At 64.5% G+C, this 115,343-nt stretch carries 98 protein-coding genes and 13 pseudogenes (2 of these 111 running past the window's edge); 64 read left to right on the top strand and 47 right to left on the bottom strand.

Annotated elements, in window-relative coordinates; translation table 11 throughout:
• The 4 genes and pseudogenes from LKE06_RS18500 to LKE06_RS18485 all read right to left on the bottom strand — a co-directional run.
• Positions 1–525, bottom strand: the beginning of a protein-coding gene (locus LKE06_RS18500) for an S-(hydroxymethyl)mycothiol dehydrogenase (RefSeq protein ID WP_228000490.1). The gene continues 561 nt to the left of window position 1, outside the view; 525 of the gene's 1,086 nt are visible here — the first part of the coding sequence; its start codon is at positions 523–525; its stop codon lies beyond the left edge, outside the window.
• 207 nt (positions 526–732) lie between these two features.
• Positions 733–1,629 carry an NADP(+)-dependent, decarboxylating phosphogluconate dehydrogenase gene (locus LKE06_RS18495; protein ID WP_228000670.1) on the bottom strand — a complete coding sequence of 299 codons (897 nt, stop codon included), beginning with the start codon at positions 1,627–1,629 and terminating at the stop codon, positions 733–735.
• A 189-nt stretch (positions 1,630–1,818) separates the two neighbouring features.
• Positions 1,819–2,088 (bottom strand): annotated as a pseudogene (locus LKE06_RS18490) (beta/alpha barrel domain-containing protein); the annotation flags it as partial.
• Positions 2,089–2,149: 61 nt separating this feature from the next.
• Positions 2,150–2,308 (bottom strand): phosphoheptose isomerase family protein, encoded by a 159-nt coding sequence (locus tag LKE06_RS18485; RefSeq protein ID WP_228000489.1) that lies wholly within the window; start codon positions 2,306–2,308, stop codon positions 2,150–2,152.
• 149 nt (positions 2,309–2,457) lie between these two features.
• Between LKE06_RS18485 and LKE06_RS18480 the strand changes: the two genes are divergently transcribed.
• Complete coding sequence (locus tag LKE06_RS18480) at positions 2,458–3,744, top strand: helix-turn-helix transcriptional regulator (protein ID WP_228000669.1); 1,287 nt, start codon at positions 2,458–2,460, stop codon at positions 3,742–3,744.
• A gap of 222 nt (positions 3,745–3,966) precedes the next feature.
• Here the strand turns inward: LKE06_RS18480 and LKE06_RS18470 are convergent.
• Positions 3,967–4,446, bottom strand: a pseudogene (locus LKE06_RS18470) (leucine zipper domain-containing protein); the annotation flags it as partial.
• Between the two features lie 159 nt (positions 4,447–4,605).
• Positions 4,606–4,812 (bottom strand): hypothetical protein, encoded by a 207-nt coding sequence (locus LKE06_RS18465; RefSeq protein WP_228000488.1) that lies wholly within the window; start codon positions 4,810–4,812, stop codon positions 4,606–4,608.
• A gap of 263 nt (positions 4,813–5,075) precedes the next feature.
• Here LKE06_RS18465 and LKE06_RS18460 point away from each other — a divergent pair.
• Positions 5,076–5,832, top strand: a pseudogene (locus tag LKE06_RS18460) (NAD(P)-binding domain-containing protein).
• Here LKE06_RS18460 and LKE06_RS18455 read toward each other — a convergent pair.
• On the bottom strand, positions 5,789–6,508 hold the full coding sequence (locus LKE06_RS18455; protein ID WP_228000487.1) for a GntR family transcriptional regulator: 720 nt from the start codon (positions 6,506–6,508) through the stop codon (positions 5,789–5,791). The pseudogene LKE06_RS18460 and the gene LKE06_RS18455 sit on opposite strands and share 44 nt — an antisense overlap.
• A gap of 126 nt (positions 6,509–6,634) precedes the next feature.
• Here LKE06_RS18455 and LKE06_RS18450 point away from each other — a divergent pair, with 126 nt between their 5' ends.
• From LKE06_RS18450 to LKE06_RS18380, 14 genes are all read left to right on the top strand, one after another.
• On the top strand, positions 6,635–7,498 hold the full coding sequence (locus LKE06_RS18450) for a fumarylacetoacetate hydrolase family protein (protein ID WP_228000486.1): 864 nt from the start codon (positions 6,635–6,637) through the stop codon (positions 7,496–7,498).
• Complete coding sequence (locus LKE06_RS18445; protein WP_228000485.1) at positions 7,495–8,418, top strand: VOC family protein; 924 nt, start codon at positions 7,495–7,497, stop codon at positions 8,416–8,418. The genes LKE06_RS18450 and LKE06_RS18445 overlap by 4 nt, the downstream gene beginning before the upstream one ends.
• 27 nt (positions 8,419–8,445) lie before the next feature.
• Positions 8,446–9,966, top strand: a complete 1,521-nt coding sequence (locus LKE06_RS18440) for a bifunctional 3-(3-hydroxy-phenyl)propionate/3-hydroxycinnamic acid hydroxylase (RefSeq protein WP_228000484.1) — start codon at positions 8,446–8,448, stop codon at positions 9,964–9,966.
• A complete protein-coding gene (locus LKE06_RS18435) occupies positions 9,963–10,793 on the top strand; it encodes an SMP-30/gluconolactonase/LRE family protein (RefSeq protein ID WP_228000483.1) in 831 nt (276 codons plus the stop codon). The genes LKE06_RS18440 and LKE06_RS18435 overlap by 4 nt, the downstream gene beginning before the upstream one ends.
• A complete protein-coding gene (locus tag LKE06_RS18430; protein ID WP_308188382.1) occupies positions 10,790–12,388 on the top strand; it encodes an AMP-binding protein in 1,599 nt (532 codons plus the stop codon). The genes LKE06_RS18435 and LKE06_RS18430 overlap by 4 nt, the downstream gene beginning before the upstream one ends.
• A 270-nt stretch (positions 12,389–12,658) precedes the next feature.
• On the top strand, positions 12,659–13,846 hold the full coding sequence (locus LKE06_RS18420; RefSeq protein WP_228000481.1) for a cytochrome P450: 1,188 nt from the start codon (positions 12,659–12,661) through the stop codon (positions 13,844–13,846).
• Positions 13,847–13,937: 91 nt separating this feature from the next.
• Positions 13,938–15,530: a phytoene desaturase family protein gene (locus tag LKE06_RS18415; protein ID WP_228000480.1), complete on the top strand. Its 1,593-nt coding sequence runs from the start codon at positions 13,938–13,940 to the stop codon at positions 15,528–15,530.
• Positions 15,527–16,300, top strand: coding sequence for an SDR family NAD(P)-dependent oxidoreductase (locus LKE06_RS18410; protein WP_228000479.1), 774 nt, complete (start codon positions 15,527–15,529; stop codon positions 16,298–16,300). Before LKE06_RS18415 ends, LKE06_RS18410 begins: the two co-directional genes overlap by 4 nt.
• A gap of 162 nt (positions 16,301–16,462) precedes the next feature.
• On the top strand, positions 16,463–16,654 hold the full coding sequence (locus tag LKE06_RS18405; RefSeq protein WP_228000478.1) for a ferredoxin: 192 nt from the start codon (positions 16,463–16,465) through the stop codon (positions 16,652–16,654).
• On the top strand, positions 16,651–17,850 hold the full coding sequence (locus tag LKE06_RS18400; protein ID WP_228000477.1) for an NAD(P)/FAD-dependent oxidoreductase: 1,200 nt from the start codon (positions 16,651–16,653) through the stop codon (positions 17,848–17,850). The genes LKE06_RS18405 and LKE06_RS18400 overlap by 4 nt, the downstream gene beginning before the upstream one ends.
• A 701-nt stretch (positions 17,851–18,551) precedes the next feature.
• A complete protein-coding gene (locus LKE06_RS18395; RefSeq protein ID WP_228000476.1) occupies positions 18,552–19,514 on the top strand; it encodes an MBL fold metallo-hydrolase in 963 nt (320 codons plus the stop codon).
• Positions 19,515–19,657: 143 nt separating this feature from the next.
• The gene (locus tag LKE06_RS18390; RefSeq protein WP_228000475.1) at positions 19,658–20,647 is read left to right on the top strand and encodes a zinc-dependent alcohol dehydrogenase; all 990 of its coding nucleotides are present in this window, start codon (positions 19,658–19,660) and stop codon (positions 20,645–20,647) included.
• A 663-nt stretch (positions 20,648–21,310) separates the two neighbouring features.
• Positions 21,311–22,468, top strand: a complete 1,158-nt coding sequence (locus LKE06_RS18385; protein ID WP_372477391.1) for a lipid-transfer protein — start codon at positions 21,311–21,313, stop codon at positions 22,466–22,468.
• A gap of 863 nt (positions 22,469–23,331) precedes the next feature.
• A complete protein-coding gene (locus LKE06_RS18380; RefSeq protein WP_228000473.1) occupies positions 23,332–23,583 on the top strand; it encodes a hypothetical protein in 252 nt (83 codons plus the stop codon).
• 435 nt (positions 23,584–24,018) lie between these two features.
• Here the strand turns inward: LKE06_RS18380 and istB are convergent, their stop codons facing one another.
• From istB to LKE06_RS18365, 3 genes and pseudogenes are all read right to left on the bottom strand, one after another.
• On the bottom strand, positions 24,019–24,849 hold the full coding sequence (gene istB, locus LKE06_RS18375; protein WP_228000666.1) for an IS21-like element helper ATPase IstB: 831 nt from the start codon (positions 24,847–24,849) through the stop codon (positions 24,019–24,021).
• A 30-nt stretch (positions 24,850–24,879) separates the two neighbouring features.
• Positions 24,880–26,529 (bottom strand): annotated as a pseudogene (gene istA, locus LKE06_RS18370) (IS21 family transposase).
• 302 nt (positions 26,530–26,831) lie between these two features.
• A complete protein-coding gene (locus LKE06_RS18365; RefSeq protein ID WP_228000472.1) occupies positions 26,832–26,984 on the bottom strand; it encodes a hypothetical protein in 153 nt (50 codons plus the stop codon).
• A 35-nt stretch (positions 26,985–27,019) separates the two neighbouring features.
• Between LKE06_RS18365 and LKE06_RS32825 the strand changes: the two are divergent.
• From LKE06_RS32825 to LKE06_RS18340, 5 genes and pseudogenes are all read left to right on the top strand, one after another.
• Positions 27,020–27,540 (top strand): annotated as a pseudogene (locus LKE06_RS32825) (AraC family transcriptional regulator); the annotation flags it as partial.
• Complete coding sequence (locus tag LKE06_RS18355) at positions 27,524–27,682, top strand: hypothetical protein (RefSeq protein WP_228000470.1); 159 nt, start codon at positions 27,524–27,526, stop codon at positions 27,680–27,682. The pseudogene LKE06_RS32825 and the gene LKE06_RS18355, both read left to right, overlap by 17 nt.
• Before the next feature lie 66 nt (positions 27,683–27,748).
• A complete protein-coding gene (locus LKE06_RS18350; RefSeq protein ID WP_228000469.1) occupies positions 27,749–28,066 on the top strand; it encodes a hypothetical protein in 318 nt (105 codons plus the stop codon).
• Positions 28,063–28,500, top strand: coding sequence for a hypothetical protein (locus LKE06_RS18345; protein ID WP_228000468.1), 438 nt, complete (start codon positions 28,063–28,065; stop codon positions 28,498–28,500). Before LKE06_RS18350 ends, LKE06_RS18345 begins: the two co-directional genes overlap by 4 nt.
• A gap of 178 nt (positions 28,501–28,678) precedes the next feature.
• A complete protein-coding gene (locus LKE06_RS18340) occupies positions 28,679–29,140 on the top strand; it encodes a DUF6010 family protein (protein ID WP_228000467.1) in 462 nt (153 codons plus the stop codon).
• 39 nt (positions 29,141–29,179) lie between these two features.
• On the opposite strand, the gene LKE06_RS18335 is transcribed toward LKE06_RS18340, so the two are convergent.
• The gene (locus LKE06_RS18335; protein ID WP_228000466.1) at positions 29,180–29,866 is read right to left on the bottom strand and encodes a TetR/AcrR family transcriptional regulator; all 687 of its coding nucleotides are present in this window, start codon (positions 29,864–29,866) and stop codon (positions 29,180–29,182) included.
• Positions 29,867–29,961: 95 nt separating this feature from the next.
• Here LKE06_RS18335 and LKE06_RS18330 point away from each other — a divergent pair, with 95 nt between their 5' ends.
• The 7 genes and pseudogenes from LKE06_RS18330 to LKE06_RS18300 form a co-directional block, all read left to right on the top strand.
• Positions 29,962–30,681: an SDR family NAD(P)-dependent oxidoreductase gene (locus tag LKE06_RS18330; RefSeq protein WP_228000465.1), complete on the top strand. Its 720-nt coding sequence runs from the start codon at positions 29,962–29,964 to the stop codon at positions 30,679–30,681.
• Positions 30,682–30,863: 182 nt separating this feature from the next.
• Positions 30,864–31,448 (top strand): GNAT family N-acetyltransferase, encoded by a 585-nt coding sequence (locus LKE06_RS18325; protein ID WP_228000464.1) that lies wholly within the window; start codon positions 30,864–30,866, stop codon positions 31,446–31,448.
• 240 nt (positions 31,449–31,688) lie between these two features.
• Positions 31,689–32,858: a cytochrome P450 gene (locus LKE06_RS18320; RefSeq protein WP_228000463.1), complete on the top strand. Its 1,170-nt coding sequence runs from the start codon at positions 31,689–31,691 to the stop codon at positions 32,856–32,858.
• Positions 32,859–33,028: 170 nt separating this feature from the next.
• Positions 33,029–33,187: a hypothetical protein gene (locus tag LKE06_RS18315; protein WP_228000462.1), complete on the top strand. Its 159-nt coding sequence runs from the start codon at positions 33,029–33,031 to the stop codon at positions 33,185–33,187.
• Positions 33,188–33,260: 73 nt separating this feature from the next.
• Positions 33,261–33,974, top strand: a complete 714-nt coding sequence (locus LKE06_RS18310) for a TetR/AcrR family transcriptional regulator (protein ID WP_228000461.1) — start codon at positions 33,261–33,263, stop codon at positions 33,972–33,974.
• Positions 33,971–34,861: an alpha/beta fold hydrolase gene (locus tag LKE06_RS18305; RefSeq protein WP_228000460.1), complete on the top strand. Its 891-nt coding sequence runs from the start codon at positions 33,971–33,973 to the stop codon at positions 34,859–34,861. The genes LKE06_RS18310 and LKE06_RS18305 overlap by 4 nt, the downstream gene beginning before the upstream one ends.
• A gap of 69 nt (positions 34,862–34,930) precedes the next feature.
• Positions 34,931–35,632 (top strand): annotated as a pseudogene (locus LKE06_RS18300) (helix-turn-helix domain-containing protein); the annotation flags it as partial.
• Between the two features lie 167 nt (positions 35,633–35,799).
• Here LKE06_RS18300 and LKE06_RS18295 read toward each other — a convergent pair.
• Positions 35,800–36,798, bottom strand: a complete 999-nt coding sequence (locus LKE06_RS18295; RefSeq protein ID WP_228000459.1) for an AraC-like ligand-binding domain-containing protein — start codon at positions 36,796–36,798, stop codon at positions 35,800–35,802.
• 183 nt (positions 36,799–36,981) lie between these two features.
• Between LKE06_RS18295 and LKE06_RS18290 the strand changes: the two genes are divergently transcribed.
• Both LKE06_RS18290 and LKE06_RS18285 read left to right on the top strand, forming a co-directional pair.
• Complete coding sequence (locus tag LKE06_RS18290; RefSeq protein ID WP_228000458.1) at positions 36,982–37,386, top strand: hypothetical protein; 405 nt, start codon at positions 36,982–36,984, stop codon at positions 37,384–37,386.
• A gap of 107 nt (positions 37,387–37,493) precedes the next feature.
• On the top strand, positions 37,494–37,664 hold the full coding sequence (locus tag LKE06_RS18285; protein ID WP_228000457.1) for a hypothetical protein: 171 nt from the start codon (positions 37,494–37,496) through the stop codon (positions 37,662–37,664).
• A gap of 21 nt (positions 37,665–37,685) precedes the next feature.
• Here the strand turns inward: LKE06_RS18285 and LKE06_RS18280 are convergent, their stop codons facing one another.
• The 9 genes from LKE06_RS18280 to LKE06_RS18240 all read right to left on the bottom strand — a co-directional run bounded on the left by LKE06_RS18280 (position 37,686) and on the right by LKE06_RS18240 (position 48,007).
• The gene (locus tag LKE06_RS18280) at positions 37,686–38,912 is read right to left on the bottom strand and encodes an IS110 family RNA-guided transposase (RefSeq protein WP_227999440.1); all 1,227 of its coding nucleotides are present in this window, start codon (positions 38,910–38,912) and stop codon (positions 37,686–37,688) included.
• 724 nt (positions 38,913–39,636) lie between these two features.
• Positions 39,637–41,715: an acetate--CoA ligase family protein gene (locus tag LKE06_RS18275; RefSeq protein ID WP_228000456.1), complete on the bottom strand. Its 2,079-nt coding sequence runs from the start codon at positions 41,713–41,715 to the stop codon at positions 39,637–39,639.
• A complete protein-coding gene (locus LKE06_RS18270) occupies positions 41,705–42,817 on the bottom strand; it encodes an acyl-CoA dehydrogenase family protein (RefSeq protein ID WP_228000455.1) in 1,113 nt (370 codons plus the stop codon). The genes LKE06_RS18275 and LKE06_RS18270 overlap by 11 nt, the downstream gene beginning before the upstream one ends.
• Positions 42,818–42,830: 13 nt before the next feature.
• Positions 42,831–43,316, bottom strand: a complete 486-nt coding sequence (locus LKE06_RS18265) for a MaoC/PaaZ C-terminal domain-containing protein (RefSeq protein WP_228000454.1) — start codon at positions 43,314–43,316, stop codon at positions 42,831–42,833.
• Positions 43,313–43,801, bottom strand: a complete 489-nt coding sequence (locus LKE06_RS18260; RefSeq protein WP_228000453.1) for an FAS1-like dehydratase domain-containing protein — start codon at positions 43,799–43,801, stop codon at positions 43,313–43,315. Before LKE06_RS18260 ends, LKE06_RS18265 begins: the two co-directional genes overlap by 4 nt.
• 5 nt (positions 43,802–43,806) lie before the next feature.
• Positions 43,807–44,952 carry a CaiB/BaiF CoA transferase family protein gene (locus LKE06_RS18255; protein ID WP_228000452.1) on the bottom strand — a complete coding sequence of 382 codons (1,146 nt, stop codon included), beginning with the start codon at positions 44,950–44,952 and terminating at the stop codon, positions 43,807–43,809.
• Positions 44,952–46,133, bottom strand: coding sequence for an acyl-CoA dehydrogenase family protein (locus tag LKE06_RS18250; RefSeq protein WP_228000451.1), 1,182 nt, complete (start codon positions 46,131–46,133; stop codon positions 44,952–44,954). The genes LKE06_RS18255 and LKE06_RS18250 overlap by 1 nt, the downstream gene beginning before the upstream one ends.
• A 12-nt stretch (positions 46,134–46,145) precedes the next feature.
• A complete protein-coding gene (locus LKE06_RS18245) occupies positions 46,146–46,760 on the bottom strand; it encodes a TetR/AcrR family transcriptional regulator (protein WP_228000450.1) in 615 nt (204 codons plus the stop codon).
• Positions 46,757–48,007 (bottom strand): MFS transporter, encoded by a 1,251-nt coding sequence (locus LKE06_RS18240; RefSeq protein ID WP_255649291.1) that lies wholly within the window; start codon positions 48,005–48,007, stop codon positions 46,757–46,759. Before LKE06_RS18240 ends, LKE06_RS18245 begins: the two co-directional genes overlap by 4 nt.
• 160 nt (positions 48,008–48,167) lie before the next feature.
• Here LKE06_RS18240 and LKE06_RS18235 point away from each other — a divergent pair, with 160 nt between their 5' ends.
• Positions 48,168–49,427: a CaiB/BaiF CoA transferase family protein gene (locus LKE06_RS18235; protein ID WP_228000448.1), complete on the top strand. Its 1,260-nt coding sequence runs from the start codon at positions 48,168–48,170 to the stop codon at positions 49,425–49,427.
• Positions 49,428–49,739: 312 nt separating this feature from the next.
• Entirely contained in the window at positions 49,740–50,351 is a 612-nt protein-coding gene (locus tag LKE06_RS18230; RefSeq protein ID WP_228000447.1) for a Uma2 family endonuclease, read from the top strand.
• 326 nt (positions 50,352–50,677) lie between these two features.
• Here the strand turns inward: LKE06_RS18230 and LKE06_RS18225 are convergent, their stop codons facing one another.
• Entirely contained in the window at positions 50,678–50,935 is a 258-nt protein-coding gene (locus tag LKE06_RS18225) for a hypothetical protein (RefSeq protein WP_228000446.1), read from the bottom strand.
• A 34-nt stretch (positions 50,936–50,969) separates the two neighbouring features.
• On the opposite strand from LKE06_RS18225, the gene LKE06_RS18220 reads away from it, so the two are divergent.
• The 3 genes and pseudogenes from LKE06_RS18220 to LKE06_RS33250 all read left to right on the top strand — a co-directional run bounded on the left by LKE06_RS18220 (position 50,970) and on the right by LKE06_RS33250 (position 54,186).
• Positions 50,970–51,116 (top strand): DUF488 family protein, encoded by a 147-nt coding sequence (locus tag LKE06_RS18220; protein WP_228000445.1) that lies wholly within the window; start codon positions 50,970–50,972, stop codon positions 51,114–51,116.
• A gap of 96 nt (positions 51,117–51,212) precedes the next feature.
• Positions 51,213–53,562 (top strand): annotated as a pseudogene (locus LKE06_RS18215) (aconitase family protein).
• A gap of 225 nt (positions 53,563–53,787) precedes the next feature.
• Positions 53,788–54,186, top strand: coding sequence for a lyase family protein (locus LKE06_RS33250; protein ID WP_372477380.1), 399 nt, complete (start codon positions 53,788–53,790; stop codon positions 54,184–54,186).
• Positions 54,187–54,393: 207 nt separating this feature from the next.
• On the opposite strand, the gene LKE06_RS18205 is transcribed toward LKE06_RS33250, so the two are convergent.
• From LKE06_RS18205 to LKE06_RS18165, 9 genes are all read right to left on the bottom strand, one after another.
• Positions 54,394–54,915, bottom strand: coding sequence for a hypothetical protein (locus LKE06_RS18205; protein ID WP_228000444.1), 522 nt, complete (start codon positions 54,913–54,915; stop codon positions 54,394–54,396).
• On the bottom strand, positions 54,912–55,187 hold the full coding sequence (locus LKE06_RS18200) for an Ada metal-binding domain-containing protein (protein WP_228000443.1): 276 nt from the start codon (positions 55,185–55,187) through the stop codon (positions 54,912–54,914). Before LKE06_RS18200 ends, LKE06_RS18205 begins: the two co-directional genes overlap by 4 nt.
• On the bottom strand, positions 55,177–55,914 hold the full coding sequence (locus LKE06_RS18195; protein WP_228000442.1) for a 2OG-Fe(II) oxygenase: 738 nt from the start codon (positions 55,912–55,914) through the stop codon (positions 55,177–55,179). The genes LKE06_RS18200 and LKE06_RS18195 overlap by 11 nt, the downstream gene beginning before the upstream one ends.
• Positions 55,911–56,519, bottom strand: coding sequence for a methylated-DNA--[protein]-cysteine S-methyltransferase (locus tag LKE06_RS18190; RefSeq protein WP_372477390.1), 609 nt, complete (start codon positions 56,517–56,519; stop codon positions 55,911–55,913). Before LKE06_RS18190 ends, LKE06_RS18195 begins: the two co-directional genes overlap by 4 nt.
• 5 nt (positions 56,520–56,524) lie before the next feature.
• Positions 56,525–57,016, bottom strand: coding sequence for an RNA polymerase sigma factor (locus LKE06_RS18185; protein WP_372477379.1), 492 nt, complete (start codon positions 57,014–57,016; stop codon positions 56,525–56,527).
• A 2-nt stretch (positions 57,017–57,018) separates the two neighbouring features.
• The gene (locus LKE06_RS18180; RefSeq protein WP_228000440.1) at positions 57,019–57,540 is read right to left on the bottom strand and encodes a methylated-DNA--[protein]-cysteine S-methyltransferase; all 522 of its coding nucleotides are present in this window, start codon (positions 57,538–57,540) and stop codon (positions 57,019–57,021) included.
• 305 nt (positions 57,541–57,845) lie between these two features.
• Positions 57,846–58,295, bottom strand: coding sequence for an ester cyclase (locus LKE06_RS18175; protein WP_228000439.1), 450 nt, complete (start codon positions 58,293–58,295; stop codon positions 57,846–57,848).
• A gap of 146 nt (positions 58,296–58,441) precedes the next feature.
• Positions 58,442–59,059 carry a DNA-3-methyladenine glycosylase I gene (locus tag LKE06_RS18170; protein ID WP_228000438.1) on the bottom strand — a complete coding sequence of 206 codons (618 nt, stop codon included), beginning with the start codon at positions 59,057–59,059 and terminating at the stop codon, positions 58,442–58,444.
• A gap of 4 nt (positions 59,060–59,063) precedes the next feature.
• The gene (locus LKE06_RS18165; protein ID WP_228000664.1) at positions 59,064–59,735 is read right to left on the bottom strand and encodes an alpha-ketoglutarate-dependent dioxygenase AlkB; all 672 of its coding nucleotides are present in this window, start codon (positions 59,733–59,735) and stop codon (positions 59,064–59,066) included.
• Between the two features lie 702 nt (positions 59,736–60,437).
• Between LKE06_RS18165 and LKE06_RS18160 the strand changes: the two genes are divergently transcribed.
• Positions 60,438–60,671: an MDR/zinc-dependent alcohol dehydrogenase-like family protein gene (locus LKE06_RS18160; protein WP_228000437.1), complete on the top strand. Its 234-nt coding sequence runs from the start codon at positions 60,438–60,440 to the stop codon at positions 60,669–60,671.
• Positions 60,672–60,787: 116 nt separating this feature from the next.
• On the opposite strand, the gene LKE06_RS18155 is transcribed toward LKE06_RS18160, so the two are convergent.
• Positions 60,788–61,267, bottom strand: a complete 480-nt coding sequence (locus LKE06_RS18155) for a hypothetical protein (RefSeq protein WP_228000436.1) — start codon at positions 61,265–61,267, stop codon at positions 60,788–60,790.
• Positions 61,268–61,437: 170 nt separating this feature from the next.
• Between LKE06_RS18155 and LKE06_RS32940 the strand changes: the two are divergent.
• From LKE06_RS32940 to LKE06_RS18135, 4 genes and pseudogenes are all read left to right on the top strand, one after another.
• A pseudogene (locus tag LKE06_RS32940) lies at positions 61,438–61,488 on the top strand (hypothetical protein); the annotation flags it as partial.
• Positions 61,489–61,534: 46 nt separating this feature from the next.
• The gene (locus LKE06_RS32935; RefSeq protein ID WP_228000691.1) at positions 61,535–61,774 is read left to right on the top strand and encodes a glutathione S-transferase family protein; all 240 of its coding nucleotides are present in this window, start codon (positions 61,535–61,537) and stop codon (positions 61,772–61,774) included.
• 86 nt (positions 61,775–61,860) lie between these two features.
• Positions 61,861–62,544 carry an ESX secretion-associated protein EspG gene (locus tag LKE06_RS18140; RefSeq protein WP_228000435.1) on the top strand — a complete coding sequence of 228 codons (684 nt, stop codon included), beginning with the start codon at positions 61,861–61,863 and terminating at the stop codon, positions 62,542–62,544.
• Between the two features lie 331 nt (positions 62,545–62,875).
• Positions 62,876–62,974, top strand: a complete 99-nt coding sequence (locus LKE06_RS18135; protein ID WP_372477378.1) for a transposase — start codon at positions 62,876–62,878, stop codon at positions 62,972–62,974.
• Between the two features lie 129 nt (positions 62,975–63,103).
• Here LKE06_RS18135 and LKE06_RS18130 read toward each other — a convergent pair whose 3' ends face one another.
• Positions 63,104–63,922: an alpha/beta fold hydrolase gene (locus tag LKE06_RS18130; RefSeq protein WP_228000434.1), complete on the bottom strand. Its 819-nt coding sequence runs from the start codon at positions 63,920–63,922 to the stop codon at positions 63,104–63,106.
• Between the two features lie 78 nt (positions 63,923–64,000).
• Here LKE06_RS18130 and LKE06_RS18125 point away from each other — a divergent pair, with 78 nt between their 5' ends.
• The gene (locus tag LKE06_RS18125; RefSeq protein WP_228000433.1) at positions 64,001–64,825 is read left to right on the top strand and encodes a helix-turn-helix domain-containing protein; all 825 of its coding nucleotides are present in this window, start codon (positions 64,001–64,003) and stop codon (positions 64,823–64,825) included.
• Between the two features lie 134 nt (positions 64,826–64,959).
• Here the strand turns inward: LKE06_RS18125 and LKE06_RS18120 are convergent, their stop codons facing one another.
• The 3 genes from LKE06_RS18120 to LKE06_RS18110 all read right to left on the bottom strand — a co-directional run bounded on the left by LKE06_RS18120 (position 64,960) and on the right by LKE06_RS18110 (position 67,372).
• Positions 64,960–65,163 (bottom strand): hypothetical protein, encoded by a 204-nt coding sequence (locus LKE06_RS18120; protein ID WP_228000432.1) that lies wholly within the window; start codon positions 65,161–65,163, stop codon positions 64,960–64,962.
• 439 nt (positions 65,164–65,602) lie between these two features.
• On the bottom strand, positions 65,603–66,340 hold the full coding sequence (locus LKE06_RS18115) for a nitroreductase (RefSeq protein WP_228000431.1): 738 nt from the start codon (positions 66,338–66,340) through the stop codon (positions 65,603–65,605).
• A 270-nt stretch (positions 66,341–66,610) separates the two neighbouring features.
• Entirely contained in the window at positions 66,611–67,372 is a 762-nt protein-coding gene (locus tag LKE06_RS18110) for an SDR family oxidoreductase (RefSeq protein ID WP_228000430.1), read from the bottom strand.
• A gap of 797 nt (positions 67,373–68,169) precedes the next feature.
• Here LKE06_RS18110 and LKE06_RS18105 point away from each other — a divergent pair.
• The 3 genes and pseudogenes from LKE06_RS18105 to LKE06_RS18095 all read left to right on the top strand — a co-directional run bounded on the left by LKE06_RS18105 (position 68,170) and on the right by LKE06_RS18095 (position 71,734).
• Positions 68,170–69,087: pseudogene (locus tag LKE06_RS18105) on the top strand (MBL fold metallo-hydrolase).
• Positions 69,088–69,283: 196 nt separating this feature from the next.
• Positions 69,284–69,687, top strand: a pseudogene (locus tag LKE06_RS18100) (cupin domain-containing protein).
• Between the two features lie 586 nt (positions 69,688–70,273).
• The gene (locus LKE06_RS18095) at positions 70,274–71,734 is read left to right on the top strand and encodes a class I adenylate-forming enzyme family protein (RefSeq protein WP_228000429.1); all 1,461 of its coding nucleotides are present in this window, start codon (positions 70,274–70,276) and stop codon (positions 71,732–71,734) included.
• On the opposite strand, the gene LKE06_RS18090 is transcribed toward LKE06_RS18095, so the two are convergent.
• Positions 71,731–71,985 carry an acyl carrier protein gene (locus tag LKE06_RS18090; protein WP_228000428.1) on the bottom strand — a complete coding sequence of 85 codons (255 nt, stop codon included), beginning with the start codon at positions 71,983–71,985 and terminating at the stop codon, positions 71,731–71,733. The two genes, LKE06_RS18095 and LKE06_RS18090, sit on opposite strands and share 4 nt — an antisense overlap.
• Positions 71,986–72,089: 104 nt before the next feature.
• Here LKE06_RS18090 and LKE06_RS18085 point away from each other — a divergent pair, with 104 nt between their 5' ends.
• The 3 genes from LKE06_RS18085 to LKE06_RS18075 all read left to right on the top strand — a co-directional run bounded on the left by LKE06_RS18085 (position 72,090) and on the right by LKE06_RS18075 (position 75,327).
• Positions 72,090–73,364: a phthiocerol/phthiodiolone dimycocerosyl transferase family protein gene (locus tag LKE06_RS18085; RefSeq protein WP_228000427.1), complete on the top strand. Its 1,275-nt coding sequence runs from the start codon at positions 72,090–72,092 to the stop codon at positions 73,362–73,364.
• A gap of 262 nt (positions 73,365–73,626) precedes the next feature.
• Entirely contained in the window at positions 73,627–73,968 is a 342-nt protein-coding gene (locus LKE06_RS18080; protein WP_228000426.1) for a hypothetical protein, read from the top strand.
• A gap of 105 nt (positions 73,969–74,073) precedes the next feature.
• Entirely contained in the window at positions 74,074–75,327 is a 1,254-nt protein-coding gene (locus tag LKE06_RS18075; RefSeq protein WP_228000425.1) for an FAD-dependent monooxygenase, read from the top strand.
• Positions 75,328–75,360: 33 nt separating this feature from the next.
• On the opposite strand, the gene LKE06_RS18070 is transcribed toward LKE06_RS18075, so the two are convergent.
• Positions 75,361–76,674: a cytochrome P450 gene (locus LKE06_RS18070; protein ID WP_228000424.1), complete on the bottom strand. Its 1,314-nt coding sequence runs from the start codon at positions 76,672–76,674 to the stop codon at positions 75,361–75,363.
• 38 nt (positions 76,675–76,712) lie between these two features.
• Between LKE06_RS18070 and LKE06_RS18065 the strand changes: the two genes are divergently transcribed.
• The gene (locus tag LKE06_RS18065) at positions 76,713–76,982 is read left to right on the top strand and encodes a hypothetical protein (protein WP_228000423.1); all 270 of its coding nucleotides are present in this window, start codon (positions 76,713–76,715) and stop codon (positions 76,980–76,982) included.
• A 9-nt stretch (positions 76,983–76,991) separates the two neighbouring features.
• Here the strand turns inward: LKE06_RS18065 and LKE06_RS18060 are convergent, their stop codons facing one another.
• A complete protein-coding gene (locus LKE06_RS18060) occupies positions 76,992–94,118 on the bottom strand; it encodes a non-ribosomal peptide synthetase (protein WP_228000422.1) in 17,127 nt (5,708 codons plus the stop codon).
• A 1,262-nt stretch (positions 94,119–95,380) separates the two neighbouring features.
• Between LKE06_RS18060 and LKE06_RS18055 the strand changes: the two genes are divergently transcribed.
• The 5 genes from LKE06_RS18055 (at position 95,381) to LKE06_RS18035 (ending at position 100,603) form a co-directional block, all read left to right on the top strand.
• Positions 95,381–96,334 (top strand): Rv1678 family membrane protein, encoded by a 954-nt coding sequence (locus LKE06_RS18055; protein ID WP_228000421.1) that lies wholly within the window; start codon positions 95,381–95,383, stop codon positions 96,332–96,334.
• A gap of 42 nt (positions 96,335–96,376) precedes the next feature.
• The gene (gene fadE16, locus LKE06_RS18050; RefSeq protein WP_228000420.1) at positions 96,377–97,513 is read left to right on the top strand and encodes an Rv1679 family acyl-CoA dehydrogenase; all 1,137 of its coding nucleotides are present in this window, start codon (positions 96,377–96,379) and stop codon (positions 97,511–97,513) included.
• 15 nt (positions 97,514–97,528) lie between these two features.
• On the top strand, positions 97,529–98,341 hold the full coding sequence (locus tag LKE06_RS18045; RefSeq protein ID WP_228000419.1) for an Rv1680 family SBP-like protein: 813 nt from the start codon (positions 97,529–97,531) through the stop codon (positions 98,339–98,341).
• Positions 98,335–99,333, top strand: a complete 999-nt coding sequence (locus LKE06_RS18040) for an Rv1681 family radical SAM protein (RefSeq protein ID WP_228000418.1) — start codon at positions 98,335–98,337, stop codon at positions 99,331–99,333. The genes LKE06_RS18045 and LKE06_RS18040 overlap by 7 nt, the downstream gene beginning before the upstream one ends.
• Before the next feature lie 208 nt (positions 99,334–99,541).
• The gene (locus tag LKE06_RS18035) at positions 99,542–100,603 is read left to right on the top strand and encodes an NAD-dependent epimerase/dehydratase family protein (RefSeq protein ID WP_228000417.1); all 1,062 of its coding nucleotides are present in this window, start codon (positions 99,542–99,544) and stop codon (positions 100,601–100,603) included.
• Between the two features lie 109 nt (positions 100,604–100,712).
• Here LKE06_RS18035 and LKE06_RS18030 read toward each other — a convergent pair.
• Positions 100,713–100,832 (bottom strand): annotated as a pseudogene (locus LKE06_RS18030) (DNA-binding response regulator); the annotation flags it as partial.
• A gap of 5 nt (positions 100,833–100,837) precedes the next feature.
• Positions 100,838–102,214 carry a hypothetical protein gene (locus tag LKE06_RS18025; protein ID WP_372477377.1) on the bottom strand — a complete coding sequence of 459 codons (1,377 nt, stop codon included), beginning with the start codon at positions 102,212–102,214 and terminating at the stop codon, positions 100,838–100,840.
• Between the two features lie 80 nt (positions 102,215–102,294).
• On the opposite strand from LKE06_RS18025, the gene LKE06_RS18020 reads away from it, so the two are divergent.
• Both LKE06_RS18020 and LKE06_RS18015 read left to right on the top strand, forming a co-directional pair.
• Positions 102,295–102,966: a glycosyltransferase family 2 protein gene (locus LKE06_RS18020; protein WP_228000415.1), complete on the top strand. Its 672-nt coding sequence runs from the start codon at positions 102,295–102,297 to the stop codon at positions 102,964–102,966.
• The gene (locus LKE06_RS18015; protein ID WP_228000414.1) at positions 102,963–103,652 is read left to right on the top strand and encodes a TIGR04282 family arsenosugar biosynthesis glycosyltransferase; all 690 of its coding nucleotides are present in this window, start codon (positions 102,963–102,965) and stop codon (positions 103,650–103,652) included. Before LKE06_RS18020 ends, LKE06_RS18015 begins: the two co-directional genes overlap by 4 nt.
• 345 nt (positions 103,653–103,997) lie before the next feature.
• Here the strand turns inward: LKE06_RS18015 and LKE06_RS18010 are convergent, their stop codons facing one another.
• Entirely contained in the window at positions 103,998–104,168 is a 171-nt protein-coding gene (locus tag LKE06_RS18010; protein ID WP_228000413.1) for a hypothetical protein, read from the bottom strand.
• On the bottom strand, positions 104,165–104,416 hold the full coding sequence (locus LKE06_RS18005; RefSeq protein ID WP_228000412.1) for a hypothetical protein: 252 nt from the start codon (positions 104,414–104,416) through the stop codon (positions 104,165–104,167). The genes LKE06_RS18010 and LKE06_RS18005 overlap by 4 nt, the downstream gene beginning before the upstream one ends.
• A gap of 279 nt (positions 104,417–104,695) precedes the next feature.
• On the opposite strand from LKE06_RS18005, the gene LKE06_RS18000 reads away from it, so the two are divergent.
• From LKE06_RS18000 to LKE06_RS17965, 9 genes and pseudogenes are all read left to right on the top strand, one after another.
• On the top strand, positions 104,696–105,928 hold the full coding sequence (locus LKE06_RS18000) for a helix-turn-helix domain-containing protein (RefSeq protein ID WP_228000411.1): 1,233 nt from the start codon (positions 104,696–104,698) through the stop codon (positions 105,926–105,928).
• Positions 105,929–105,998: 70 nt separating this feature from the next.
• Positions 105,999–106,550, top strand: coding sequence for a hypothetical protein (locus LKE06_RS33245; protein WP_372477376.1), 552 nt, complete (start codon positions 105,999–106,001; stop codon positions 106,548–106,550).
• A gap of 331 nt (positions 106,551–106,881) precedes the next feature.
• The gene (locus tag LKE06_RS17990; RefSeq protein ID WP_228000409.1) at positions 106,882–107,367 is read left to right on the top strand and encodes a DUF420 domain-containing protein; all 486 of its coding nucleotides are present in this window, start codon (positions 106,882–106,884) and stop codon (positions 107,365–107,367) included.
• A 243-nt stretch (positions 107,368–107,610) separates the two neighbouring features.
• Complete coding sequence (locus LKE06_RS17985) at positions 107,611–107,790, top strand: hypothetical protein (RefSeq protein WP_228000408.1); 180 nt, start codon at positions 107,611–107,613, stop codon at positions 107,788–107,790.
• Between the two features lie 311 nt (positions 107,791–108,101).
• Positions 108,102–108,587, top strand: a complete 486-nt coding sequence (locus tag LKE06_RS32930) for an FAD-dependent monooxygenase (protein ID WP_308188381.1) — start codon at positions 108,102–108,104, stop codon at positions 108,585–108,587.
• Positions 108,475–108,702, top strand: a pseudogene (locus LKE06_RS33240) (oxygenase); the annotation flags it as partial. The gene LKE06_RS32930 and the pseudogene LKE06_RS33240, both read left to right, overlap by 113 nt.
• A 31-nt stretch (positions 108,703–108,733) precedes the next feature.
• A complete protein-coding gene (locus LKE06_RS17975) occupies positions 108,734–108,955 on the top strand; it encodes a hypothetical protein (protein WP_228000407.1) in 222 nt (73 codons plus the stop codon).
• Between the two features lie 705 nt (positions 108,956–109,660).
• A complete protein-coding gene (gene ltrA, locus LKE06_RS17970; protein WP_228000406.1) occupies positions 109,661–111,598 on the top strand; it encodes a group II intron reverse transcriptase/maturase in 1,938 nt (645 codons plus the stop codon).
• A gap of 138 nt (positions 111,599–111,736) precedes the next feature.
• Positions 111,737–111,910, top strand: a pseudogene (locus tag LKE06_RS17965) (NAD(P)(+) transhydrogenase (Re/Si-specific) subunit beta); the annotation flags it as partial.
• A 140-nt stretch (positions 111,911–112,050) separates the two neighbouring features.
• On the opposite strand, the gene LKE06_RS17960 reads toward LKE06_RS17965, so the two are convergent.
• The 4 genes from LKE06_RS17960 to LKE06_RS17945 form a co-directional block, all read right to left on the bottom strand.
• Complete coding sequence (locus tag LKE06_RS17960; RefSeq protein WP_228000405.1) at positions 112,051–113,163, bottom strand: Ca2+-dependent phosphoinositide-specific phospholipase C; 1,113 nt, start codon at positions 113,161–113,163, stop codon at positions 112,051–112,053.
• Between the two features lie 359 nt (positions 113,164–113,522).
• Positions 113,523–113,789: a hypothetical protein gene (locus tag LKE06_RS17955; protein ID WP_228000404.1), complete on the bottom strand. Its 267-nt coding sequence runs from the start codon at positions 113,787–113,789 to the stop codon at positions 113,523–113,525.
• Between the two features lie 7 nt (positions 113,790–113,796).
• Positions 113,797–114,681 carry an SGNH/GDSL hydrolase family protein gene (locus LKE06_RS17950; protein ID WP_228000403.1) on the bottom strand — a complete coding sequence of 295 codons (885 nt, stop codon included), beginning with the start codon at positions 114,679–114,681 and terminating at the stop codon, positions 113,797–113,799.
• A gap of 169 nt (positions 114,682–114,850) precedes the next feature.
• Positions 114,851–115,343: the final stretch of a hypothetical protein gene (locus LKE06_RS17945; RefSeq protein WP_228000402.1), read on the bottom strand. 1,055 nt of this gene lie beyond the right edge of the window; only the last 493 of its 1,548 coding nucleotides appear in the window; its start codon lies beyond the right edge, outside the window — the gene reads right to left on this strand; its stop codon occupies positions 114,851–114,853.

Genomic DNA, 115,343 nt, shown 5'->3' with positions numbered 1-115,343 from the left:
ACCGGTGTTCACCGCGGCACCCAAGCCGGCCATGACGCCACATCCCAGCAGCCCGACCACTGCTGGATCCGAGGTGGGATCGACCTTCGTGCACTGCCCCGCGTGCACCAGTGTCTTCTCGGCGAATGCGCCGATGCCGAGAGCCGGAGTCAGTTCGGTGCCATCGAGCAGTGTCATCTTCTGCTCGGCGTTGAACGTACTGAAACAGTACTGCGGTCGCCCACGCCTACAGGCACGGCACTGCCCGCACACCGCGCGCCAGTTCAGGATGACGAAGTCACCGATCTCCAGCGAGTCGACGCCCTCGCCCACGGTTTCGACAATGCCGGCGGCTTCGTGACCCAGCAAAAACGGGAACTCGTCGTTGATGCCGCCCTCCCGATACGTCAGGTCGGTGTGGCAGACCCCGCATGCAGCCACCGCGACGACCACCTCCCCGGGACCGGGATCGGGGATCACTATCTCGGCGAGCTCCACAGGGGCGCCCTTCGAGCGGGCGATTACACCGCGTACGTGCTGTGGCATGTCGTTTCCGTTCCTTATCTCGATCTGGACATCATCCGTCTCCGGGCATGACTCCCAGAGACGGTAGATGCAACAGACCGCTGCGGTGACCTAGCCGAGAGACTGGAAAGACCCCCCGAAATACAGGTTGCCAGCCGGGGACCGATGGCCTGGAGGCCTGCTCACCTGCGTACTCTGGCTAGAGCGTCCGAGATCAGTTCGGCGTACTCATTGCGGTGTGGTCCCGTTCATTGCGGCCTTCTGAGCTGTGTGCCCGCCGAACTGGTTGCGTAGTGCCGCAACGGCTTTCATGGTGGGTGACGTGGTCTGGCGGGAGGCGAAGCGGGCGGCGGAGATGACGGGTGCGGGGACCGAGTGGGCGATCGCTTCTTCGACGGTCCACCGGCCCTCGCCGGAGTCTTCGGTATAGCCGGTGATGGCGGTGAGTCCGGGGTCGTCGGTGACGGCGTTGACGAGGAGGTTCAGCAGCCAGGAGCGCACCACGGTGCCGTTTGACCAGGCGCGTAGTACGGCGTTGACGTCGGTGATGGAGTCTTCGGCGGTGAGGAGTTCGTAGCCTTCGGCGTAGGCCTGCATCAGTCCGTATTCGATGCCGTTGTGCACCATTTTCGCGTAGTGGCCGGCGCCGGTGGGGCCAGCGTGCACGAAGCTGTCGCGGCGGTCCCTGTCGGGGCGCAGTGCGTCGAAGATTGGCATCAGGCGTGCGATATCGGCGTGGGCGCCGCCGGCCATGAGGGCGTAGCCCTCGTGGCGTCCCCAGATGCCGCCGGACACGCCGCAGTCGACGTATTTTATGCCTCGTTCGGCGAGGAAGTCCGCGTGGACGTGGTCGTCGGTGCAGCGTGAATTGCCGCCGTCGACGACGAGATCGCCCGGTTCGAGGATCTCGGCAAGACGGACGATGACCGAGTGGGTTGCCGCACTGGCAGGGACCATCACCCACACCGTCCTGGGGCCGGCCAACGATGCGACCAAGGCTTCGAGGCTGGGAACGTCGCTGGCGGCGGATTGCGGGTCGAATCCGATTGCTCTGTAGCCTTTTTCGCTGAGCCGGTCGCGCATGTTCAGGCCCATTCGGCCGAGACCGACGAATCCCGATCGCATGTGTTCACCGTTTCCTCGTATGCGAAATAGCGCCCTTTTGGACACGCGCACGCCAGTGAAAGCCCCGAGCTGGGTTGGTGCCGGGGGCTCACTGTGCACTGGGTCTCCGCTGTCGAGTGCGTTCCGCAGCGCTGCGGCTGCCGCGGCCGGGTCCTCGGCGCTGTAGATCGCGCCACCGGCGACCGTGACCTCGGCGCCGGCATCGCGGACGGCGGCGATGGTGTCGACCTTGACGCCGCCGGCGATGGAGAACGGCACACCGGCGATCTTGCCGTCGTCGAGCAGGGTCTGGATCGAATAGCCGGGCTGGGCCTGCTCGTCGAGTCCGGCGTGGATCTCCACGAACGCGACGCCGAGCTTGGCGATCTCCCGGGCCCGCTCGACCCGGTTGTCGACTCCGATCAGGTCGGCGACGACCTTGCGCCCGTACTTCTGCCCGGCCTCGACGGCACCTTTGATGGTCGCATCCCCCGCGGCACCGAGAACGGTGACCAGGTCGGCGCCAGCAGCGAACGCGATCTCAGTTTCCGATGACGAACACCGCGCGTGACGAGGTGATCAACGCGCCGGCGCGGTCCCACTCTTCGGCAGTGACTGAATTGAGCAGTCGCTGGTTCTCCTCGAGCACGATCGTGCGCCCGTCGCTGAACCTTCCTGTCTGCTCGACGGTGGCGGTCATGGCCCTCCTTCAGCAGGTGACTCGGTTCCTACCGGGCTCAAGCTGCCCAGCCGATGCGCTGCGGACATTCGGCCGATCGGCGGGTTCGAACTAGCCGAATTGCCAGTGCCGGACGACTACGGCCGGACTAGGTTGAATGTGTGGTGAGCGTGGAAGAAACTGTGATCGCTCCGGCCGACGCCTGGATCGCCGTCAGAAATGTGATCGGAGGCCCGCTGCCGGAGATCGCGCGACGCTTCTCGCAGTTCATTGCCCCGACCTGCCCACACGAGGCGGTCGTGATCTTCACGCGCGAGTGCACCGGCCGCCCTCGCAAGATAGCCGGCGTTGCCGCGATCGTCGACCGGGTGACCATCGACGAACTCGACACCGTCAAAAGATCGATCCCGCCCGGCGACACCTACGATGGACCGGCCGTCATCGCTGGCGCACAGCGTCGCGTCTGGGCCGTCCACGACATCGGCGGCACATTGCTGGTCCTCATTCCTCGTCGCACGCAACTCGATATACGAAACCTGGCTGCAGCGCGCGCAGTATTCGGCATTGTGGCAACCTCGATTCACCAACAAGTTGCCCAAGCCAGCCCGGATTTCCTCGCCGAATCGAGAGCGGCCTCGATCGAGCGGGCACGCACGATCACCGAACTGACCGAAGTACACGAGGCGGCGTTGTCCTCGATTCTGGGCACGCTGCGGTCGAGCGACCTCGACGATCGCCGATCACGCATCACCGCCAGCGAAACAGCCTCTGCCGCGCTCATCGCCCTGCGCTCCGCGCCCGACAACGACCGCGCACTGTCGGAAGAAGCCGTCACCACCGCGTTCGCCCGGCTGCAAGGCGAGCTTCGCCCATTGCTGCGCTATCGGAATGTCGAGGTCGACTATGTCGAGCCGCCCGCTGACGGTCGGCCTCTGCCGGGCGAGATCGCCCACGCCGCCCGGGCGATGGTCCGCTCGATCGTCCTCGCATTCACCGCCCAACCCACTCTGCAACGTTTGCGGATCGCGTGGGACTGCGACGGATCCAACGTGCTCATCGACGTCCGCGACCAAGGCGCCGGCGGCATCGACCGCAACGCACTGTCCCGGCAACTGTCCGGACGGCTCAAGACGCTGCGTGGAGCGCTCGACATCGAATCCCTCGACGGGTGGGGAAGCAAAGTCGCACTCACCGTTCCTCTCGATCCTCCCGCCGCGCGCCCGAACGAACAATTGCTCGCCGCGCTCAATGCGCGCGAGCTCGAGGTTCTGGGCCACCTCGCTGTCGGTCGGCGCAACAAGGCTATCGCCGCCACGCTCGGGATCAGTGAAAGCACCGTCAAGTTTCACGTCGCGAGCGTGCTCAAGAAGCTCGAGGTCGCAAACCGAGGGGAAGCCGCAGCGATCGGCGTGCAAGCAGGAGTCATGGCACGACCCGACAAGGTACGACCAGCATGATCGCCTGACAGGTTCACCCTGCCCGGAAGCTTCGTCGCGAGGCGCTCCAGCCTCGCGACGAAGCGTTTGCCGACGCGAACTACAGTGCGCGCCAAGCCCTTCCGAACCGTGCGAGAATCGCGTGCGCTGAACAGGGTCCGGCGGACCCGGACACGTAGGCATCAGGCCGCCCGCCCGGCGCCCAATACGCAATAACAGGGTCGACCACAGCCCATGATGCCTCGATCTCGCCTTGACACGGTGGCCACCACCGTCGGGGATGTTGCCCAGCTTCTTGATGTCGACGTGCACCAGGTCGCCGGGTGCGTCGTGCTCGTAGCGGCGTACTGCCCGGCCGGTGGCCCGGTCGAGGTGTGTGAGTCGGGCGAGTTTGTAGCGGCGCAGGATCCGGTGCACTGTAGCGGGATTCAAGCCCAGCAGGTAGGCGATGCGTGCCGGTCCCCACCGGCGCAGGACGCGGACTTTGATGACTCGTCGTTCGGTGCGTGTCGGTGTCTGGTTCGGGCTGTGGTGCGGGCGGCTGGACCGATCGGCCATCCCGGCCGTGCCGTGGTCGCGGTAGCGGTCGGCCCAGCGTTTGGCGGTGGTGTGAGCGACCTGGAATCGTTCGGCGGCCCGTCGCAGGGGCCAGTCGTCCTCGACGACACAGCGAGCCAGACGCAACCGCCCCAACTCCGACAACGGGGCATTACGGTGGGACACGAAGACCTCCGGAAAGTGAGTGCGTTCCTAGACAGCTCGCACTTCACTCGGAGGTCTTCGCCTTGTCAGCTCGCCACGCCGTCACCAACGTCCGTGGGCAGTACAGCTAGGGCGTGTCTCAATAGTGGGTTTTGGTTGGGGGCGCCGCTGTGCGGCGCCTCAACTGGTGGTTCGGAAGATGTTGGCTGCGTTGGTGTGTCGGTGGCAGATATGCAGTGAGGTCTCCGGTAAATGGTTCAGCGAAGAAGAACCTGAATACCGGAGATCTCGTGACCGGCGGGCCAAATCACCCGTGATCCCGAAGATCACCAACGACGATGGCTCGGCGACCGAGGCGATGCCATCGATAAGCAGGTCGTCGACCACGTCGCGAATCGGGTCGGCTGTGAGAACAGACTCCTGTTGCATATCAAAGATGGCCACTTCTGCTGCACTCCGTAGATTTCGCTGCCTTGACAGACGCGTTCGAACAATGCGTCGGCTAACAGTGTCGAATCGACCCACCCGGGACGCACTTGGTCGGCCGGCCAGTGGTCGCTATCTGATCGGACAGGTGGATGTCGTCGCGGCGGGTACTAGACATAGATCTCGAGACGAGACTGATGCGACATCGAAAGCGAAGCAGGATAATGAAACTGGGATTGGTGGGGCTCGGTCGTATGGGAGCGAACATGCGCGAGCGCCTGCACGCCAGGGGCCAAGAAGTCGTCGGCTACGACCCCGACTCCGAGGTCGAGCGATGTCGACACCCTCGAGGCGCTGATCGAGATGCTGCCTACCCCACTTGCTGTGTGGGTGATGGTGCCCGCAGGCGGTCCTACACGTTAGGTGATCGAGCGCCTCTCCGGTCTCCTCTCCCCTGGTGACGCGGTCATCGACGGCGGCAACTCGCGATTCACCGAGGACAAAACGCACGCTGCGATGCTGGCCGAGCGCGGTCTCGATTTCCTCGACTGCGGTGTCTCCGGGGACGTTTGGGGCGCGCGAATGGATACGCGCTCATGGTCGGTGGCGACTACCGATATACATGCCGTTCTGCGTGCATGGTCGACGGGAACCGTGGTGCGATCGTGGCTGCTCGAGCTGCTCGTCCGGGCAATATCGCAAGACCCTGGTCTGGAATCGATCTCCGGTTACACCGAGGACTCGGGCGAGGGACGGTGGACAGTCGAGGAAGCGATCGCACACGCGGTTCCGGCGCCGGTCATCTCCGCGGCCCTATTCGCGCGCTTCGCTTCCCGCCAGGATGACTCACCAGCTACGAAGGCCGTTTCAGCGCTCCGACAGCAGTTCGGCGGCCATGCAGTACGTCGTTCTGAATCGGCCAGGGTGTCGTCAGAAGTCAGCGTGCCGGAACCTGCTTCAACGTTTTGGAATCGGCAGTGAGAGCTGCAGAGTCCAGGTGACAGAGCAGCATCTGTGTTGTGAACGCGATGTGGTTGCGTAGGACAGCAATGCCCTTGTCGATATCGCGTGCCAGTGCGGCATCGACAAGGGCTTGATGCTCGGCCGCTGGATCGCGGTCGAACTCATATAAAAGTGGCGCTGCCCAGCGCCGATATAGTTCGGTCTCTGCTCGCAGCTGGCTCGTGATCGCAATGATGCGACGGCTGCCACATCCTGCCACCAGCGCGCCGTGAAACGCCTCGTGAGCCGCGAACCACCCGTCGCCGCGCACTCCTCCATCCAAGACGTCTCGCTCACGTAGGGTCAGGAGATGATGGGCCGCAACCACTTCTGACTCCCACGAGTCGGCACCCTTGCTCATCGAGAGGCCGAAGGCATGGGTCTCGAACTCGACGCGCGCTGTCGTCAGATCCGTCAGCTCGTCGCTGGATAGCGAGGCCACCGCGTATCCCTGATGCGCTTGAAGTGCGACAAGCCGCTCTCCTACCAGGCGAACCAGCGCCTCGCGTAACACTCCCACGCTGATGCCCATTTGAGCGCACAGCTCTGGGAACTTGAGTCGTTGCCCCGGCTCAAGGCGTCCGGTGAAGATCTCTGCGCGCAGTCGGCGATAGGCCTCGTCTGCCCGGGTGCCGTTCCCGTAACCCTTGGTCATGAATCGAAATTTTAGCAGATCAGCGCATTTTCGCCGATATTCGAAAGTTGTGTTGACTTCAGAAAATATCGATGTAGCGTGATGTGACGCGCCGCACACGCTGCGCAGAAGGGACGTGAACTACCGATGCGGATCGGCAACTTGCAAGGAACCCCATGGATGATCACCGGTGACGGGGAAGGGTTCGACATAGCCATGGCCAGCGCCGGCACATACGCCTCCATGCAGGACCTGTATGCGAAATGGCCGGAGTTCGCCGAGTGGGCGGCAGCCGAGGCGACGTCACAGCCTTCGGGCGCGTTCGATCCCAACGACCTCGAAGCACCCTCACCGGCGCCGCGCCAGGTCTTCGCTGTCGGCCTCAACTACCTGGACCACATCAGCGAAGCAGGATTGCAGGTCCCGGACGAGCCGGCGGTTTTCACGAAATTCGTCTCTTCACTCGCCGGTCCACACTGTGACGTCATCTTGCCTTCGGGGAACGTGGATTGGGAGGTAGAACTCGTTGTGGTGATAGGCAAAGTCACCCGCACAGTCAAGGCACAGGATGCCTGGTCTCACGTTGCTGGCCTTACCGTCGGTCAAGACATCTCCGAGCGCGATCTTCAACTCGTGGGGAATCCTGCGCAATTCAGCCTTGGAAAGTCATTCCCAGGGTTCGCGCCGACTGGCCCTGTTCTGGTCACACCTGACGAGTTCGACAATCCATCGGATCTCGAGATCGGCTGCTACCTCAACGGCGAACAGATGCAGAAAGCTCGGACCTCGCAGCTGGTCTTCCCGATTGACATGCTGATCGAGAAGTTGTCTGCGGTCTTGACCCTTTATCCCGGCGACATCATCTTCACCGGGACGCCGGCCGGGGTGGGGGCGGTCCAATCTCCCCCACGCTATATCAATGCCGGCGACGAATTGGTTTCCTACATCGAGGGAATTGGCCGACTCACCCAGAATTTCAGAAATTCCAGCAGCAAAAGGATGATCGGATGAGTTTACATCGTCTGAACTCGGTGACAATCGCAGTCCCCGATGTAGATGCAGCAAGGGCCTATTACGAAGAGTTCGGCCTGGCACCGGCGAACGGTGGATGGCTCGCGACGCATAACGGAGGCCGACAGCTACGAATCGTCCATGCCCCCAGTCGACGGGTTGCAGGCCTGTCGATCGGCGTTGACGACGAAGACGACCTGGGGCGCATCCAGGCGCAACTAGCCAAGCTGGATGTACCGGCACGGCGCGATGACGAACGAATCATCACCACAGAACCCATCACAGCGGTGGAGGTAGAGATCGCCATCGTTCCGCGGGTTCAAGAAGGTCCTTCGCCGGTCGAACCGACCAATGGTCCCGGCCGAATAGACCGCGGAGACGCTCGAGCTCCCAGCATCCTGCGTGAAGACCCTGTCGCGGTGCGCAAACTCGGACACGTGGTGATGGGCTCCGTCGACCAGGAACTGAGCCAGCGGTTCTATGTCGAAGGTATCGGCCTCAAGATAAGCGACGAAGTCCCCGGCATCGCGTCCTTCATGCGGTGCTCGACAGACCATCACAACGTCCTGGTCCAGCAGGCGCCGGTGAACTTCCTGCACCACACATCGTGGGAAGTCGATGACGCCGACGAGGTGGGACGAGGCGCCACGCGCATGCTCGAAGGAAACCCCGAGCGACACGTATGGGGGATGGGCCGACACTTCGTGGGGTCGAATTTCTTCTGGTACCTCAAAGATCCCGCCGGCAACTTCAGTGAGTACTACTCCGACCTCGACTGCATCGTGGAGGACGCGCTGTGGAAGCCGGGAGTCTGGGAGGGCACCCGTGGTCTCTACAGCTGGGGACCACCGCCACCGCCCTCGTTCATCAACCCTGAAGATCTTGCCGCACTTATAGTCGGCGCCCATTCATCCCCCTAGCCATATCTGCTCGCTGACGAGGAACCGATGTCTACGAAAGAAGCACCCGAACCATACGATGTCGCCGTCGTGGGAGCCGGACCCGTTGGACTGGCTTTGGCAGTTTTGCTTGCCAGAAGTGGAGTCCGGGTCGCGGTTATCGATCCGAATCGGATCGCCCTGCATCATCCCCGCGCAACACATATCGATGACGAAACAATGCGTACGCTGCAAACTCTTGGGGCAGAGTTTCTCGAACCAAAGTACCTGCGGCAAACAGGATTCAGCCTGTTGGGTCCGGATGAGAAGGCTTTCCTCAATCTGAGGATGCCCGATACCGAATCGGATCAAGGCTGGTTCACTGATTACCAGTTCCACTCCCCCGACTTCGAGTCCTATCTTCGCGGGTCGCTCGCATCCGAGCCGCACGCCAGCCTGCTGCTCGGGTGCTATGTCAGTGAGATCGACCAGGATGATTCCGGGGTAACTCTGGCAGTGCGCGAGCGGACGACCGACTCCCGACGCACACTGCGAGCGTCCTTCATAGTCGGTACCGACGGGGCGAATTCGACAGTGAGAAAGCACGTAGGGACGACGATGGAGGACCTGGGCTGCACCCAGCTATCGCTCATCGTCGACATCGACCCTTTCGTCTCCTCGCCAGACCTTCCGACGAATAGCGGGTTCGTCCGGTGCGAGCCCAAGTTGCCTGTCACCTTCGTTCCCGGCTACCCGCCGTACCAGCGGTTTGAGTTCATGCTGACCAAGGAACACGACGTGCAAGAACTCAGCAGGCCGGAAAAGGTCTACGACTTGCTTTCTCGTTGGTACACACCTGGAACGTATCGCGTCATGCGCCACGACGTGTACGAGTGGCACTCGGCCCTGGCCTCCACATGGCGCAAGGGGCGAGTACTCCTTGCCGGCGACTCCGCTCATGAAATGCCTCCGATGCTCGGGCAAGGGCTGTGTTCGGGGCTACGTGACGCGATGAATTTGGCCTGGAAGCTCAGCCTCGTGGTCCGAAAAGAATCTGCCGACACACTCCTCGACACCTACGAATCCGAACGGGCCGCACACGTTCGGCCCTACATCGAGGAGTCGGCGCGACAGGCCAACATGGTCGAGGCCTTCAGCTACGGAGAGGTGCCGCCGGCGATAGAGCAAGCGCAGGATTCCGAGCGCTACCGACCGCTGCTCGGGCCGGGCCTGGTCCAGAATCCGGGTGGCGCGATTGGGCAGCTGGCACCGCAACCGCGGAACCGCGCAGGCGATCGCCTGGACGATGCCACGGGATACGCCTTCGTCGTAGTCGGAGACAGTGATGTCATCGCTGGTACCGACGAGTCGTCTCGTGCACTCTGGGCACGACTCGGTGCCGTCGTACTCGTCACCGAGCCCGGCTCAGCCACTACGGAATGGCTGCAGAACAACGGTGCTCGAGCGGCGATCATCCGGCCCGACCGTTACGTTTACGCCCTGAGTGCCGACTCCACCGAACTCGATCGTGTCAGCAGTGGCCTCGGGAGAACGTTGTTCGCCGCGGACACGGCTCGGGTGCCGGCGTGAACGCCCCAGGCGAGCCGGCGATGGTCTGGGGCGAGGGCCTGCGTTTCCGAGACAGCGCGCTGTGGCTGTCCGATACGCAAGGATCACGCCTGTGGACCGACAGTTCTGGTCGATGGACGCCGTTCGAGCTCGACAGTCCATCCAACGGGTTGTGGTTTCTTCCCGACGGCAGTCTGGTGGGCGCGCTCATGCACGAACGTAAGGTCGGGATGTGGGACGGCAACCGATGGCGAACCTATGCCGACTTGGAGAAGGTCGCCATCGGACCGTTGGGTGACATGGTCGGTGACAGCCGGGGCAATCTGTATGTCGATGATGTCGGCTTCAACGCGGGCGCCGGCGAGCAACCGGTCGCCGGTCGGGTGCTTCTCGTCCGGCCCGATGGAACATCATTGGTAGTCGCGAGTGAACTCCTCATGCCGAACGGCCTGGTCCTTGTCGATGGTGGGCAGACATTGCTCGTCGTGGAGACAGTCGGGCAACGAATCGTCGCGTTCGATGTAAACGCGGACGGCAGCCTCGGCGGCCGCCGCCTCTACGCCGACCTGGCTGTGCTGATCGGGCCGGACGTCAAACCTGACGGAGCCTGCACGGCGGCTGACGACGGCATCTGGGTAGCCGATCTGAACGGCTGCGTCATGGCGAAGGTCATCGAGGGCAGCGTTGTTCGGACAACCAGCACCGCGCCCAAGCATCCAATCTCATGTTGCGTTCGCGACGACGGCATGCTGATCGTTGCAGCCGCGACCTTGCCCGATCTTCCACTGCACGACGCGCTGCGCTCGGGACAGGTTCGAGCATCTCTTGTCGAAGCGGGAAGCGCATGACGGAAATGCTCGCCACTCGCTCGACGACTGCACTAGTTCCCCGAGACTTGTTCGCAGACAGGATTTCTCGCTTCGGCGGTCGCACCGCCGTGGTGTCCCAGAGCGGGACGCTCAGCTACCGAGACCTTAGCGACGCCGCTTCTCGTGTCGCGGTCGGTCTGAGTCGTCTCGGAGTCGTGGCGGGAACCCCCGTCGCCATAATCCTGCCCAACTGTGTCGAATACCTGGTGGCCAGTCTGGCCATCTACCGACTGGGTGCAGTCAAGGTGCCGGTCAACCCGGGATTGAAAACCGCCGAGGTCAACTTCATCCTCACTGACAGCGATGCGGAAGTAGCCATCACCGATGATCAGCACCCCGACGTGGCTACCGGTGGTTCTTTGCGCCATGTCGTTGCCGTTCGCAGTGTCGAACCGGAGGCGACTGCATGGACAACTCTCTTTGAAGACCCGTCCGGTACATCACCGCCCTGTCATGCGATCGACCCCAGCGCACCAGGGGTCATCTTCTACACCGGCGGGACAACCGGGCGACCAAAAGGAGTAGTACATACCCAGCAATCGCTGGCGACAAATCTGCTCGCGCAACTCCTCGAAACCGCACTGCAAGACGACGAGCGGATGCTGCTGAGCACCCCACTCGCACACGCCGCTGGTGCGATGGCCGAGATCGGACTTCTCAAAGGCGCAACTCTCTATATCGAAAGCGGCTTCAACGTGAGCCGCACACTCGATCTTCTATCCAATGAGCGCATCACGTTCACCTTCATGGTGCCGACGATGATCTACGCACTACTTGATGCAGCACAGGGTCTCGCGACATCTGACTTCGCGCTCCGCACCCTGCTGTACGGCGCGGCGCCAATAGACCCCGCGCGTCTGCAACAAGGGATCGATCTCTGGGGCCCCGTATTCATGCAACTCTATGGACAAACAGAGGCTCCCAACTTCATCACCCGCCTGACCCGTGAGGACCACTCCAACGGAGAACTCCTGCGGAGTACCGGCCGGGCTACCGCCCTGATGGATGTCGCCATCCTCGACGAAGACGGCCAGTCGCTACCCTCAGGTAGGCCCGGTGAGGTGTGCACTCGCGGACCATACGTCATGTCTGGTTATCATAAACTTCCCCAACAAACACTAGAAGTGCTCTACGATGGCTGGCTCCATACCGGCGATATCGGGTACCTGAACAATGATGGATACCTATTCCTGCTGGACCGCAAAAAGGACATGATCATCAGCGGGGGGATGAACGTCTACAGCGCAGAAGTTGAAGATGCTCTTCGCGATTGCCCCGGAGTCGCCCGCGTGGCAGTAATCGGAATTCCAGACCCATACTGGGGCGAAGCTGTCACCGCAGTCGTCGTTGCCGACAACACCGAGAACAGCCCCTTCGACACACGCATCGCAGCCGAGCGCTGCAACGATACGCTGGCCGGCTATAAGCGGCCGAAGCGGTACGTCGAAGTACGTGAACTTCCGCTGACATCGTTGGGAAAGATCGACAAAGCGGCACTCAAAAAGAAGATCACTGATGGCGATCGACCATCCAGGCCGCCCGTAGCGGATCATAACAACAGCACGCCACACTGAGGCGAATCGAAATCGATCCAGATTTAAAGGAGAAATCGTGACGAACAGACACAGTGGAAAACGCCGGTCGTGACTTCACGCTTGCAGCGCATCTAATTCGACACACGGAGACTGGCGAGCACATTGCCTACCAGGCGACGTATCTCGCTTCCGACGAGTCGAGTCGGGTCACAGGACAAAACCTCTCGATCGACGGCAGTTGAACCGCGGGATACCCCTTGCCAACCCATATGCGCCCTGCGCCACCTCACAAGATAAAGGAGGTCACCGATGACCGACGCGAACCCAGGTGAAATCTTCACCCCGCACAACGCCACCCATCGAAATTCTCCGGACACGTACTTGCAGAACGCGCGCGCGCAGTGTCCGGTCAGTCGGGCCAGTGACGTTCTGTACGTAGTAAGTCGGGACGAGGACGTACGACGAATTTTCACTGATCAACAGCATTTCTCGAGCCGTGGCAACTTCACCCTCGGCGAACAAGATCTCGAAGTTCCAGTGCCCCTGATCACAATGACCGATCCTCCGGTTCACACCGGACTTCGGAAGCGTCTCCTGAAAAACTTCGCGCCGGCACGACTGCGCAAGCTCGAACCTGAAATCGCCAAAGTCGTTGCAGATGCAGTGGGCGAATTGGAAACACAATCCGGCACAGTGGACCTTTACGACCGGTACATAAAGTCCATTCCGACACGGGTTCTCTACGCGTTCATCGGTATTCCAAGGGAAATGTGGGACACAGTACAGGAGTGGGCCGATATCATCAATGAATCACTCCTGTCGGCGCCGGAAGAAACAACGGAATATGCACGTCTGACACAGTACATCGGGGAGCTCGTGGAGGAGCGTCGCTCGATGCCAGACAACCGCCACACGGATGTCCTGGACAATTTCTGCTTTGCCGACGAGGGCGAACGTGAAATGTCTTCCTTCGAGGTGGTCATGCACATCTGGCAGCTACTGGGTGCTGGAACCGATACAACCCGCGCATTGATGTCGAACTGCGTATTCCGCCTCCTCGAGAGTCATGATCAGTGGGATCAGATCGTTGCGGACCGATCTCGACTCACCAATGCTATCGAGGAATCACTGCGCCTTGACTCGCCGGGGACATATATGACACGGAGCGTTCTCTCGGACGTCGAGATCGGAGGCTGCCCTGTCCAGGCCGGCAGTAAGGTCTACTTGAGTCTGCAGTCCGCAAACCACGATGAAAAAGTATGGGGCGACGACTCTCTGGAATTCAACTCCAGCCGGGCCGGAGCAGCCGCCCATGTCGCATTCGGAAACGGCATTCATGCTTGCCTCGGCGCGCCACTCGTGCGGATCGAAGCAAGGATCGCGATCAGCGCTCTGATGGACCGTTTCCCCAATTTGTACTTGGCCCCAGGGATAACGTGGAGGAATATTGACAGCTATCTCTTTCGCCGCGCGGAAGATATAGCTGTAGTCCTGTGAGGCGGCTGCGCCTGTCACGTGGCTCGCGCGTTGGGGCACCCATCTTCCATATTTCACCTCCCTCTCCCCCTCTGCAGCATAGGAATTCAAGATGAAGACAAACGCCGATGCAGATATCGTCGTCATCGGTTCCGGTCACAATGGTCTTGTGGCCGCGGGCTATTTGGCGGCAGCGGGAAAACGCGTACTGGTTCTCGAGCACAACGACTACATCGGCGGCGGGGTGAGCACCGCCGAGCTGACCGAGCCGGGCTTCCTCAGCGAGCGCTGCAGCATGGTGCACGTTCTCATCCAAGCGAACCCCCTGATCACGAATGACGAACTGGGCCTACTGAGTCGGTACGGCCTGGAATACATCCACCCGGAGGCCTCGTATGCCGCGGCATTCGAGGATGGATCCCACCTACCGATCTTCCGAGACCGTGCAGCCACGATGGCACAGATCGCCGAGATCTCTCCCCGAGACGCCGAAGCATACGACCGCTTCATGGACCTCGCCGTGCAGATAGTCGACATGGTCGCGCCGTCGTTCTTCGTGCCCCCCGCGAACGCCGGCGAGCAGCTCGCGATGCTCGCGACCACACCGACGGGAAAGGAGATGATCCGCGCCTCCGGGATGAGTGTGCACAGTGTGCTGGCGGAGTGGTTCACGGACGAACGCGTCCACATCGCTCTTTCCCGGATGATCTCCGAGATCAACCTGGCGCATCCTGGTGACCTCAATACGGGCCTCTACGCCTACGCGGGCCCCGGATTCAACGAGCGCTTCGGGATGGCGTATCCGCGCGGCGGCGGAGAGGCGTTCACCCAGGCGTGCGCTCGCTGCATCGAGGACCACGGTGGTGAGATCCGAACCTCGGTTTCAGTCGAGAAGGTACTCACCGAAGGTACGCGGGTCGTCGGCGTCCGAACCTCGGACGGCCAGGAGATCCGGGCCGGCGACGCGGTCCTCGGCGCCATCCACCCACACCGTCTGGGCGACATGGTGGAGGGCATCGATCCGGCGATCGCAAGGACCGCAGCGAAGACTCGTCTCTCGACCTATTCTGCCCTCGTTGTGCACGCATCCCTCGACGAGCCGCTGGACTTCAAGGCTGGGCCCGGTCTCGAGCGCGTGCCGTGGATCACCCTGACACCATCCAGCCTCGAAGCCGTATATCGCAGCTACGACGAGCTTCGACGCGGTCAACTGCCCTCGAACCCACTTCTCGAGGCCGGGTGCCCATCGATCGCCGACCCGTCACGTGCGCCCGAAGGAAGGGCGCTGCTGCATATGCTCAGCCTGACGACCCGCAACCTCGCTGACGGTGGGCCCTCCCGCTGGGAGTCGATCAAGAACAGCGTGGCTGACAGCTATCTCGACCGCCTTGGGACCTACATCACCAACTACCGCCCAGGCCTGGTGCGAGCGCGCGAAATCGCCACACCTCTGGACATCGAGGCGCGCAGCGCGAGCTTCGTCAACGGTGACTACATCGGCCTGGCCATGCACTGGGACCAAATGGGCACAAACAGGCCAACGCCTGAACTCAGCGGATACACCGTGCCAGGGCTCTCCGGCTTTTACCTGACCGGTCCGTTCATGCACCCCGGTGGTGGCGTACTGGGCGGAGGCCGAGCCACCGCCATGGTCATGTTCGATGATCTTGAACTGGATAGCGCCGGCGAGGTGATCGCACGATGACATCACCGTCGGAGACTCACGCGGACCGTGTCGCAGTAGTAACCGGGGCCGGCCGCGGTATCGGCAGGGCGATCGCCGTCGGCCTCGCCCAGCGAGGTGCCACAGTGATCGCCGTCGATCGCGAACCTGCCGAGGAAACCAGCGAGTCGATCCACGAAGCGGGATTGACGTGCTTTCCAGTAACGGCGGACGTTTCCGATCCCGGCGACGTTCAGCGCTTGCACGATGTGGTGACCCAACAGTTCGGCACATGTGACATCGTTGTCAACAACGCCGCGATATCCGGAGCTGCGCCCTGGAACAAGCTCGACTACTCCTTCTGGCGCCGCGTTCTTATTACAAACCTCGACTCTCAGTTCCTGGTCTCAACCGTATTCGCCCAGGGAATGATGGAGAAAGGCCGCGGACGAATTGTCAACATCAGCTCCTCGTCGATCTACAGCGGCCCACCGGGACTCACCGCCTATCTGACAAGCAAAGCCGGTGTGCTGGGTTTGACGGCCGGGCTGTCGGCGGACCTGGCACCGTACGGAATCACAGTCAACGCCGTTTCCCCGCCTTTCACTCGTACCCAGATGGTCGATGAGGGGGTGGCCGCAGGCGCCTTCCCCCCGGATATCGACAACCTCCTGGCGGCGCAGCAGTCCATACGGCGTCCCGGCGCCCCGCGCGATGTGGTCGGTGCTGTCTGTTTCCTCTCCGGAGACGAGGCCGACTTCGTAACGGGCCAGTTCATCGTCGTCGACGGCGGACTGACCCGGCATTTCTGATTAGAGAAGGACTTCGGATGCAGCCCGACCGCAATACACCTCCTCGACATCAGCCAGACCCCGCGCGCGGGGCCACAGTTTCGCCCTAGGGCATCCGACAGCGTTACGGAGCAACCTCGTCGAGCGCGATGCTCCGACCCAACAAACAACAAAGGAGTTGACGTGAAGCTTATCCTCGACCAAAACCGCTGCGAGGGCCACGGACTATGTGCCGAGGCAGCGCCTCACCTGATGCATCTCGATGATCATGGTGAGCTGATCCTCGACGGCGCAGAAGTCTCCTCGTCCGCCGTCACGGCAGCCGAAGCGGCGGTGCGCGTGTGCCCCGTCGCCGCCCTGAAGGCCATACGATGACGCGTGAACGGATCGTGGTGGTTGGCGCATCGCTCGCCGGCTCCATGATGGTCGACACCTTGCGTCAACACGGCTACACAGGGCAGCTGACACTGATCGGAGCCGAGCCGAGGACCGCGTACAACCGGCCTGCACTATCCAAGGGAATTCTGACCGGGAGCGATCAACCGGATGCCATCGCACTCCCCCCACTGTCGTGCGAAGTCGACCAGCGGCTCGGCACGGAGGCAACTGGTCTGGATCTCGATCGCCGCGAGGTACTGCTCGCCGACGGCGACCGGATCTCGTACGACAAGATCGCCATCACGACAGGGGCACGGGCCCGGCGTTTGGCGGACCTGGGCGCCGCGGACGATGGCGTAGTCGAAACTACCTTTCGAGACCTCGACGACGCTCTCAGTCTGGCTCGACTGCTGGCCAAAAGGCCACGGGTAGTCATTGTGGGCGCCGGGATCCTCGGGATGGAGTTGGCGTCGGCGTGCGCCGCGCAGAACGCGAGAGTGACCGTCGTCGACCAGCAACCCCCGCTGCGGGGCCAGCTCGGGCCCTATCTGGCTGATCTGCTCACGGACGCCGCCGCGCGTCTTGGTGTCGAGTTCGCGCATCATCCGGGCGGAGTGCGGCTACGTGGAACGAGCGGGCCGCCGGTGGCCGAGCTCGGCGACGGGCGACGCTTCGAGGGAGACCTGGTGCTCAGCGCGGTCGGTTGCACCCCCAATGTCGAATGGCTGGGGTCATGTGATCTGCCGATTCGAGGCGGAATTCTGGTCGACGAACGGTGCCGTGTCGGACCGCGAATCGTTGCTGCAGGCGATGTTGCCGCGTTTCCCTCTACCGCCGGTCACCGACGCACCCCGTTGTGGAACAGTGCGCTGGAACAAGCACGTACTGCGGCACAGTCGCTGCTGCAGGGCGATACGGCAGCGCCGCTGACGCCCTCGCCATACTTCTGGACCGAGCAGTTCGGCATCATCCTGCGGGCCTGTGGCACGCTGCCGGTCGCCGGCGAGCCGACCGTTGTGGAGAAGGAAGGTGATCAGTTCCTGCTCACTTGGCCCGAGGGCACCGCAGCCACAATCAACAAGCGGATCCCCATCAAGCGCTTACGCGCGCTCGCGGCAGCTCGAGGCGAGGTCGTGCTCGAGAGGCAGAGCCTGGCCGACGCATCAGGTCAAGCGCATCGAACCGCCGGCTGAAACGCATGTTGCCCGGCTAGAGCTTGTGTCGAACACTTCCGCGTAAGAAGGCCCGTCTGTGTCTGTAGTGGCAATATTCTGTCTCGACCGGCCCAAACGTGACCTTGTGCGTAAGTGTTCACTCCTTTGTAGGGCAGGGGCTGTGGTGTTCAGTTCGAGTGAAGTCGGCTGAAAGTACCGTTACTCCAAGCCTTTTGTTGCCCGCGCTCGTCGGGCCAGCATCACGTTTGGTGGAGGCCGGAGATTCGGATACTCCCAAGTGTTCACACCCTCGGAACGGCAGCTTTCAGGCATTGAACGATGCAGCTACGCCCGTCTCCTACTACCGGAGACCGAGTTCCTTCGCATGCCGCCGAATGCCATGCCTTCTTCGGTCGCAAAAAAACATCGTTCGTCTCGCAGCTGCGCGGCGGCCGACCTCAGCAGTGTTGACAGATGAAAGGGCACCCATGTGTCTCGAGCTAGGAAAGCTTTTCGCCGAACGGGCAATATCCGAGTCGAGCCGCCGCCGGTTCCTGAGGACACTGGGGTCCGCCGCTGTCGGCGGCGCCGCCGCGGCTTCACTTACCCCGAGCGCCGCCGCGTTACCCCTCGGCTCGTCCGATCGTCAAGAGACGCCTACTCGTACCCGACTGATTCTGCTCGGCACCGCCGGCGGACCGGCACTCCTTGGCGGGTCGCGATTCGGGGTGTCTACAGCGGTGGTCTACGACAACCGTGTCTACGTCGTCGATCTGGGCGTCGGGTCCCTGCAGCGCCTCCGACACAGTAGCGCTGTGGCGAGCGACCCCCTCCCCTCCGCCCTTACCAACGTGCATGGGATCTTCTTCACCCACATGCATAGCGATCACCTCGCAGACTGGCCCGCCATGTACGCCACCGGCCCGTTGAACAGTATTGGACAACCTAGATCATCTCCGATCACGGTACGAGGACCGGGACCTCGTGGAAGCCTTCCGCGGGTATTTCCCTCCACCAGGCCCGAACCCGCAACCGTCAATCCATCCGACCCCACTCCCGGAATCACCAGCATGTCGGCCTACCTCGAGCAGGCGTGGTCTGCCGATCTGAACGACCGCGTGCGGGACAACAATGGGATCCTGCCGTCAACACTGTTCGACATCCAGGACATCGATCTCGCCGACATCTGGAACATCGAACCAGACGGGATACCACCGCGCCTGACAACGCCCATCCCGATACTCACGGACGGAGACGTTACAGTCACGGCCACTTTGGTCGATCACCGTCCGGCCGCACCGGCCTTTGCCTATCGCTTCGACACCCCCGACGGCTCCATCGTCGTCTCCGGCGACACAAACGTCAGCGCGAACCTCATCGACCTCGCACGCGGGGCGGACTATCTAGTACACGAAGTGATCGACCCCGACTTCGTCGAGCAACTGACGTCGCCCCTTCCTCCTGACATCGGGGAGCCGCTGCGCCAGCACCTACTCGAGGCGCACACGACAATCGAGCAAGTCGGGAGAGATGTGGCACAGCCCGCAGGAGCAAAGAATCTTGTGCTCACCCACCTTGTGCCTGCCACCAACCCCACATCCAAGTGGGAAGCAGCCCGAAATGGGTATTCGGGCAACCTTATCGTCGGCGAGGACACCATGGAACTCATGGTCACCCCAGCGCCTGATCGGCGCCCTCGCTGACGCGAAAAGGCCATTCGAAGCACGAGGTGCCACCACTTCGGCGTACTCACTGCCTCGACAGCATCCCGCGTCTCGGCTAGTCCGGCCATCGCCACCAAGCTGCGACGCCCTTCATTGAGCCCAACTAATCTAGGAGTCAACGCATGAAAGCCACGGGAATCTTCTGGTCCGCGCCCAAGCAGGTCGAAGTCCACGACTTCGAGATCCCTGATCCCGGCCCCGGCGAGGTCTTGGTTGAGAACGTCCGGACGCTCATCAGTCCCGGCACCGAATCGATGTGGCTGACCAATGATGGCCTACACGCCTTGCTCGGCACGACCTTCCCATTCACACCCGGCTACACGATTTGTGGTCGCGTCGTCGCGAAGGGGCCAGAAACCGACAATTACGCGCTCGGCGACGCCGTATTGGCCGGCTTCGACAACCACATGCGACCACTCGGAAGCCATGCGACACATTCGCTGACGGTTGTCGAACAGATCAACCGCATCCCCGACAATATCTCTTTCGAGCAGGCGGCATTCTTCCAGCTCGGTCACACTGCGGTGCACCTCATCGAACTAGCTCATGTCGAGCCCAGTGACACAGTCGCCGTCGTCGGCGTCGGCGCAATCGGCAGTATCGCCGTGCAGATCGCCCGAGCGGCGGGTGTCGCATCCGTTGTCGCCGTGGACATCTCCGAAGGGCGTCTTGATCAAGCGGAGACATTCGGTGCCGATGTCCTTATCAACCCGACGTCGCCAGGAGCCATCGAAGAATTTGTGGAACGCACGGGTGGCGCCACCCGGGTCATCGACCTTTCGGGAAGCACAACGGGCGTCAACACCGCGATTGCTATGGCGAGTTCGCGCGCTCGTATCGTTCTTTCGACGGGGCACCCGGGTCTAATGGCCATCGATCATGAAGGGATCTTCCTCAAGGCGGTCGAACTCGTGGGAGGGTACGTCAACGCCTACATCGAACGCACCCAAGACCAGATCGACGAGTTCCTCCGGCTCATCGAAACCGGAGAGGTCACCATCGATCACGCGATCCCGGAGCCGGTGGCCCCACAGGAGGCGCCGGAGATCTACCGGCGGATCTTGGACAAGGATCCCACCATCGGTTCACCGATGTTCCGTTGGAAGGATTAGGCACGGATCTGTGCCTTCGTTGGACCGGGCACGTTCCTGTTCAGCGCCTCGCTGTATCTAAGTCCCCTTGCAAGTATGAATTGTTTAACACCAATTGACATCCGAAACCTGCTACTCCCACGACAACGCCCTTGGCCGTGACCACAGCTGTGCGCCTCCAAGACCATCACCCTCGACCGATCCAGGGAGTGGCGGACGCGTCCGCTCATACCCCACATCGTGAATTCTGCGAGAACATCACGAAATTCAACGCGTCGTCATCGGAACCAAACCGTCCGGACTACTGCGCACCCACAGCTGCACACAACGGTCACCAGCACGTCAAATCCCCCCACGAACGGACTTCCCACACACATGAATATCAGGACACTCACCGCGACATCGGCTTTAGTGATCGGCGCACCTTTTGCGCGGGCGATGACTCCACGAACCTGCTGGGGCATATTTGCTGACTCCTCCGATCGATCGAGCGACATGCTCGAACGCGCAACTCCAGCCGAGGGTATTGACGAGAAACATAAACCGAACCTGGCCGTTGGTAGAGTACGAGCTGGTCTTTCTGAGTGTGGCGAACCGATGCACCAATCAATTAGGACTTAGTGCGAGCTATTCATCGGATGTCAGGAGGGCTTCGTGAAGGACGTCGTCGTTGCGGGTGTAGGTATGGTCCCGTTTACCAAACCCAGGGAAAGTGGCAGTTACGTGGACCTCGGCGAGAGTGCCGCCCGAGCTGCGCTCGCCGACGCGGGAATCGACTACGGCGCCGTCGGCCAGGCTTACGTCGGGTATGTATACGGAGATTCGACCTCAGGCCAAGCTGCGTTGTACGGCCTCGGGCCGACAGGAATCCCGATCGTCAACGTCAACAACAACTGCTCGACCGGGTCGTCGGCACTGTTCCTGGCACGCCAGGCAGTCGCGAGCGGTGTCGTCGACTGCGCACTAGCCCTCGGCTTCGAGCAGATGACTCCGGGGGCACTGACCGACGCTTTCGCCGACCGGATCTCCCCGCTGTTCCGCCACGACAAAACCCAGCGCGGCATCCAGGGCTGGGACGAAACGGCCCCGCCGAACGCCCAGTTCTTCGGCGGCGCCGGGCAAGCTTACGTGGACGAGTTCGGCATTGATCCCGCTGTGTTCGCACGGATTTCAGTCAAGGCGCGACGACACGCCGCCAACAACCCCTACGCGGTCTTCCGCGATCCGATCACCCTCGAGGACGTACTCGCTTCTCCGGTGATCTACGGTCCACTGACCCGGCTGCAGTGCTGCCCACCCACATGCGGCGCTGCCGCGGCGATCGTCTGCACTCCGGAGTTCGCCCGCGCACACGCCTGCGACGGACAGGTGCGGATCAAGGCCCAATCGCTGGTGACTGATACACCGAGCACATTCGACGCCGACGATATGCGTCAGGTGGTGGGCTACGACATGACGGTCGAGGCCGCGAGACAGGTGTACGAGGCAGCCGGCGTCGGCCCCGAAGACATTCGCGTGGTCGAGCTGCACGACTGCTTCACCACCAACGAATTCCTCACCTACGAGGCGCTCGGTCTCACCCCACATGGGACCGCGGAGAAGTTCGTCCTCGACGGCGACAACACCTACGGCGGCCGCGTCGTCACCAACCCTTCAGGCGGTCTGCTGTCCAAAGGACACCCACTCGGCGCCACTGGACTCGCGCAGTGCGCGGAACTGGTCTGGCAACTGCGCGGGGTGGCTGAAGCACGTCAGGTGGACGACGTAAACCTCGCACTGCAGCACAACCTGGGCCTCGGCGGCGCCTGCGTGGTGACCCTCTACGAAAAGATCGGTGCCTGATACGGAGTTTGAGGTTCCGGCTTAAGTGAATGTCACCAGTTCGACGGGCTGGATGATCACTGGCCGTAGTCTGCCGGAGGTGTCGGGCCGGGCCGGCTCGTGAGGTTCCTGCGGCTCGTTCGGGCTGGCTCGCTGGGGGTTTTGCGTCCCGGTTCGACACCGGCCGCGGGCCTGACTCAACAGAGGTGTGGGATACACAGGCCGAAGGCCGGAATGTCGCCCGCGGCTTCCTATACCCGACGAAGAATCAAGAGAGGGGCTGCTCTCGGGGGCCGAGCTGAGGTTCACCGGCGTGCCCGCGGAAATTGGCCCCAACCAGAGCCGGTGGTGTCGGCAGTAGCTTTCCGCTCGCGACAAGTAGACCCTGATCACGGGTTTGCCGGGAATCTGTGCGACGCAGGCGGGACAATGCTTGCGCGTCGATGAGCTGACGCCGGCGAAACGCAGGCTGGGCGTGCGCGGATCAGTGGTGACGTGTCGAATGTCCGGCATCGGCAGGCTGCGTGCCAGCTGCTTCAGCGGGATGCCGGAGAACACCGCGAGCCGTTCTCGTGCGGTGAGGTTGAGCTGGACGTCCCAGTTCTTGGCGACCATGAATTGGTGAGGGCTGGCGTTCGACGTATGCCCGATTGGCTGTAAGGGTGAATTCTGAGGCCACTTATCGGTGAATTCTGAGGTCACTCAGGGGCGATCAAGGGCAGCCGTATCGGTGAATTTCGGGGTCACTCCGGTCGGCGTGTCAGGTCGCCGGGCGGGTCAGAAAGGCTGGCCATGGGGCACCCGGTTCGAAATCGCGCGCTCAGCGGCAATGTAGTGCGTTGCCATCGGCTGCTGGGTGTCCTGTTCTGTGGCAGTCTGGCGGCGTGGGTGAGAGTGAACAGGTCGGGCATGGAAGCGGAGTCGAGGCGATCATCGAGAAGATTGCGGTCAGTAAAGGGCGCGTCGTCGGGGAGGAGGTTGCCGCCGGGAGAAAGGATGGGCTTCGACTATTAGCGCATGGCATGGCTCGGCCCGTCCGGGTGCTCTTCTACTGCTCGGTGGTTATCGGTATTTTGTTGCTGGTCCTTCTGTGCGTAGGAGTGGCCTTCTTCGGGTTCCTGGTCTTCTTCTTTTAGTGGCGATGCGACGCCGGTGTGCCAGTACCGAACCTCGGCTGCTCCGACTGCGGCGACAGGCCGGGGCGCCGACCGAATCGCTTGGCACAAAACGTCTTGCGCTACATCCGAAAATCGGCATTTCAGTGCGTTCCAGAGTCACTCCGCCAAACAGTTGCCGATGTTCCTCCTGGAACGCTCAGGACTCAGTCGGCATCGAGGCCTACGTCGTGTCGACACCAAACGCGTGCAGTGGGCGATCCGAGCCAGAAAGCGACGACGTCTCGGGCTCGGCCACCAACGGGGTTGATGGCGCCGAGCGCCGTGGTGAACCGATTCGGGTCGAGTGCGGGTGCGGTCGTCGTGCTTCCGCTGGCCGGACCAGGGCTGTGGGAACCGGGGCCCGGCTGCGTTCGCTGTGTTGGGGTGGTTCGTAATTCGCCGATAGACCGCTAGTCAGAGCACGGTTTCCAGTGACTGCTGAGCATCGGTGAATGCTGGTTGCTGCGGTGCCTGCGCAGTGGTGTTAGCGGTGTTGTTGAGTGCGGCGGTGCGGGTGAGTCGGTAACTGTCGGTGCCGGTTTCGATGATCTGCCCGCCGAAGGTGAGGCGGTCGACGATCGCGGCGCAGAGCCGTGGTTCGGGAAACGTGTTCGACCAGCCGGAGAACGCCTCGTTCGAGGCGATAGCGACGGAGTTCTTTTCCTCGCGTTCGGTCAAAACCTGGAACAACAGCTCGGCGCCGCGCTTGTCGAGCTCCATATATCCCAGTTCGTCAATACAAAGCAGATCGACTCGCCCGTAGCGGGCGATCGTCTTGGCCAGCATCTTCTCGTCGGCGGCTTCGACCAGCTCGTTCACCAATTTCGTTGCCAGGGTGTATTTCACGCGGTAGCCGCGCATCGCGGCTTCGGTGCCGAGCGCGATCAGTAGGTGGCTCTTGCCGGTGCCGGAGTCGCCGATCAGGCAGAGCGGCGTGCCTTTCTTCACCCAGTCGCAGTTGGCGAGGGTGTTGATCACGGCGGGGTCGATGTTGGGGTTGGCGTCGAAGTCGAAGGCCCGCAACGATTTATCGCGCGGGAATCCGGCGGCGCGGATGCGGCGTTCGGAGCGGCGCCGCGCCCGGTCGTCGCATTCGACGAGCAGCAGCTCGGCCAGAAACGCCCGATAGCTCATTTGGTCGCGGGTCGCGGTCTCGACGATGTCGTTGAACTGGGTGCGGATGCTGGGCAGCCTCAGCATCCGGCATGCCTGGTCGACGGCGGTGTCGGCGGCCTGGTCGGTCATGCCGTGACGGCGCGGGGTCGGGCTGGTCACCTATGGATTCCCTTCTGCGGTTCTCGGTTTGGTGATGCGGAGCAACTGGTCGTAGATGGCGACCGATGGCAGGGGCCGGGTGTCTGGCGGTAGGTGCGCCAGGCGGCGCGCGGTCAGCGACGGAACCGGATCCGGGTCCGGGGCGGGTTCGTCGAGATCGACCACGTGGGCCAGCCGCGGAGCGGCTTCGGCGGCCTTGCGGGCTTCGAGTGCGACCGCGTCCGCGGTCAGCGCGCCCGCGCGCAGCGCGGCGTCCAGACCGGCGACGACCTGGTCGTGAGGCATGCTGCGGTGCAGCAGAAGAACTTCGATGATCGCGCAGGTGCCGTCACGCTCACCGTGGCCTTTGCGGACCGCGGCCCACCACGCGTCGTGGCTTTTGGTGAACTTCCCGCTCTGGCGGGCTTGTTCGAGAGCGGTTGCCCCGGCCATCGCGCCGGGTTTGCGGATCAGCGCTTCGAGATAGTGATCGAGTTCCACGCGCGTCAGCGCCTTGCCGATCAGGCGTTCGTGGCGGGCGATCTCGGTGCGGCCGTCGTAGACGACCAGCCAGGAGGCGTGCAAAAGGATCCAGACCGGGCGGCCGACGAACCGGATCGGGACACTGTATTTGTTGGTCCGCGCCGCGACCATCGAATACCGATCCACCCGATTGGCCAGCCACGACCCGGTCTCGAATTCCTCGGCGGGCAGGCGTTTCAGCGTCGGCGCCTCCACCGCGAAATGCTCGCCGATGGTGCGCGCCCGCGCCCCGATCCGCCGCGCCAGGTCCCCGGTGTCCCACCCCTCGACCAGCGAGTTCAGTTCCTCGAGCGACTCGACCTGCGGGACAGGGACGAAGTGATTGCGCCGTTAGTAGCCGATCTGGCCCTCGACACCACCCTTCTCGTGGGCGCCCTCGATGCCGGGGATGCAGTAGAACGGATCGTCGATGCCGTAATGGCTGCGGAACGCGGTCCAACGCTCGGATTCGGTTCTGGCCCTGCTCAACCCGAGAACCTTCGCCACCGCGGCCTTCAAATTGTCGTAGCGGATCTTGCCGTGCGGCACCCCACCGAGCACGGTGAACGCGTGAACGTGCCCCTCCAGGAACGCTTCTTGCCCGCCCGAGTCCGACACCCGCTGAACAGAGCGGCCCGAGAACGACATTCGTAGCGAGAACAGGTAGAGCACAGTCCGTTCGCCCCGCAGTTCGACGGTCACCTCACCGAAATCGACCTCGGCTTGCTCACCCGGGCGGTAGGTCTGCGGGATGAACACCTGCGGCGGCTCGCGGCCGGCCGCGAGCCTGATCTGCGGTTTACGCCGATCAACGTAATCACGGACCGTCTGATAGGCGATATCGGTCATGCCGTGCTCATCCAGCAGCCGCTCGAAGATCCGCTTGATCGTGTGCCGCTGCTTGCGTGGCGCGTCCAGATCCGCCCGCAGGGTCTCGTCGATGAACGGTTTGAACGGTTTGAACGGATCCAGCTTCGACGCCCGCGCCGGATACTCCTTGCGTTTCTCGGGGAACGCCGAGGTCAGCGCGGCATTGACCGTGTGATAGCCGACGTTGTACTTGCGCCGTAGTTCCCGCCCGGACATCCCCGCTCGCGAGTCACGGCGGATCGCCGCGTACAGCTGCGCCTTGGACTGGTTCGGCGGCACGGGTCAGCTCCTACGGCCGTTGCAGATTGATAGCAGTGTGATCCTGCCACCGCAACCCGTCAGGTGGTGCCAAAATTCGCCGATACCAACAGCTTCCGAACCAGACCGGTGCCGAGATTCACCGATCGACGGTCTCGCGATTCACCGATAGAACCACCCGATTGACCGTATAAGAGTTGTGGGCCTGATTATTTCGTTCGCGGCAGCGAGCCGGAATACGAACGACAGGGTCGTTTCGCCGCGGACCGGGCGGACCTTGAACGGCAGCGGGGCGGCGGGCTTTTGCCAGAGCGCGAAAACGGTCATGACAGCGGCTTCCGGCGTGGGTCGTATCGATTACCGGCGGCGATGTCGAGAATGACTGCCTCGAGGTGGGCTTTGGTGATCTTCTCCTTGCCATCGCTGATCGCGTCGTTGGCCGCCTCATAGATCAACTGATCCAGACTGCCGATCATGCCACCGGTGCGGGCGTGCAGGTAGGGCGCCCAATCTGGACAAGGTCATCCCGTTCGACCTGTCCACGCCGCTCGAAGTTTTCTCGCGGACCCGTCTGCCCGACGGGCGGCCTGGCTACCAGGTTCGGGTCTGCGCCGAGCGCGACGAGATAGACGCCGGCGCCTTCACGCTGTCTGCACCCTGGGGCTTGGAGGGACTCCAGGATCCGGACACGATCATCGTGCCCGGAGTCGCCGACGCCACCGCCCCGCTCTCCCCTGCCGTGCTCGACGCGTTACGGTCGTCCGCTGCCGACGGCACGCGGATCGCCTGTATCTGCTCAGGCACCTTCCCCCTTGCTGCTACCGGGCTTCTCGATGGGCTGCGCGCCACGACTCACTGGCTTGCGGCCGGGCTTCTGGCCACCCGGACATCGAGGTCGACCCGAACGTCCTGTACGTCGACAACGGCCAGTTCCTCACCTCCGCTGGCGCAGCCGCAGGCTTGGATCTGTGCCTGCACATGATCCGCCGCGACTATGGTTCGGCGGTCGCCGCCGATGCCGCTCGCCTGTCGCACCTCCGGGCTCGACCTCGGGCTCTACGTGCTCGAGCGCGAGCTGGGTCCGCGCATCGCGCACGCCGTTGAAGAGTTGTTCGCCTACGAACGGCGAGGCACCGTCTGGCGTGCCCAGGGACCGGCTCCCGCCACCCTCTGAACACCCCGGCCGCCGCTCCTCGTCGGCCGGTTCCCGTCACACACAGCAGTCAGGAAGAACGTTGCTATGCCCGCAGAAGGCACATGGAATCTGTCCATCTCCACCCCCATCGGCAAGATGAAGGCCGTGGTCGAACTCCGTTGTCACAACGGAGTCCTGATAGGAGCCGCCCACGGAGACGGGGAAGAGGTACTGCTGAACGACGTTGTCCTCGAAGGTGATCGGCTCACCTGGAAGCAGACCATCACCAAGACGATGCGGTTGAATCTGGTGTTCGACGTGATGGTCGACGGCGACACCCTCCAGGGCACCTCCAAGGCCGGCCGCCTGCCGTCGTCGAAGGTCGCAGGCGAGCGCCAGGTCATCTCGGAAGGCCAGGCATGACAAAGCTCTTTCTGTCCTTGCATGTTCTGGCCGCCATCGTCGCTATCGGCCCAGTCACCGTCGCCGCGAGCATGTTCCCCGCGATCTCGCGTCGTGCCCTCGGTGACGCCGACGACCGTGATGCCCGCACGACCCTGCAGACACTGCATCGCATCTGCCGGGTCTACGCGGGCGTCGGCATCGCAGTCCCCGTTCTCGGCTTCGCAACAGCCAGCAGCCTCGGTGTCCTTGGCGACGCCTGGCTGATCACCTCGATCCTGCTGACCAGCGCGGCAGCCGGCGTGCTGGCACTACTGATCCTGCCCGCCCAGGACCGTGCACTGGCCGCGACGGCGGGCGCCGCTTCGGCCGGCACCGCCCCCCTGGACCCCGAGCCGTCTCGCCATGGTCACCGGCCGTATTCACCGTCCACATCAAGTCCATTTCATCCTTGATGGGCCCCACCCACGGCTGCGCCTACCTGTTCGTCGTAATCGCGACCTTGCGCCTCAAACAGGCCCCTACGGCCGCCAAGATGCTGGCCCTCATTCCAGGCGTCGGCGGGCTACTCGCGCTGCGACAACTCGACAGACTCCGACCGACCCACGCCCACACAGAAGAAGTCCTTCCATCATGAACCTCATCTCCCTAGTGATTGTCGGCATCATCTACTGCCTGCTGATGTCGCTCATCAAAGAACCGCGCAGAAGACACTTCAACGCGATCATGGTCGGCGGAGCCGGAGCCGCCTACCTGAGCGGATGCGGATTCGGCCCGTGGGAACTCGCTTTCGTTGCACTCATGGCCTACGTCGCCTACCGAGGCTTGGAATCCTGGACCTTCATCGGCATAGGCTGGCTGCTCCACACCGCCTGGGACATCGCCCACCATCTCAAGGGAAATCCGATCCTGCCGTTCCACCACGACTCGTCCCTGGCATGCGCCATCTGCGACCCGGTCATCGCCCTATGGTGCTTCCGCGGAGGACCCGATCTGATCGCACTCGCCCGCCGACGGTTCAGACCCGGCCCGACCGAACCGCAAAAGCAGACTGGATCGCCGAGCGACGCGGAGGTGAATCGATCGCTGGGTTAGCCTGTGCATCGGCTCATCATTGCCGCGGCTTCCGCGCGGCTACGGCGTGCCAGCGAGCCTGCCAATCACGTCGTACACCTGGGGCGGAGCCAACGGGACGGAGGAAAGCCGCGTTTGCACGGGTTCTGTGTTCAGCCCATCGAGCAAGAAGGCGACTTGGCGGCGCCATACATCGGGTGCGATGTCCGCGGCTGCACGAGCGAGCAGTGCGTTTGTGCCGAAGAAGAGCAGGAGGTCCTCGGCGGTGAAGTCCGAGCGGATGGCGCCTGCCGCCTGGGCTCGCTCGATGATCCGTGTCGCGGCGTCCTTCGTCTGACCACAGAGGGCCATCAGGCACACTGCAGCCGGGTAGCGTCCACTCACGATGTCGGCGACCGCAGGGTCGGTGGCCTGCAGTTCGCAGACCTTCTCGATGTAGTAGGCGAACCCTTCCCCCGCCTTCTTGAAGGCTAGGGAATGCTCCGCGGCTTCGCCTAGATGGCCCGCGGCCAGGCCGACAACGACTTCGTCGATGAGTGCCTCGCGGGTACCGAAGAGGTTGTAGAGAGTTCCGTGGCTGACGCCGGCCCGGCGTGCGATTTCCCTCAGGGAGACTTGGAGGCCGCGCTCCTGGTAGAGCTCGGTGGCGGCCGCCCGCAGTTTCTCCGCGTTCCGTTGCGCATCAGCCCGCACCCGATCGTCCCTCCTGATTCTGGCGTTTACGACCTTCACGGTCACCTTCTCCACCAGTCTATCTTGACCGGGTGGTGAAGTTAGGTGCTATGCTCCATCCTTAAGTTGACCATGTGGTCAACTATCTGTTGTGTCTAAGGAGGAGTCCTATGTCCAAAGTGATCGCTGTCTTCGGTGCCGGTACAGGTCTGGGTGTCTCCGTAGCTCGCCGCTTCGGTCGCGAAGGCTTCCGAGTCGCGCTGGTGGCCCGCCGCAAGGACCGACTGGACTCCCTCGTCCGTGTACTCGCCAACGAAGGCATTGAGGCGGTCGCGTTCTCCGCTGATCTGTGCGAGCCCACCGAGGTGCCCGCACTGGTCGAGGCGATCCGTGACCGCTACGGCAGGATCGACGTGGTCGAGTATGGGCCGATCAGCGGCGCCCAGAGCTTCACACCGGCCACCAATCTGGACGCCGCCACGCTGCAGGGCTTGATTCCGCTACTGCTGCTCACCCCGGTCGAATTGGTCCGGGCCGTGCTGCCGGAGTGGACTGAGCGCGGCGAGGGCGCATTCCTGCTGGCTCAGGGCATCTCAGCGGCCAAGCCCATGCCACATCTTAGCGGCCTAGGTCCGGTGATGGCCGCCGCCCGCAACTACCTGTACTCCCTCAACGCTGAGCTGGAAGGCGCCGGTATCTACGTCGGTGCCCTGACTATCGGGTCCCTGATCGCCCGCAGTGAGGTGACCGCCGCCGCCCAGGCCGCCTTCGAGTCGGCCGACGGCCCACAGTTCCCAGTTGTCGATCCGGATGACCTCGCAGAGCACTACTGGAACATGTACATCATGCGCGACCGAGTTGAGCAGTTCCACCCCGAGTTGCTGGCTTAGTGGCCACGGCACAGCGCCCGCGCTGCTGCACAGGAAGCTGAGGCGTAGGCGGCGATCGGGCATGTGGGGCGGGAAAATCGGCACCCGAGTATCAGTTCCTCTCTCGGCCCGCGATCCGGCTCGGACCTAGTGGTAATGGTGACACCGGGCCGATATCCTATGCATATTGTGGGAGGCTGACCATGGACGATGCTCTGCAAATACCGCATCTGAGAGCCACCGCAGACTTGGAACTCCGCCCGTGGTCGTTGTCTGCGGCAGACCTCGAGCTCGTTAGGGAAGCCTCTACCGACGACCTGATTCCTATAACCACGGTGCCGGCGACCTTCTCGCGTGAGGCCGCAACGCGGTTTGTCGAACGCCAGCGGCAACGAGCGACCGATCGAACCGGATACCCGATGGTGATCGTCCGGCGACGGGACAACACACCACTGGGAAGTATCGACCTGTGGTTGAAGGACATCGACGAAGGCCGCGCATCGCTCGGCTACTGGGTGGTCCGCTCTGCCCGCGGCCATGGCGTCGCCGCGCATGCTCTGGCGGCAATGGCTACCTGGGCGCTGGAAGAGCTGCATATCCCACGGCTCCAGCTCTATGTGGAACCTTGGAACCGCGCTTCGATCCGCACTGCGGAGAGAGCCGGTTTCGAATGCGAAGGGCTCCTCAGATCGTGGCAGAAGGTCGGCAATCGACGCCGCGACATGTTCATGTACGCGCGCCTGGCAACGGGAACCCTCGCCGAGGCGGATCAGGTTTGCACCGGTTAGACCACAATGACCGGTTGCCGGCGGTCGCGGGTGATCGTGAACCGATATCACTGCTGGCACAGTGTTCGACAGGCCCCGGCGGGGTACTCGCCTCGTGGTCGACCTCCACGGCCTCGCTGGTAAAATTAGTTAAAATTAGTCGAGATTAAGCTTGATCTGCGTTTGTACGCACAGCCAGTGGATAAATCCGCTCGAAAACATCTGATGAATCACTCACCCTCTCTATGAGAGGACCGTCCGATGGGTTTTGCAGAGATGCGCCGGTTCCGGCGTGATCCGTTGGGTTTCCTCGAGAATCTGCGCCGGACCAGCCCGGTAGAGGTGTTCGGGCTGCCGTGGGGCGGGTGGTGTGTCGGCGATACGGGTCTGGCGCTGACGGTGTTGAGTGACCGCGCTTTCAATGCGGGGAAGTCCGGGTTCTTCGGTTCTATGCTGCCTTCGCGGTCTGCTCAGGTCGATTTCGGCCGCGCGGTGCGCGCGATTCTGCGGACGCATACGCCCGAGTATCGCGAGTCCCTGGCGGCGGCGGTGATCGAAATGCCCTCCGTCACCCGCTGGCCCGCAGCGGGGGTCGAGCTGGTGTATCGGTGCACCGCGGACGTGTTGCTACACCCCGATGGTTCTCCCGAGTTGCGGCAGCTTCTGGAGCGAAATGCACGTGTGGGCGCGCTTCGCCCGGCCCGAATGGCGCAGCGGGCGCGGGCGCAGCTGCTGCGCGCCAAGCTGTCCACCGCGCTGAACGAGCAGATCCGAGACCGGCGCAGCGCCACGGGCCGCACTGCGGAAGCCGAACCACGGGATCTGCTCGATGCCGTGATCGGTGCCTGTCCCGACGGCGTCGCCGATACAACGGTGGCGCAGCTGTATGTGCTGATGTTCCGGTCCATTGTGGGACCGCTAGGCTACTCGCTCGCGTGGTCGGTGCTGCTGGGCAGTCTCCACTCTCCCGGCTCACCATGGCCTTGGCCCGTCGACTGGGTGGTACGTGAGGCCCAGCGGCACCGGCCGGTCTCCTGGATGGTCAGCCGTCCCGTCCCCTATCCCGCCGAGTTCGGGGGGATCGCCTTCCAGACCGGCGACCTGCTGTCCGTCAGCCCCTATCTGCTCCATCACGACAACAAACACTGGACCAGACCAGGGGCATTCCAACCCGACCGCTGGATTCGACCGAGCGAACACGGCCCATTTGTGCCCTTCAGTTCCGGCCCCTTCACCTGCGCCGGCGCCGCGGTCGCCCACGATCTGATCACCGGTGCAGCCACCACCCTCATCGAGAACACCTCTCTGCGCGTCATCGACGGCGGTGATACCCGCCCGATCGTGACCAATGCCGCGACCCCCAGGCCATTTACCCTGCGGCGCACCCCACAAGCCCTGTCCGCGCCAGACCGAGCCCCAGGAAGGAGGTGACATCATGATCAAGGCATTGCGGTTCATCATCACCAACAAGCCGACCCGTACCTGGGACCCCGCTCAATACGGATGATTCTGCTACCGGCTGGATGGCTCGACCAACGCCAACCAGCTCTCGGTCATCGGTGGCGCCCCCGATGACATCGCCCACCGGGGTCTTTGGGTGGATGAAACGTCCCGAGATCCCCAACCTGTATGGCGGGGATTCGGGGACACCATCGTGGTGGGACAAGATCGTCGACTACGTCGAGGGCGAGGTGTGGCCCAACGCCAAAACCGACACCGCATATCGAGCGGTTTTCAGCTGTACTGGCCGGGCACGTTGATCAAAGGCCGAACGATTGATCTGGGTCGTTGCAGTTTGCGGCGTTCACCGCAGAGACTGTTACGATACGAAACGTGTCGTATATAAATAAGGATGAGTTCGACGGGCTACAGCCAGGCGCTCGTCGTGTGGGGCGCCCTCGTGATGATCAACGAGAGATCGAAATCCTCATGGCCGTGAACTCGCTGCTCTCCGAGGTCGGCTACGAAGGTGTCACCTTCGAGGAGGTGGCCCGCCGAGCGGGCGCATCCAAGGCCACTCTCTACAGACGGTGGAAGTCCAAGAGGGACATGGTCGTTGCCGCCCTGAAAGCGGGTCCCGCACGTCGCGACGAGTCAGATGAAGTCAACACTGGAAGCTTGCGCGGTGACCTGCTCGCCCTGTGTCGCCGCCTTGTACAGTCCATGCGCTCTGCAGATGGCCAGACCGCGATGCTGCTGTTCCAAGCGGGCCTCGAAGATCCGGAACTCTGCGAGGAAATCGAACGATCTGTGGGGCCGACCGGGGCCCGGCTACCGAGGACCGTCGTTCAGGCGGCGGTCAGTCGTGGGGAGTTGCCCCAGGGCATCGACCCGTTCCCGTTCGAGGAAGTCGCCGGCGCCGTGATCCTGCTTCGGCGACTCAACGGACTGGAGATCAACGACCTCTACCTCGAAGCCCTCGTCGACACCGTCCTGATCCCCGCACTACACGCCACAACTTCCGCGGAGCAGGCACTTCCCGCGGGCATCTTCTCGGGCCATCCGGCCGCCCAACCGGCCGACACCGTTGCGAAGGACACCCCATGAACCGCTTGACCATCGACGGATTCCGATACCAGACAGTGCCCGGAGACGAAGAAGTCAGCCTCAACGTCGCCGTGGCTGGCACTGGGCCCGCGATCGTCCTCCTCCATGGATTCCCACAAACCCACTACATGTGGCGCCACGTCGCACACGACCTCGCTGCGCAGCACACGGTCATAGTCCCTGACCTGCGCGGGTACGGTCAGAGCGCCAAGCCGGCAGAACAGGGCCCAGAGACCTACTCGAAGAGGACCATGGCCCGAGACATCCTGCGCGTAGCCGAAGCACTCGGCCACGACCGTTTCGGCCTGGTCGGCCACGACCGAGGCGCCCTCGTCGGTGTTCGCGCAGGACTCGACCATCCGGACTCGGTGCAGTTTCTCGGGATCCTCGACGTGCTGCCCACCTTGGACACCTGGAACGTCCTGCACGGCGTAGACGCCAAGGTCGCCTGGCACCTCTACCTCATGGCCCAGCCCGTGGGTCTCCCCGAGAAGATGATCAACGCCGTCGGGACCGAGTTCTTCAGCTCGTTCCTGGATGCGTGGGACACCGATGGTTCAACATTCCGGCCCGAGGTCCGCGAGCACTACATCGGCAGCTCAGTCAATGCAGTGGACTCTATCGTCGCCGACTACCGCGCCACAGCGAGCATCGACCTCGACATGGACCGAGAGGACCGCGACGCAGGCAAGCAACTCACCATGCCCGTCGGAGTCATCTCCCAGGACTGGGGCTCCCAGCTGGGGTTCGACGCCGCGTCGCTCTGGCGGGCATGGGCGCCCGATCTGACGTATGAGCCCATCCAGGCTGGCCACTTCATGGCGGAAGAGAAACCCGCCGAAATCGCCCGCTTCATCCGTGACCTCGCCGCCCGCTCCCACCCCTGACATTAACGCACACGAGGGGGCCAGCCGACTCCGAGAGGGCTGGCCCCTTCTTCATGCCCGAAAGGACACATGACGCACCCCAACGCCGCCCTGACATCCAAGCACCGGCTGATTGTCGCGCGCCTCGTCGTCGACGATGGATGGCCGATCAGTGAAGTCGCCGCCCGATTCCAGGTGTCCTGGCCCACAGTCAAACACTCGGTCGATCGCTACCACGCCGGTGAGTCCATGCAAGACCGTTCCTCACGTCCACGCGCCAGCCCCAACAAGACCCCGCCGGCCACCACGAAGCGCTGCATCAACCTCCGGCTACGGCTACGGCTGCGAGAAGGTCCGGTGCAGCTGGCGTGTCGCTTGGGCGCCTTCGACGGTCCACCGCATCCTGGTCGCGACTGGTCTGAACCGGCTCAGTCACGTCGACCGCGCTACCGGTGAGCCCGTGCGCCGCTACGAGCACCCCTACCCAGGCTCGCTTATCCACGTCGATGTGAAGAAACTCGGGAACATCCCCGACGGCGGAGGCCGGCGCTACGTCGGCCGCCGCCAAGGAGGCAAGAACCGCGCAGCCACACCGGGCAAGTCCAAAACAACCAACGCGGACCGAAGATGGGTCATGCCTTCGTCCACACCGTGATCGATGACTATTCCCGCATCGCCTTTACCGAGGTCCACGACGACGAGACTGCCATCACGGCAGCCAGCGTCCTCGAACGCGCCGTGACCTGGTTCGCTCAGCGTGGTACCGTCGTTGAACGCGAATGGCGCGACCACGTCGACCTGGTCGACCCAGAAGATACGACGTCGCGCCGCCACGACGACGAGTACCACTACCTCGCAGTGACCACCGACCGCCAGCAGCTGTCCGAGACACTGGAGATGATCACGACAGCGTTTCCCGAGGTTTTCGCCGACTGACGGGACCGGATGAGCCGTCGACGCTATCGGCGCTGACGTCTTCCCATCGAGGGTGCGGATCGGGGCCGGCGCGACGGTCGGCGGATGTCGCGGGGGCTGGCGCCGAAGCGGCGTCGGAAGTCGGTGCTGAAGGTGCTCGCCGAGCCGAAGCCGAGTCCGCTGGCGAGACTGCCGATGCTCCAATGTGCGAAGGCGGGGTCCTGTAAGCGCGAGTGCGCGAGTCGCAGGCGTTCTTCCTTGATCAGTTCTCGCGGAGTCATGCCCGCGGCCTGCAGTGCCAGCTGAATCTGGCGCACCGACCAGCCCAGGGCCCGGGCCACACCGGCACCGGTCAGCTCGAGGTCGGAGGCATGGGCGCGGATGTATTGACGGACAGCGGCTTCGATACTGGCGAGGTGGCCGGTTTCGGTCGGATGGTCACCGACGATGTGCATGCAGAGCAACTCGACCAGACGCTCGGCCGCGGCGTCGAACTGTCGCTGGGTGAGTGCACCGCGTTCGGCAACGAGACCGGTCGCCATATCGGCAACCAGACGCCCCAGCCCCGAGGTGAGATCCACCAATCGGGCGGGCTCGGCTCGGTGTCCGAGGCGGTGATCGAGTTCACGGTACGGGATCGCCATGGTGAGCCCTGTGCTGCCGTCGCCGTGACTGAAGGAGAAGGGCCGGTTGATCGTCACCAAGGCGCCGGCTCCGGACGAGATCGGCACCTGATCATTGCCCTGCCGGATCACCGCGGCACCGGCAGTGGGCACGATCAATCGATAGTCGTCGTCGGGGTCCGCCCGGATCTGACCGGCCGTGCGATAGAAGGTCACCGAATCCGCCTGCCAGCCGACGAGTTGATACGTGGCGGTACGGCGGAGCACCGCCCGCCCCCTGAAATCCTGCCTCGAGCGGAACCGGTAGCCGAGGCGCCGACGATGGTATGTCGAGATCAGTTCGCCCCAGAATTCCGTGCGCGCCTCGGCAGCAACGGCACCCGTCGAGGCCGAATCGGCGAGATCGGAATCGGATGTCATCGGCGTTGTCTCCCCCTCGTCGCGTTCCACCGGCTCCGCGGAGGCAGCGTACCGGGCATGCCGGGAGGTCCGTGCACTGCGCTCGGAGGCAATTCTTCTGCGCTCACGCGCAAAACCTGTCCCGCCATCGCTTCTAACGTTTTCGTCTTGACAGCGCGACATCGAGACAATCGAGGAACCTTCATGAATACTGCGTCGAAAGTCGCCGCCCTGTGCGCGGGAGCGGCCGGAATCATCACCGGGACAATGCTTGTGGAGCCCGTCACCGCGGCGGCGGCGTCCTACGGCGACCAGTGCGGTGGGGGGTATCACGTCATCGATCAGCGCGATGTCAAGGGCGGCACTGTATTCCTCGCCTACAACGGAAGCCGCAATTGCGTTGTCACGGTGCGTGACCACCCCGGCGGCAAAGAGAAGATGCGGGCCGAGTTGGCGCTGTCGGGGTGGGACGGCGTGACGGCCATCGATGCCGGCGACTACACCACATATGCCGGACCGGTTTATATGGGGGCCAAGGGCGACTGCATCGACTGGTCCGGAGATATCGGCGACAGCAGCGCGGGCGAAAACAACTCCCACTGCGGGTAGCGCCGCAGCGACCGAAAATTCACCGAGTACGACGAAAGAAGATAGGGAACAACATGTTTCGAAAGATTGTTGTGGCAGCCACTGCAGGTGCACTGATCGTCGCGCCCGTGACAGCGTCGGCCGACACCACAAGTCATGGTACGGCAGAGCGCTCCGCCGCCCAGCAGGTGGCGATCAACACCGGATCCGGGGTAGCCGACACCGTGATCAACGGACTGATAGCCGCGATCTTCGGCCCGAACGACCCATCGACCTGCAAATTCCCGTACTGCTTCTGAGACATCCCAGCTTTTAGATTGTCAAGCCGCTGTCGCAGCGGCTTGACAATGGGCCGCCCAGGCGGTGGTCTCGTTGTAGAGCGTCCGGGTTTTCAAGCAGCCGTGGAGGATGCCGACGAGCCGGTTGGCGACATGCCGCAGTGCGGCACTGTGGTTGAGGCCCCGGGCTCGCTGCTTGTCGTAGTAGGCGCGGGCGCCCGGCGACGCCTTCAGGGCGCAGAACGCCTGCGTGAGCAGCGCATCGACGAGGCGGTCCTGGTGCACGAACCGGGCAACCACGACCTTCGACTTCCCCGACGCACGGGTGATCGGGGACGTCGCGGCGTAGTTCTTCCGCGATTTCGCGGTCGCGTAGCGGGCGTGGTCGTCTCCGAACTCGGCGAGCACCCGGGCCCCGAGAATCATGCCCAGTCCCGGCTGGGACCCGATGATCTCAGCGTCCGGGTGCCGCCCAAAATGGGCCTCGACCTCGCTGTGCAGGGCTTTCACCTGCGCGTCGAGGGTCATCAGCACCGCTATCGTGGCTCTGGTTCCCGCCGCGTAAGCGGCGGTGATCACCGGGGCCCGGCCCAACTGCTCACTACGCAGGACCGCCCGGATCGCTGCGGCTCTCGCGTCGAGGTCACCGCGGCGGCCGGCGCGTTTCAACGCCGCTTTGACCTGGTTGATCGACAGGCGGGCAGCAGTCTGCGGGTCGGGGGCCTTGCCGAGCAGTTCCAGGGAGTCGGGGGCATCAAGGTCGTCGAACGCCTCGATCGCAGCCGGGAAGTACTCCCGCAGAGCGTGTTTGAGTCGCTGAGTATGACGGGTGCGTTCCCAGATCATCGTCTTGTGCATCCGGGCAACTACCTTCACCGCCTGCGCGTCGACGCTGTCACCGGCGACGACCCGCAGTTGGTGGGCGTCGGTGCGAACCATGTCGGCCAGCGAGTGCGCGTCGGCGGCATCGGACTTCGCACCGGACACGCTGCGGCGTTCCCGAAACCTCGCGGCTTGCAGCGGGTTCACCGCGTACACGGTGTAGCCGGCCGCGATCAACGCCGCGACCCAGGGGCCGCGATCGGTTTCGATACCGATCCGTACTTCGGTGTCCTCGTCGTCGCCGAGGTACTCACCGATCATCGCGTGCAACCGGGTGATCCCGGTGATCCCTTCGGGCAGACGGGCTTTGGCGAGCCGTTTCCCGGTCTCGTCCATCAGTTCGACATCGTGATGATCCGATGCCCAGTCGTCACCGACCAGCAGCACCACAGCTCCCCGTTCGTCGTTGTCGGACAACCAGTTCCGGCAGCGCGCGGGAGAATGTCGGCGACCTAATGAATCAGTGCTCACACCGGCCGGCGGTGGGCACGACATCCCATCAGCGATCTCCTCCTCCCGGCGAACCGGCGGGGGCACCATCTCAGATCAGGACTCGAAGTCCAGGCTCCACATGTGCTCACCCGCCGGTCGCTACCACTAGCGAGTCTGCCTGATCCATCGATCACGCGGACCCACTAATACTCATTAGGCTGCACCACAGCAGCACCGCAGCGTTGGATGTGGAGCAGGTCACCGGCGCGCACCGCTTCGAGACCGCGCCGGTGACCTGGTCGAGCTCTATCACCAGCGGTGGGAGATCGAGACCGCCTACCTGGAGCTGAAATCCACGATCCTCGGCGGGCGGGTGCTGTCCCGAGGGCGATGGTGCAGCTGCGCACCCCGAGCTGTCGTCCAGGAGGTCTATGCCCTGCTGGTCGCCTACCACGTCCAAACACCGCGCCAAAGGCAACATCGACCGCAACACCTACAGAACCGAAGTCCAAATCGAGATCCTCGACCACGGTTGACACCCCAGCCACCAACTTAAACTGCGCGGCACCGAGGCATTCACCATCGGGGTTGGATCGTGCTGCCATCCCAGATTCGAATCCCGCCGCAGGGTGGGGCCCGCAGGACGAGTTACCGCGGTCACGGTGTCCTCCTTTCGGCACTAGCGTCGGCAGTCTTCCGTCGTCTCCGTCCGGATCAGGGCGTCCAGCGCGACGGCGCCTTCGCCGCTCGGTTTGATCAACAGCGGGTTGATGTCGAGTTCGCGCAGCGTGCCGTGGTGTTCCAGGGCCAGTCGCTGGACTGCCATGATCGTGTCGGCCAGCGCTTCGACGTCCGCTGGTTTACTGCCACGATAGCCGGTCAGCAACGGGTGGCCGCGCAGCTCTTCGATCATCCGGCGAGCTTCGTCTCGCCCGAACGGCGGGACGCGGATGCTGGTGTCCGCGAACAATTCGATCAGCGTGCCGCCGAGTGCGAGCATGACCGTCGCTCCGAAGACCGGATCGGTGGTGATGCCCAGTGCGGCCTCCACTCCGCCGCTGGCCTGCTCGCACACCAAGACCCCTTCCACAGCACCGGGCGCAAGCTGTTCCGCAGTGGAGGCGAGGCGGCGGTATGCCGAACGAACGGCGTCTTCGGTGTCCAGCCCGGCGACGACCAGCCCGTGCTCACTCTTGTGCGCGATCGCGGCGGAACATGCCTTGAGCACCACCGGGGAGCCAAGATCGAGCCAAGCGTGCACGGCCTCGTCCTCGCTGTGGGCGAGCACGTCGTTGGTCGTCGGGATATCGTAGCGGCGCAGCACCTCCTTGGCGGCGTGTTCTGACAGCACGCCCGCGGGCAGCGGCTCGGATCCGCCGATTGCCAGCGCCTCCGATGCGCGACGGCTGCGGAGATGGCGGTGCCAGTCGATCCAGGAACGCATGGCAAGAGCCGCGTTGTACAGCGAGCGGAAGGTGATGACCTGCTGCGATCCGTACAGCGTGGTGAGCAGCGCCTTCTCGGTGCCGACCGGCGATCCCCAGACGACGCACACCGGTTTGGCGCTGCGTTCGGCCAGCGCCACCAGATCAGCGGCGAGGCGGTCGCTCAACGGCGCGAAAGGCGCGGTGACCACGCACAGCAGCGCACCGATGTTCGGGTCGGCCATGATCGCGTCGAGAATCTTCGGGCCGCGCTCGTCGCCGACCGGGTGCCCGCCGCAGTCGACCGGGTTGTCGACCTTGAGGTAGCCGGGAATCCACTCGCGCAACGCTTCCTGTGTCCGCGGTTCGAGCCGCGGCACCGGAATTCCGGCCTCCGCGCACACGTCCGCCGCATGCGCGGAGGTACCGCCCGAGATGCTGTAGACGGCCACGCCTTCGGCCGCGGGACGGCCGCCACGCAAGAGCATGGTCGCGGTGTCCGCGAGCTGGTCGATGGTGTCGACCCTGGTGATTCCGTGCTGACGGAAGAAACCGTCCGCGACCTGGTCCGAGCCGGCCAGCTTTCCGGTGTGGCTGGTCGCCGCCGCTCGCCCGGTGCTGGAGCGGCCCACCTTCACCACGACCATCGGCGTTTTCTGCTCGATGCAGTGCCGCGCTGCTGTGGCGAGCTTCGCTCCGCTCCGGAATTCCTCGACGTAGGCCGCGATCACCCCGACGGCCGGGTTGTGCGCGAACCAGCTCGCGAAGTCGGCGAACTCCAGATCCGCCTCGTTCCCGGTCGGCGCCCAGTGCGACACCGGAACGTTGTTGTCCTGCACCATGAATACGCCGCGGCCCTGGTGGCCGCTCTGCGAGATCAGGGCGATCGACGGACCCTCGAGGTCGGTGCGGAAGCTCTCGAACGCGTTCAGGTTGGTGTTCGGCCCGAGCAACCGCATACCGCCGTCGTGCGCGGCGCGCACAAGTTCTTCTTGGGCCGCGGCGCCTTCCGCGCCAGTTTCGGCGAACCCCGCGGCGAAGACCACGGCGAACTGGACGCCCAGGTTCGCGGCCGCGCGCAGGGTCTGTGCCGGGTTCGGGGCGAGGGTGATGAGGACGTCGATCGGTCCGGGCAGTTCTTCGACGCCGGAATAGCACGGCGTCCCGGCGACGCTGTCCCGGTTCGGGTTGACCAGGAAGGTCGTGCTGCCCACCCGCTCCGCCCAGTCGAGAAGGAATCGCGTGTTCATCGTCGCGGGCCGTCCGGGGGTGTCCGACGCCCCGACGATGGCCACGGTGCTGGGCCGAAAGAAGCGGCTCAGGTCATGCTGCATGGTCGGTGTCCTTTCTGGACAGCGTGGCGGTCGCGATCAGTTCTTCCAGGTAGCGGGCATCCCACCAGGACAGTTGCAGCTGTTTCGCGCGCCGGAAGTACAGCTGGATGTCTAATTCCGTGGTGAAGCCGGCGCCGCCGAACACTTGCTGCGCCGTCGCGGTGACCCGGCGGAAGACGTCGCAGCAGTACAGCTTGGCCATGGGTGCGGCGGTGCGGATCGGCCGCTGCTCGTCAGCAAGCCATGCGGCCGCGCGCATCAACTGCTCCGCACCGTCCACCTCGGTGACCGCGTCCGCCAGATAATGCGCGATTGACTGGAAAGCGCCGAGCGGTTTACCGAACTGGTGCCGCTGCTTCGCGTAACCGACAGCGAGGCCCAGTGCGGCGCGGGCCCCGCCGACAGCCTGTGCGGCCAGCACAATGATCGCGCGGTGCAGGAGCCGGTCCCAGATCTCCCAGCCACCAGCGAGCACGGTCTCGACCGGTGCACCGTCCAGCTCCAGCCGGTACTGCACATCGGAGGCCAGGCTGGCTTCGCGAACCATGGTGGTCCCAGGCAGCCGTGGATCGACCACGGCGAGCACCACCGAACCAGCCTCTCGCGCGAGCACGATCAGCCGGTCCGCGGTGTTCGCGAAAGTCACGTGACGCTTTTGCCCGTACAACCGGCCGCCGCGAATCTCGGTGCGGATGCCTTGGGGGCCGTACCCGCCGCCCGGTTCGGTCCAGGCCACGCTGAACACCACATCCCCGGACGCCATGCCCGGCAGCCATTGCTGCTTCGTCGAATGGTCCGCCCCGGCGTCGATGGCGCCCGCCGCGAGTACGCTGCTGACGAAGTGCGGGGACGGCAGCAGCGCCCGGCCGAACTCCTCGTAGACGATCGCGGCATCCTGCATCGACATCGCCGCCCCGCCCGATTCGGCCGGAATCGTCATGCCGGTGAGGTCGGCGTTGGCCAGCTTCCTCCATACCGGACGGGAGAAGCCAGTGTCGTCTCGTTCCATTGCGCGCACATGCGCGATGTCTGCCTGTCCGGCGCACAGCTCGCGCACGGTACTCCGCAGCAGTTCTTGCTCCGGCGAGAAATCGAAGTCCATTCCGTACCTCCGTTCACGGGTTCCAGCGGCGGCCGGTCCGGCGCCACGGGTTGTCGGATGCGTCGCGAGGCACCGCGATCCTGGCGTTGCCGCGGGTACTCAGCTCCCCGTCGGTCGACAGGCCGAGTTCGAGAACTGCCCACCCGCAGCCGGTGTGATCGACCTCCGTCGCGGTCACCACGGCGCGCAGCACCATGGTGGTGTCCGGGTACACCGGCGAGATCATCCGGAAGGCAAGCCTGCCGAGCCTCCCCCGTGGTCCCGTCCAGTCAGTGAGATACCGCTCGAACCACGCGGCCTGGTTCGGGGTGTTCATGAAGATGTCGCGGGTTCCGTTGCGTTGCACTGCGAAATGGTGGTCGTGGTGCATCGGCCGCCAATCCCGGCTGGCGAGCGCGCCCAACACGACAGTGGTGGCGGTCACCCGGTATTCGAGCCGCGGGACCTCGGCGCCTATCGAGATGTCGCCGTAGCGGAGCTGGATGTCTGCAGCGGTCACGCCTGCCTCCGATAACCAAAGAACGTGTAGGTCTCCACCCCGGCGAGCACGTCGTCCTGGTTGAGATACTCGACGTCGATCACCCAGAACCGCCCGGTGCCGAGCTTGGTCGTCTTCACCTCGGAAACGGAGCGCACGACCTGCTGTGACGTGATCCGGTCGCCGACGCGCACCGGCTCGTGGAACACCATCTCGTTCTCGGTGACTACTGCCTCGGGCAGGTCGAAATGCCGCTTCAAGTCGAAATGCGCCTGCAGCGCCAGCGTTTCCGGGTCCTCGCCAGGCATCCAGTGGTGCGGGCGGCACCACACGGAAAGCATGGCCGGCGGGGCGATCGGCCCGCCCGCGACCTCGTCCGCGACAGCGTCGTCCCAGAACAGCGGGTTGCCGTTCTCGGTGGCCGCGCAGGTGTTCCAGACATATCCGCGTTCCACCGGGAAACCGGCGGCCCGCCGGTAATGGGGAAGGCCGATCAGCTCGTCCACAGTTGTCATGCCACGACCTTTCTCGAGCGCAACTCCGCGATCTGCGTCCGGCCGTATTCCGCCTCGGCGAGGATCTGGTCGGTGTGGGTGGTTTCCCAGTCCGGTAACGCGGCCGGCGGGCTGCCGCTGCCCGCGAGGGTGGGGGCCAGCTGCCGGATCTCGCCGCGGGTCGGATGCCGCGCGGTGCCGACAAGTCCGTGCGAGGCGGCGTCCTCCGCGGCTTCGGCGGCCGTCAGCACCGGCGCGACACAGGTGTCCGCCGGAGCCAGGCGCGTCACCCATTCGTCCCGCGAGCGGGTGGCGAACACCGCGCTCAGGTCGGCGCGGATCCGCTGTTGTACGGCACTGTCGGTCTGCCGGTCGATCCACTGGTCGAGGCCGACCTCCCGGCACAGGTTCGCCCAGAACCCGCGCTCGATCGCGGCGACGCTCAGCCACTTCCCGTCGCTTGCCTGGTAGCAGCCGTAGCAGGCGTAGGCGCCGGTCAGGATGCCGTGCCCGGGGCCGGGTTCGGTGCCAGTAGCCAGATACTCGTCGACCGCCAGGCCCATCATCGCCAGCGTGCCGCCGACGATCGACACGTCGAGGTAAGTCCCAGTACCGGTTTCCCCTCGGGCCACCAGCGCGGCGAGGACGGCCATCACGGCGTGCATGCCGCCGCCCGCACTGTCGGCCACTGTCGCGCCGGGCAGCGGCGGGCCGCCCGCTCGGTTCGGCTCGGTGCAGGCCAGAAACCCGCTCGCGGCTACGTAATTCAGGTCATGTCCGGCCCAGCTCGACCGTTCGTCCGCCTGCCCGTAGCCGGTGGTCGAGCAGTACACCAGGCGCGGGTTCTGCTGGCACAGCGAGGCGTAGCCGACGCCGAGCCGGTCGGCCACGCCCGGGCGGAAGCTCTCCAGCAGGACGTCCGCCCGCCGACCGAGCGTGCTGACCACCCCCGCTCCGTCGCGGTGTCCCAGGTCAACGCACATCCGGCGCATGCCGCGATGCGCCGCGTACGCATGGAAGACCGGTACCGTGCGGTCGTGGCCTGGAGGCGGGCCGATCTCGATCACCTCGGCGCCGTAGTCCGCCAGCAACCGGGCCGCCCGGGCGGCCGGTCCGACGCTGGCCAGGCTGAGCACCAGGCTGCTGTGCAGGGGCCCGCCCATCAGAAGCTCCTCGGCAGGCCGAGCTTCCGGCGCGCGATGATGTTCTTCTGCACCTCCGAGGTGCCGCCGCCGATCGTGTCCAGCACGGTGTAGCGGTAGGTCGACTCGGCACGGCCGGACATCGGAGCCTCGGCGGTGTGCACTCGCAGCTGGGTGCCCGGCGCGCCGATGTCCATAGAGGCGTCGGCGAGCCGTTTCGAGAATTCCGTCGCGTACAGCTTGTACTCGGACGCCTCGGTCGTCGGCGGCGGGCCGTCCTTCGCCGAGGCCGCGACCACCCGCAAGCCGAGCAAGCGAGCAACCTCTGCTTCGGTCTCCAGCCAGGCGATGTGCCGGCGCACCACCGGGTCGGCCGCCAGCGGCCGACTGTCCACTTCGGCCGTCCGGACGTACTCGCGCAGCACGTCGCAGCGCTGACGCAGCGGAGAGAACGCGAACATGGTGAAGCGTTCCAGGTCCAGCGCCTGCGAAATGTACTGGAACCCGCGGCCGACCTCGCCGACGACATACTCGTCGGAGACCAGCACGTCGTCGAAGAAGACGTCGTTGGTACGCTCGTCCCCCATCGTTCGGATCTCCCGGACGGTGATCCCCGGATGGTCCAGCGGCACCAGGAACAGCGTGATCCCGTGGTGTTTCGGCGCTTCCGGGTCAGTGCGGGCACCAACCCAGTACCACTCCGCGAAATGCGCCGAGGTGGTCCACGTCTTCTGCCCGTTCAGCACCCAGCCGCCCGCCGACCGGGTCGCGCGCAGCCGCATGGAGGCTGCGTCCGAACCGGCCTCCGGCTCGGAATAGCCGATGGCGAATTCGACCTCGTTGCGGAGGATTTTGGGCAGGAATTCCTCTTTCAGCCGGATGCTGCCGTGCGCGAGCAGGGTTTTCGCGATGATGCCCACGCCTTTGCCGATCTGCGGGCCGCCGCGCGCGGCGAGCGCCTCGTTGAGGAGGTAGTCGTAGGTTCCGTCGGCTTCCTGCCCACCCCACTCCCGCGGCCAGGTCATGCCCAGCCACTGCCGGTCCCCCACTCGGCGCATGAATTCCCGCCGCTTCGGGGTGTCCACGACTTGGGCCATGTTCTCCCGGCTGACGTCGAAGACCTCCGGATCGTCGTGCTCGTCGAGGAACCGCTCCACCTCCTCGAGAAACGCGTAGTGCTCAGGCGCGAAATCGAGATTCATCACTTCTCCTGTTTATTTTTCCTGGCTGCGCAGTCCGTCGATCAGGACCGCCCGAAGGGCCGGCGCACTGCGCGGGCTGCGCTGGTCGAGAATCCCGTCGCGAAACCCGCGCTCCACCAGACCGGTGATGGACGTGTAAACGATCCAGATCGCGTCCGAAGCAGGCACATCCCGGCGAACCGCTCCGGCCTGGATGCCCTGGTTCAGCACCGTGCGCCAGTGCTTGGTGCACGTCCGGCCGATTTCGAGCACCTCGGCGAACCTGGGGTCGTCCCGGAACAGTCGGATGTCGCGCGCCAGCGTCAGGTGCTCGTAGGGCGCGGCCAGCGCGACTTCGACAGCGCAGGCGACCATCTCGGAAAGGCGCTCCAGCGCATCCCCGTCCCGCTCAGCGATCGCGCCGAGCTTCGGCGCCAGCTCGGCGAAATACCGGTCGCCAATGGCTACCAGCATGTCGTCCTTTCCCGGGAAATGGTTGTACAGCGATGCCGCTCGCATTCCGACCTGCTCGGCGATGTCCCGCATCGAAGCGCCGTGGAAACCGTGTGCCGCGAACAGTCGGGCGGCTGCGTCCAGCACCCTTTCCCGGGAAGTTTCCGGAGCGCGTTCACCGGTAGTGCGTGTCATTGGGGGCCTTTCGCTGGGTGTTCAGTGGGCACCGCCGGCGCAGGGTGGTTCGGCTGGGGCAAGCCCGTCTGCTTCTCGATCACGAACATCATCGCCACTGCCGCCAGCAACGGGCCCGCGGCCAGGGTTGCGAAAGCGAGGTAGAACGAGCCGCTGGCCTGGAACACGAGGCCGAGCACGGTCGGCACGATCATGGTGCCCATCTGCCAGACCGCGTTCAGGAGACCGACGGCCGAGCCCGCGAGCTGTGGACCGGCGAACTTCGCGACCATTGAGCCGAGCAACGGCACATAGGTGTACAAGGTGAAGCCCAGCGCGACCCCGAACCACAGGAAATCCGAATAGCTGGACCCGGTGCCGAACAGCAGCAGGACAACCCCGAGTGCGGCGAGGATCAGCGCCGTCGGGGTCCGCCGTCCCCAGCCTCGCAGGTCGATCAGTACCCCGAGCAGCGGTTTGGTCGTCAGCGACACCATGGAAGCCAGCACCAGCACGAAGCCGGCGTCGGCCGGTGCGATCCCCACGCCTTTGATCATCAAGGTGTTCGCCCAGGTGGCGAACCCGCCGGTGGCCCAGAACGCGAGAAAGCCGACCACCGCGAGCAGGAGCAGGTTGCGGTTACCGAGCAGCGGACGCACCGCGAGCCGGGCTTGCCGCTCCGCGCCGGCACGCGGTTCGTGCTGGTCGGGCACGCGCAGGAACACGAGGCACAGCACGCCGAGCCCGATGGTGATGGCGCCGAAGAGCCGGTAGGACGTCGGCCAGCCCGACGACGCGATCAGGTGCGGCACGACGCTGTTGGCGACGGCGATTCCGACCGTGCCGCCGGTCGTGAACAGACCGGCCGCCAAACTGCTGCGCTCCGGGGTGAACCACAAGGAAATGAACTTGAACCCGGCACTGAAATCGACGCCGGCGGCCAACCCGAGGCAGCCCTGGATCGCCAGCCCCATCGGAATCGAGTTCGTCGATCCGAACAGTACGGTCAGCCCGCCCGCGAACATCGCGCTGACCCCCAGCACGGAGCGGCCGCCGAGCCAGTCCAGCAGGACGCCGCCGATCGCGTTGGACAGGATGTGCCCGATGAAATACGTCGAGGCGAACACTCCGAGCGCGGCCAGCGGAACGCCGAGCGACTCACCGATCGGCAGTGCGGCCGGACCCCAGCTCGCCCGGTCGACGGAGGTCATGACGAAGACCGACCAACATAGAAACAGAACTACCCATCTGTACCGGGAACCGTTCATGACAGCACTCACCGTGCCTTTCGCTGTCCCGCCAGCTCCCCCAGCATCTCCCTTGACGCTAACTAACGATCGTTAGTAGGCTAACCACATTGAACCGACGGTTTCAATACCCGACCGCAAACTCCGTGAAATCCTTCGACACCCGCCTAGGAGGCAGGACGTGACCGAACACATCAGCGGCCCGCTCGCCGGAGTGCGGGTGGTGGAAAGCTCGCTGCTGCTGCCCGCCGCGCTCGGCATGACGCTCGCCGAACTCGGCGCGGACGTCATCAAAGTGGAACCGCCCGGCGGGGATTACGGCCGCACCATGACGTGGCCGTTGATCGATGGGGTGTCCCTGATGCACCGGCACGTCAACCGCGGCAAGCGCAGCATCGAGATCGATCTGCGCACCGACGAAGGAGCGGCGCTCTACCTCGACCTGGTCGCGAAATCCGACGTGGTCATCGAAGCCATGCGCCCTGGCGCGCTGGCCCGGCGAGGTATCACCGTGGAACGGATGCGCGAGCGGAATCCCGCGCTCGTCGTCTGCAGCCTCACCGGCTGGGGAATGACCGGTCCGTACCGCGACATTCCGGCACACGGAGTCGGTTTCGACGCCTGGGCGGGGCTTGCCGAACCGACGGTCGACCAGGACGGGCTCCCGAGCATGCCCGCTTCCCCAGTGATCGGCGTCCAAGTGGCCCCGATCTGGGGCGCGCTGGCGGTGTGCGCCGCGCTGCTCCGGGCTCGCGACTCCGGCCGCGGCGCGCACATCGACCTTGCGCAAAGCGACGTTGCGGCCGCCACGAACTGGTTCACCATCGAAAGCTCGCGCGCCTATCGCCGAGCCGCGGGCGCCGTGACCGGAAACCCCGTGGACGACGGCGAACCGCGCCCCCCCGGCATGGCCGGGATGGCCGGAGCGGTGCGTTACCAGTACTACCGCACCAGCGACGGGCATGCGCTGCTGATGGCTTCCGAACGGGAGTTCTGGCGGAACTTCTGCCTGGCTGCGGGCAGATCCGACCTGTACGACGCCTATCCGGGTCACCACCACGCCGATCACGCCCGCGGCAACCACACCCTGCGCCGCGAACTCGCCGAGGTGTTCGCCACCCGCACCACGTCCGAGTGGGTCGAACTCGGCGCCAAGGCGAACTGCCCGATCGCCGCAGTGCACGACGCCACCACCCTCGGCAACGATCCGCAGTTCACCCACCGCCTTCCGTGGCTGCCCGCCGCCGAGCACGGTGCGGACCTGATCCCCAACCCGATCCGGCTCGTCGACGAGCCACCGCCGCTGCCGAGCGCAGCGCCTGCCTCGGGCGAGCACACAGACGACGTGCTCCGCTCGGTGCTCGGCTATGGAACCGAAGAGATCAGCGCACTGCGGAAAAACGGCGCATTCGGTCCGTCCACCGTTCGTGCAGCGAAATAGCTGAACCGGAACCACTCCTTGATTGCGCTGTCAGCGTTCGCCCGCGATGTCGCCCGAGAGGATTGGTCTGAATAAAAAAATTCTGGCTCTGGTGGTGACGCGGGTTGTGTCCGGTTGAGGTGGGTACTGCGCCGTGGCGGCGGTAATCCTCGGTTCCCGCTAGGTCCCACTCCTGGGCAGAACGATCCCTCATCCCAAGTGCGCGAACGTTTCTTGGATTATCAGCGGCCTCAAATCCGTGACGGTTCAACCACCGTCCGCTGCGTCGGGTGCCGTAGGCTCGAGCATACGAAACACCATGAGGAGCTGACCGTGACGGTATCCAATCCCGACGCGCATCCCCGAATCACCGCCGAAGAGTTCCTGGCCACCGAGCCCGACGCCTTCAGCGCCACATTCGGCGACGTCGAGATCGTCGACGGCACTGTAGTGCGACTGATGGCCCAGAGCGAGGCACACAGCCGCGTCGTGCGCCGACTGGGGGCCGCACTGGAAGATGCTCGCGATCCCGCGGGCCCGTGCCTGCGGGTCGTATCCGATGTCGCCGTCCGTTTCGCCGACACAGACGATCGCCGAACCGACCACCGGCTCAACGTCCGCTACCCCGACATCTTCGTCCGCGATTGCGAACCATATGACGTCAACACCGTCCGCGACCACATCGCCCTCATCGTCGAAGTGGTCTCCAAGAGCACTGTCGACACAGACACCAGCGAGAAACACACGCTCTACGCGCGCACCGGAATACCCGCCTATTTGATCGTCCACTTCGATAAGAGCTGGGAAACCATCGACCGTATCGAGGAGTACCGCCTCGACTGGTCCGGACTGCGCTACATGCCCCACAAAGTCCACCGCACCGCCCTGGTCCTCGACACACCGGTCACACTCGCGATCACCTTCGACGCCCTCCACCGCCCCTGACAGTCAGCCACAGGCAGAACCCGGCGACCGCCGCGCTCAGCCGTTGCGTAGAACATCGCTGCCAACGCCTTCGTCACAGACAGACGCGGCACCGCTCGATTTCTACAGCCCGTCGAAAATGAGGCGGGACACTGTCGAACCTTCTGCTGGGAGGAGCACGGCTCCCCCGAGTAGAAGGTTCCTCGACTCGACGCCCTGCAACGTCGGCTCCGGGCCGCCTTCGTTCCATTCAGCGTCCTCGCCGGGTTCGCGGATCGCCACGCAGCCGCTGCGTTGCCGTATTCGACCGGCTCTGTGATGATGACGCCGGGGCGGCGATCGACCCCTCAACCGTCGATAACCAGCAGTTTTTCCGCCCGCAACGCGTGTGCGTAGTGGTCGCATCCCCCTCCGGACACAGGCAGTACGCCAACACGTGGCAGTGGGTTCGTTTCGGCCACAACCATGTGGTCATCGTGGTTGTAGGTTAGTTTCAGCCCCAGTTCTCGGTAAACTTCCAGCTTGTCGCCGGGGTCGGCAGCCCGCAGAATCGCCAGGATTCCACCCAGTGTGTCCACTAGTTGACGGATTTCGTCACGGCTCATTCGTTGAGCGGGAACGGCGCGACTAACCGAAAACATGCGCGCTGACGCACTCACGCATTTGCGTGAGCTGGCGAGCGAACACAACCTCACACTGCTCACCGCCACCAAGAACGCCGAACTCAGCGAAGCCGCCGTGCTCGCCGAACTCATCGCATCACCAGCCCACCCTCATCAACGCTGAGACCAGCGGCTGCGATATCGGCGCATGCTGGAGACGCATCCGGCGATCGCGTTTGCTATTCGCCGTCACGGGCAGCAGGCGTCGAGAGGAGTACAAATGGCAACCGATGACCTCCATGAGGGCGACCTACAGAACGTCGCACGAAAGTTGATCCGTTCCCATCTCGTTTCGGGGGTGATGCGGCCTGGGGAGGAGATCGCGCTGCGGATCGACCAGACCTTGACCCACGACGCGACCGGCACCCTGGTGATGCAGGAACTCGAAGCGCTCAGCCTCGACCGCGTCCGTACCGACCTCAGCGCGCAATATGTCGATCACAACCTGCTGCAGACCGATGACAAGAACGCCCAGGACCACGAGTTTTTGCTGTCCGCGTGCCGCCGCTATGGTCTGTGGTTCTCAAAACCGGGCAACGGCGTCTCTCATCCGACGCACATGCAGCGTTTCGGTAAACCTGGTTTGTCCATGGTCGGCTCCGACTCGCACACGCCCGCGGGTGGCGCGCTGGGCATGCTTGCGATCGGCGTCGGCGGGCTCGAGGTGGCGCTCGCGATCGCCGGCGAGCCGCTGTACATCAGGATGCCGCAAATCTGGGGTGTCGAGCTGACCGGTCAACTGCCGCAATGGTGTTCAGCCAAAGATGTGATCCTGGAAATGCTGCGCAGGCACGGGGTCAGGGGCGGGCTCGATCGGATCATCGAATACCACGGACCCGGACTGGCGATGTTGACGGCGATGGATCGGCACGTGATCGCGAACATGGGCGCCGAACTCGGCGCGACCACCACCGTATTCCCCGCCGACCGTGCGGTGTTGGAGTTTCTACGGTCCGAAGACCGCGAGGACGACTACACCGAACTGCTCGCCGACGATGGCGCAACCTACGACGTTCACGAACAGATCGACCTGTCGATCATCGAACCGCTCATCGCGAAACCATCCTCGCCCGACAATGTGACGCCGGTCCGCCAGGTCGCCGGAGAGCCCATCTCCCAGGTCGTCATCGGGTCGTCGGCGAATCCTGGGTTACGGGATTTCGCGATGGCCGCGGCGATGGTCGCCGGGCATCAGACCCACAGTGACGTCAGCTTCGACATCAACCCGTCATCGCGGGAGATCTTCGAAGATCTGACAAGAATGGGCGCGACATTCGAACTGATCCGATCCGGGGCCCGTATCCACCAGTCCGGCTGTATGGGTTGCATCGGGATGGGACAGGCCCCCGAGTTGACCTACCCAGCACTGGGTCTGCCTATGCACGCCTCAGTGAACACCGCGATGCTGGTGGCACCACTGCCCGAGCAGGAAGCTCACGAGGTGGCTTTGGTCAAGGGGCCGAACATCTCCGCGCTACCGGACTTCGATCCGTTACCGGACGTCATCGAAGCCCCGATACTGCTCGCAGTGGGAGACAACATCTCCACCGACGATATTTCCCCCGCGGGGGCGCGAGCGCTGCCTTTCCGTTCGAATATTCCGAAACTGGCCGAGTTCACCTTCACTCGCATCGACCCGACCTATCCTGCAAGGGCCGCCGAGATCGCTGATACCACAGAGCATTTCATCGTCGGTGGTGACAACTACGGGCAAGGCTCATCCCGCGAACGCACCGAGATACCTGGGCTTGCGGGCTGTCATTACCAAGTCGTTCGCACGGATCCACTGGCAGAACCTGGCGAACTTCGGCGCTGAAGTCGTAGTCGGAGACTTGACCGACCCGCGAGACGTGGTCGGTGCGATGACCGGCGCCGATCGCATGTTCTTTTCGATGGGTGTCTCGCCGGACTACCTGACGGCCACTGCCGTGGTCTGCGACGCCGCACTGGAATACGGCCGGCTCGAGGTGGTCGTGAACATGTCCCAGATGACCGTCTCCCAGATGACGCTGACCAGCGAGGGAGAGTCTCATCAACAGCGGCTGCACTATCTCGCCGAGCACGTCTTGAACTGGTCGGGGATACCGGTCGTGCACATCAGACCCACGGCGTTTCTGGATAATCCGCTGTTCACGTCGTTTGCTACGGAGTCGCTGCGAGAACGAAACCTGTTGGTCCTGCCCTTCGGATCCGGGCGAACCTCACCGATTGCCACCAGCGACGTGTCCCGCACAGTTGTAGCGGTGCTCGTGGACCCGGCCCAACGCATCGGTGACATCTACGAATTGACCGGCCCCGCGTGCCTGGACATCGATGGACTTGCCGCCGAGTACACCCTTGGTCTGCGTCGGCCGATACGCGGTACCGACATTCCGCATGAAATCTGGGTCCGGGAGGTCCTCGAGCCGCTGGCCCTGCCCGCGCATGTGAAGCAACACCTGGCCACAATGGCGCTGTTACACCGCGCTGGACGCTACGACCGAGCGACCGATGACGTCGAAAGGATCACGGGGCAGCGGCCTGCAACGGTTGGTCAATACATCACCGAACACCCCGAACTGTTCTGCTAAGTCTCGATCCACGGACCTGAAAACCGTTTACGAGTTCAGCGGCTCCCGGTTTCGAATAGAGAGAAAGCCTGTCATGGCGCGCTCTGTTCCACAGATCCCCATCGCACTGACCTCACTGCTGCTCAATCGCGGAACCGCCTTCAGTCCTGATGAGCGACACCGGCTCGGGCTGATCGGGCGGCTTCCCTCGGCGATCCTTCCCCTGCAGGACCAAGCGGAACGGCTGTGGCAGCAGTTGCAGGAATTGCCTATAAATTCGAAGTGCACGGCGGCCTGGACGGGATCGTCGCGGCAGCGGCAACACTGCGCGGCTTGGCCGTGACCCTGATGAAGATCGCCGACGACATCCGCTGGCTGGCATCCGGACCGCGCACCGGCATCGGCGAGTTGACGCTGCCGGCCAACGAACCGGGCAGCTCGATCATGCCCGGCAAGGTCAACCCCGCCCAGCGCGAAGCCATGGTGATGGTCTGCATCCAAGTCATCGGCGAGGACTGCGCCATCGCGCACAACGCCGACCGCACCGGGCTCCCCCTTTGCGAATCGTCCCTCGACTCCGGTTTCATCAGCGCTGAAGACTTCGATGCAGTCGTCAACCCTGCCACGATGATCGGCCCGTTCTAGCCACTCCGGGACGCCCCCGTTCGCGCCGACCGGCGGAAGACGAGAAACGGAGTCCAGTCATGCGGAAACAGCAGTACGGCGACTATCAGTTCGAGATCTATCTCGACGGCCGACTGCCAAGGTACCCGGTCGATTTCGACTCCCTATCGGCTCGCCCTGTGGGATGCCGGAAGCATCGATAGGAGCGGACTGTGGAGGCGGGTCGGGTCATTGCGTCGTGCCGTGCTGGTGTCGAAGCAGGCCGTCGGCGACGGTCCAGGTCGATCCGTCGGTATCGACGCCGGTCAGTCCGTTCAGGTATGCGGTTCCGACCAACGCGAGGGCGGCGGGATCCGCGATCTCTGCGGGGACGAGCGTGTCGCGGGGGGTCCACGTTGTCGACCACAGCAGGCGTCGGGTCATCTGGGCCCAGCCCAGTCGTGGCCCGGTCATGACCCACAGATCTGGTGTGGTGGCGGTGAACCGGCGGGCTTGCCGCAGCCACGATGCCGCGGTTTCGGGCCAGGTGACGTGGTCGGCGATGTGCCTGCCGCCGCGTTCCCACTCGGCCGCGACCGCGGCCATGGTCGTGATCGCGGCCGGGTTGCGGCCCGATCCCAGGGTCAGGGTGTGGGCGCCGCGGGCGCGGGCCACCGCGATTATCGCGGCGATCTCGACATCGGTGGCGGCGACGTCGTCGGCGGTGCGTGGTGCGCGGTGCAGGAGAGGGCTTTCGGGCAGTACGGTCACCGTTTGCGTTTCTTCCAGGTTCGGTACCTGTCGGGGCAGCAGACCGCGCAGGGCCGGTATCCGGCGGCGACCGCTGTGTTTTCGTCGGCGAAGAACACCCGGTACTTCACGTAGCCGCCGGCCGCGATCGCGCGCAGCGCCGAACGACAGTCCAGGCGTCCGTAGATCTTGCTGCGCCGGTGCCCGCCCCACCGTCCTGCGGTTTCGGATCTGTACGGGTGTCCTTCGGCGTCGAGCAGCAGGTAGGTGCGGGCCGGCCGTTCAGGCGGCATCGTGGAACACCAGTGCCAGGGTGCGGCGGTGGCCGGAGCGGATCGTGGATACGCCGTGGCGGACCGGTGCCGCCGACCAGCCGCGCGTCGATTTCACCGGTCGGTCTCGGGTGGTGAACACGAACCCGTCGCCGCGGGGGATCAGGGTCGCGGTGCCCTTGGATTGGGCGCGGGGGCGCTGTTCGACAAGTAGGAACTCCCCGCCAGTGTGGTCGAGACCGGGTTGGTCGAGATTGATCACGACCTGCAGTGGAAACACCAGCTCCCCGTAGAGGTCTCGGTGCAGTGCGTTCCAGTCGCCCTGTTCGTAGCGCAGCAGGATCGCTGTCGACTTGCGCTGCCCGGCCTCGTGGCACATCGCCAACCACTCGTCGAGGGTGTCCGGCCACGGCGCGGGTCGCCTCAATCGCGCCCACCACTGGCGGGCGATCGGCAGCAAGCGTGGGTACAGGGCCTGCTCGAGTTGCTCGACCGGTTCGGGGTAGGGGGCGACGAAGTATCGGTATTCGCCGGACCCGAATCGGTGCCGGTTCATGTCGACGGTGCTGCGGAACAATCCGGGCCGGTCGTAGAGGTCGGCGATCGCGGCGGTCTCCTCGTCGGTGAGGAGACCGGGCAGCGGTGCGCCACCGAATTCGTCGATGTCGGTGGTGACCGCCTCCCAGTCCACTCGACCGACACGCTCGGTCCATCGAGTGGAAGCCGGTGCGGTCGTATCAGCGGTCATGCGGCGGCCTCCAGGTCCAGCAGAAGATGCTTGGCGTCAGCGCCGCCGACGTAGCCACCGAGACTGCCGTCAGCGCGCAGCACCCGGTGGCACGGCACGATCACCGGCAGCGGGTTGGTTGCACACGCGGTGCCGACCGCCCGGACGGCTTTCGGGTTACCGACCAGCTGCGCGATCTGGGCGTAGCTGCGGGTCTGTCCGTAACCGATCTCCGGTAGATGTTTCTGCACCACCTGCCGGAACCCGTGCGATAGCGACAGATCCAGCGACACCCCGAAGGACTTCCGCCGGTGGGCGAAGTACTCGTCGAGTTCCCGCACCACCTCGTCCAGGCGGCGCGGTGCGTGCAGGATCCGGGGACTGATCCTGCGGGCGAGAGTGTCGAGGACCTGGTCATGGTCCTCGCGGGCATAGGCCACCCGGACAAGGCCCTTGGTCGTGGCAGCAAGCAGCAACCGGCCCACCGGAGTGTCCATGGTCGTGTAGGCCACATCGACGAGGTCGGCCTGCTCGGCCTTGCGTTCCAGCAGTGTGTGCAGCCGAGCCAGAGTGGTCTCGTCCACGGGCGCCGACAGAGCGGCGATCACATCATCGTCGCGGTGCATCTCGTTCATCGTGTCTCTCCTTTCAGAGTCGCGCCCGGGTAGGTTCTGCGCAGACTCTTCACACCGTCGGCCGCGGCGCGTCGCGCCGCGTCGGTGGTGCCGCCGAGGATCTGCGCGATCTCGGCGTAGGGCAGGCCGGCGACATAGTGGTAGGCGATGCTCTGACGCTGCTTGTCCGGCAGCCCGGCTACTGCCGTCCATACACCGGCGTCATCGGAACCGACCACGCCGTTGCCGGCCGGCTTCTCGGGCATCTCCTGCACTGGCAGCGGGTTACGCGCGGCCGCACGGACCACGTCGATCGCTTTGCGGTGGGCGATGGTCACCAGCCACGCCTCCACATTCGCTGACTCCGGCAGTTCCGGGTAGGCGCGCATCGCGGACAGGAAGGTTTCCGACCAAGCGTCCTCGGCGTCGTGGACCCCGAGGACGACCCGGCAGACCCGCAGCACGGTGGGCCCGTAGTCGGTCACTATCTTCTCGAACGGTGGCTTCACGGTCAGAACAGCCTTCCCGCGCTGACCGCGTCCTCGAGTTCGAGTTCGAGTTCGAGTAGCGTGCGTTTGCGATCGAGTCCGCCCGCGTATCCGGTCAGCGATCCGGTCGCCCCGATCACCCGGTGGCATGGGATGAAAATACACAGCGGGTTGGCTCCTACGGCCTGTCCGACTCGATAGGCCGCTGAACGGTCACCCAGGCGCTGCGCGATCTGTCCGTAAGTGGTGGTCGCACCGAACGGGATGGTACTGACCTGTTCCCACACCTGCTGCTGGAATTCGTCACCTGTAGGGGACAGCGGCAGATCGAAACTGTGGCGCTGTCCGAGAAGATACTCGAGCAACTGGCCGACGGCCTCTCCCAGGACAATGTCGTCGACGAAGGACACCGACGGCCCGAACAGCTCCTGAGCCGGACGCCGGATGTGGTGCCGGAAGTACAGTCCGGTTACCTCCGCGTCGGCCGCGACGATCGTGACAGGGCCGAGCGCCGCGGTGTCGATCACCGTGTGCCGAGTACTCACCTGCTTCCCCTTTCTCTCGCTCTCACCAGGCAAACGTTCACCGGACGCCGAACGTGAGATACCTATCCCAGCCGGCTCCTGCTCGCGGATCCCCAGCCGACTGCCAGGACACTCGGCTGGCCGATCGCGCCTATGATTCCGCCGGCGAACGCCTGCCCGACGATTCGGCACCGCTGATTCGGTGTGCCGTGCCGCTGCCGCAGCCGCGGAGGAAGGGGGTCGCCACGGTCGACGTGGTCGTCGACCGTCAGGGACCGGCCCAGTGGGGGCGGTCCCTGACGATCGATGCTGTACTGATGACCGTGTCAGGCGGTCGGAATGATTCCGAGCTGCTGCAGCACCGCGACGCCGTCGTCAAGGCCGAGTTCTTCGACAATGAGACCGTTCTGGACCTTGAGCACCGACGTGCCGGTGAAGCGCATCGTCTTACCGGACGCTGCGGGGACCGAGCCGATCGGCAGGTCGTCGAACACGATCGGGCCGGTGTGGGTACCGCCGCCCTCCCACTGGCCGACGACGTAGTCACCTTCGGCGATGAGGTCCGCGGTGCCCCAGAAGTTCAGGTCCGGGAAGGCGGTGCGGAACTTGGTGGCGAATTCGCGCACCGCGTCGCGCCCACGCATGGGCTGGTGCAGCGAGTACTCGAAACGAATGTCCGGCGCGGCGAGTACGTCGATGATCTCGGGATTGAACGGGTTGCCCCAGAACTCGGTGAACCAGCGGCCGACTATCTCCTTGTTCTTCTCGAGCGACATGTATTCGTCCTTTCTGTGATCGGGGTGCCACCGGACCGCCTTCTGGCGCAGTGACACCTTGTAGACGCTGGGACGAATCAAACGTGAGATCCCTGCTGCCAGAATCTTTTCGGGCGCAGACCGAGAGCCTCTAGCGCTGCCCGAAGTCATGCAGGCCAGATTCCGGAACTGCCTCGTCGATGCGATCTCAGGAGGTGGGTGTCGATGATCCCGATCGCTTCCATGAGCGCGTACATGGTGGTCGGCCCGACGAAGGCGAATCCGCGGCGCCGCAGCTCCTTGGACAGAGCGATCGACTCGGCGGAGGTGGTGGGGATCTCGGCGAAGGTCCGTGGCCGCGGCGTGCTGTCGGGCCGGAACGACCACACCAGTTCGGCGACACCGATATCGTCACGCAGCTCGACGGTGGCGCGGGCGTTGGCTATGGTCGCGGTGATCTTGCGCCGGTTCCGCACGATACCTGTGTCCGCCATGAGACGTTCGATATCGACGTCGGTGTAGCCAGCGACGGCATCAGGGTCGAAGTTGTCGAACGCGGCCCGGAAAGCGGGGCGCTTGCGCAGGATCGTCGCCCAGGACAGGCCGGCCTGGAACCCCTCGAGACAGATCCTCTCGTACACGCCGTGTTCGTCGGTGACGGGCATACCCCATTCGATGTCGTAGTAGCCGCGCAGCAGCGGGTCGCCGGCGGCCCATGCGGGCCGGGCGAGCCCGTCCTCCCCGATAACGACACCGTCGCCGGTGTCGTTGCGGTCGTGACCCATGCGGCTATCCCTCGAGTCCGGTCATACGCATCGTGATGTTGATGCGGCCTTGGTCGAGACCGCACCCCTCGGGAGCGCTGTGCCCGTGGACTTTCGTGACGCCGTGGTAGGCCAGCCTACTGGGGCCGCCGAAGACGAACAGGTCACCCGAGCCCAGCAGCAGGTCGGTGTAGGGCTTGCCGCGGGTGGTGGTGTTGCCGAACCGGAAGATGCAACTGTCGCCGACCGACAGCGACACCACCGGCGCGAGGCAGGATTCGTCCTTGTCCTGATGTATGCCCAGCCGTGCTGCCGCGTCGTAGTAGTTCACCAGGGCGGTGTCCGGGGTGTAGGCATCGACGACGGCCGGATCGTACCCGGCTTCACGGAGCGCGTATCGTCCCAGGCGAACCATCCAGTCCGGGAACCCGAGCACGTGGGCGCCGTTCACGTCACCAGCTTCGCGCGTGTATTTGTAGGGCTGCCAATGCCATCCCAAACAGACGGTACGCACCGACATTTCGTGACCGCGCACCTTCGCCGCACGGATCGGGACCGGTCCTCGGATCCAGTCGTAGAACTGTCGGACAATCCACGCTTGTTGCTGCAGGGTCAGCCAATCCGGAATCAGAGTAGCTCCGGGAGCGAGGTCTCGGCGGCTGCGTTCGCCGGACTCCGGGCCGAACAGCGCCGCCATCGCGATGCTCGCAACGGCTGTGGACTGTGGGTAGGTTTCGATGGAGTTCAACTGCGTTTCCTCGCATTGTGTAAACGAGCGTCGAGATATACCGGACTGCACTGTCGCTCGTGTTCAGGCGGCTGAGTCGAACACGCCCGCCAAGTAACCGACGACCCGCCGCGGCGGCGCCAGGACGGGTCTCGTTCGAAACGTCGATGGCGTCGAAGTGGCCGAACCGACATTCGTCGAGTGCCTGCTGCGTCTCACTCGACTCACTACCGCTGCTGGATTCGTCATCGGGTCGCTCCTTCTCCGCTTCGAGTCGCCTCCGGCTGGGCTCACTGAGAAGACGCCGGCCAGATCGTCCGCGTGAGACACGAGCCGCAGCGACCCGCCGATCCGGCCCGAAGGCTCGCGGTGCCATCTGGTCGAACACCCAAAGGGTCGTCAAATGACCTCGAGACCAAGATCGTTTGTCGACACAGTCGAGCGTGAAACCGTGATCCAAGTCGAGACTGACGATGTGGTCCGGCCTCCATCATTGAGCGAGAGGCAATCCGCGCCCGGGTTTAGATCCCGACAACCCCCGCCGCGGTGGCAGCATTGGAGGCCAATAGGGCTGGAATTAGGCCGCGCTGTTCCGAATCTTCGCCATCGTGGGGCGGCCGAACCGTTGTGGGATCTGGATCCGACCGAGGGAGCGTCAGGAAGATGCGAACGATGCGGTCTCACGAAACAAAGACCGTGCGGGGGTTTTGGCTGTTCCGCTGGTTCACCGAGACCCCGAAGGATCGGATGGCCGCAGCGATCGACCGGACACTTCAGCTCGCCGACAGCGGCGCATTGCGGGTGCCGGAGGGCCAGCCGATTCTCGTCGAAAACTTCAGCGAGGCTGTCTATTTGGCCGAAGCTCCCGCACACGGGGGCAAACCGCTGCTGGTGTTCGAACCGTAGAAGGGATATATGTCGCTTCTACCCGGATATGGGCCACCAACAAGATGCTCGTACCTGGGTGGCCCATCATCGCCGAACGGATCCAAGTCGGCAGCCAAGGGCTCTGGCCTTTCAGTTCACTGTTCTCGCGTCTGTTTGTTCTTTCCGCTCGCGCCGTCGTTGCGAGCTTCGATGGCCTCGACGGACTTCTTGAACTGCTTTCCCAGGACGCGGGTGCCGAAGAGTCCGAGCACGATCGCGAGCAGCCGTCCCTTGAGGTTCTTGCCGTCGCGGACCACGACGGCCTCCACGTCGGTCATACCCGTGGGCAGCTGCGTGAGAGTGTAGGTGTGACCCGAGGCACCACCCCACAAATTAGAGTCGGTGGTCGTCATCAGCACCCGATGGGGGTCGGTCCAGTCGTAGTGCAGGCGTTCCCAGATGCCGCTCGAGCCCTCCGTGACATCAGCGTCATGGGGGCCTTCGTGATGGACCTCGAGGTAGCTGTCAGCACTGTTGCCGAAGAGTTCCTCGCGACCAGGCCCGAAGTCAGTGAGACCGGCAAGGAACTGCTGAGGCGTCGCGGTGGTCATCTGATGGAGATGGATCGTGGTCATGGCGCCTTCCTTGACACTTGGATGATCCGCTCCGGTCCGACCGGCCGGAGTCGGTGACGCACATCCAGAACACCACTCGCGCGTGCGTAACGGAAGAGGTCCCGCGATTCGGCCGGCGGGGTTTGCTGCTGAGCCCCTTCTCCGCCGACCAGCACCAGGATTACCGCGCCATGGTCGAAGTCAACCTGCTCGGCGCGATCACCGCCACCGAGGTATTCCTCGACCAACTAAAAACCGGTGGTGGCGACATCGTCAACATCTCCTCCGGTGGCGGGCGCACCGCCCGCCGCACGCCGCTGCCGCTTACGCCCGGTCGAATGGCCGAAGGCGTGGACATGCGGCCCACCCGAGCAACCGTTCACCCTCGCCGACGCCCACGTCGCCATGCAACTGCATCGCGAGCACGACTGCGACCGCAAACACGCCGCATTCGATGCGCTGGTCGCGGCTGGACGCATCCACCCCGATTCGGCGCGCCGACACCGACTCTGGGGCAAACCCTGGTGAACGAACATCCGACACGGCTCACCAACCGCACTCACACACCACGATCGATTGGAATGCTTTGAAGGCCGAATAAACTTGGGAGCCGGATGGTTTCGCGGCACTGTGGTTCAGCCCCGCAAAGGACCGCTTCCCCGATCCGACTGCGCTTCACCAGTCGCTTCGCCTACCGCGACGACTTCGATGCCCACTGTGCGACCGTGCGCGAGCGCTACACCCGCAACAAACTAGCGAAAATCGAACTCGCCCTGGATACCTTGACCACCTCGCTGGTGCGCATCCAAATCTTCGGCGGCACAACCCGACACAAGAATCCCGACGGCGGCGTCCGCATCTACCGCATTGTCGGCGCACATACCGACGAGCGCGCGATGTCGCTGGCCCAATCCACCTTCGGCGATGCCAACGGCCCGATCCGCTGCCGACTGTTCCCCACCGATCACCTCCCCGCGCAACTCGTCGGCTGCCTGCCACCCTGCCCACCCGGCACCCAATCACCGGCCGCCTGCCACCCCGACGGCGACACCCCACACGAGCGCTATCAGCGCCTCCTACAACAGCCCGCCGACGGCGGCGGATCCGCTCTGCTGTACACCGGCCCCGCCGACAAACCGAACAATCCCGTCGCCACCGTCCAATGGCACGACATCACCGATGACGGTCGCTACACCGAACTCCACGACCAACACCACACCCTCCACCCCACCACCCCCACCGACCTCGCCGCCCACTTCACCACCTGGATCGCCCGCGCCAGAGCTCTGGACCGGTGATCGGGTGTGTCCGATTAACGGTGGATCCGCCCTCAGTGTTTGTTAGTTAACGGTCGGGTTGATCCGGCCTTCGAAGGCGATCGCGAAAGCGTTCAAGGCAGGTTTCCACCTCATGGCCCATCGTGCCTTGCCGCGACCTGTGGGGTCCAGCGATCGAGTCACCATTCTCGACGCGTCAACCCGCTTGGAGATGCGGCACAGTGGATGGCACGGCGTGCATTTGGGGGGCGGTTGCGGACCAGCGATTGCCATGCGCTTATGCAGGCAAATGCCGAAAGCGTCCTGCGTGAGCGCGGGCTCGAAAACGTCAAGGGATACGGGGGGCGCGGAGATGACCGATTGGTGCGACCGGCCGCTGGACTGCGTCTATCCGGTCGTGATCATCGATGCCATCCACGTGAAGATCCGGGCTCTGGCGCAGATTTCGTGAAGGTGCAGTTGGGCGTTTTGCCGCCTGATTCGTGCTCGGATGGGTGATGGTGTGGGCGTGCGTGGGTGATCTAGTTCGAATTCTGTTGCCGCACTTGGGTGTCACCCTGGCTCTCACGTTCGTGACGACCTAAAGTGCGCGGTCGAGAATCAAGCGGGCGAGGGCGTCGCCGTCCTCGAGCATCGCGAGATGCCCTACTCCGCGAAGGTATTCCAGCTTGGCACCCGGCACCGCCTCATACTCGTGCGCCGATGCCGGGTCCCAACGAGGGTCGGAGTCACCGAAGATCACGAGGAGGGGCTTCCCGGCGTCGATGAGGCGCTGGGGCACGGTCTGCGCGGCGATGTAGTCGCGGTTGGCGTCGAGAATCGCGCGGAAAGCTCGATAAGACGTCTTTCGCAAGTCGGCAACAGCCCTGTCGGGCACCGTGATCGGCGCTGCCGCAGTCGCTGCCAGTCCGCGGCGGATAATCGAGTCGGTACGGATCCCCCAGACGAGCGGTCCGAGGGGCGGCGAGGCGAGCACCCGGATGATCGCCGGCTCGGGGAGCAGCGCCGCGTGACTCGGCCCCGTGCTGACCAGGACCAGCTCGCCGACCAGGTCCGGACGACGCTCCACGAGGGCGGTAGCGACGTACCCTCCGCTGGAGTGACCGACCACCTTCAGATTTCGGACGCCGAGCTCGTCCAACACCGTCGCCGTCCGATCCGCCTGCTGCGCAACGGTATACGTCGACGCCGGCTGGGACCGGCCGCATCCCGGAAGGTCGATCGTGATCACCCGATATTCCGTGGCGAGCGAAGGCACCACCGGTGCCCACGTCGAACCGGTTGCGCCCGAACCGTGGATGAGTAACAAGGGCGGTGCCGCCGGGTTCCCGTCGATGACGACGTGCAACCCGCGGACTGTCGTGTCATGGTGCGTCTGAGTGGGACTCGATTCGCTCATACCAACAGCTTCGTCGCGGACTCGTCGCGCCGTATTGGACGAATGTCACGTTATCCCGCTGCGGCTAGCCTGGAATGCATGACCGCAACAGGCGGATTGGACTGGAGTCGGGTCGACGTCGCAGTCCCGGTCCGACGACCGACTCCGGGACTCCAGATGGCGGGTTTCCGGCACCACGACATCGCCCCTGTCGACATCGCGATGATCCCGCATCCCTCGGTCACGGTCCTGTTCGATCTCAGCGAGCACGGAGTTCGCTACGACGTTCTCGGGCGCGCGGTTACGGGGAACGCGATCATCGGCCTTCATGCCGGCGCCTTGCGCATCACCAGCGCCGGGGCCGGCGACGTCCTGCAGATCCGCGTGTCCCCCGTCATCGCCGCGGCGATTCTCCGAGACACCGACGTCATCGGCGGCACCGTGACACCGCTGCCGGAACTGTGGGGCAGCTGCGCTGCGGTCTTGACCGAGCGACTCCATGCGACGCCGTCGTGGGACGACCGGTTCGCAATCGCAGCCGAGTTCCTTCGCAGCCGGGTACCTCGCGGATTCGGTGTGGCACCCGAGATCGCCTACGCCTGGGACCAGACCGTCCGCACCAGAGGCCTGCTCCGCATCGAAACCCTTGCCGCGGAGACCGGCTGGACCCGCCAGCGACTCTGGTCTCGCTTCCGGACCCATATCGGGGTCTCGCCCAAGCGTGCGTCCGAACTCATCCGCTTCGACAATGCCGCCCATCTCCTAGCGGCAGGGCGCTCGCCTGCGGATGCCGCCGTCGAGGCCGGCTACGCCGACCAATCCCATCTGCACCGTCGAACCAAGGCGATTACCGATATGACCCCCGCCGTCGTCGCGAGGGCACCGTGGCTCGCGATCGACGATATCGCCTGGCCGACAATATGATCCCCGCAGCCGAACGAACATCGACGGCCTATCCGACGGGCACATGAGGAACGGAGTGAACACCACTCGTCCCGCGAAGTCCCTGCCAGATCTGCTGGGGTCGTGATTCCCCGTTGCCGGCCGGTCTGCTTCGTTCAGACAGCGCTTCGTGTCGACAACGCCCCAAGTGCACGTATGGCCTCCGCGGTCTCCCGCTGGGCTTCCGCCTGTGCGAGGGCAGCATGCGCCTGCGCCTGAGCGATCACGTTCCGCCGCTCCGCTCCGCTGACCGCATCCCCGGCGGTGAGGCCACTGAGCAGTGCCTCGGCGCGCTGCTTGTGGGTGGTGTAGTCATCCATCGGGCGATTCTCGCACCCTGCCCCGTGTGCGATCCACACGCACGCGCTCATCGGAGTACCGCCTCGAGCCGGCGGCAGCGGTCCCCGGCACTGCGGCGGCGTCGGTCAGCCCTCTCGTCAATCGACGGCGGCACGTGCAGTGCGGCACCATGCCCCGGGCGCGCCCAGTGACCTATCCGACTTCACCAAGCTGACCGAGTAGCGTCCTCGACGCCGCTGACCAGCCGGAGAGCGACGAGAGGACTTTTGCGGACACAGAGATGTCCCGGGTGGCGGCCATCTGATGTGGCTCTGGCGCAGAATCCGTGAAATGCGTTGATGCTCAGGCGATGTGGGTGTCGGCGAGCTGGGTGGCCGGGCTGTCGATGATTTCCATCAGGCGGACGAGTGCCTGGCGGATCTGGTCGGTGCTGCACAGGTCGATGTGGAAGTCGCGACCTCACTCGTGGCTGTCTGTGATGTAATCCGCAACGGTGGGACCGCTGACACGCCGACGTCCTTCGACTGCCGCCCGCCGGTCGATGAACGTGACCGTCTCGTCGACCGGCGCCCGGTCCGCACGGGTGTAACCCACCGTGACGTCCTCGAACCCAATCGACGTGCCACAGAAGAGGATGAGCTCGTCCGGGGGTGACACGAGCTCCGCAACGGTCTTGCGGTAGACCGACCACGCCATTTGCAGGCAACTGTGTAGCCCTTCGGCGCGGAGCAGCAGCATGACGGTCTGCAGATACATGCCGACGTCTGCCCATTGGGGAGTGCCCAGGTCGCGGTCGATGTAGCAGAACAGAGCGGCGGGCGCGCCGAAACAGTCCCAGTTCGCGGCCGCTGCCCTTTGGCGCGCCTCGATGTCCTCGCGCGAAATACCGAGCTCGCCGTAACGCTCCTTACCGAAGGTGGCTCGGCGCTCGCGGTACGGGGATTTCAGTGCGGGCGGGTACATCTCGTATTCCCGCTCGTCCCAGGGGTCGCCTGCGGCCACGCGCGCGCCGGCGAGCTTCTCGAGCTCGGCCAGCGGCGCGCCAGTCAGCACGTAAGAGTTCCACGGCTGGATGCTCGATCCCGACGGCGACCAAGCCGCGGCGGAGAGCACGCGCTCCAGCACTTCCCTCGGGACTTGCTGGCTGGTGAATCCGCGCACCGCCCGTCGGCTGGTGACCGCCTCATAGACGTCCAAGATCGCCTACCTCCCGGTCTGCTCCGCCGCTCACCATGTCTACGTCCGTTGGGCTCACGGTAGTGGTGTTCGATGCCACGTTGTTCAATTCCATTCGGCGGATGGGTACTCGTTTGGGTACGGACACCGCTTGCTCCATGAGACCAACTATCGTTCGATTGGGATGCCGACACGACTCAGCGCACGTTGCAGACTCAGCGCATGTTGCATAGGAAAGTTTCGACCGATCGGCAGATATGCGTCAGCCCACGCAAATCTTCGTCTACAGGCTCAGACGGCATTGCGTGCCAGCCAATCCGTGAAGCGGGTCTGGAATATCTGGGCGTCATCGGCATCACCGGGGACGAGAAGGCGCTCATCGGGTACCACCGCCCCGTAATAGGGAGCACAGGGATCGGTGACAACGTGCCGCGAGTCATTGCGGAAAGCAAGACCGGTGCGGACGAATTCGTCGAGGCCGAACTGTTCTGGTCCGGCAATCTGCACGACGCCGTTGACAGGCTGGCCGAGCGAAGTGCGGGTCACCCCCTCAGCAACATCTTCGGCCGCCATCGGTTGGACAAGAGCGGGTGGAAGGCGAACCGAGTCCCCTTCGCTTGCCGAAGCGGCGATGCCCTCCACGAATTCGAAGAACTGCGTTGCCCGCACGATTGAAAACGGAATATCGGATTCGTCGATGAGCATCTCTTGGGCATTCTTGGCCCGAAAGTAGCCACTGTCAGGCCAGTCCGGAGTGCCCACCACCGACAGCGCGACGTGGTGGCCCACACCGGCCGCCTTCTCCTCCGCAAGGAGGTTTCGGGTCGATGTGGTGAAGAATTCGAGCACCGGATCATCGTCGAAGGACGGCGAGTTCGACACGTCGACAACCACCTGAGTACCGGTCAGGACTTCAGCAAGCCCCTCTTTCGTCAGGGTGTTGACACCGGTCTTCGGTGACGCCGCTATCACTTCGTGACCCTCTGCCTCGAGCTTGGCTGTCACCTTGGAACCAATCAGGCCGGTGCCGCCTATAACTACAACTCGGGTCATGATGTCGGACCTTCCGGTGAGTGTTGATCAGTACGCGCCAGGGTTCCGGATCCACGCCTCCCGCAGATGAATCGTTCTATGACAGAAGCGCTCAGTCAAGTAATCGCAACAGTTGTCCGAGCATTGAAGTCTGCGGCTGAACCCGGCTGGCGGTGCGGGTCAGGTTGTAGGCCAAATGCTGTCGGTGGATCCGGGCTGAGTACATCGGGATCGACCACGACGAACATGACCAGTCTCTACCTCGGCGAAACACCGCCAACAAAAGCAACCAGCGTCCAATCTTCGCCCACCATAGTGCGCGGCAGAAGACGGCGCCCTAATGCTGAATTACGAAGCCCCGGATCCTCAATTACCCGCTGAGCCGAACCGCATCGGAGATGCGGGTCGTTGGCGCCGCCCGCACGAGCTGGAAAAGGCCGACGCCGCCCGCTATGTTGACCCGCCCGGCGGTCTGTCGTGATAGGTTGCGCGCGGCGCAAGCTAATTCCGAGTTCGGCGGCTGGTGCCAACCCACGGGGGCCGGCGGCGGATGTGGCCGATACGGCCGTGGGTAAGGCGGAGAGCTACAGACATCTCGAGGCTCGGGAAAACCGTCATGAGGTCAATCCTGCGGTGGACTCGAGCGACGGAATCCCATCACCCTCGCAGGGATTCACCGTCGGGCGCGCCGCTGTCTCGAGACGTCCGACGCCGGGAGAAATCAGGCATCCCCTGACGGTGTCCCGGCCAGGAGCCAGGCTGGAGGCCACATCAGGCCGCCAACCTCGATCCCTACCAACTGATCAGGAGGGACAAATATGAGCTTGGACAACACCTCACACCTCAGTAGGCCGGAACCCGACGAGTTGACTCAGTCGCGCTACGCGCTGCGGGTCGGCGAGATTGACGTGCTGGTGATCAGCGATGGGGTGATGCCGCTGGCACCCGAGGTTTTGGCCACCAACGCCGACCAGGCCGTCCGGGTGGCCTGGCTGGACGACATGTTCCTGCCGCGGGAGTTGCTCGACTGGCCGGTGAACGTGGTCGTGGTGCGTAGCGGCGGCCGGACCGTACTCATCGACGCTGGGCTAGGGGTGGAGTTTCCGGACTTCCCGCGGGCCGGGCGGTTGGCCCTGCGACTGGAGGCCGCCGGCATCGATCCCGCGTCCGTGACCGACGTGGTGCTTACTCACTTACATATGGACCACGTCGGCGGGCTGCTCGCTGACGGGCTGAGGGGCCGGCTGCGTCCGGACCTGCGGGTCCACCTGGCGACCGCCGAGGCCGAGTTCTGGGAGTCGCCCGATTTCTCCCACACCTCCATGCCGCCGGAGGTGCCGGATGTGCTTCGGTCGGTCGCCTCGCGGTTCTTGGACGAGTACCGCAGCCAGTTGCGGCCGTTCGAGGCGGAGTACGAGGTGGCGCCGGGGGTGGTCGTCTCTCGCACCGGCGGCCACACCCCCGGGCACAGCGTGGTCCGTCTGGCGTCCGGCGGCGACCGGCTGACGTTCGCCGCCGGACGCCGTGTTCTCGGTCGGGTTCGACCACCCCGACTGGTACAACGGCTTCGAACACTATCCCGAGGAGGCGGCTCGCGTCCGGGTCGATCTTTTGCGGGAGCTGGCGGCGACCGGCGAGCCGCTGGTGGCCACTGCACCTGTCGTTCCCGCTCCGTCGGCCGGGTAGCGGTCGCCGGCGACATCTTTCGTTGGGTACCGGAATGGTGGAAGTACTGACCGCTTGTTGGGATCAGACCCCCGACGGAGGGCGGGTGCTCATCGGGTACCCGAGTCCGTTTCCGCTCCCACGCGCCGTGATAGCAGCGCGCCTGCATGCTTGACGGTTCGACCGGAGCAGGTCGCCTCGACCGGTTTCATCGTGCCGTCGACGACGGCGGCGGCGTAGTGATCCAACTCAGCGAGGAGGGCATCAATGACCACCAATCCAATGGACGCGTTGACCGTAATTCAGAGCGTCACCCCGCCGTTTTTGCCGGCCGACGCGGAAGTGATGACGGTGGTGATCGAGTGGCCGCCCGGCGATCCCGGAGCGCCCCCCACCGCCACTCCAGCGGACCGGCGTTCGGCTACGTGCTGGAAGGCGAAATGCTGTTCGAGCTAGAGGGAGAGCCGCCCCGCGCGATCAAGGCCGGCGAGGCGTTCTGGGAACCCGGAGGAGACGTAATCCACTACTCGGACAGCAATAACCGCTCTGATATCCCGCTCCGCTACCTCGTCACGATGATGTGCGTCCCAGGCCAACCGATGCTCGTCGCCGTCGACGACGACGACGAGCTCGAGGCGCGCCGTGACCGGCGGGTATCTCGACCAAGCTGAACCCAGGATGCGCTGGGTGCGGATGTGGAGAACCCACGGAGTCTCACATTCGGTCCCAGCCTCAGTCGAAAGCGAAGGTCTTGTCGCGCTCGTCGATAGTGAGTGTGTTCCGACGGATCGGTCACCAGCATCGAGGGCGGTTCCGCGAGATTGGGAAGTCCTAGATCCGTCTTCGTCATCACCCAGCGGATCGGCTTCGGCAAGGCTCGACTGTTGGGCGTGACGACGCCGAAGCGACGGTCACGCAGAACGAGTCGGCACAGTTCGTAGTCCGCGGTCACGCGCACCGTCGACATCGTGGGCATCCGCCCTCGCTGCCGGATCTCCTCAACGCGACGCGGTGATCCGAGCCCGCGATCCGGACCGACCAGAATCTGCGCGAGAAGACACCGCGACGTGCCGCCGACCGGAGATAAGACCGCGTCAGGCGATGCAGCATCAACCACCGAATCCATGCGCGCACGTACATCGTCATCTCTGCGCCCGACCACTATCGGCGTCTTCGATGTCGCCGACGCCTTGCAGATGCCGCATCCCACACCTACCCTTCGGTCATAGGGGGGCAGGCGCACCCTGCGGAGTCGGGATGATCTACGACAATCTGCTCGAGCTGACAGCGCGAGCACCGACCATGAGCGGATTGCGGCAGCGCGAAACATTCACGCCCTACGCCGCCTTGGTCGAGCGGATCGGCCGCCTCGCCGCCGACTTCATCGAACGCGGCATCGAGCGCGGCGATCCCGTTGCCCTGCTGATTCCGAACTCACCCGATCTGTTCGTCAATGCCCATGCGCTCTTCGCCATCGGCGCCATCGCGATGCCGCTCGGCGTGACGGCCACCCGGTCCGAGCTCGCCACGCTCACGCGAAAAGCCGGACTCGCGGCTGTCATCTCGACTCCCGGCCTTGCCGCCGCGGCCGAGATGCTGATCGCGGATACGGCCTCTGGCATTCCCTTGTTTCTGACGAATGCCATGCCCGCGGGAAGGGCAACCGCCCAGCTGCCGCAACTGCCGGGTGACACCACGGCGCTCTACCTCTTCTCGTCCGGCTCGACCGGTTCGCCCAAGGTGGTACCGCACACCCATGCCGAACTCATCGCCGATGGCGAGCGCGGCGGCACAGCCTGGGACATTCAGCCCGACGATATCGTTCTCGACATTCTGCCGGGCAACTTCGCGATGGGCTTCGCGCTGGGGGCTATGCAGGCCGTCGCCCGCGGTGCGACGACGCTCTACTGGAGTGATCCGCTGCCGCTGATGTTTTCGCGCAAGAAGCTGCTCGACACCATGGTCGGTGAGCGGGTCACCGTCATGGGCGCGGTTCCGGCGATGTACGAAATCGTCGCCGGTCAGCCCGGCAGTGTCGACCTCGGACTGCGCCTGGCCTTCTCGGGTGGCGCCGCATTGACGCGGCCGATCTTCGAAACGGTGCGCGAGCGCCTCGGCATCACCCTTCGGCAGGCCTACGGCTCGACCGAGTCGATCTTGTTCTCGCACAACAACTCCGCCGACCCCGACGCGAGCTGGGCCTCGGTGGGCAAGCCAGCGGGCGACGCCAGGGGCCGCATCGCACCGTTCGACACCGACCTCGGCCCCTCCGTCGGCGAGCTGGAAGTGCGATCGTCCTCGCTCATGCGGGGCTATCTCGGCGATACCTCGGCCAATGCCCAGGCATTCGACGGCGGCTGGTTCCGGACCGGCGATCTCGCCTCGCTCGATGACGAAGGACGCATCTTCATCCGTGGCCGCAGCAAGCTGCTGATCGAGGTATCCGGCTACAAGATCGACCCCATCGAGGTGGAGGAGACGCTCATGACCTTGCCTACCGTCGCCGACGCCGCGGTAGCGGGTGTCCCGGACCCACGCACCGGCAATCAGCTGATCGCATTTGTCGTCAAAGGCGCGGATGTGTCGGCCGATGAATTGATTCGCAATGCCCGCAAAAGACTGTCGGTGCAGAAGGTCCCGGCCGAAATCGTGTTCCTCGACGCACTGCCGCGCAGCCCGACCGGCAAGCTACTCCGCGGTCGGCTACGCGAACTCTAGGCAGCCTCGGACATTCGCTGCGAAACATAGACCGCCACGGTGGCAGCCGATTCGAACAGCTCCTCCCGAATATCCGTATCAGGAATGTCGATCTTGAATCGCTTCTCGACGAATTGCACCAGCCTGACCAGGCTGATCGAGTCCAGCACACCGGACTCGATCAAAAGAGTAGTGCGATCGACCGCCGCTCCCCCGGATTCGGCCACCAAGAAGGAGATGTACTCGATTATCGGTTGTTCGATATCATTCATTACTCAAGTCCCTGCACTCGAGTTCTGCGATTCAGTCAGAATACCAGCCCATTTCACAGCGTTCATCGCGACCTGAAATGCCGCTGGAGAACGTGGGAGATGGTATGGGCGAGACGCGCCCGCTGGGCGAAAAAGAACTACTACTCAATCATCTGCATGCCCATGGCGAGCTTATCGCCATGCATGTGCTGCATGTGCGTGGCCACCTCGATCCGGCGCTGGTGAAGCGCGCGCTGGCCTGGCTACAGACCCAGCACCCGCTCCTTCGCGCGCATATCCGCTACGGCAAGGTCGTCTGGCGGCGGTTCCCGCCCTTCGCCTTGCGTCGGCCCTGGTTCGATACCGAGGGCACGACGGAGATCCCTTTGCAGGTGGTCGACGATGCCAAGCCGGACACCTGGCGCAAGATTCTCGCCTCCGATATCCGCACGCCGATACCGAAGGGCAACCATCCGCGCCTGCGGATAACGCTGGTACGGGAGTCGCCCGATACCGATTTCAACCACATCGTCATCTGCGCCGATCACGCGATTCTCGACGCCAAGTCCGGCAACATGCTCGCTCGTCAGCTTCTCGAATTCCTCGCCGATCCGGCAGCGGCACAACGGAAACTTCCGGTTCACACCACGCTGCCCGCACCGGTCGAGGCCGGCCTGCCCGACAAATCCGGCAGCGGCAAGAAGACCACCTACACCCCGGCCATGCGACTCCCCAAGCAGAAGGTGCCCGATCGGAAGAAAGAAACGCGAGTGCTGACGCGTCACCTCGACCCCACCGTGACGGCAACGCTGAAAGACGCCGTCAAAACCAACAGAACGACGCTGCACGGTGCGGTAACGGCAGCCTTTCTACTTGCCGTACGCGAGCGGTACCAGCTCGGCGCCATGACCGTTTTGACCACGATTGATCTTCGTCGCCTCAGTGATCCCGCGCCGCCGGACGAGACCTACGGTTGCTACGTCGACATCCTGCGTACCGAGCACCCGATCACCGACGACTTCTGGGCGACCGCCCGTGACGCCTCGTTCAAGCTGATCACCGCGCTGGCCAAGAACCGGGAGTCCGCGTCGATCATGAAGCTTCCCGACTGGGAGCTGTATCGGCACGAATTCGGCCCGACGATACGTCATCGCAGGCGTATCGACGGACTTGCCGTCACCACGGCGGGCGAGTCCGGCCTCCGGGCCGGCTACGGCGGCTATACGCTCGAGGACGTCACGACGACTGTGTCACTCGACGTGTTCGGTCCGTCGCTGTTCGTGATCGCCAACGAGCGAGCAGGTGGCCTCGACCTCAGCGTCGGTTACACGGCATCGGCGATGAGCGAGGACGAGGTGCGGTGGCTCACGGACGACGCGGTGGCCCGGCTCCACAGGTGAATCCCCGAAAGCATCTCGGCGGGTTGATCTTTCGCCGGCGACCACGCGTATGCAGTTCGTCCTGGCCTTGGGGTTGCTCCGGCAGGGTTCGTTCGTCGTATCCTTTTGCGACCTTCGCCACTGCCTCCGCCATGGGCATCCTTGGATTGGACAACCGTGGGGAATGTGGCGAGCGTTGTATATAGGTCATTCGGCAGCTGCTGGAGTTCCGCGAAAACGCGTAGAATTTCACCAGGTCGGGACTGTCATCTGGAGCCCTATCATGATCAAGAGAAAGAATTCACACACGATGTTCGCCCGGTTGGCAGCCGCCGCCGGTATAGCCGCAGCTGCCGCGGTTCCGGTCGTCGCTGCCGCGACGCATGCGCCTACCGCGCAAGCAACAACGCCCACGTCCGCAACCCAATACGTCGACAGACCCGGTGGGGGTCACGGCGGCGGCTGGGGCAACGGTGGTTGGGGCAACGGCGGTTGGGGTCACGGCGGTGGTTGGGGGAACGGTGGTTGGGGGAACGGCGGTTGGGGGAACGGCGGTTGGGGGAACGGCGGTTGGGGGAACGGCGGCTGGTGGAACCCATTCGGCGGCGGCTGGGGCAGCTTCTAGCGGCGACGACCGAGCCCGGACACGCACAGCGTGCCGGGCTCGGTTGCATCGAGTACCGATCGTGTGGGCCTGGGTTCGACCAACCGGGCTGGAGCGGGTGACGAGATGAAGATCGTGTGTATCGGTGGTGGGCCGGCCGGGTTGTACTTCGCCATTTCGATGAAGCGGCGCGATCCGGCCCATGACATCACGGTGATCGACCACCATCCCCCCGGGTCCACCTATGGCTGGGGCGTCGTGTATTGGGACGACCTGCTCGACATTCTGTATCGGAACGACCCCGACAGCGCCCAGGCGCTGCGTGCCAAGTCGGTCCTATGGCGTGAACAGGCAATCCATTTGCGCGACAGCCAGACCGCATATTTCGGGGGCTATGGGTTCAGCATGGGGCGCGCGGCACTGCTCGACGTACTTTCCCGACGGGCGAGCGACCTGGGCGTCGATGTCCAGCACGGGCGAGAGGTCCACGATCTGTCAGGTTTCGACGACGTCGATCTCATCGTCGCCTCCGACGGCGCAAACAGCCGGGTACGGCAGCTGAGTAGTCATTGTTTCGGCACGTCCGTCACTCTCGGCGAGAACCGATATATCTGGCTCGGTACGGACAAGGTCTTCACCCGATTCACCTTCGCCTTCGAACACACCTCGGCCGGTTGGATCTGGTTCCATGCCTACCCGTCGGTGGCCGAAAAAATCAGCACCTGCATCGTCGAGTGCCAACCGCAGACTTGGCATGGACTGGGATTCGATTTCCTGGACAACCTCGAGAGCTTGCGTGTTCTGGAGAACATCTTCACCCACCCTCTCGACGGTCACTCGTTGATCGGCAAGACGCGAGGCGATTTCGCTAGGTGGAGCCGCTTTCCCGAGGTAACGAACACGAGCTGGTATCACGACAACGTGGTGCTGCTCGGCGATGCAGCTCATACGACACACTTCACCATCGGTTCGGGCACCCGGTTGGCAATCGTCGACGCCGTCGTTCTCGCACAGAACCTGTACGAGCATGCCGAGGTCGCCGACGCGCTGGAGAACTATGATGTGCAGCGGCGTGCTGCGCTGCGGCCGATACAGGCCTCCGCCCGTTCCAGCATGGTCTGGTTCGAACACGCCGACCGGTATCTCGACCGCAGCGCCGTGCGGTTCGCCTATGCGATGGCGGCTCGGCACGGGATGCAAATGCCGTGGCAATATCAGCAACACCTGCTCACACAGGTACCCGCTGTGCGAAAGATCCGGCGTGCCATCGACTCCGGACAGCGGTGGTGGCGCGCTGCCAGACGGGGGGAACGCGCGCTGGCACTGCCCTCGCCGCGACGCCCACCTGCACCGATCCCGACCGATCAGTCGATGTTCTGATCCCCACACAAGCCGAGCACCGGCAACTGAGAGTTACCGGCCGGTGCGCTCGGCCTGGCTGCCCGGGTCGGCAGTAAGTTTGGCGGGCATGGAGCGGTAGGCGTGCAGGTTCTTCAGGCGACGCGGGATCGGCGGGCCGTCCAAGCGCAAATCCGGGTATCGCTCGAAGAGGGTCCGCAGCGCTATGACGCCTTCCATTCGGGCCAGCCGGTATCCCAAGCAGCCGTGCACCCCGCTGCTGAACGCGAGGTGATCCGCGGCGTTGGCCCTGGTCACGTCGAATCGTTCGGGATCGGGGAAGACACCGGGGTCGTAGTTTGCGCCCGCCAATGACAGTAAGACCAGGGAACCGCGCTTGATGTGCTGATCGGCGATGTCGACGTCACAGTTGGCCATCCGGGCGGTCATCCGCACGGGGCAGTCGTAGCGCAGGATTTCCTCGATCGCGCCAGGCCACAGCTCCGGCTGTGCCAGCAGCAGTCCCAACTGATCCGGATGGCTGGTCAGCAGGGCGATTCCGTTGCCGAGCAGGTTCACCGTCGTCAAGAATCCGGCGTCCAGCAGCAGGGCCGCGTTGGCGATCTGCTCGCGGCGGGTGAGCTCATCACTTGTCACCAGCACGGTGAGCAGGTCATCGCCCGGTTCGGCGGTGAGCATGTCGATACGCTGGTCGAAGTACTGCTTGACCTCGGCCAGCTCGTCGGTGGCGTGGCGATACGTGGTCCAGGACAGGGCTCGGTCGACCAGCGGTGCACTGTTGAAACCCCACTTCAGCATGGTCGAATGCATGTCGGCGGGAAACCCGAGAATCTCGGCGATGATCGCGACGGGCACCTGCGCGGCGAAGTCCTCGATCAGGTCCGGCTGCGGCTTTGATTCCAGGCGTTCGAGTAGGCCATCGGTCACTTCAACGGCCCGTTGCTCTAATGCGGCAACCGCCCTCGGGCTGAATGCCTGCCCGACCAGGCGTCGGTACCGGGTGTGTTCCGGCGGATCGGTCACCAGCATCGAGGGCGGTTCCGCGAGGTTGGGAAGTTCCCGATCCGTCTTGGCAAGCACCCAGCGGATCGGCTTCGGAATGACTACATGGTTGGGCGTGACCACGCCGAAGCGATTGTCTCGCAGGATGTGACGACACAGTGCGTAGTCCGCGGTGACGTGCGCTCCCGACAGCTTGGGCAGACGGCCCCGCTCTCGGATCTCCTCGATGAACGGCGACGCGCCGAGCAAGCGATCCTGGCCGAAGACGATCTGTGCGAGGGGATCGCCCCGACGCGCCGACCACAGCAGATAGGACCGCGTTAGGCCGTGCAGAAGCAGCCACCGAATCCACGCCCGAGTCACCATGATCACCTCCCACTCCAGCCTCTTCCCTATGACAGGCAATGATAGGCGATGACTATGATCTTGCACCGCCGTCTGTGCGGTTGGCTGGTCTTGTCGACGATGTTGGTGACCTGCGATTATCGCCACCTTCCGGCAACTCGCGCGTGCGTAACCCTGTTCCCAAACGTTTACTTATTATTCCAAACGTCGAAAGCGTTGCCTCGGCAGGTGCACCCCGGCTCGAACTCGAGCTGGGAGGCCGGCGCGACGCCGGAGCGCGCCTGACGATCCGCTTGATGTTCATGATCGGCTTGTTCTTGCTGGCGTAGGGGCTCCAGCTAAGTGGTGCGGGTCGAGCGCAAGTGTTCTGTGAGGACGAGTCCGATTGCGCGAAGCGCGGCGGGTTCGATCATCCGTTCGTGCCGGATCGGAATATGGTGTTCGATGATCTGTCCGGTGATGAGACTCTGCCATCCGAGGGCCGGATTGGGGCTGCCGTCGGTATCGTCGGCGGCGCGGAAATAGATCAGGTCACCGTCGAAGGACATCGGCCGATGGTGCATGGTGAGATCGACCAGGCGGGTGTAGTCCTCGCGCAGGATCACCAGATGCTCGGCGGTCACGGCGGTGAACAATCCGCCTTGCTGGTGCAGCAATTCGGCTGCGGCTTCGGCATCGAGATCGGTGGCGCCCTCCGGAACGGCGAGACCGCCGAACTCGGCAAGCATCTTCGCGATGGTGGGTGTGGGAGCACGGACGGTGCGGGCGGTGACGACGCGGGTGTCCATCATGGCCAGAGTTGCGACGGACTCGCCGTCGGCGCGGAGCCGGACGGCGATCGCATGCGCGATGCTGCCGCCGAGCGAGTAGCCGAGCAGGTGGTAAGGGCCGTGCGGCTGGACGGTCCTGATCTCCCGTACGTAGCGGGCAGCGAGTTCGTCGAGCGTGGCGAACGCGGCGTCGGCATCGCTGAACGCCGGGGATTGCAGTCCGTATACGGGGCGGTCGGGATCGAGGTGCTGCACGAGTCCAGTGAAACCCCAAGCCAATCCGATTGCCGGGTGGATGCAGAACAACGGTGCGTCGGCTCCGGCGGCCCGCAGCGGGAGCAGCACCGCGAGTGCGTCGTCGGGGTCGTGTTCGTCGATGCCGCGCAGCCGGGAGTCGATGCGGTGTGCGAGCGATGCCGGGGTCGGATCGGTGAAGATCCACTGGATCGGCACGGTCACACCGGTCGCTTCCGCGAGCCGGGCCACAAGTTGGGCGGCGGCCAGCGAGTTGCCGCCCAGGGTGAAGAAGCCGTCGTCGACGCCGATTCGTTCGATGTCGAGGGTCTCGGTGAAGGCATCGCGGACGGTGGCCTCGAGCGGGGTGGTCGGCGACCGGAACCGGGTCTGTCGTCCGTCCGGCGTCGGTAAGGTCCGGTAGTCGACTTTGCCGGTGGCGGTGAGCGGTATCCGGTCGAGGGTGAGGATGGTCGTGGGGATCATATGGGTGGGCAGTCGGCTTGCGAGGTGAGTGGTCAGTGCGGCGGTGTCGATTGAGGTGTGGAGGGTCGCTACCACGTAGCCGATGAGTTCATCGTTGCCGTTGGGATGGGTGTGGACCGTGACAGCGGCACCGCTGACGTCCGGGTGACCGCGTAGCGCGGTTTCGATGTCACCGGGTTCGATGCGGTGGCCGTTGATTTTGAGCTGTAGGTCACTGCGGCCTTTGAATTGCAGCGTTTGATCGACAGTCCAGATGACCAGGTCGCCGGTGCGATACATTCGTGTCCCGGCCGGTCCGTATGGGTCGGGGACGAATCGAGTTGCCGTGGTCGTGGGCTGCCGGTGGTAGCCGCGGGCGAGACCCGGTCCGGACAGGTATAGCTCGCCGACTACCCCAGGCGGGACGGGGCTCAGTCTGCGGTCGAGTACGACGGCGTTGAATCCGCGGACCGGGCCACCGATTGTTATCGGGCTGTCGGTGCTCGTGGTCAGCGGAGCGGCGGCGCAACTCATGATCGTGGTTTCGGTTGCCCCGTAGGTGTTGATCACCGTGTGGCCCGGCGTCCATTGCGCTGCCAGGTCGGGTGCGCAGATCTCACCGCCGAGGATCAGCGTGTCGAGGGTGTCGATCCCGTCGGGGCGCAGTGATCCGAGCACGGTCGGGGTGAGGGCGGCATGGGTCACGCGTTCGGTGTTGATCAACTCGCCCAGTTCGGCGCCGGCGACAACCGATGTGGGAGCGAGGACCAGGGTGGCGCCGGCCGCGGTCGCCATGAGCCATTCCAGGATCGAGACATCGAAGCTCGGTGAGGCGGCGCCTAGTATGCGACAGGTCGGGGTGAGACCGAACCGTTCCCTTGCTTCGACGGCAAGGTTTGCCAGCCCGGCGTGGGTGACCGCGACACCCTTGGGGATGCCGGTGGAGCCCGACGTGTAGATCAGATAGGCCGGGTGCTGTGGCCGCAACGTGGTGGTGCGGTCGGGGTCGCCGATCGTGGTGGGGGCCGCCGCCGCTGTCCTCGCGGTGAAGGCGGGGCTGTCGACGGTGAACCATTTGACGGCGTCTGACAGCTGGTCTTTATGGGTTTCGAGGGTCAGTCCGACGCTGGCGCCGGAATCGGCGATGGTGCTTGTGATCCGGTCGTGCGGATGGTTGAGGTCGATCGGAACGAATGCGCCGCCGGTTTTAGCGACTGCCCACACGGCGATCACGCCATTGATGGAGCGTGGTAGCGCTACGGCTACCAATGACTCCGGTCCTACTCCTGTTTCGATCAGTACGCGCGCCCACCGGTTAGAGGTTTCCTCGAGTTCGCGGTAGGACAGCCGTTCGCCGTCGCAGGCCAGCGCTTCCGTGCCGGGCGCCATCGCGACCCCGTCCGACAAAACCTGCGGCAACACCGACATCGCCGCGCCGGGCCGACCGCGAACAGGTACCAGCGTGGCTCGCTCGACCGGCGATAGCAGCTCCAGTTGGGTGAGGGGGAGGTCGATGTGTACGGCGATGGCATCGAGCACTCGCAGCACCCGGTCGGCGATGGCATCGATCTGGTGTCGGGTGAACATTTCGGGCTGGTATTTGAAGGTCAGGTGCAGTCCGGTGTCATGGTGGACGATCAGGCCGAGCGGATAGTGTGCGGCATCTCGTCCGTGCACGTCGAGGACGCGCATTCCGGCGATGTCGGTGTCTTCGGACAGCCCGGCCCGGTCGATCGGGTAGGACTCGAAGACGGTCGCGGTGTCGAATATCGCACCGGGACCGGTCACCTGTTGGATGCGGGCGAGTCCGAGGTGGTGATGGTCGAGCAGCGCGGCTTGTTCAGTTTGGATTCGCTGTAGCAGTTGGGCGAGGTTTTCGCGGTGGTCGAGCCGGACCCGCACGGGCACGGTGTTGATGAACAGTCCGATCATCGATTCGATGCCGGGGATCTGTGGCGGGCGCCCGGAGACGGTGGTGCCGAAGACCACGTCTTCGCGCGCGGTCAGGCCGGCGAGCACGATCGCCCAGGCGGCTTGGATAAGGGTGTTGAGGGTGGTTTCCTGCTGCTGGGCCACCGTGACCAGGGCCGCGGTGTGCTGTTCGCTCAGTTGCACCTGGACCTCACGCGGGGCGGCGGTGTGGCGGCGGGCGCGGTCCGCGGACGCGAGCAGCGTCGGCTCGACCGTTCCGTCGAGTGACCGCGCCCACGCGGTCTCCGCCGCGTCGTGATCCTGGGCGCACAGCCACTTCAGATAGTCGCGGTAGGGACGCACGGGAGGCAGTACCTTCGGGTCGCTGTCGCTGGCGTAGAGCATCAGCAGCTCCCGGATCAGCAGTGGCGTGGACCAGCCGTCGATGAGGATGTGATGAACGGTCAACATCAGCCGGTACTGCTGGGGCGCGATACCGATCAGGGTCAGTCGTAGCAGTGGCGCCTCGGTCATGTCGACGTGGCGGTCGCTGTCCATGAGGTGTTCGAGCGCGGCCTCGGTGTCGTCGTGCTCGGCCAAGTCGATCTGGGTGAACGGCACCTCGACATGCCGATGCACCACCTGGACCGGCTCATGGGCGCCGTCGCGCACAAAAGCGGTCCGCAGGTTCGGGTGCCGCCCGACGAGCGTCTGTGCGGCGCGGTGCAGCCGGTCCGCGTCGACGCGGCCGCCCAGTTCCACGCAGAGTTGCACGATGTAGGCGTCGACGGCGCCGTCGGCGAGCTGGGCGTGGAACAGCAGTCCCGCCTGTAGCGGCGTGAGCGGCCAGATATCGTCCAGCGCCGGGTGCCGGGTCTCGAGCCGATCGATGGCGGCCTGGTCGAGGTCGACCAGGCTGACATCGGAGGGCGTGAGCCCGCCGACACCGGGCCTGGACGCGTGGGTGGCCAGAGCTGTCACCGCGTCGCGCCACAGCTCGGCGAGGTCGGTGACTTCGGCGGAGGTGAGCACGCCCGTGGGATAGTCCCACGAAGCGGTCAGGGCCGGCCCGTCCGGTGTATCCATGGTGACCGCGTTGACGCCCAGCACGGCTGCCACGGACGCGTCTGGATCCTGCACACCGCCGCCTTTGATGTCGCCGCTGGCGGGCATCCACCCGCTGTCGCGCAACGCTTCCGGAATGGTGTCGAAACGACCGAGATAGTTGAAGCTCACCTGCGGGGTCGGCAGTGCACGCAGGATGGGGGCGGTATCGGTGTTGAGGTAGCGCAGCAGCCCGTAACCGATTCCGTGGTCGGGAACCTTGCGGAGTTGTTCCTTGACCGATTTGACGACCGCCGCCGCGGCAGTGCCCGCGGCGAAGGCGTTGTCGATGTCGATATCGGACAGGTCGAGCCGTACCGGGTAGGTGGTGGTGAACCATCCGACAGTGCGGGTGAGGTCGGCGCCGGGGAGCACCGTGTCGTGGCGGCCGTGGCTCTCGAGAGTGAGCGACGTCGCGGTGATGTCGTCGCCGCGCCGGCGCCGCCACCGAGACAGCGCCAGCGCGAGCCCCGCGATGAGGGCGTCGTCCACATTGCCGCGGAACGCTTGCGGCAGGGTGGTGAGCACCGAGCGGGTCACCGCGGTCGGCAGCGTCACCTCGACTGTGGCGACGGTGTCCTGCACGTCCACATCCGGGTCGAGCGGGCGGGAACCGATCGGCGGATCAGCGGCGCTGAGCGTGGATCGCCACCAGTTGAGTTCATCGAGGCTCCCCGCGGCGGTGTGCAAACCGTGCGCCCAGCGCCGCATCGACGTACCGACGGGTGCGAGCCGCGGCCGTTGCCCGGCACTGATCTGCGCCCATGCGGCAGCGAGGTCGGGCACCAGGATCCGCCACGACACCCCATCGACGACTAGATGGTGTATGACCACGAGCAGCCGCCCCGGCTGTCCGGCCCAGTCGAACCAGACCAGCTGCAGCATCACTCCCGCCGCGGGGTCTAGACGCTCGGTGGCCGCGTTCGCCTCCGCGTCGACAATCGCGGCGAAAGCACTGCTGTCCGGTGCCGCATCCACCGACACGTGCCGGATCAGCCCGGCGGCGGACACCCCGGTCGGCTGCACCTGCAGGGCCCAGCCGGATGGATGCGCGGGGTCGGAATGTAGTCGGGCCCGCAGCATGTCGTGCTGATCGATCACCGCTTGCACGGTCGCCGCGATTCCGGTCCTGTTGATGCCGGCTGGCAGAGTGAGCAGCACCCACTGGCAGAAACGGTCTAATCCGCCGCGCTCGGACATCCAGCACATGATCGGCGTCAGCGAGGTCGGACCCACACCCCCGCCCGGCAGTTCCGCCGGAAGGGCGGCCGCGGCGGCACGGTCGTGGACGGCGATCCCGGCCAGCCCAGCGACCGTTTTGTGCTCGAACACCTCGCGCACGGAGAACACCAGACCCGCCGCCCTGGCGCGGGTCACCAACTGGATCGACACGATGCTGTCACCGCCGAGGGCGAAGAACGAATCATCGAGTCCGACCGCGTCGATACCCAATACCTCGGCGAACAGTCCCGCCAGCGTCGTCTCCACCTCGGTGACCGGTGCCCGGAATTCGGCCCGGCTCGTGGTGAAGTCGGGCTCGGGCAGCGCGGCGCGGTCGAGTTTGCCGTTCTTCGTCAACGGCAGCGCGTCCAGCATCACCACGGTCGCGGGCACCATATGTGGGGCCAACCGCTGCGCCGCGAATTCGCGGACCTCGGCCGGGTCGAGGTCGGCGCCGGGCTCGGGCACCACGTACCCGATCAACCGATCGCCGGTGGCGGGGCTCCGGTGCACGGTCGCTACCGCGTGGGCCACGCCCGCGCAGGCCAGCAGACCGGATTCGACTTCACCGAGTTCGATGCGGAAACCATGGAGCTTGACCTGGAAATCCACCCGGCCCACATAGTCGAGGGTCAGGCCTTCTTCGGGTAGCCGCAGCCAGCGCACCAGGTCGCCGGTCCGATACATGCGCTGTCCCGGGGCTTCGAACGGATCGGCGACGAACCGCGCCGCCGTCAGATCCATCCGGTTGTGGTAACCGCGAGCCAGACCCGGACCCGTGAGATACAACTCCCCCACAACCCCGACCGGTACCGGCCGCAACGACGCGTCGAGCACAACCTGCCCGACGCCACGGATCGGTCCGCCGATCGTCACCGCCGTCGATGGGTCCAGCGCCGCACTGATATTCGTCATGATGGTCGTCTCGGTCGGACCATATCCGTTGTGGAACGCTCGGCCCGGCGCCCACCGTGCGACCAATCCCGGCGGGCAGGCTTCGCCGCCGGCGACGAGCACCCGCAAGCCATCCAGGCCTGCCGGGTCGACCGATGCCAGCGCCGACGGGGTGATGAAGGCGTGCGACACCCGCTGATCGATCAGCAAGCGCTGCAGCTCTTCTCCGCCGTATACGGTTGTCGGCGCGATCACCAGTGTCGCTGTTGCCTCGATCGCCATCAACTGTTCGAGCATGGCCGCATCGAAGCTCGGTGACGCGAAGTGCAGGATCCGCGCCGATGGCGTCACCGCGTACCGGTCACGTTGCTCGGCAGCGAAATTCGCCAGTCCGGTATGGGTGATGATCGCGCCCTTGGGGCGCCCGGTGGAGCCGGAGGTGTAAATGACGTACGCCGGGTGGGCCACATGCAGCGGTACCTCCCGTTCAGCCGGCGTGATGGCGGCCGCGGAGGTAGTGGTGAGATCGGCTCGTAGCTCGGGGGCGTCGAGTACGAGCCAGTCGATCGTGCCGGGCAGTTCTGCCGCTACCGTCGATACGGTGATACCGACCTGCGCACCGGAATCGGTCAGCATGAAGGTGATCCGGTCGGCGGGGTAGGTGGGGTCGATCGGCACGAACGCTGCCCCCGACTTCGCGACCGCCCATACCGCCAGCACCGACTCGACCGACCGGGGCAATGCGACCGCAACAATTGCCTCTGGCCCCACACCCCGATCGATCAGCAGTCGGGCCAACCGATTCGACTCGGTATCCAATTCGCCGTACGTCCACCGCTGATCCCCGTAGACCACCGCGACCGCCTGCCGATCCCGCCGCACCGTCGCCGCCAACAGCTCCGGCAACACTCGCCCCGGCACCGCCGAGTTACCCGACACCGACGTCAGCTCCCGGTATTCCGCCGGGGAGAGCAGATCCAGCCGGGCCAGCGGCAGATCCGGGTCGGTGGTAACGACGCCGATCACCCGCAGGACCCGCTGCAAGGTCGAGTTCACCATGTCGTGGTCGAAGAGTTCGGGCAGGTACTTGATTTTGAGGTGCAGTCGCGTGTCGACATGCGCAACCACTCCCAGCGGATAGTGCGCGGCGTCGGTGCCGGTCACGTCGAGCAGCCGCATGCCGGCGATGTCGGTGTCCGCCGTCTGCCCACCGCGATCGATCGGATAGGACTCGAACACCGTCATCGTGTCGAACACCGCCCCCGGACCGGCCACCCGCTCGATGTCGGTCAGCCCCACGAGCTGGTGGTCGAGCAGGGCGGTCTGCTCCGCCTGGATTCGGTCGAGCAGCTGCCCCAGGCTCTCGGCGGCATCGAGGCGGACCCGCACCGGCAGCGTGTTGATGAACAGCCCGATCATCGATTCGACGCCCGCGATCTGCGGGGACCGTCCGGAGACCGTGGCACCGAACGTCACATCGTCCCGGGACGTCAACGCGCGCAACACGATCGCCCACGCCGTCTGGATCACGGTGTTGAGGGTGATGCCACGGGACCGCGCGCGACCGGTCAACGCAGCGGTCTGCTCCTCGGTCAGTTCGCCGACCACCTCACGTGATTCGGTGTATCGACGGCGGGGATCAGCCGGAGCCACCAGAGTCGGCTCGTCGGCGCCGTCGAACACGCGGGCCCAGGTGTCGAGCGACGCAGCCGAGTCCTGCCCGGCGATCCACGCCAGGAAGTCCCGATAGGGCCGAACCCGAGGCAGCATCGAGGCATCGCCGTCGGTGGCATAGAGCACCAGCAACTCCTTCAGCAGCAGCGGTGTCGACCAGCCGTCCACCAGCAGGTGATGATTGGTCAGCACCAACCGGTAGCGCTGCGGCCCCGTGGTGACCAGCATCCAACGCAGCAGCGGTGCCCGCGTCGGGTCGAACCGGGTCGCCCGGTCCGCGGCCATGAGTTGCTCCCACTCGCGATTGCGTGCCTCGTCGTCCAGCCCGGACAGGTCCAGCTCCGACCAGGGCGCCTCGACGTCTTCCTGGACCACCTGCACCGGCGCGGCGCCGATGTCGGTGACGAATGCGGTGCGCAGATTCGCATGCCGGTCGAGCAGCACCTGCCCGGCTCGGCGCAGCCGCTGCGGATCGACCTGCCCACCCAGCTCGAGGACCAGCTGCATCACGTAGGCGTCCACCGACTCCTCGGCGACCAGCGCATGGAACAGCAACCCCTGCTGCAACGGCGTCAATGGCCAGACGTCGCTCAACGCCGCGTACCTGTCCTCGAGGCGCTCGATCGCGGACTGGCCGAGCCGGACCAGATCCAGATCCGATGGCGTCCGTCCCCCGCTCCCGGAGTGGCGGGTATGAGTTGCCACGGCAGTCAATGCCCGACACCACGACTCCGCGACCTCGCGCACCTCGTCGGCGGTGAGTATCCCGGCGGGATACGACCAGATCGCCCGCAATCGCGGCCGGCCCCCGTCGTCGAGGGTGAGGGCATTGATGTCGAGCACCGCGGACACCGGCATATCCGGATTCCGTGCACCGGCGAGCTCGCCACCACCAAGGTCACCACCGCCATCCACCGGCAGCCATCCGACCGCCGGCATCCCCTCGGGAATTCCCGGGGAGACCCGGCCCAGGTAGTTGAAGCCGATCTGCGGCGTTGGCAGAGTCTGCAGTATCGGGCCGGTGTCCTCGTTGAGATACCGCAACAAGCCGTAGCCGATCCCGTGGTCCGGGACAGCGAGGAGCTGTTCCTTGACGGACTTGACCGCTGCCCCCATAGCCGGCCCACCCGCGTACGCGTCGTCGAGATCGATGCCCGACAGATCGAGGCGTATCGGAAAACTCGTGGAGAACCAACCAACCGTCCGGGTGAGATCCGAGCCCGGGACAACGCCCTCCTCTCGGCCGTGCCCTTCCAGACCGATCACCACGTCCGCTGGCGCGCGGCGGCCGGAGGCCTCCGTCGCGCACTCGCGCCGCCACTTCGTCACAGCCACCGCCAGCGCGGCCAACAGCCCGTCGCCCACGCTGCCGCGGAATTTCGCGGGCACTTCGGTCAACAGCGCCTCAGTCACCTCGGGAGACACGTCGACCGTGATCGTGCGGACAGTGGCGGCGACATCGATCGCGGGGTCGAGGGGCCGGGACCCGATCACCGGATCGTCACCGACGGCCATCCCTTGCCACAATTTGAGCTCGGCGACCCGGTCCGGACGTTGGGCCGCCTCGGCCAACCCATAAGCCCACCTGCGCATCGAAGTCCCGACCGAGGGCAGATCGGGTTGCTCACCGGACTCGATCCGCATCCACGCGACCGCGAGGTCCGGTATCAGCACCCGCCAGGAAACTCCATCGATCGCCGAATGGTGCACCAGCATCAGCACCCTGCCCGGCTCTGCCGTACCCACCGGATCGAACCAGACCATCTGCACCACGATCCCCGCGCCCGGATCGAGCCGGTCCGCGGCGGCATCCAACTCTGCCGCCGCCAACGCGCGGAACTCAGCGGTTCCCAGCCCGCCCGCCATCGCAACCCGGTGAACGACGTCGTCGGCGCGAACCGCTCCGACCGGCAGCACATCCCAACTCCAGCGCCCGTCGGCGCCCGGACGCAGTCGCGCGCGCAGCATGTCGTGTCGATCGAGTACCGCCTGCACCGTATCCGCCAGCCGCTGCCCGTCGATCCCGGCCGGCACACCCAGCACCATTGCTTGCGAGAAGCGGCCGAACCCCGACTCCGCCCGCTCGAGCAGCCATCGCATGATCGGCGTCAGCGGTATCGGTCCCACGCCTCCGCCGGGCAGTTCCGCAGGAAGGGCGGGCGCCGCGGTGCTGTCTTGCACGGCGATCTGGGCCAGTCCGCTGACCGTTTTACGCTCGAACACCTCGCGCGGGGAGAACAGCACGCCCGCTGCCCTCGCCCGAGCCACCAACTGGATCGACATGATGCTGTCTCCGCCGAGGGCGAAGAAGGAGTCGTCGAGTCCGATTGTGTCGGTGCCCAGTATGTCGGTGAATGCGTGGGCGATGGTGTGTTCTATGGGTGTTTCGGGTGCTCGGAATGGTGTGTTGTTGGTGTGTTCTGGTTTCGGTAGGGCTTTGCGGTCGAGTTTGCCTACCGGTGTCAGTGGGATGTGGTCCAGGACCATGATCGAGGAGGGGACCATGTAGGACGGTAGCCGTTCGGTGAGGTGTTCGGTCAGAGTTGTGGTGTCGATCGAGTGATCGGGTGCGGCAACGACATATGAGACCAGGGATTCGGTCCCGGAGTTGTTGCGGTAGCCGATGGTGGTGACGAATCCGACGGTTTCGTGGGTGGCGAGTGTTGCGTCGATTTCGCCAAGTTCGATGCGTAGGCCCCGGATTTTCACTTGGAAGTCGGAACGGCCGAGGTGTTGGACTGCTCTGTTGGTGGTCCACCGGGCTATATCCCCGGTGCGGTACATGCGTTCACCGGGTATCCAGGGGCATGCGACGAAGCGGTCGGCTGTCGCTGCTGAGCGATGGTGATATCCGCGGGCCAATGCGGCGCCTGCGATGTATAGCTCACCTGCTACACCGACTGGTACTGGTTGCAGTCGTTGATCCAATACCCATTCCGATACACCGCGGATCGGACCGCCGATCGTGACCGACTCACCTGCCGCCGATGCAGTGCCCTGATTGGTCATGATCGTGGCCTCGGTCGGACCATAAGCATCGATCATGTTGCGACCGCTGCCCCATCGCTGAACCAAATCGGTGCCGTAGTCCTCGCCGCCCACTACCAGATGTCCCAAATCCGGTAGCGGCCAACGGGTGCGGTCGACGGTGGATAACGCGGACGGTGTGATAAAGGCGTGGCTGACATGCTCGCGGTCGAGCAGTCCGCCGAGTTCGTCGCCACCATGCGCGTCGCTGGGTGCGATAACCATCGTCGCGCCCGCGCACAGCGCCGACAGCAATTCTTGTACCGACACATCGAAGCTTGGCGAAGCCAAATGCAAAGTACGAGAATTGGCCGCAACGTCCATGGCATCCCGGTGCTCGGTGGCACAATTGCCGAGTCCCTGGTGGGTGACCGCGACACCTTTGGGTAACCCCGTCGATCCGGAGGTGTAGATGACGTAGGCGATGTCATCGACACGCAGCGGACGTACCCGGTCGCTGTCGGTGACGGGATGGTTGTCTGCCTTGTCGAGGTTGTCCGGTGTCAGCCAGTCGATGTTGTTGGGCAGCTGTGCGCGCACGGATGCCACGGTGAGGCCGATGGCCGCTTTCGAATCGGTCATCATGTAGGTGATGCGTTCGGTGGGGTAGGTGGGGTCGATTGGTAGGAAGGCAGCTCCGGATTTGGCGACTGCCCATACGGCGAGGACCGATTCGATGGAGCTTGGTATTCCGATTGCGACGATGTCTTCGGGGCCGATGCCTCGTTGAATGAGCAGTCGCGCCAATCGGTTCGAACGTTCGTCCAATTCTCGGTAGCTCAGTTGCTGTCCGTCGAACACGATCGCTGTAGCGTCGGGGTCGTGGGCGACTGCTGTGGTCAGCAGGTCGGCCAGGGTGGTGGGGGTGACTGTTGGTGCTCCGGAACGTGTCAATAGATCGGCTCGTTCGGCGGGGTCGAGTACTTCGATCGTTCCGACCGCGACCGTCGGATCGGTGGCGATAGATTCCAGTATCCGAATCCAGCGGTGCACAAGAGAATCGATGGTCGTGGCGTCGAATAAATCTGTGGCATAGGTGACCGATACCGTCATATCGCCGCTGTCAGGGTCGTCCGATATCACGAACTGCAGGTCGAAGCGAGACACTTCGGTGGGCAGGTCGACTACCGACACAGCCAGGCTGGGCAGTTCGAGTTCAACTTGTTGCAGGTTTTGGAATGCCAACAGGACTTGGAAGAGTGGGTGTCTGGACTGGGATCGCTGCACGACGAGTTGATCCACCAACTGCTCGAACGGAACATCGGCATGTTCGAAAGCGTCGAAGTCGATTTGTTTGATCCGATCGAGTAGATCGGTGAACGATTCATCGATATCGATGTCGGTCCGCAATACCAATGTGTTGACGAACATGCCGATCACGTCGTCGAGTGCGGAAGCGCCACGTCCGGCGATCGGGGTGCCGATCGGAATGTCGGTGGTGCCACTCGAGCGGGCAAGCAGAACTGCCAGTGCGCCATGGATCACCATGAACAACGACGAACTCCGTCGCCGCGCAAAGCTTTTCAACATCCGAACCAACTCGGCATCCACGGTGTAGTCGACCGTCGTACCCCGATGAGACATCACCACTGGCCGTGGCCTGTCGACCGGCAAAGACAACTCCTCGGGAACACCGTCCAGAGTTTCGGTCCAGTATCGGATCTGCTGGGCGCACAACGATTCCGGGTTGTTGGGTGATCCGAGGGTAGCTCGTTGCCATAGTGCGTAGTCCGCATACTGGACAGGCAGCGGTGTCCACGTTGGGACTTCACCGCGAATCCGTGCGGTGTAGGCAGTTGTAACGTCGCGGGCCAGGGGTGTCATGGAGAAGCCGTCCGCGGTGATGTGATGCACCACGACGGCCAGCACATATTCGGGTTCCTCGCTGCCGACCGCACGGAACAATCGGGCACGCACCGGCACCTGGGTGCTCACGTCGAAGCCCTCGGCGACGAATTCGGTTACCGTTGCGATCAACTGGCTCGGCAGAACTGGTACCGGAGTCAGTTCGTGGTCTAGGTCGTCGGCTGATTCGATCAGCTGGATCAGCATTCCGTCGTGGTCCGGGTACCGCGTTCGCAATGACTCATGTCTGCGCAGCACATCGACCATGGCCAATCGCAGGGCAGCGACATTCACCTCACCGCGCAACCGAATGGCGATCGGCATGTTGTACGCCCCAGCGCCGGGTTCGTACTGATTGAGGAACCACATCCGTTGTTGGGCCGGTGCCAACGGCACGAGTTCGGGGCGCGGCCCGGCGATCAACGGCGGACGTTGTCGCCCCGTGCCGGCATGCCGCGCTATATGGGTTGCGAGCGCCGCGACCGTGGACGCCTCGAACAACAGCCGCACCGGAACCTCGGTTTCCAGCACGGACCCGAGTCGCGTCGCGACCCGGGTCGCGACCAAACTGTCTCCGCCCATGTCGAAGAACGAGTCGTCGAGACCGACCGTGTCGATACCCAGTATGTCGGTGAACACCTGGGCGATCGTGTGTTCTATCGGTGTCCCGGGCGCCCGGAACGGTTTGTTGTCGGTGTGTACCGGCTTCGGGAGGGCCTTGCGGTCGAGTTTGCCTACCGGCGTCAATGGAATGCGGTCCAGCACTATGATCGAAGACGGGACCATATACGACGGCAACCGCCCCGCGAGGTGTTCGGTCAAAGTAGCGGTATCGATCGAATGATCCGGCGCGGCAACAACATACGAAACCAGCGACTCGCCCCCGGAATCGTTGCGGTAGCCGATGGTAGTAACGAAACCAACGGTCTCATGAGCGGCAAGTGTCGCATCGATCTCACCGAGTTCGATGCGTAGGCCCCGAATCTTCACCTGGAAATCGGAACGGCCGAGATGCTGGACCGCTCCATCGGCCGTCCACCGAACCACATCCCCCGTACGATACATACGCTCACCAGGCGCCCATGGGCACGCCACGAAACGCTCAGCCGTCACCCCCGCCCGACGATGATATCCACGCGCCAATGCGGCACCCGCGATATACAACTCACCCGCCACACCAACCGGCACCGGCTGCAACCGCTGATCCAACACCCATTCCGAGACACCACGAATCGGACCACCGATCGTAACCAACTCACCCGCCACCAACGGAGTCCCCTGATTAGTCATGATCGTAGCTTCGGTCGGACCATAAGCATCGAAGAACTCACGACCGTCGCCCACCCAGCGTCGCACCAGCTCCGGCGGGCAAGCATCACCGGCAGAAACGACGACTCGCAGGTTGTCGAGCCCGTCCGGATTCATCGAAGTCAACGCTCCCGGCGTGATCACGGCGTGGGTCACCCGCTCGCGACGCAGCAGCTCGACCAGCTCCGCGCCACCGTAGATGCCGGGCATGACGATCACCATCGTGGCGCCGGCACCCACCGCAAGGAGTAACTCCCAGACCGAGGCATCGAAGCTCGGCGATGCGAAATGCAGGGTCCGCGAATCCGCGGTCACCGCATAGCGTTCCCGCTGTTCGGAACTGAGCGCGGCCAACCCGGCATGCGTCACGGTCACGGCCTTCGGCATACCCGTGGAGCCCGAGGTATAGATCAGATAGGCCGGATGCTGCTGCCGTAGTGAGGTTGTGCGTTCGGGATCGGAGATCGGCTGGGCACCGCAGTCCTTGTCGATGTTGTCCGGTGTCAGCCAGTCGATATCGTCGGGCAGTTGTGCGCGCACGGATGCCACGGTAAGACCGATAGCCGCTTTCGAATCGGTCATCATGTAGGTGATGCGTTCGGTCGGGTAGGTCGGATCGATCGGCAGGAAAGCAGCTCCCGATTTGGTCACCGCCCATACCGCGAGGACCGAATCCACAGAACGCGGCATACCGATCGCGACAATATCCTCCGGACCGACACCCCGTTGAATAAGCAACCGCGCCAATCGGTTCGAACGCTCGTCCAACTCCCGGTAGCTCAACTGCTGCCCATCGAACACAATCGCCGTAGCGTCGGGATCCCGCGCGACCGCCGTACTCAACAGATCCGCCAAAGTGGCAGGCGCCACCGTCGGCGCACCCGAACGTGTCAACAGATCGGCCCGTTCAGCGGGCTCGAGCACCTCGATCTCCCCGACCGCAACCATCGGATCGGCGGCAACCGACTCCAATACCCGAATCCACCGACGCACAAGAGAATCAACGGTCGCCGCATCGAACAAATCCGTGGCATAAGTGACCGACACCGTCATATCACCACTGTCACCGTCCTCCGACAACACGAACTGCAGATCGAAACGAGACACCTCGGAAGCCAGATCGACCACCGACACCGCCAGACCAGGCAATTCGAGCTCAACCCGTTCCAGATTCTGGAATGCCAACAACACCTGGAACAACGGATGCCGGGACTGAGATCGCTGCACAACAAGCCGATCCACCAACTGCTCGAACGGAACATCGGCATGCTCGAAAGCATCCAGGTCGACCTGCCTGACCCGACCGAGTAAATCCGTGAACGACTCATCGAGATCGATATCGGTCCGCAACACCAAAGTATTGACAAACATGCCGATCACGTCATCGAGCGCAGCAGCACCACGCCCCGCAACCGGCGTACCGATCGCAATATCGGTCGTACCACTCAACCGGGCAAGCAACACCGCCAACACACCATGGATCACCATGAACAACGACGAACTCCGCCGCCGCGCAAAACTATCCAACCCCCGAACCAACCCGGCATCCACCGTATAACCGACCGTCGCACCCCGATGAGACATCACCACCGGCCGCGGCCTGTCAACCGGCAAAGACAACTCCTCCGGAAGGTCCGCGAGCGCGGCGCGCCAGAACGCCAGGTTCTCGCGGCGGCGCCGGATCCGCGCCCCGTGGCGGGCGCTGTCGGGGTGGACCTGTCCGAGATCAGTGCCCGGCGTGGCGGCTGCGAACGCGTCGAGGAAATCCACGAATCCGGTACAGTGTGCCGACAATCCGGGGCCGGTATAGAGGTTGGGATTGGCGAGTAAGTGGACGATCGTCCGCGGCGGGTCCCCGGTCTGATACACATCGATCAGCAAATCCTCGACCGGCCCCGAACTCAGGATATGGAATTCCCCGGTCATCGATCCAAAACGGATCTGCTGGGGGAAATACATGACATTCACCAACGGGCCCGCGAAACGCCGCTGCCCGCTGTATCCGGCATATCCGGCGGCCGTGCGAATATCGGTGAGGCCGCACCGCTGATGCCGAAGGGTGCCTACCAGGTCGGACTGCACCCGCCGCACCAGCGTCGCGACCGTGTCCTGCGGACCGAGCGCGATCGGAAGCGGTGTGACGTTGACGAACACACCCCCGGACCGCCGCAGCACGGCGGTTGTGCGACCTGACACGGGAATGTTGACCAGGACCTCGTCGCGGCCGGTCATCCGGGCCAGATAGCATCCGAATGCGGCGATCACCACCGCGGCAGGGCTCGCTTCCAATGCTTTCGCGGACTGGTCGATCCATCCCACCGCCGCCGGCGACAGTTCGGCGGTGGCGGCCACACTGTCCGCGCGTGTGGGTGCGTGCCCGGCGGCCAGACTGGACTCTTCCCCGACATCGGCCAGTTTCTTCAGCCAATATGCTTGGTCGTCGGTGAACCGCTTCGACTCCCGGTAGCTGCGGTCGGCCTCGTAGAGAGAACGCAGATCCGCCGCCCGGTTCGGCTGCGCCGGCTGGCCCTGCACCGCCGCCGTGTACAGCGCCCCGATCCGGTTCACGATCATCATCCCGGCGTAGCCGTCCAGCGCGACGTGGTGGATCCTGTTGTACAACAGGTGATGCCGATCCCCGACCTGCACAATCGCCGATGCGACCAACCGGTCCCGGCTCATATCCAACGGCGTGGTGTACTCGCGATGCATCCACATCAAGCCCGCCGCGACGGGATCCGGTTCACGACGCATATCGATGAGCGGCCCCGCCGACTCCAGCGCCGGGTCGTACAGTTGATGCGGTTCACCGTCGATTTCTACCAACCGTAGATACCCCGACTGGAACTCGTGGCCTGCTTGAATCGCCACCGCACGCAGCAGATCGACGTCCAGCTCCCCATAGATCTCGATATACTGTGCCTCGCATATCGGCACGTCCGGACTCAATTGCTGCGCCAGCCACAACCCTCGCTGCCCAGCGGACAGCGGCACCGGCTGTATCACTGGCATGCCCGGCTCGGCAACTCCACTCGATCCCGGGTCAGGATGAATCTGCTGTCGCGGAAAGGTCATCGGTTCCCCATTCGCCAATCCTCACCAATTCAAGCACTCCGGTTCTTTTGTGTACACCCCGAGCTCATAATTCGTACCCAAAGTTAATGGGCAATGGGTTTAACATTCTCGATGTAACCGTTCAGTAGCCAAAAATTATTGAAGACGGTGTACTACGCGGTTGTGATTCGTTCGCTGCGTGGAAATGCTTGTGCGGCAAAATGTTCGATTTGAGACAGATGATTTGTCGAAACGTCTTGCGCCCGATGCGCTCTGGGAACTGATCGGCCGCTACTGTCCAGCTTCAGGGGCGGTACCGTGCCAACTGATCAGCGGGCAGTGTGCACCGCAGTGGTGTTGGTGCTGACCAGCCTCTATTGTGAGATTCGTCGAACCATCCGCAGAAGGAGCTCCAAGACCTTTAACGCGTCAGCGCGTCGGCGCGGATCTGGGTGCAACACGCCGATCAGGGTGGTGAAGCCGACGCACACCACATATGCCACAACCGCGAGGCAGAAAATTTATCCGACGGGCTCCGCAGCGGCGGTGACTACAGCACCCACGTCATCCGAGCTCTTCTTCGTAGTCGCTCGCCAAAGACATAAGGTGACCTCGATAACGATCTGTTGACCATTTATGTCGAGCCTCTCCATATTCGTGGCGCATCAGTGTTAACGCCCGATATGTCGTGTTTATTGAACTACCAATGATTCAACTCCTCATCGCTGACGTGGTGCTCATGACTATTCCAGATCAGCTCGAGCCGATCGGGAACAGTGTTCCACCCTCCTTTCAAAATGCGATTCGAGAAACGGCTAGTTGTTGTGGGTCATGACGTTGGTGACGCTGGGAGGGGTGTGAGCTGAGGGGCGGGTCTTTCAGCGGCAGGATGATCGATCCCATCGAGACTCGCTTGGCCCTGCTGCGCATCGCCGCGCCGGATCGGCTGACCAAATCCGGGCAGAACTCGACGACCGCCACCCGATACCTGTGAGCGGCCCGCCGAGCGGTCACCGACGGCTTGATCGGCATCGCCGAGAAGCCCCGCTGGACACACCGGGAGGTCGTCGGTCCGCGACCGGGACGGGCCAGATGTACCGACCGTGCCGACTCTGGTAGGCACTCGAGATGCCGATCTGGCGGTCCGGAACGGATGACGAAACTGTGACGGCATCACCGGATTCTCCACACCCCCGCGTGCGAACGCCGACACTGATCCCATGGCTGCGTTCGGTCGACGCGCGTTCGATCTCGTGACATCGACGGCTGCGCCGCCGCCGGAAGTCGGCGCGGCGGCGGTTTCGGGGCTGCGGATCGTGGCGGGCCTGTTGTGGCTGTACAACGTGGTCTGGAAGCAGCCGCCGGACTTCGGGCGCAGCGGTAACAGCGGGCTCTACCACTTCACCGTTCTAGGGACCGAGCATCCGGTGTTCGGGCCGTATACATGGCTGGTGAATCATGTGGTCCTGCCGAACTTCACGGCGTTCGGCTGGACGGTGCTTGTCGTGGAGACGGTGCTGGCTGTGTTGCTGCTGACCGGAACGGCGGTGCGCATCGCGGCGTTGATCGGTGTCGGGCAATCGCTCGCGATCGGGCTGTCGGTGGCCGAGGCGCCGGGAGAGTGGCCGTGGTCCTACATCATGCTGGTGGGAATCCATCTCGTTCTGCTGTTGACGGCGTCGGGCCGGTACGCCGCCGTCGACGCGGTCCGCGCCGCGGCATCACGGCCCGCGGGGGGATCGATCGCTGTGCGGCTGCTGCTCGGGTGGGCGGTAGCCCTGGCCCTGGTCGGAATCATCGGTGGTACGGCCTGCATCGTCAACGGCGATTCCGCCGCGCGGGGCGCGCTCGTCGGAATCGCGGGCCTCGAGATTTCACTCGGCAACTACAACGTACGCGGCGCGCTCACCCTGATCGTCGTGGCGACGCTGATGCTTGTCGGGGCGCTGCGACGCATGCCAGCCCTAACGCTGGCCGGCGCCGCGATCGCGACCGCCGCGGCCATATCCATCTATCTGCAACTGACGCGGGCAGAGGTCTGGCTGGGCGGCACCAACACGAGTGCCGCGGTTTTCCTGTGCGCCGCGGTGGTCTGTGCCGCCTGCTCGAACCGCATTTCACACTACAGCCCTCGGGAGCGTCGGCCCGGTCAGAGAGGTGAGGCAGGTACCTGAGGTGACCGGCAAGCGTTGAGCACGGCACGTTCCGAACCGCTCATGACAGGGGAAATTGTGGACATATCGCAAGCCTTGAAACAGGTCCTCGAGGTCGCCGCCGAACATGCCGAGCGCGTCGACACCGAGGGGGTCTTTCCCGCCGAGGCCGTCGCCGCGCTGCGCCACAGCGGTCTACTGGGGTTGGTGCTGCCAGCGGAGGTCGGCGGTATGGGCGCCGGGCCCGTCGAGTTCACCGACGTAGTCGCCGAACTCGCCGCGACCTGTGGATCGACGGCGATGATCTATCTGATGCACACCGCCGCGGCGGTCACCGTCGCGGCCGCACCACCGCCATGTATGCCGGAGTTGCTGCCCGCCATGGCAAGTGGGGACTCGTTAGGGACCCTGGCGTTCAGTGAGAAGGGGTCGCGTTCGCATTTCTGGGCACCTGTCTCGACCGCAGTAGCGGCCGGTGATGCCGTCAAGGTCCGTGCGGAGAAGAGCTGGGTCACCTCGGCCGATTACGCCGACGTGTACGTCGTGTCCGCAGGATCGACTTCCGGTGTGCCCGGGGAGGTCGACCTCTATGCGATAGCTGCTGGAACGCCGGGACTCGCCGTGGCGGGCACGTTCTCCGGTCTCGGTTTGCGGGGCAACGCGTCGTCACCGATGACGATCGACGTGTCGCTGCCATCGGAGAGCCGAATCGGGGCCGAGGCAGCCGGATTCGGGGTGATGATGGAGACCGTGCTGCCGTGGTTCAACCTCGGCAACGCCGCCGTATCCCTTGGACTCGCCGTGAGCGCGAACTCGGCCGCGGTCACGCACGTCGGCACCGCCCGACTCGAACATCTCGACCAGGCGCTGAACGCGTTGCCGACCATCCGCGCGCAGATCGCCAAGATGGGCATCGCGCTCGCAGCGCAGCGAGCGTATCTGCGTGCCGCAGCCGAAAGCGTCAGTTCCCCGGATGACACCACGATGACGCATGTACTCGGGGTCAAGGCGTCCGCGAACGACGCGGCCCTCGCGATCACCGAATCGGCGATGCGGGTGTGTGGCGGCGCGGCGTTCTCCAAACACCTGCCGATCGAGCGGGCTTTCCGCGACGCCAGAGCGGGTTCGGTCATGGCCCCGACCGCGGACGCACTCTACGACTTCTACGGCAAGGCCGTCACCGGCCTACCACTGTTCTAGGACAAGGGAACTCGAATGAGCGAGCCGCTGATTGTCGGGGCCGTTGCCTACACACCGAACGTGGTTCCCATCTGGGAAGGCATCCGCGAATATTTTCGCGGATCCGATGGCGACATGGACTTCGTCCTCTACTCGAACTACGGCATGCTCGTGCGGTCACTGCTCGCCGGGCACATCGACATCGCGTGGAACACCAACCTGGCCTACGTCCGCACGGTCATGCAAACCGACGGAAAATGCGTCGCCCTCGCCCAGCGCGACACCGACGTCGGCTTCACCACTGTGTTCGTTGCAAGGACAGGTAGCGGGCTGCACGGCGCACAGGCGATCGCCGGACAACGTTTGGCGCTCGGGTCAGCGGATTCCGCCCATGCGGCGATCTTGCCGCTGCACTATCTGCAGAATGCCGGCGTGCCGCCGTCGGACCTGGCGATCATCCGGTTCGACAGCGATATCGGCAAGCACGGCGACACCGGAGCGAGCGAACTCGACGCGGTCGCCGCGGTGCTGGCCGGCGACGCGGATGTCGCAGCGATCGGGATCACCACGTGGAACGCGATGGGGCGCGAGGAGCTGATGCCTGGCGCGCTGGAACAGGTGTGGGAAACCGACGAGTACTGCCATTGCATGTTCACCGCACTCGACACGCTGCCCGGCGAGCGTTCCACACCGTGGTTGGACACGCTCCTCGCTATGAACTGGAACATTCCCGAGCACCGCAAGATCCTCGAGCTCGAGGGCCTGCGGCGATGGGTGCGACCCCACCTCGACGGCTACCAACCCCTGTTCGCCGCGGTCGAAGAACAGGGGGTCGACCCGCGATGGTGATCCTCGCACTGATGCGCCTCATCGGCACCCTCGCCGACGGCGCCACCGGTGAAGTACGAGTGCGATCCCACGAGGAACGCGCGCTCGCCGAACTTTGGTGCGCGCGCAACGGAAACAGCGTGGTCCGCGTCGACGTGGACGATGCAGGACGCGGCGTGCTGGTGGTGCGCCGCGGGCACCCGCCGGATCCTCGCGAGGACCTGGGAGCCGACCGAATGCCAGGGGCGCGGCTGTGGCTGTACACCAACTTTCACTGCAACCTGGCGTGCGACTACTGCTGTGCCGGATCGTCACCGCAGACCCCGCGCCGTGAGTTGGGCGCCGACCGAATCGCCCGTCTGGTGGCCGAGTCCGCCGACTGGGGCGTTCGGGAAATCTTCCTCACCGGCGGTGAGCCGTTCCTACTCCCCGACATCGCCACCATCGTAGCGACGTGCACCACGGCGCTGCCGACAACGGTGCTCACCAACGGGATGGTGTTCAAGGGCCGGGGACTCGCTGCCCTGAAATCCATGCCGCGCAACAGTTTCACCTTGCAGATCAGCCTCGATTCCGCCACCCCGGACATCCACGATTCACACCGCGGTGCGGGCAGTTGGACCAAGGCCGTCGCTGGGATCCGGTTGGCGCTTTCGCTCGGATTCCGGGTGCGGGTCGCAGCCACCATCGCCGCACCGGTTCCCGGTGCACTCACCGAGCTGCACGAATTCCTCGACGGACTCGGCATCGCCCGTGCGGATCAGGTAATCCGCCCGGTGGCACGCCAAGGCGCCGCCGCCAAGGGGGTGATTCTGACCCGCGAATCGCTGGTCCCCGAGATCACTGTCACCGCCGAAGGAATCTACTGGCACCCGGTCGCCGCCACCGACGAGCACGCCCTCGTCACCCGCCGGATCGAGCCGCTCACCCCAGCGCTACAGGAAATTTCACGGCTCTTCGCCGAACAATGGGCCAACGCCACCTCCGCGGCAGCGCTGTTTCCTTGCGCATGAGGTTGCGCCCATCCGGCTAGCGTTGAGATGTCAGCGGAGTGCGAGACCGACCGAACGACACCATACCGTGACGAAAGTCTGACGGTGCGGCGTGGACGACGCGGGATATCGCGCTGGTGGGGCACGATCGCGGTATGACCGCAACTCCGATTCGAAACTCGACACCACTTGAAGGAATTGCCGCATCTGCCCTCGACATTGTGCGCGGATGAGCCGGATACTGCTGACCGGCGCGGCCGGGTTCATCGGATCGCATGTGCACAATGCATTGATTGCCGCAGGTCATGAGGTGGTCGCAGTAGACGTGATGTTGTCCGCCGCGCATGGCCCCGCTGCACCAGTACCCGAAGGTGTGCACCGAGTCGACGTTCGCGACGGCCCGGCGCTCGATCACTTGTTGACCGGGATCGATGTGGTGTGTCATCAGGCGGCCGTCGTCGGCGCGGGTGTCAGCGCTCAGGATGCTCCCGCCTATGCGAGTCACAACGATTTCGGGACCGCTGTGTTACTGGCGGCGATGGATCGGGCGCGGTGTCGGCGTCTGGTTCTGGCCTCGTCGATGGTGGTCTACGGTGAGGGTTGCTACCGCGGCGAACGATGCGGCCGCGCCGACGTTGGAACCAGGCGCCGGGAGGACCTCGACCGGGGGATGTTCGAGCACCGGGATCCCGCCACCGGCGAGAGCCTCACGTGGGATTCGGTACCCGAAGATGCTCCGCTTCGGCCTCGAAGCCTCTACGCGGCAAGTAAACTCGCGCAGGAGAACTACGCACGGGCGTGGGCGTCCGCGACGGGCTCCGGTGTCACCGCTCTGAGGTATCACAATGTCTACGGTGACGACATGCCCCGGGACACACCCTATTCCGGTGTCGCGGCGATCTTCCGATCGGCGCTGGAGGCGGGGCGGCCGCCGCAGGTGTTCGAAGACGGCGGTCAGACCAGGGATTTCATCCATGTCCACGATATCGCCGCAGCGAACGTCGCGGCTGTGGAGCAGCCGTTGCCCGATTTCGTTCCGCTCAACATCGCCTCGGGTCGACCGATCACCATCGGAGAAGTCGCCTCCATTCTGGCAGCCGCTCGCGGCGGCCCTGCCCCGGAGGTGACCGGCCGCTACCGGCCCGGGGATGTGCGGCACATCGTCGCCGACCCGGAACGGGCCGGACATGCTATTGGGTTCACCGCGCAGGTTGATCCGGTCGCGGGCCTCTCGAAGTTCGCGTTCGCGCCGCTGCGATCCGCCGCGGCCACCGGCGCGCCGCTGGTGTGAATCGGGCCCCCGATCGATACGGACCTCAGTGGCCGTTGAGTGGGAGCCGAACCTCGAAACGGCAACCCTGTTCCCGATTTTCGACGGCGTCCCTGCCGTCGGTGTCGTCCAGGGCGGCCAATGTCGCAGTACCGTCAGCGGTTTCGCGTACGGTCAGCCCGTCGCGTTCGAGATAGCGGCGCACCACGTCCCGGACCACCGGATCGTCGTCAGCGATGAGTATGCACATCCCGCTCACCAATTCGTCAAGATCATATGGGCCAGCAGCAGCGTGCCGGCCGCCTGCACCGCCAGCCAGCCGCGTGCGGCGGCGCGGGGCAGGAACGCGGTTGCTGCGAGTAGCCACATATCGAACGGCAACCAGATCCGTTCGGTCTCCGCCTTGCTCAGCCCGCTGATGTCTGCCGCCAGGATCGCGCACAAACCCGCAGTCACGAGCAACGATGTCGGATCGAAAGACCGCAACCGGTGCCGTGCTAGCGCACGGTGCACTGCGGGCGCGGCCGCCAGACCTACCGCGCAGAGCGTTGCCGCGAGGTTGGCCCACACCCAGTAGACATAGGGTCGTTCGGCGGCGATGCCCTGGTAGTAGCGGTCCATGACCAGGTGGTAGCCGTCCAGCCACCAGAATCCTGCGAGGGTGAACCCCGCCGCCACGGCCAGCGCGCCAAGGATCGCGGGCACCAGGGGGCGCACCGTGCGCCCCGCGACCAGCACGGCCGCAGCGGGTATCGCCATCAATACGAGACCGTAGCTGAGGTAAACACCGACGCCGAGCACGGCCCCACCCGCCACGGCCGCGACCGGACTGCCGCCGGGGCGGCAGGCGATCGCCAATAGCGCCACCCCCCAAGCGGTGACCCCGGCGAACATGGCATCCGCCGACACCGCCACCCACACTGCGGCAGGGGCGAGCACCAGGAACGGAAGTGCAGCCCGCGCCTTGTCTTCGGCGCCGAGCGCTCGCAGCGCGACCGCCACCGCGACCACCGCACTGCATCCGATGAGCATGCAGGCCGCACCCGCCCACACACCTCCGCGAAGACCTGCCCGGTCCAGCAGCACGAAGACCATCAGAGCGCCGGGGGGATGCCCGGAGACATGAGCGGTCCAGGAATCCGGTTGGAAGTCGAGGATCCGACCGGAAAATCCGCGCAGCATAGCGGGAATGTCGGTTACTCCGCCGACTTCGTGCAGGTACTCATGTGGGTCGGTCAGCCGACCCGCGAACCCACGCTGCCAGCCGTCGACCATGGCCAACGAGAAGGCCCAGACGACCGCTGCGACCCAAGCCGCGGCCAGCAGCCTCCGCCAACGCAGGCGTTCGGCCACCGCTGGGCCGTGCATCACGACCACCGCTGCGGCCGCGATGGCGGGCACGGTCCCCCACCCGGTGTGCGGCAGCCAGTTGCCGAAGATCGGTGCGGCACCTGCGTACAACGTCCCCCGCCACTGTTCGCCGGCGATTCGCGGGACCACGAATGCCGCAGCGACCACCGTGGCGGCGAGCCCCGCGCCGACGATGTCGCCACGAGTGAGGACACGCGGTCTGGTCGCGGCTTCGGTTACGTCATCCACGGTCACACGGTAGGTCAGCGAGTCGGCTGTCACCGCTGTTCCAGCGCTGATGTCACGGTTTCGTCATAGCTTTTCGCACCCTACGGCGGCGGCGAAGGCTTAGCGTCTGAGGAGTGACAAAAGCCCAGGTAGATCCGGACGGCGTGACTGTGGTGATCCCGTGCCAAGACGAAGCTGATGCGTTGCCGAGCGTGCTCGCGGCCATCCCCATCGGGTACCACGCCTTGGTCGTCGACAACGGTTCCGCCGACGCCACCGCCTCGGTGGCGCGCCTCGGTGGCGCACGAGTGATCAGGGAGGAGCGGCCCGGATACGGAGCCGCCGTTCAGGCGGGAATTGCGGCCGCGCACACCGATTTGGTCGCCGTGCTGGACGGTGATGGATCGATGGATCCGAGGGAACTGCCCGGCTTGGTCGACCTGGTGCGCGGCGGCGTCGATCTTGCCGTCGGGCGGCGACGACCGACTTCCTCGAGCGCGTGGCCGTGGCACGCGCGGCTGGGAAACTGGCTCGTCGCCGGTCGGCTCCGTCGCAGATACGGACTGCCTGTGCACGACATCGCCGCAATGCGGGTCGCCAGGCGCGCGACGATGCTGTCGCTGGGACCGTTGCACAACCGGTCGGGCTACCCGCTCGAGCTGCTCGTCGGCGCAGCAGGTGAGGGTTGGCTCGTCGTGGAGCGCGACATCACTTACCGTCCGCGCGCTGGTGGTGTATCGAAGGTTTCCGGCTCCTGGGTAGGAACGCTGCGCGCCACACGAGATTTTCTGGGGCTGCTGCGATGACGTGCCAGGCTGTCGGTTCCGATACGACTCTGCTGGTGATCGCCAAAGCTCCCATCGCCGGATTCGCCAAGACCAGGCTGACGCCGCCCCTGACACCGCGCGAAGCGGCGCGCGTCGCCGCGGCAGCACTGTGGGACACGCTCCACTCCGTGCTGCGCACCGAGGTGACCCACCGTATTGTGGCGTTCACCGGAGATCTCCGGGTCGCCGAGTGCGGCAGCGAGTTGGCCCGGTTGCTCGAGCGATTCGAGGTGATCGCGCAACGTGGTGCCGACTTCGGCGCGCGTCTGGCTAACGCACACGCCGACGCTGCGCGCTTCGGGGCGCCGGTCCTGCAGATCGGCATGGACACCCCGCAAATCGGTCCCGACGTACTGACCCACGCGGCACACAGCATGGACTCCGACGACGTCGCGCTGCTCGGCCCGGCAGATGACGGCGGCTGGTGGGCACTCGGGCTGCCCTCACCCCAGCCCGCGCGTTTGCTCTGCGACGTCCCGATGTCCACCGACAGGACCGGCGAACTGACCCGAAAGGCGCTGCACCGGTGTGGCTTTCGAGTGCAGACGCTGCCGCGGTTCAACGACGTCGACACCTTCGGCGACGCCGTACAGGTCGCGACCATCTCCGGTGGCCGCTTCGCCGCAGTGCTCGGCGAGATCAGTGCTCGGCTGGCAATACAGTGAACGACAAGGGTTCACCGGGCGCTGAGCATCTCTCTCGTTCACCTGTTGCTGCGACGGCCCCACCCTGGATCTGGGCTGCGGGCCCGGCCGATTGGTGGTGAAGGCCACCGCCATCGGGGAGATGTCCACACCGAGCGCGATGACGCCCCGTGAGGTGATCCTTCCACCGTGACAACCGAAGTCGTCACAGATCAGGAGTCAACCGAACCGGGGGCAGTCCCATCACACGGACGCCGATCCACGGGCACGGCCCGGTCAAGTTCTGAATGTTGCTGTCGTGGGGTTTGGTGTAGTGGGCGCCGCGAATAACCCAGCGCGTCAACACGTCCCGTGTGACTACCGCGCTCACCGGGCGGCCTCGACGTTGAGCCGCCGCAGTCCCGCGGCGACACGTTCCATCGTGTCGATGTCGATGTCGGGCACCGTGCGGTTGTCCGCACTGATCTGGCCATCGGTCACGGCCTGGTAGGTCTGGTCGTCGTCGTGCCCGTCGAGGTGGGCAAGCTCGCCGATCATCCGAGGTTCTTCGAGTTGCGGGGGTCGGGCACAATCCGCCCAGCCTCGACGAGGACTCGGTGCGCGGCTCGCTTGCGGGCGCAAGTGTCGACCCCGCACGAGGCGTGCCGCTGCATGGCATAGGCGGCGGCGTCCGGCGTGAACGGCCGGTCGGGTGCCTCATGTGGCCACGCGAGCGGCAGTACAGCGCGACCGAGTAGGTCGTCGTCAGTGGCGATGAGTGCCGCTATTTCTGGTGATGCGGCCATTGGCTACCCCCTGGGGTGAAGTGGCTCGCCCCGGCGCCGGTGACTCAAGGTCCGACCGGCGCCGCGGCGTAGGTGAATCGTGCTCGCCGTCATGCGCCGCAGTGGGTAGCCTCGCCCCACCCTGCGGGTAGGGAGAATCTCCCTACCTCGCCGTTTGCGATATCGCCACGCGCACAACGTAGTTATGCTGACGGGACCTCTTCGCGGAGGACATCGCCCCCGGCCGACGGGTCGGGGGTATTCGCGAAGAAGGTCAACCCGCGAAGAAGGCAGGCAGACATGCCGACTCCTGATGAAAACGCCTCTCGCGCGATTGGCGAGCGCATCCAGAACATCCGCACGCGCACCGGCAAGACGCGCGAGGTCGTCGCCGGTCTCGTTGGCCGGTCCGAGGATTGGCTGCGCGACGTCGAGCGCGGTCGCCTAAAGAACCCACCGACGCTCGAGATACTGCTGCGCATAGGGCAAGCTCTCGGCGTGCGCGACCTGACCGAGATCACCGGCGAGCACGAGCTGCTCGTCGGCATCGCCCGCCGTGCTGGGCATCCCGCAGTACCTGCCATCCGCGAGGCGATCGAATCCGTCAACCTCACGCCGTCGCCGTCGCCGTCGCCGGTCGACCCGGCGGAGCTGTTCGCCCGTGTCGAGCGGGCGTGGCGGCTGTGGCACACCTCGGCGACGCCGAGGGCTGATGCTGGCGCGATGCTGCCCGAACTCATCCGTGACGGTCGCCGAGCGCTACGCACCCTCAACGGGAAGGAGCGCCGGACAGCAGCGGCGGCGCTGTCCGGCGCCTATGCACTGTCCGAGCAGGTGCTTGCATGGGTCGCCGATGCGCCGCTGCTGTGGCTCGCCGCCGACCGGTGCATGTCGGCGGCCGAAATCGCTGATGACCCCGTCACCCTTGCCGCGGCAAGCTGGGTACTCGGCAACGTTTGGCGCTCGACGAACCGCGAGGACGACGCTTACCAGCTGACACAGGACGCGGTCGCCCTACTCGAGCCGCGCCTCGACGGCAATCAGGCGGCGCAATCGCTGTGGGGCGCGTGCCACCTGCACGGCGCGATCACGGTCGCGAAACTCGGCCGCGAGGGCGACGCGCTGCGGGGCGTAGATCAGGCAATGGGAATGGCTCGGGCGCTCCCGACCGGCTCGGCGCACCCGTGGACCCTGTTCGGCGTCGCGAATGCCGAGTTGACTGCGGTCTCGGTCATGGTCGAGTTGCGCAAGTCGGGCGGTGCGCTCGAGGCGGCGAGCATCGTCGATCCCGACGCCGTCCCAAGCGTCGACCGGCGAGCGCGACTGTGGCTCGAGCTGTCCCGCGCCTACGCGCAGCAAAAGGACTGGCTCGGCACGTTGGGCGCACTGCGCACCGGTGCCTCGGTTTCCGAGGAGTCCATGCGATGCCACCCGCTGGCGCGGTCGCTGGCGGCCGAGTTGGTGACGCACGGCGGGAAGATCACCGAACGTGAATCGAGGGCGCTCGCCGGTCGGCTCGGCGTGACGGCGTAGGTCTGTGGACGCCTCCACAAACGGCGCTATTCTCGCCCTACCAATCCCGATAAATCCCGACCAAATCCCGATGAATCCCGTGGTCGTGTGGTGTGAGCTGGGGTGTTACGGCGGTTCAAGTCCCCTCCGGACACAAGCATTACATCCCGAGCGTGGGCCGGAATCCTCGTCAATGACCAGAACAACGTGTCACGTGGCCATCACCAAGAACCCGAACCGCGGCACGTTCTCCTACAACTCGGGAACCCGTGGCGTGGACCTGAACTGGCGGACCGCCTGGAACCAGCCCGGTATCGACGCCGCCAGCGCATCTTCGACAAGATCAACGCCAAGGATGGCACCGTTTACCGGACCGACTTGTTCGGCCCCACCAAGGCCTGGGGTGACATCGACCCGTTCGTCACGATCACCGCGCTGGCGGAACGCAATATCGAGACCATTATCGCGACCGACTTCCGCTGAGCGGGAACTCGAGCACCGGGGAGGACTGGCCGGAGGCTCTGCCCTGACGCGACGCCGGTTCGGCGTGCGGCTCCGGCCCGGGGCAGCCTTCGATTCGCTGACCGGATTGATCCTTGGGCTGAATGCGTTCGCCCCAAGGATGCGGTCCAGAAGATCGTGAGGCCCCGGGACGCGCCCGGATGCCGTATCAAACGGATGTCCAGTTCGCCGGTGTCGTTACGTATGCCGTCGATGCGAGCTACCTCGATGAAGCCGTGCCGTGGACAGAACCGTTGCGCTGCGGCATTGACTGGGAACATCCACAGCCGCAAATCTATTCGGCCGCCGATTCGGTCAACAGCTGGGCGGTGATATCGATCGAAAGTTGTACGCGGAAGCCTTCTTTCGGACAAATAAGGTTGCTCAAAGGTTCGATGTGCTGTTCTTGGCCGTCACCGAGGATTGTGTTTCGTCAGGTGATCTTGCTTCACTGCCGACTTCGGAGGTAACCATTGGACAAGTTCGCGGGAATCGATGGCTTCCTCGGGACCAGGGCTTCACTGATGATCGACGTGCTGATTCTGATCATGGTCGTTGTTGTCGTGGCACTTGCTTGGAGTGTCTGGCAGGTGAAGTACCGGAGTCGGTACCAGCTGCACAAGTTCGTTCAGGTGCCGCTGGGGATCTCCTTGCTGGCAGTGGTCGTGATCTTCGAACTGGATATTCGGCTCAACGGATGGCAGGACCGTGCCGCCGGTGTCGTGGGCGGAACGGTGCCCACGGCGGTATGGATCGCGCTCGGCATCCATTTGGCTTGCGCGATCAGCTCATTGTTGTTGTGGCCGGTAGTGATTGTGCGGGCGGTCCGATCGTTCGGCTCTTCGCCGAAGCCGGGTCCGCACAGTAGTTGGCACAAGCCATGGGCGAGAGTCGCCGCGACGGACATGGTCTTGACAGCTATCACCGGGTGGGTGTTCTACGTGGTCGCCTTCGTGTGAAGAGTTCAGGACGCCATGACTGGCGCTAGAAAAACCATCCCGCGACATCGACAGTGAACTGGACCAAACGGAGTCGGTACCGCGCTGCGGTCTGCGCTGGGAGACCGCCGAACGAACCCGTCGTCGATCGATGGCTGCGCGGTGGGGCGGAGGGGCCGTCATAGTCCGAGCAACGGAAAGCCTCGTACATGGCGAAGGGCCCCAGCAGATTTGACGCAGCACAGAGCAGAGAAGGAGGCGCTGGTGAATACCGGCGAGCGCTGTCATGCCCGATCCCGATCGGGCGGCATGGCGGGTACGAAAGACGCGCAAGCTGCACCACTGGGCGGTCGAGATTCCGGCCGTCCCTTCGATGACGTGTTCAACCTCGTCCATCACCCGGATTTCCTCGCCGTCCGCTCGGCCATCGACACACCGGCCTAGCGAGTTCCGACCGGTATCCGAATTCCGGGTCGTCGCGGTGCGCGTCGTACAACGCGTTGGCTCGATATGCCTCGGTTCCTCGGCGGTGATGACTGGCTTCGGCGTACTTTGCCGCGATGCAGAACAACCGGCCCGGTTCGATCTGATGGTGAACTACGCCGGCCCCGACGACATCACCGCCACCGCCGGGGGCCTGCCGACACCGAGCGGCAGCGGTTCTCGATCCACCGTATGGCACGCCTGCTGGGCGTGTCGGCGTCGAGTTACTACGCGCATGTGAAACGTTCTGCGGCAACCGGTCCGGTCGCATCTTGTTGGCCGGCGACGCTGCCCACATCCACAGCCCGATCGGCGGGCAGGGCATGAACACCGGAATCGGTGATGCCGAGAACCTCACGTGGAAACTGGCCTTGATCGTCGGCGGTCGCGCGGACGCGGGGCTGCTCGAACCTACACCGCCGAGCGTCGTCCACTGGCCACCGCGGTGCTCCGCACCACCACCAACAACACGAAAATCCTTGTCGGCGAAGGTGTTTTGGCGCGTTCGTTCGGAACCGGATCTTCATCCCGCTGCTCGGCTCCCCGAAGGTGCGGCAGAAAGCGACGCGCACCGCGTCGCAGCTCTGGGTCACCTATCGGAAAGGGCCGCCGGGCAACCGCCGAGGGCCCGTACCCCGGCCCGGGGATCGCATACCCGACCGCGAATGTGCGCGCCTCGACGACAGCTCAACCTGGTTGTATGTCGAACTGCAACCCGCATGGGTCGTCCTCGCTCACCCCGACACGTCCACCGCTGAGTTGGCGAGCATGGCCGTGAAGCATCTCGGCTCGAATGTCACCGTGTTGACCGACTCGGCAGCTACAGATCCGGCATTGCTTATCCGTCCCGACGGGCACCTCGCCTGGCGCGGCGAGGACCCCGGCGTGCTGTACAAGTGGTTCGTTGACACGCGCCGCCGGCGTCCTCTCACCAACCGCCGAACTCGACATCCTGCTCGACATGCTCAACGGCGCGATCATCCACCACCTGCTGCTGGAACCCGCCCGATCCCACGCAACCGAAGGTCCGCAACCGTCAGACCTGACCGCATACCTGCGCAGCCTGCTGCGCCAGACCGGCTTCGCGCTCCCCGGCACTACCGGCCGATCGGATCCCGCGAAATAGCCCCGCTGGGCTCACCCCGCCTTCAGACTCGGGGAAGCGCACCCGACCGAATGTACGTTGGGCATCGTCTGACGCCACCTGACGATGCGAAATCACCGCCACTTACCGCTGCGAGTCAGTGCGACACGAAGTCGCACGAGTTGAGTGAACCAGCTGAACAGGAGGGTCGAGTGATCGACAGCATGGTTCTGGGCTAGTGCCCGCTGCCCGTCCCCACTTCGACGTGCGTCGCGGGTAACTGCGGGGTGCGGAGCTCGAAGGAGAAGCCCAAGGGCACCCGTTCCATCTGGGGGCTACAGGCAAGGGGAAGACCGGACGGATGAATGTAAATGAACCCTCGATAACACCTCGTTAAGCGTATCTCCGCAGATGGGAAGCAGTAGCGGAGGAAAGGGCCTGTCGCCGAAAAGCGGTACTGGCGACTGGAAGTGACTCGCCGGTCGTGTGGGCACCAGGGCCCCGGGGGAGAGAGGGCATCCACCCCGGTCGTATCTCGCTCGTGCGGAACGTGGAAACCCCGTCGGGGTCCGGCACCGTCTCGAAAGGTGTGGGTAGGCCGACCGTAAGGAGAGCGGAACTCTCCGGCGGGAACAGGATGGCCCAACAAGCGAACGGCGGCATGCCGAAAGGCAACGGGAAACCAGCGGCAAGACGACTGCTCCTCCCGCAGTCGCCGCGTATAACCGGCCGCATACGGAACCCTGCGTGTTCCGGCACGAAAGTGCGCTGACGTGGGCCGGGTGGGCCTTTGACGAATCAGACACCGAGGCAGCGGAACTGAAGGACAAGTTGGACACCACACCACAACAGGCGACGACCGCGATAGCGGTCGCTGCCGTCGACGAGGGTGTGGTGAACGGACCGGAGGGCTTCGACTGGGACGCCGTCAGATGGCGGCGCACCGAGAACGAGGTACGCAGGCTGAGGCAACGAATCTTCAAGGCGTCGCTGGCAGGGGACCTCAAACAGGTCCGTAATTTGCAGAAGCTGATGCTCCGCAGCCGGGCCAACACACTGGTCAGCGTGCGCCAGGTCGCGGAGCGCAACACTGGCCGCAAGACCGCGGGCATCGATGGTCGGCTCGCGCTGACCGCTGAGTCACGCGCGAAGCTGGTGCTGGATCTGCAGCATCACGCCAAGCCGTGGCAGGCGCTGCCGGTCAGGCGGGTGTACATACCGAAGAAGGGCGGAAAGCTACGCCCACTGGGGATTCCGGTGCTGATCGACCGCGCGCAGCGAGCGCGGGTTCGCAATGCGCTCGAGCCTGAGTGGGAGGCCCGGTTCGAACCGCGTTCCTACGGGTTCCGGCCGGGCCGGTCGTGCCACGACGCGATCGTCGCTATCCAGTTGACGCTCCAAGGCGCTGGTTGCCAACGAGTTTGGGTGCTCGACGCGGATCTGGCAGCGGCCTTCGATCGAATCGACCATGATCACCTCCTCGACCAGATCGGCCAGTTCCCGGCGCGGGAACAGGTCCGGGAATGGTTGAAAGCGGGGGTGATGGACAAGGGCCGATACTCCCCGACCGAGGAGGGAACTCCACAAGGCGGGGTCATCAGTCCATTGCTGCTCAACGTCGCACTCCACGGGATGGAGACCGCTGTCGGCGTCCGGTATCGCAACAGCGACACCGGCAATGCCGGCGGGCGGCACGCATCTCCGGTGATGGTCCGTTATGCCGATGATTTCGTGGCCATGTGTCACAGTCGCGAGCAGGCGGACCAGATCCGGCAGCGGCTCGAACAGTGGCTTGCACCAAGGGGTTTGGCGTTCAACGAGGCGAAAACACGAATCGTGCATGCCTCGGAGGGCTTCGACTTCCTGGGATACAACGTCCGCCGCTATCACACGCAGCGCGGCGGCAAGCTGCTGATCAAGCCGAGCAGGGAGTCGATCAAAAAGATGCAGCAGCGGCTGACCGCCGAGATGCGGTCCCTTCGCGGGGCCGGTCCGGCGGATATCGCCCGGCGGCTCAACCCGATCATCCGAGGGTGGGCTGCCTATCACCGGCCAGTGGTGGCCAGTGAGGCATTTGCCAAGCTGGACAACCACTTATGGCCGCTGACCTACCGGTGGGCAATCCGTCGCCACCCTCTCGAATCGAGGAGCTGGGTGGCCTCCCGGTATTTCGGTCGGTTCAACACGTCTCGGCAGGATCGGTGGGTTTTCGGCGACCGCGTCAGCGGCGCCTACGTCCATCGGTTCGCCTGGACGAAGATCGTTCGGCATGCGCTGGTCACCGGTTGGGCGTCTCCAGACGACCCGGCATTGACCGAATATTGGTCCGATCGGAGACGTAAGCGACAACCTCCACCGCTGGCACCGTCCACCATGCTCCGCATCAAGGCGCAGCACGGACGATGCCCGCTCTGCGGGGAGTACTTGCTGTTTGCCGACCATGAACCCCAATCCCCCAGCCAGTGGGAACAGTGGTTCACCACGATCGGCGCGGCGGTGAAGCGTCATCTCATCGTCGCCGGACCGGTCGACCAGCCGAACGAGTACTACCGCCTAGTGCACGCCCACTGCCAGCGTCGACAACCAGCCAACGCCAGCATGGACACAGACAGCATCAGCAACGCCAGCACGCCCCAGCGGCCTGCTCGAGCCGGTTGCGAGGAAATCTCGCATGGCCGGTTCTGAGGGGGCGGGAGTTCAGTAATGGACTCCCGCTACCCGACCAGGGTTTCCTTGACAATCACGCTCGGGTTGCGGTGGGTCGGAAGCGTTTTCGACCCATTCTCTGGACAGCGCGTCCTGCCGAAGGACCACCTTGATGGAACAGATGTTTTCGGTGTCGTCATCGGCGCCAACGATGTCACTAACCCCGCCGCTCACGAGGACTCGTCGAGTCCGATCTACGGCATGCCGATCCTCAACGTCGACCAGACCTCCATTCTGTTCGGCGATGCGAAGAAGATGGCTTCCGAGGTCACTGAGGAACTCGAGGCTCTCCAGGCTCGAGTGGCCCGGTCGCTGCATCATTGGTCCACGCTGCGCCACGACCAACAGCAATCTCCACACGGGCACATGTCGGCACTCCGATACGCTGCCCTCGAACCAGAAATCTAATAGCGAATTTCCGGCGCAGGACACTAACCGGGCGGTATACGCAGAAACGCGGGGTTCTCGATGTCCTGCGACTTGCAACTCGCGGGCGCATTCACAGGATTGCACCGAGCCGGCGTTCCGCCAGGGATCTGAACGGCGTAGTCGTTCTTCAGCCTCGGGTCCGGTTCTGGGTAGTCCGTGTTGATGAACTGGGCGCCGGACGCGAAGGCAGCCTCCCGGGGGGTCGTATCGTTTCTTCGCGCTTCGACGGTGTTCGCATCTGCTCGGGTGCGAACCAGATAGCCTGCCTCGACCAGTTGACGGATTCGGCCAGCATCCTTGATCGGATCTTCAGCAAGCACCACTGCGGCATCTGGATTGCCTGGTTTCGAGGCGGGGAACAGGACTCGCCCGGACAGGCTGCCGTCCGGGCGTATGTAGTCGAGACGGTGTCGGTCTCCCACAAGACAGTTGCAGTTCACGAACATGAACTTTCCTCGAGACTCCGCAAGAGTCGGCCACTGCTGATCCAGCACGGCAGCCTCCAGGGTTGGATAGTCGCCCTTCACGTCATCTGGCGTGATGATTTTATCGTCAGGGAAAACGGATCGAATCTCCGCATCCAGCTCGTCGTAGTCGGCAGGTCCCCACTGTGGCATCGGAGGATGCTGATACGTGCGAAGAGCGTCCGTATCCTTGATCTCGACGAAGATGGTGATCGGTAGGTGACCCGGGTTCTCGGTTGACCACTGCTGGAGTTCATCGAGGCACGAGGTGAACCTCACACAACTGGTCTGCTGGTCAACCTGCGGGACGTGAAAAACCTTGAGTCCAGGCTCATTCCACTCCGGATCGACCATGCGTGTCGGGGCTCCGACCTCTGCAAGCATCGGCTTCTCGGTGAAATTGCCACCCTGCGGGTCAGCGTAGACGTCGAGTGCAAGCTGTCGCACTCCGAGTCGACTCAGTTGCTCGGTCAGAGATTTGTGTCCGTAGTCGAGACCGGCGGTGATCTCCTCGATAGCGACCTCTCCTCCCAAGTTTTCCGCCAACGACGGAGGAAGGCCCTCTGGAATCAACCCGGTCTTATAGGCATTGTGAGTACCCATGACCTGCATCTGATTCAGGCGCAGCGCGCGGTCGAGCGGGTACAGCACACCGGCGTTCGCCGCGGGGGCTATGACTGACGACAAGGCAGTGAGCACTGCGATTGGGGCGACCCAACGCAGTCGCGATTGTTTCCTGGACATTCTCACGGGGGACACTCTCCTGGTGGTCGAGCAAAAATCTGAGGGCCAGTCGTTGCCTATTCAAGGTTTTGGACGGCCATGCGGGAGCGCATTGCGAAGGGGCGCGGTCACGGGCTGCGGCGGTCGAGGCGGCACCAGCCGGATTGATCGGCTGGACCCAGACGTTACAAAATGTGAATACTGGAGTCCGATATGGCAAACAGGCCTGAACGCGCCGCACCCGCCGAATCAAGTGGGAGTTCCCGGCCAGTCCGGCTCGGCGCGGGTCATTCGGCGAACACCCGCTTGATCGAGAACATCCCTCCGGAGAGGAACTGTCCGTCACCGATCGGGGTGATCATGCCGCCGAAGAGGTTCCATCTGCGGCTGTCGTCCGGGAAGGGCCATCGAGCAACGATCTTGCCGGTCGCCCAGTCGATACCGACGTACTCGTATCGGTCTTCTTGCTTACTGGCCGCATAGAGCAGGCCGGTCGGAGCCGAGACCGATGGAACCGGGCCGCAACGAGTGGTTTCGCGACCCGCACCGATCACCGGATCGTTACGCGCCCAGGATTTCGAGTACTCGGCGTGTCTGGTAATCCGCGCCCAGCTGGGTGGGATGCATGGGAACGGCGGGCCCGGCGGGATGGCTGGAGTATGGGATCAGACCCTCCACCCAGCGGACGTCCGGCGGCTGACAGGCATCATGACCGACGCTGCCAGTGTAGGTGTCGACGAAGTCGACGCCGGACTCGGCGGCGATCCGGGCGAGCATGCCATGTATTTCGAAGAGCTTGTCGCCCAGCCAGATCGCGTCGCCGTCGGAAATGGGGATACGCGGGAAACAGCTGCCACCGCTGACGCCCTGCAAGTAGTCCAGCAGCAGGATGCGGGCGTGTGGTGCGCGTTGCCGGATTCCGCTGATGGCGTCGCGAATTCGGCCGGCGGCGGTCTCGATGGCGGCCGACATGCGGTCGCCGTCCGGTGTGACCTGGGCGTCCTTGCACGGGGTGGCGGCGGGATCGATGGTCAGACAGGAGAACGCGGTCGCGGACAGTCCGGCGTCATTGCCGCCGATCCCAAGGGTCACGAGATCGGTTGTGGGCGTGAGCCTGTCGAACTGTGGCGCATTGACGCCGTCGCTGACCCCCTGCGGGGCGGTCATATTCGCGGTGACGGCGGAGCCGCAGGTGGCGTCGCGGAACACCGGGACCGACAGCGCGGCAGCCACCTGCTTCGGGTAGTTGCGGGCGCTCTGCACACAACCGCCGGGCGCGAACTCGTCGGTGATCTGGCTGAACGTGGCATCGGCGGACCACGAATCTCCGAGGGCCACATACTCTTTGTAGTGCGGCTCGGCGGCGGTCGCGAAGGCCGGGCAGACCAGCGACGTGACCGCCGCCGTGACCGCGGCGGCCAGGACCACTCGTGTGGTGTCGAACAATCTCTATTTCCTTTCGAAATATCCCGACCCGATGACAGTTGGACAATGATCCGGTGCGACCCAACGCAGTCGCGGTTGTTTCCGGAACGTTCTCACGGGATTCTACTGGTGGTCGAACAGCATCTGCGGAATCAGATGGGAGTTCACCGCGAGTCCGGCCTGATGCGGGTCATTTGGCGAACACCCGCTTGATCGAGAACATCCCTCCGGAGAGGAACTGTCCGTCACCGATCGGGGTGATCATGCCGCCGAAGAGGTTCCATCTGCGGCTGTCGTCCGGGAAGGGCCATCGAGCAACGATCTTGCCGGTCGCCCAGTCGATACCGACGTACTCGTATCGGTCTTCTTGCTTACTGGCCGCATAGAGCAGGCCGGTCGGAGCCGAGACCGATGGAACGGTGATGTCGCTGTTGTCGACCTCGCTGTTGGTCCACACTCTGTCGAAGGTTCGCTGTGTGCTGTTCCATCGGAACTTCTGCATCCCATGAGGAGCTTCGCGTGTGGTGCCGGGCGCGAAGATGTTCGCCCAGACATTCGGAGCAGGCTGCGGGTACGCGGTGGTGGTAGCCAGAACGTCCTTGCCAAGGACGGTCGGTGACAGCTCGAGGGTGACCTTCGATACGTCCACTTTGATCTGGCCGGCCACCCGGCCGCGGTTGCTC

The organism is Nocardia australiensis (genome assembly GCF_020733705.1).
GTDB lineage: Bacteria > Actinomycetota > Actinomycetes > Mycobacteriales > Mycobacteriaceae > Nocardia > Nocardia australiensis.
The sequence above is the reverse complement of the archived record's forward strand: the minus strand, read 5'-3'. Positions and strand labels throughout refer to the sequence as shown.

Excerpts from the sequence above, each read along its gene's own strand:
- LKE06_RS18010 (WP_228000413.1), bottom strand. The coding sequence starts at position 104,168 with ATGATCGGCGAGCTTGCCCACCTCGACGGGCACGACGACGACCAGACC.
- LKE06_RS18385 (WP_372477391.1), top strand. The coding sequence starts at position 21,311 with ATGGTCCCGTTTACCAAACCCAGGGAAAGTGGCAGTTACGTGGACCTC.
- LKE06_RS18295 (WP_228000459.1), bottom strand. The coding sequence starts at position 36,798 with ATGACATCCGATTCCGATCTCGCCGATTCGGCCTCGACGGGTGCCGTT.
- LKE06_RS18255 (WP_228000452.1), bottom strand. The coding sequence starts at position 44,952 with ATGGGCGGGCCCCTGCACAGCAGCCTGGTGCTCAGCCTGGCCAGCGTC.
- LKE06_RS18390 (WP_228000475.1), top strand. The coding sequence starts at position 19,658 with ATGAAAGCCACGGGAATCTTCTGGTCCGCGCCCAAGCAGGTCGAAGTC.
- LKE06_RS18415 (WP_228000480.1), top strand. The coding sequence starts at position 13,938 with ATGAAGACAAACGCCGATGCAGATATCGTCGTCATCGGTTCCGGTCAC.
- LKE06_RS18270 (WP_228000455.1), bottom strand. The coding sequence starts at position 42,817 with ATGGACTTCGATTTCTCGCCGGAGCAAGAACTGCTGCGGAGTACCGTG.
- LKE06_RS18350 (WP_228000469.1), top strand. The coding sequence starts at position 27,749 with ATGCCCGCAGAAGGCACATGGAATCTGTCCATCTCCACCCCCATCGGC.
- LKE06_RS18305 (WP_228000460.1), top strand. The coding sequence starts at position 33,971 with ATGAACCGCTTGACCATCGACGGATTCCGATACCAGACAGTGCCCGGA.
- LKE06_RS18420 (WP_228000481.1), top strand. The coding sequence starts at position 12,659 with ATGACCGACGCGAACCCAGGTGAAATCTTCACCCCGCACAACGCCACC.
- LKE06_RS18070 (WP_228000424.1), bottom strand. The coding sequence starts at position 76,674 with ATGGTGACTCGGGCGTGGATTCGGTGGCTGCTTCTGCACGGCCTAACG.
- LKE06_RS18055 (WP_228000421.1), top strand. The coding sequence starts at position 95,381 with ATGGCTGCGTTCGGTCGACGCGCGTTCGATCTCGTGACATCGACGGCT.
- LKE06_RS33245 (WP_372477376.1), top strand. The coding sequence starts at position 105,999 with ATGAATCCCGTGGTCGTGTGGTGTGAGCTGGGGTGTTACGGCGGTTCA.
- LKE06_RS18120 (WP_228000432.1), bottom strand. The coding sequence starts at position 65,163 with ATGGATGACTACACCACCCACAAGCAGCGCGCCGAGGCACTGCTCAGT.
- LKE06_RS18400 (WP_228000477.1), top strand. The coding sequence starts at position 16,651 with ATGACGCGTGAACGGATCGTGGTGGTTGGCGCATCGCTCGCCGGCTCC.
- LKE06_RS18355 (WP_228000470.1), top strand. The coding sequence starts at position 27,524 with ATGCCGCTCGCCTGTCGCACCTCCGGGCTCGACCTCGGGCTCTACGTG.
- LKE06_RS18125 (WP_228000433.1), top strand. The coding sequence starts at position 64,001 with ATGACCGCAACAGGCGGATTGGACTGGAGTCGGGTCGACGTCGCAGTC.
- LKE06_RS18245 (WP_228000450.1), bottom strand. The coding sequence starts at position 46,760 with ATGACACGCACTACCGGTGAACGCGCTCCGGAAACTTCCCGGGAAAGG.
- LKE06_RS18065 (WP_228000423.1), top strand. The coding sequence starts at position 76,713 with ATGATAGGCGATGACTATGATCTTGCACCGCCGTCTGTGCGGTTGGCT.
- LKE06_RS18160 (WP_228000437.1), top strand. The coding sequence starts at position 60,438 with ATGCGGTCTCACGAAACAAAGACCGTGCGGGGGTTTTGGCTGTTCCGC.
- LKE06_RS18315 (WP_228000462.1), top strand. The coding sequence starts at position 33,029 with ATGAAACGTCCCGAGATCCCCAACCTGTATGGCGGGGATTCGGGGACA.
- LKE06_RS18075 (WP_228000425.1), top strand. The coding sequence starts at position 74,074 with ATGAAGATCGTGTGTATCGGTGGTGGGCCGGCCGGGTTGTACTTCGCC.
- LKE06_RS18110 (WP_228000430.1), bottom strand. The coding sequence starts at position 67,372 with ATGACCCGAGTTGTAGTTATAGGCGGCACCGGCCTGATTGGTTCCAAG.
- LKE06_RS18320 (WP_228000463.1), top strand. The coding sequence starts at position 31,689 with ATGGGTTTTGCAGAGATGCGCCGGTTCCGGCGTGATCCGTTGGGTTTC.
- LKE06_RS18345 (WP_228000468.1), top strand. The coding sequence starts at position 28,063 with ATGACAAAGCTCTTTCTGTCCTTGCATGTTCTGGCCGCCATCGTCGCT.
- LKE06_RS18130 (WP_228000434.1), bottom strand. The coding sequence starts at position 63,922 with ATGAGCGAATCGAGTCCCACTCAGACGCACCATGACACGACAGTCCGC.
- LKE06_RS18440 (WP_228000484.1), top strand. The coding sequence starts at position 8,446 with ATGTCTACGAAAGAAGCACCCGAACCATACGATGTCGCCGTCGTGGGA.
- LKE06_RS18035 (WP_228000417.1), top strand. The coding sequence starts at position 99,542 with ATGAGCCGGATACTGCTGACCGGCGCGGCCGGGTTCATCGGATCGCAT.
- LKE06_RS18220 (WP_228000445.1), top strand. The coding sequence starts at position 50,970 with ATGCGCGCTGACGCACTCACGCATTTGCGTGAGCTGGCGAGCGAACAC.
- LKE06_RS18095 (WP_228000429.1), top strand. The coding sequence starts at position 70,274 with ATGATCTACGACAATCTGCTCGAGCTGACAGCGCGAGCACCGACCATG.
- LKE06_RS18195 (WP_228000442.1), bottom strand. The coding sequence starts at position 55,914 with ATGACCGCTGATACGACCGCACCGGCTTCCACTCGATGGACCGAGCGT.
- istB (WP_228000666.1), bottom strand. The coding sequence starts at position 24,849 with ATGACCGACCAGGCCGCCGACACCGCCGTCGACCAGGCATGCCGGATG.
- LKE06_RS18445 (WP_228000485.1), top strand. The coding sequence starts at position 7,495 with ATGAGTTTACATCGTCTGAACTCGGTGACAATCGCAGTCCCCGATGTA.
- LKE06_RS18365 (WP_228000472.1), bottom strand. The coding sequence starts at position 26,984 with ATGATCGGCAGTCTGGATCAGTTGATCTATGAGGCGGCCAACGACGCG.
- LKE06_RS18040 (WP_228000418.1), top strand. The coding sequence starts at position 98,335 with ATGGTGATCCTCGCACTGATGCGCCTCATCGGCACCCTCGCCGACGGC.
- LKE06_RS18045 (WP_228000419.1), top strand. The coding sequence starts at position 97,529 with ATGAGCGAGCCGCTGATTGTCGGGGCCGTTGCCTACACACCGAACGTG.
- LKE06_RS18155 (WP_228000436.1), bottom strand. The coding sequence starts at position 61,267 with ATGACCACGATCCATCTCCATCAGATGACCACCGCGACGCCTCAGCAG.
- LKE06_RS18430 (WP_308188382.1), top strand. The coding sequence starts at position 10,790 with ATGACGGAAATGCTCGCCACTCGCTCGACGACTGCACTAGTTCCCCGA.
- LKE06_RS18165 (WP_228000664.1), bottom strand. The coding sequence starts at position 59,735 with ATGGCGGCGCTGTTCGGCCCGGAGTCCGGCGAACGCAGCCGCCGAGAC.
- LKE06_RS18290 (WP_228000458.1), top strand. The coding sequence starts at position 36,982 with ATGAATACTGCGTCGAAAGTCGCCGCCCTGTGCGCGGGAGCGGCCGGA.
- LKE06_RS18275 (WP_228000456.1), bottom strand. The coding sequence starts at position 41,715 with ATGCAGCATGACCTGAGCCGCTTCTTTCGGCCCAGCACCGTGGCCATC.
- LKE06_RS18175 (WP_228000439.1), bottom strand. The coding sequence starts at position 58,295 with ATGTCGCTCGAGAAGAACAAGGAGATAGTCGGCCGCTGGTTCACCGAG.
- LKE06_RS18200 (WP_228000443.1), bottom strand. The coding sequence starts at position 55,187 with ATGCCGCCTGAACGGCCGGCCCGCACCTACCTGCTGCTCGACGCCGAA.
- LKE06_RS18495 (WP_228000670.1), bottom strand. The coding sequence starts at position 1,629 with ATGCGATCGGGATTCGTCGGTCTCGGCCGAATGGGCCTGAACATGCGC.
- LKE06_RS18250 (WP_228000451.1), bottom strand. The coding sequence starts at position 46,133 with ATGAATCTCGATTTCGCGCCTGAGCACTACGCGTTTCTCGAGGAGGTG.
- LKE06_RS18340 (WP_228000467.1), top strand. The coding sequence starts at position 28,679 with ATGAACCTCATCTCCCTAGTGATTGTCGGCATCATCTACTGCCTGCTG.
- LKE06_RS18060 (WP_228000422.1), bottom strand. The coding sequence starts at position 94,118 with ATGCCAGTGATACAGCCGGTGCCGCTGTCCGCTGGGCAGCGAGGGTTG.
- LKE06_RS18000 (WP_228000411.1), top strand. The coding sequence starts at position 104,696 with ATGCCGACTCCTGATGAAAACGCCTCTCGCGCGATTGGCGAGCGCATC.
- LKE06_RS18450 (WP_228000486.1), top strand. The coding sequence starts at position 6,635 with ATGCGGATCGGCAACTTGCAAGGAACCCCATGGATGATCACCGGTGAC.
- LKE06_RS18170 (WP_228000438.1), bottom strand. The coding sequence starts at position 59,059 with ATGGGTCACGACCGCAACGACACCGGCGACGGTGTCGTTATCGGGGAG.
- LKE06_RS18325 (WP_228000464.1), top strand. The coding sequence starts at position 30,864 with ATGGACGATGCTCTGCAAATACCGCATCTGAGAGCCACCGCAGACTTG.
- LKE06_RS18080 (WP_228000426.1), top strand. The coding sequence starts at position 73,627 with ATGATCAAGAGAAAGAATTCACACACGATGTTCGCCCGGTTGGCAGCC.
- LKE06_RS18135 (WP_372477378.1), top strand. The coding sequence starts at position 62,876 with ATGACCGATTGGTGCGACCGGCCGCTGGACTGCGTCTATCCGGTCGTG.
- LKE06_RS18225 (WP_228000446.1), bottom strand. The coding sequence starts at position 50,935 with ATGAGCCGTGACGAAATCCGTCAACTAGTGGACACACTGGGTGGAATC.
- LKE06_RS18485 (WP_228000489.1), bottom strand. The coding sequence starts at position 2,308 with ATGACCGCCACCGTCGAGCAGACAGGAAGGTTCAGCGACGGGCGCACG.
- LKE06_RS18190 (WP_372477390.1), bottom strand. The coding sequence starts at position 56,519 with ATGCACCGCGACGATGATGTGATCGCCGCTCTGTCGGCGCCCGTGGAC.
- LKE06_RS18085 (WP_228000427.1), top strand. The coding sequence starts at position 72,090 with ATGGGCGAGACGCGCCCGCTGGGCGAAAAAGAACTACTACTCAATCAT.
- LKE06_RS18140 (WP_228000435.1), top strand. The coding sequence starts at position 61,861 with ATGGTTTCGCGGCACTGTGGTTCAGCCCCGCAAAGGACCGCTTCCCCG.
- LKE06_RS18240 (WP_255649291.1), bottom strand. The coding sequence starts at position 48,007 with ATGAACGGTTCCCGGTACAGATGGGTAGTTCTGTTTCTATGTTGGTCG.
- LKE06_RS18090 (WP_228000428.1), bottom strand. The coding sequence starts at position 71,985 with ATGAATGATATCGAACAACCGATAATCGAGTACATCTCCTTCTTGGTG.
- LKE06_RS18015 (WP_228000414.1), top strand. The coding sequence starts at position 102,963 with ATGACGTGCCAGGCTGTCGGTTCCGATACGACTCTGCTGGTGATCGCC.
- fadE16 (WP_228000420.1), top strand. The coding sequence starts at position 96,377 with ATGACAGGGGAAATTGTGGACATATCGCAAGCCTTGAAACAGGTCCTC.
- LKE06_RS18005 (WP_228000412.1), bottom strand. The coding sequence starts at position 104,416 with ATGGCCGCATCACCAGAAATAGCGGCACTCATCGCCACTGACGACGAC.
- LKE06_RS18455 (WP_228000487.1), bottom strand. The coding sequence starts at position 6,508 with ATGACCAAGGGTTACGGGAACGGCACCCGGGCAGACGAGGCCTATCGC.
- LKE06_RS18410 (WP_228000479.1), top strand. The coding sequence starts at position 15,527 with ATGACATCACCGTCGGAGACTCACGCGGACCGTGTCGCAGTAGTAACC.
- LKE06_RS18330 (WP_228000465.1), top strand. The coding sequence starts at position 29,962 with ATGTCCAAAGTGATCGCTGTCTTCGGTGCCGGTACAGGTCTGGGTGTC.